The organism is Streptomyces sp. NPDC058240 (genome assembly GCF_042882135.1).
Taxonomy (GTDB): Bacteria; Actinomycetota; Actinomycetes; order Streptomycetales; family Streptomycetaceae; genus Streptomyces.
Window position 1 is genome coordinate 1 of record NZ_JBHVWT010000013.1, and the last position, 101,236, is coordinate 101,236.

Consider the following 101,236-nt stretch of genomic DNA (forward strand, 5'->3'; position numbering starts at 1 on the left):
GGTGGTGCTGAGGGTGCGGGTGAGTTGGTGGCGTCGTTGTTGGGGTTGGGTGCGGTGTCGGTGGAGTTGGTGGCGTGTGATGTGGCGGATCGTGGTGCGTTGGAGGGGGTGTTGGCGGGGATTCCTGAGGAGTTTCCGTTGTGTGGGGTGGTGCATGCGGCGGGTGTGCTGGATGACGGTTTGGTGGGTTCGCTGACTGCGGAGCGGTTGGGTGCGGTGTTGCGGCCGAAGGTGTTGGGTGGGTGGAATTTGCATGAGTTGACGCGGGGTTTGGCGTTGGATGCGTTTGTGGTGTTTTCGTCTGCTGCTGGTGTGTTGGGGGTGCCGGGGCAGGGGAATTATGCGGCGGCGAATGCGTTTTTGGACGGTTTGGTGGAGTTTCGGGTGGCGGAGGGGTTGCCGGGTGCTTCGTTGGCGTGGGGTCTCTGGGGTGACACGGGTGTGGGGGGTATGGGTGGTGGGTTGTCGGAGGGCGATCGTTCGCGGATGGCGCGGGGCGGTGTGTTGCCGTTGTCGGTGGTGGACGGCTTGCGGTTGTTTGATGCGGGTGCGCGGGCGGACGCGGCGTTGGTACCGGTACGTCTTGATGTGGAGGCGCTGCGAGCACAGGGCACCGCACTCCCGTCCCTCTACCACCACCTGGTCCCCACGGTGCGACGTACCGCTGCCATCAGCGACGGCACCACCGCTGACACGCTGCACCATCAGCTGTCCGCACTCACCCCGGCCGAGCGGGAACGCGCGCTGCTCAATGTGGTGCGGGGACAGGTCGCCGACGTATTGGGTCATGCGACGCCCGCGGCCATCGCGCCGGACCGCGCCTTCAGTGACCTGGGTTTCGACTCGCTGACCTCGGTGGAACTGCGCAACGGGCTGAACGCGGCGACCGGCCTGCGCCTGCCGGCCACTCTCGTCTTCGACTACCCGACTGCCGGCGACCTCGCGGACCATCTCCACGATGAACTCCTCGGCACGCTCGACACCCCCGCTGTTGCGCCGGTGAGCCACGAGGGGCTCGTAACCGACGACCCGATCGTCATCGTGGGCATGTCCTGCCGCTATCCCGGCGGCATCGAGTCGCCCGAAGACCTGTGGAAACTGGTCTCCGAGGGCAATGACACCGTCTCCGAGTTCCCGCAGGACCGCGGCTGGGAGACCAGCGCGATCTTCGACCCGAACGGCGAGCGGCCGGACACCACGTACGTGAACAAGGGCGGCTTCCTGCACGACGCGGCCGACTTCGACGCCGCCTTCTTCCGGATCAGCCCGAACGAAGCACTGAGCACGGACCCGCAGCAGCGACTGCTGCTGGAGGCCTCCTGGGAGGCGTTCGAGCGGGCAGGCATCGACCCCGCGACCGTGAAGGGCAGCTCGACCGGCGTCTTCGCAGGCCTGATGTACCACGACTACCCGACCAGTCACAGCGCGGGCAGCATCGTCTCCGGCCGTATCGCTTACACCTTCGGCCTGGAAGGGCCGGCCGTGACTGTGGACACGGCGTGCTCGTCGTCCCTGGTGGCCCTGCACCTGGCGGGCCAGGCTCTACGCACCGGCGAATGCTCCCTCGCCCTGGTCGGCGGCGTGACGGTGATGTCCACACCCGCCACTTTCATCGAATTCAGCAGGCAGCGCGGCCTGGCGGGCGACGGTCGTTGCAAGTCTTTCGCCGAGGCGGCGGACGGCACCGGCTGGTCCGAGGGCGTCGGCGTGCTGGTGGTGGAGCGGCTTTCGGACGCGCGACGCAACGGTCACCAGGTGCTTGCGGTGGTACGCGGCAGCGCAGTGAACCAGGACGGCGCGAGCAACGGCTTGACGGCGCCGAACGGCCCGGCCCAACAGCGGGTGATCCGGGCGGCCTTGGCGAATGCCAGGCTGTCGGCGGACCAGATCGACGCGGTGGAGGCACACGGTACGGGCACGGTCCTGGGCGACCCGATCGAGGCCCAGGCGCTGCTGGCGACGTACGGACGTGACCGCGCCGCCGAGCACCCGCTGTGGCTCGGCTCCATCAAGTCGAACCTGGGACACACCCAAGCCGCCGCGGGTGTGGCCGGGATCATCAAGATGGTCATGGCGATGCGCAACGGCGTACTGCCCAAGACCCTGCACGTGGACGAGCCGTCGTCAAAGGTGGACTGGACGGCCGGCCGTGTGGAACTGCTGACGGAGTCCCGGCCCTGGGAGGCCGGGGAAGTGAGGCGCGCGGCCGTCTCGTCCTTCGGGATCAGCGGCACGAACGCGCACGTGATCATTGAGCAGGCCCCCGAGCCCGTCGGCTCCGGGTCCGCCTCCGGGCTGCGGCCGGCGAACGAGCTGGCCGGCCGTCCCGGGACCTTGGCGTGGCCGGTGTCCGCCACGAACGCGGCGGCGTTGCGCGCGCAGGCGGCGGGGCTGCTGGGCCTGGTGGGGCGCGAGGACGCTCCCGAGCCGGTGGATGTGGGCGTCGCACTGGCGACGACGCGGGCGCAGCTGGACCACCGTGCGGTGATTGCGGGTACCGGACGTGATGAACTGATCGCAGGTCTACGGGCATTGGCTGCTGGCGAGGGTGCGCCGGGTGTGGTCGAAGGGGCGGTGACCGAGGGTCTGCTGGCGTTCCTGTTCACGGGCCAGGGCGCGCAGCGGACCGGTATGGGCCGTGAACTCGCTGCGGCGTTCCCGGTGTTCGCGGCAGCCCTGGACGAGGTGTGCGGGCACCTGGACCCCCTGCTGGACCACCCCCTGAAGGATGTGCTCTTCGCTCAGGAGGGTTCGGACCTGGCGGTGCTGCTGGACCGGACGGAGTACGCCCAGCCCGCCCTGTTCGCTTTCGAGACGGCCCTGTTCCGCCTGGTGGAGTCGCTGGGTGTACGCCCCGATCTGCTGGCTGGGCACTCCATCGGCGAGATCGGCGCGGCGCACGCCGCCGGCGTGTTCTCCCTCGCCGACGCCTGCTCCCTGGTCGCCGCGCGCGGCCGGCTCATGCAGGCCCTGCCTGACGGCGGCATCATGGCCGCCGTCCAGGCCACCGAGGACGAGATCCTCACGCTCCTGGACCGCGCCGAGGACGCTGCGGTCGCGGCGGTCAACGGTCCCCGTGCGGTGGTCATTTCCGGCAGCAAGGACACCGTCGACTCGGTGGTGGAAGAACTGCGGGCACAGGGCCGAAAGACGTCCCGGCTGAAGGTGTCGCACGCCTTCCACTCCCCGCTGATGGACCCGATGCTGGAGGAGTTCAAGGCAGTGGTGACGGGACTCACCTACAGCGAGCCCCGTATCCCCGTCGTCTCGAACGTCACCGGCCGTACCGCCGCACCCGGTGAACTCACTTCCCCCGACTACTGGGTGTCCCACGTCCGCGATGCCGTCCGCTTCGCCGATGGCATCCAGGCTCTGGCGGCCGAGGGCGTCACCACCTTCCTGGAGATCGGCCCGGACGCGGTCCTGACCGCCATGGCCCCCGACGCCCTGCCCGACGACATCACAGTTGCATTCATCCCCCTCCTACGCCGCAACCGCCCCGAACAGGCCGAAACCCTCTCCGCGCTGGCCCACCTCTGGACCAGTGGCCACACCGTCCAGTGGGCGGGCCTGCACGCCTCAGGAACAGCTCAGCAGGTCGACCTTCCCACCTACCCCTTCCAGCGCCGGCGCTACTGGATCGACGGTTACTCCCCGTTCGGTGCGGCATCCGGCGCAGGCGATCACCCGCTGCTGGGAGCAGCCGCCGTGCTCGCCGAGCCGGACGGTCTGCTCTTCAGCGGCCGGCTCTCCACCCGGACCCAGCCATGGCTGGCCGACCACGCCATCGGTGACACCGTGCTCTTCCCCGGCACAGGCTTTGTCGAGATGGCGATCGGGGCCGGTGACCAGGTGGGCTGCGCGCTGCTGTCGGAGATGACCCTGGAGACTCCGCTGGTGCTCCCGGAGCACGGAGTGATCCACACCCAGCTCGTGGTCAACGCGCCTGACGACTCGGGCAGCCGCACGTTCAGCATCCACTCGCGCGGCGAGGAGGACGTGATGGGTGACGCGTCGTGGACGCGGCACGCCGCGGGTGTGCTCGGCACGGGGACACGCGGTCGCGCGGACGAGTCCGAATTCGCCGTGTGGCCTCCGGTGGGTGCGGTGCCGGTCTCGGTTGAGGGTGTGTACGAGCGATATGCGGAAGGGGGGTTGGTGTACGGCCCGGTGTTCCAGGGTCTGAGGGCTGCGTGGCGGCTGGGCGAGGATGTGTTTGCTGAGGTGGTGTTGCCGGAGGATGTGGGGGTTGAGGGGTTTGGTGTGCATCCGGCGGTGTTGGATGCGGCGTTGCATGCGGTGGGTCTGACGGGTGCGGGGGAGCGGGCTGGTCTGCCGTTCGCGTGGTCGGGTGTGGAGTTGTTCGCGACGGGTGCGTCGGCGCTGCGGGTGCGGGTGCGTCCGCTGAGCTCCGGTGCGGTGTCGCTTGAGGTGGCGGATGCCGCGGGTCGTGCGGTGGTCTCGGTGGAGCGGCTGGATGTCCGGCCGATCTCCGAGGAGCAACTGGCCCAGGCACGCACCGAGTTCCACGACTCCCTGTACCGGGTCGACTGGGCTCCGTCACCCTCGGCTCCCGCTTTGGCCGACAACGGCAAGTGGGTAGTGGTCGGTTCGAATGCCGTCGAGTGGTCGGAATCTCTCGCCACCGTGGTGGAGAGCAGCGCGGTGGTACCGGAGCTGCGCGACGCCGGCGACGCGAGCGTAGTCGTCCTGCCGGTCGTCGGAGACACCCGTACGGCCGAGGCTGGAGTGGATGTCGCGGCCGCGGTGCGCGAGCGTACGCATCGGACCCTCGCCGACCTTCAGACATGGCTGGCGGACGAGCGGTTCGCCGCGTCGACCCTGGTGGTGGTGACACAGGGCGCGGTCCCGACGGCGGCCGGCGACGTGAGTGATCTCGCGGGTGCCGCAGTGGGCGGTCTCGTACGGTCGGCGCAGATGGAGAATCCGGGCCGGATCGTACTGATCGACGTGGACGGCCACGATGCCTCTCTCGCCGCACTGCCTCGGGCCGTGCATACAGATGAGCCGCAACTCGCGCTGCGTGAGGGCGACGTGTACGTCCCGCGATTGGCGCGGGTGTCTGCCGCGGCCCGGCCCGCCGATGCCGATGTCCCGTCCGAGCGGAAGGTCTGGGATGCCGACGGCACGGTTCTGGTGACTGGTGCCACTGGCGCGCTGGGGGCCTTGGTCGTACGCCACCTGGTGGCCGAACACGGGGCCGGCCATGTACTGCTGGCCAGCCGCCGGGGTCCGGACGCACCCGGTGCCGCCGAGCTGGCCGCGCTGGGCGCCGGCGTGACACTTGCTGCCTGTGACGTCGCCGACCGCACCCAACTGGCCGCCCTGCTGGCGGCAGTTCCGGCCGACCACCCGCTGACCGGTGTCGTGCACGTCGCCGGCACGCTCGACGACGGAGTCATCGGCTCGCTGACTCCGGAACGCATGGACACCGTGCTCCGGCCCAAGACCGACGCGGCCTGGAACCTGCACGAGCTGACCCGCGACCTCGGCCTGTCCGCGTTTGTGCTCTTCTCCTCCATCGCCGGGGCGCTGGGCGTACCGGGGCAGGGCAACTACGCGGCAGCCAATGCCTTCCTGGATGCGCTGGCCCAGCACCGCCGGGCCCATGGCCTGGTGGCCAGCTCGCTGGCCTGGGGCATGTGGGCGGACGACGGCGGCATGGCCGGCACGCTGAGCGGCACCGATGCGCACCGCATGGCACGCGCGGGTGCCGGGGCACTCTCCGCCCAGCAGGGCCTGGCCCTGTTCGATACGGCTGTGCTCGACCAGGACCAGATCGGCAACCCGGCCGACGCGCTCCTCGTACCGGCTGTGTTGGACGTTCGCGCCATGGCGCAGAGCGGTGAGGGGGAACTTCCGCCGCTCTTCCGCGGCTTGGTGCGCGCGCCCGCACGGCGGATCGCGCACTCCCTTTCGCAGTCGCCCGCCGACTCGCAGAGCTTGCGCGCCCGGCTCGCGGACACGCCCGCACACGAGCGGAAGGATCTGCTGATCGAGGTGGTGCGCGCGCAAGCCGTGGCGGTACTCGGCCATGCCGAAACCGAAGCCGTGGACTCCGACCGGTCGTTCAGCGACCTGGGGTTCGACTCGCTCACCGCCGTGGAGTTCCGCAATCGCCTCAACGCGGCCACCGGCCTGCGTCTGCCGGCTGCGCTGATCTTCGACTACCCCAGTACTCAGGCGGTCGCGGGTCACCTGTGGGAGGAGTTCGCTCCGCAGACAGAGGACGACCCGAGCGCAACGGATACCGGGTCGGCGGAGAACCGTATCCGTACCGCGCTCGCCGCGATCCCGCTGTCCCGGCTGCGGGAGGCCGGCCTGATGGACAGCCTGCTGGAACTCGCCGGAATCGAAGCCGGACTCGCGGCGGAAGAGGCGGACGAAGCCGCAGACTCCATCGATGCCATGGACACCGAGGCCTTGATCAGCATGGCTCTCGCGGACTCTGGTTCCGCCCACGACGACCTGTCCGAAGACCCGGCCCACGACGCGGCCTACGAATCCGACAACGTGTACGACGAATTCGACGTCAACGACATGACGCGGGAGAAGTGACACCGCAATGACTGAGCCCAGTCGTCCCAGCCGGCCCACTCAGACTCCGCAACCCGATCGGCCCGACGCGAGGCTCGTCGACGCTCTGCGGACATCCGTCAAGGAGACCGAGCGTCTGCGCGAGCAGAACCGCAAGCTGACCGGCATGGCGCAGGAGCCGCTCGCCATCGTGGGCATGTCCTGCCGCTACCCGGGCGGTGTCCGGTCGCCGGAGGATCTGTGGCGGCTGGTCTCCGAAGAGGCTGATGCCATATCCGGGTTTCCCGAGGACCGGGGCTGGGACCTCGATGCCCTGTACGACCCCGACCCGGAGCACGACGGCACCTCGTACTCCCGTCACGGCGGGTTCCTCTACGACGCCGCCGACTTCGACCCGGCCTTCTTCGGCGTGGCACCGCGTGAGGCGCGTGCCATCGACCCGCAGCAGCGGCTGCTGCTGGAGGCTTCCTGGGAGGCGCTGGAGAACGCGCGGCTGGATCCGGGCACTCTCCGCGGCAGCCGCACGGGTGTGTTCGCCGGTGTGATGTACCACGACTACATCAACAGCTACGGAAGCGGCAGCGTTGTCTCGGGCCGTGTCTCCTACACCCTCGGTCTTGAGGGGCCGGCGATGACGGTGGACACGGCGTGCTCGTCGTCGCTGGTGGCCCTGCACCTGGCTGGCCAGGCGCTGCGCAACGGCGAATGTTCGCTCGCGCTGGCGGCAGGCGTCACGGTGATGTCGACACCTGGGACCTTCGTCGACTTCAGCCGGCAGCGCGGGCTTGCGGCCGATGGCCGTTGCAAGTCCTTCGCCGAGGCGGCCGACGGCACGGGGTTCTCCGAGGGCGTCGGCGTGCTCGTGGTGGAGCGACTCTCCGACGCGCGGCGCAACGGGCATCGGGTGCTCGCGGTGGTGCGGGGCAGTGCGGTCAACCAGGACGGCGCCAGCAACGGTCTCACCGCGCCCAACGGACCGGCCCAACAGCGGGTGATCCGGGCGGCGTTGGCGAATGCCAGGCTGTCGGCGGACCAGGTCGATGTGGTGGAGGCACACGGAACGGGCACGGTTCTGGGTGACCCGATCGAGGCGCAGGCACTGCTGGCCACCTACGGCAAGGGCCGGCCGGCCGAGAGCCCGCTGTGGCTGGGGTCGGTGAAGTCGAACCTGGGGCACACGCAGGCTGCGGCAGGTGTGGCCGGGATCATCAAGATGGTCATGGCGATGCGCAACGGCGTACTGCCCAAGACCCTGCACGTGGACGAGCCGTCGTCGAAGGTGGACTGGACGGCCGGCGGCGTGGAACTGCTGACGGAGTCCCGGCCGTGGGCAGCGGGCAGGCCCAAACGTGCGGCGGTGTCGTCGTTCGGGATCAGTGGTACGAACGCGCACGTGATCCTGGAACAGGCACCGGCACCGGCACCGGCCGAGACGGCCGGGCCGAAGCGCGGTGACACCACCGGGCCGGTGCTCTGGCCGGTGTCCGGCGCCAGCCCGGACGCGCTGCGCGCCCAGGCAGCCGGACTGCTCAACCTCCTGGAACGCACCGACGCACCCGCCCCGGCCGACATCGGGTACGCCCTGGCCGCCACCCGCGCACACCTGGAACACCGCGCCGTCATCACCGGCACCGACCCGGCAGAACTCAGCACCGGACTGCGCGCCCTGAGCCAGGACACCCCCGCCACCGAACTCGTCCGCGCAGTCGCCCGCACCAGCGGCAGGACCGCCTTCCTGTTCACCGGACAAGGTGCCCAACGCCCCGGTATGGGCCGTGAACTCGCCGCAGCGTTTCCGGTGTTCGCGGCAGCCCTGGACGAGGTGTGCGGACATCTGGACCCCCTGCTGGACCACCCCCTGAAAGACGTGCTCTTCGCTCAGGAGGGTTCGGACCTGGCGGTGCTGCTGGACCGGACGGAGTACGCCCAGCCCGCCCTGTTCGCTGTCGAGACGGCCCTGTTCCGCCTGGTGGAGTCGCTGGGTGTACGCCCCGATCTGCTGGCCGGGCACTCCATCGGCGAGATCAGCGCGGCGCACGCCGCCGGCGTGTTCTCCCTCGCCGACGCCTGCACCCTGGTCGCCGCGCGCGGCCGCCTCATGCAGGCCCTGCCCGACGGCGGCACCATGGCCGCCCTCCAGGCCACCGAAGACGATGTCCGCACCCACCTCAACGGCGTCGGCAACGCGGCGATCGCGGCGGTAAACGGCCCTCGCGCAGTGGTGGTCTCCGGCACGGCGGCCTCCGTCGACAAGGTCGTGGAAGCGGTACGCGCCCAGGGCGGCAAGACCTCGTACCTGAAGGTCTCGCACGCCTTCCACTCCCCGCTGATGGACCCGATGCTGGACGAGTTCCGCACGGTGGTGTCGGGCCTCGCCTACAGCGAGCCCCGTACCCCGGTCATCTCGAACGTCACCGGACGCACCGCCACGCCGGGTGAGCTCACGTCCCCCGACTACTGGGTGACCCACGTCCGCGAAGCCGTCCGCTTCAACGACGCCATACGCGCCGCAGTGGCACGTGGCGTAACGCGATTCGTGGAGCTGGGACCGGACGCGGTGCTGTCAGGGCTGGTACAGCCGTGCCTGGAGGCAGGCGAGGCCGAGCGGGTGACCGTGGTGCCCATGATGCGCAAGCGGCGTGACGAGGCCCGGGTGGTTCTGGCAGGACTGGGACTGCTGCACGTCGGCGGAGCCGCAGTGGACTGGCAGGCGCTGTACAAGGGCAGTGGCGCACGGGCAGTGGACCTGCCCACCTACGCCTTTCAACATCGCCGCTACTGGATCGACTCGCCCGCGCTCTTTGGTGGAGCTGTCACCGACGGGCTTGATTCTGCGGCCGGCCAGGAGCCCTCCGACGGCCTGGCGGCGGTCCGGCTGCTCGCACGCCTGGCCGAACTCCCCGCACCTGAACAAGAGAAGCTGCTGATCGAAGTGGTGGTGGGACACATGGCTGCGGTCCTGGGCCATGACTCTGCCGGTGAGGTCGATCCGGAGCGCGGCTTCCTGGAGGCCGGAGTCGACTCGCTCTCCGCGACAGAACTGCGGATGAGTCTGCAACGCGCCACCGGGCTGGAAGTCCCGGCCGCAGCGGTGTTCGATCTCGGCAACCCGGCCCGGCTCGCCTCGTACTTGCGTACCGAACTGGGCTCCGCCCCGTCAGCGCAGGCATCCGCTGCCGCTGCCCCCCGTGTCGCCGTTGCCGCCGCTGGCCCGTCGCGCATGCCGGAGATCCTCAGCGAGCTGTTCCGGGCCGCGGTGAAGGAGGGAAAGATGGCAGAAGGCACCGCACTGCTGAACGCAGTGGCCGAGCTGCGTCCCTCCTTCCGGACTGCCTCCCAACTGCATACCGTGAGCCCGCCGGTGAGGCTGGCCCGCGGCCCCCGCGGTCCGTCGCTGATCTGCTTTCCATCGCCGATGGCGCTCGCCGGAGCCCAACAGTACGCGCGGCTCGCCGCGAACTTCAGGGGTGTGCGCGATGTGCATGTGGTGACGCCGCCCGGATTCGTGGACGGGGAGCAGCTGCCGGACTCGGTGGACGCAGTCGTCGACCACTTCGCCGAGAGCGTACGGCGGCTGGCTGGTGAAGAACCGTTCGCACTGGTCGGCTACTCCTCCGGCGGCCAGCTCGCGCATGCCACGGCCAGCCGCCTGGAGAGCGAAGGGGTGATGCCTGCCGCGATCGTGCTGCTGGACACCTATCTTCCCACCGACAAGAGCGATGAGCAGGCTGCCGCGGACGGCTCGGCGAACGCGGACGACTCGTCCGACGGCCTCTGGGCACAGATGCTGGACGGGATGCTGGAGCGCGAGGATGCCTTCGGCATCTTCACCGCGGCCAGGCTGTCGGCCATGGGCCGGTACAGCTCACTCATCACCCAGTGTGGTCCGCAGTCAGTCGCGGCACCCGTCCTGTTCGTACGACCGACAGAATCATTCATGGGTCGAGCCGGGGAGCCCGGGGCGGCCGTGAGCGCCGATGGCGACGAGAGCTGGCGCTCCTCCTGGCCGGCCCCGCACACACTGCGTGAGATTCCGGGGAACCATTTCACCCTGCTGGAGGATTCGGCCCCCACCACGGCCGAATCCGTCGAGAAATGGCTTGGATCCCTCCTGGAAACCATCAGAATTGAACCTTCTGGAAACTGAAACTTCCGGAGATCTGACGTTCCCGCATCCGCTCGCGGGAACGGAATATTCCGCAAGCGGCCCCGGTGACGCCCACAGCGCACCGGGGCTTCGTGCTCCCCACCCGGCGTGAGTCAGCCAATCGTGGAATTGGGTGGCTTGAATTCAGCAATAATCACCCCTTAGGGGGTTGGTTAGGGGCTTTGTTGTGTCCAGCGAAATAGTTTACAGTGAATTTATCTCGATGTAAGCGTGCGCCTCCTCTCCTGGATCAAGGTATTTCCCCGTGTTGTGAAAGATTCATGTGCGGACCGGTTATTTTCCCAGAAGTAAGGATATTTGTAGTGCGTTCGGATGGTTCCCGTGCAGACCGGACATTACTGAGTCGGCCAGATGAAGTCGGCCGACTGTATTCGCATGGCGCCTCGTGCGTGGTACGCTCCGGCGCCTGACCACAGGACGCGATCTCAATTTGAGCGAGTTGTTAACAAACCAAGTTCCCCGTGGAAATCCACCCGGGCCTTGCGGGAGGCGACGAACCGCGCCTCGGGCACAGGGAGCGGGGGAGGTCGTATTCATGGCCGAAGATCCCCCCCCGTCGCGCTACAGCATTGTCGTTCTCAGCGCTCCTGCCGAGACCCAGAGCCGGTCGATGCTGCCGATAGCCCAGGAACTGAACCGCAGGGATCACCGGATCACCTACGTCACCACTCAGGAGTTCGCCGAGCGTGCCGCCATCACCGGCGTCGACGTCCTGGTCCACGAGTCCTGCCCCACCTACGGACTGCAGACCGACCTCTGGGGATGCAGCGGGCCGGCGGACCCCGTGTGTGTCGAAGCCACGCTCGACTGGGCGGAGGCGATCTATGCCGACTTCGCCGACGACGTGCCCGACCTGGTGCTGTACGAGGCTTCGACCCGGATTACCGCTCGATTGCTGACCTTTCGCTGGAACCGGCCGGCGGTGCAGATCTACCCGTCCTTCGCCAACGGCGACGTCCTGGTTCGTGACGACGCCGCCGTATCCGATTCCGGTATCGACGAGTGCGTCAGTGGCCTTCCCGCGGACATCCGGGAGCGGCTGTTCCGCTTTGTCTCCCCGGCGGAGCAAGCAGGTTTGTCGCCAAGCGACTTCTGTACGAGACCCGAGCCCCTGTCGATTGCTCTGCTGCCCAAGGAGTTTCAGGCAGACGGGCACCTCTTCGACAGTCGTGTGGCGTTCGTCGGTCCCTGCATACCGGAACGCCGGATGAATGAGCGCTGGCAGCTGCCCGCGACCGGCCTGCCCGTGGTGTGCCTCGCCCTCGACCCCGAACTCCTCGGTGCGGACGCGGATTTCCTCCGGAGCTGCGTGGATGCCCTCGCCGGACAGCCGCTGCACGTGGTGATCATGACGAACAGCAATTCGGAAGGTGTGCTTCAGGCGGCCGAGCAGTTGCCCAACGTCGAAGTGCATGAATGGGTTCCGCGTTCGGTGGTGCTGCGCTGCGCGTCGGCGTTCGTCTGCCACTCGGACCTGAACAGCGTAATGGAGTCTCTCTATTTCAATACGCCACTGGTCACAGTGCCCACGTGCGCCAGCGAACGTGCGGTGGCCGACCGGGTGGTGGAACTTGGACTCGGGGTGCAGATGCCGCCGGAGGCCGCCGGTCCGCAATCGCTCGTGGACGCGGTCGTCGTGCTCGTCGGCGACTTGGAGACGGGCCGCCAAGTACGTGCACTCCAACGCCAGGCACGCCGTGCGGGAGGCGCGCGGCGCGCGGCGGACGAGATCGAGCGTTACCTGGAATGGATCTACGAACCCTAGACCCGGACTTCGCGGGTCGTTGATTCGTATGGTCTGAACGATCGGGGTGTCCTCGGGCCGGGGTGTGGCGTTGGGTGGGGTGTGCCGAAGACTTCCCGGTCCCCGCGGCCACGGTCTCAGCGTCAGCGTTTTGAAGTAGCGGTGACGTCCGTGGTGGAGAAACGTCTGGGCGCTCTGCCTGTCGTTTCCGAGTTCACTCGTCGGCTGGATCTGGCCGGGATCACCGATGAGGTGTGCCCTGGTGGCGTCAGCGCGCTTGTGACGCACGGGCAGGTCATCGAGGCGCTGGTGGCCAACCGGCCGACCGGGCCTGCACCGTTGGTGCGGGTCGGGGACTGGGCTCGCACGTGGGCGGTGGAGGAAGTCTTCGGGATCGAGCCGGGATGATGGTCGCCGACTCCAAACTGGTGTCGTACTCCTACGTCGCCGCCCTGCTGAGGGCCGGGGTTCAGTTCATCGCTCCGTCCCCGGCCGCGCAGGTCAAGGACGAGGTCTATGCCGCCCTCGACCTCACCCGGGCCACGACCGTGGACTGGGTACCGGGCAGTGACGCGGGCAAGGCAGCCGTGCGGCGTGAGAGCTACCGGGTGCTGGAGGACACCCATACCCTGAAGGGGGCGAGGAAGAGCGATCCCGAGCTCACCGTGCGGCGGATCCTGTTCCACTCCACCGCGAACGCCGCCGGCCAGTAGGCCCCTCGGGGCAAGCGCCTGACCAAGGCGGCTGAGGACCTCGGCAAGCTCGCCGGGGCGGCCGGCGGACGGCATTACAGGAGTGCCGAGAAGATCGTCGGGCGCCTCGGTGTGATCGCGGCGAAGCGCCGTTCCGCGTCCTGCCTGCGCTTTCACGTCAGCGAGGACGAGCACGGCGTCCCCGCTCTGGACCGGCACTTTGACGAGGATGTCCTCAATGCCGAGGCCGCGGGCGACGGCTGGTACGCGCTGCTGACCTCGCTGCCCGCCGAGGAAGCAGATCCGGGCCAGATCCCGGTCCACTACAAGGGCCAGGGAGCGGTCGAGCGCCGCTACCACGACTTCAAGGGACCGCTCGCCATCGCCCCGGTCTTCGTGCAGCACAACCGTCGCGTAGCCGCTCTCATACAGGTCATCTGCCTGGCCCTGCTTGTGTTCTGCCTGATCGAGCGGCAGGTCAGACGGGCCTGGGCCCCGAGCAGACCATGACCGTCCTCTACCCCGACAACCGTCGGGTGCGCCCGACCGGCCGTGTGATCCTCTACCACCCCGGCGAACTCACCCTCCGGATCGGCCATATCACCAACCCGCCGACCGTCCAGATCACCCGCGGCGTCCAACTCCACCTCCTCGACCTCCTCGACACCGACATCGGACAAACCCACTGGCCACAGACCTGAAACGGTGACCCGCGAAGTCCGGACCCAGAGGCGGCAGGAGCACCGCTCCCTGCCCCCGAGAGGCCGCTCAGGCGGACTCGGCCTCTGTCGAAACGATATTGAGCCTCGCGGCCAGATCGCTTCTCCGGCTGACGTCCAGCTTGCGGTAGACCCTCGTGAGGTGTTGTTCGACGGTACTGATCGTGATGTAGAACTTCCGCCCGATCGCCCGGTTGGTCGCCCCCATCGCGGCCATCTCGGCGACGCGTCGCTCCGCGTCGGTCAGTGCTTCGACGCCGGTCGGCTTCTGCTCTGCGTGCCGTCCACCGTTGTGACGCCCGTCAGCGTGTCGCTCCGCCGGTACGGTCGGCGGGTGCGAGGGCCGCGCTACCGGCAGCGGCTGCTCCCACTCCGTCCACACCTGGCACGACTTCATCATCCCGGCCGCCCTTTCCGCCATCCCCCTGGCCCGGTCCGGATCGCCCAACTGCCGGTACGTGTCGCTGAGATCGGCCAGTGCGCGGGCGAGTTCGAAGCGTCCGGTGTCCGGTTGCAGCAGCCGTACGGCCTGCTGGAGGAGTGCCGGCCGGTCCTCCAGATCGCTGGCCGCGGCCAGCAGCCGGAGCGATGCCCCCCGGGTGCGCGGCTGGTGCATTCCAGGACGGGTCAGCTGCTCCTCCATGAGCATTTTGGCCTGGCTCTTCTGTCCGAGGGCCAGCGCGGTTTCGGCGGCGCCGGTGCGCCAGGAGATCAAGGACGGCAGGTCGAGTCCCCAGGCCTGCATCAGACGACCACAGCTCTCAAAGTCGGCGAGCGCCGCCACGGGCCGGTTCGTCGAGAGATGGAAGTGCCCGCGCGCGTTGAGGTAATGGAGTCCGTACCGGGCGTCGAAGAGGGTGTCCGGCACCGGCAGTCCGACGTACTTCACCGCCTTGTCGTACTGCCCCATCATGGTCGTGGCGAGGATCAGGGTCGCCAGCGGGCCGCCTATGGCGACGCCCCAGGAGGCGATGGGGAGTTGGGCGAGCGCGGCCTCGCCGTGCTGCACGGCGGTGGCCATGTCGCCCTGGCGGAAGGCCGCGTCAGCGCGTACCGCCGCGAACACTGCCTGCCAGGTTGGCGAGCCCTGGTCCGCCGCCTCCTTCAGCAGTTCGTCGCACCAGGAAGCGGCCTTTTCCGGGTGGTCGGCGCAGATCAGCGTGAGCAAAGCGGCGTGCAAGGACTCAAGCGTGGCGACACCCAGGCCGACGCTGTGGAGGACCCCCTCTGCGCTGGTCACGGCCTCGTCATCCGCGCCCTGGGCGAGCAGACGGCACAGCACGGTGATCGCCTGGCGTCCGAAGGAGCGTACCGGACCCGGACCTGTCTCCGGTTCGGCCCCGGTCGGCGACCCGAAGGCTCCGTAGGAAGTGTAGGAAGCAGCGGAATCCGGGGAGTTGAACGCAGCGGAGGACACAGCAGAGCCGGGCGAACCGGGCGAGCCTGAGGGGACGGCCACCAGCGAAGGATGCGAGTACGTCATCCAGCCGTTGAAGGCGGCGAGCTCCTCCGACGGGGCGCGACGGGTCCCGGAGTCGCGTGCCTCCCAGAGGGTGAGCGTCTCGCGTGCCTCGCTGTACCGGCCGTGCCACAGGAGGTTGCGCACCAGCAGGCCCGTGTCCTGGCTGGTTAAGTGCCCGTCACGCAGGGCCTCTTTTAATCGCATCGCGTGGCGCATGGCCTTCACTGGGCACTTCTGCCAGTCGATGCGCATGCGGTCCGCGGTGAGCGCCGTCAGCTGCCGGCTGTCGGCGCAGTAGGTCAGGGCCAGTTCGAGGTATTCGCAGGCCATGCCGGTTCTGGCCGCGGCGAGTTCGGAATGCGCCGCGTCCCTCAGAACATTGATCATCCACTCTTCGGGAGCCTTGCCCGCCGCGACGAGCTGTTCTGCCACCACAACCGGTGACACGCCTTCGTTCTGGAGGGCGGCCGCGACCCGCAGGTGCAATTCGTGCCGGCCTTCGGGCGCCACCTGTTCCAGGATGGCCGTATGCGCGGCGGGATGCCGGAAGTTCTCCGAGTTCAGCAGGCCGGTGGCGGTGAGTGAGGCGATTGCATGCTCCACCGTGGCCGTGTCCAGGCCGAGGATGTGGCCGATCGACACGGACGATATGATCTTGCCCACCGCGGCCACCGCCCGCGCGACTTCGAGGACCGCCGGCTCCGCCAGGTACAGGCAGCCCATCAGCGCATTGCGGAAAGCCTCCTGGGGGACGGCGGGTTCGCTCTCGTGGCTGCCGGCGTTGGGCCGGTGGACCGCCTCGTAGTCGTCCAGCAGTGCGGACAGGAACAGCGGGCTTCCGCCCGAGGCCTCCTGGTAGGCCTCGGTGAGCTCCAGCGCCTTGGCCTGGCCGAGTCTGGTTCCAATCATGGTGTGCGCACCGGAACGGGACAGCATCTTCAGCCGTATCTTGCGGCAGTTCGGCTGCCGGAACAGCTCGGCGTGGAAGACCGGGTGGGGCGAACGGACCGTCGACTGTTCGGCGAGCAGCAGCAGCGTCCGCGAGGCCTTCATGCGGCGTTGCAGGAACAACAGCATCTGGAGGGAGGGCGCGTCGGCGTACTGCAGATCGTCGATGCTCACCACCACGGGTCCGCGCTCGCCCAGCTCCAGCAGCAACGACCGGAGGCCATGGGCCACTGCGATGCTCGGCTGGTTCATCAGGACGGGGTCGGAGCCCGTTCTGCGGCTGGTGGCGAGCCCTTCCGGCAGCAGTTCGTTCACCCGGTCGCGGAGCTCAGGGGGGAGCGCCTCACTTCTGAAGAGCTGATCCATCACGCCCAGCGGCAGCTCGCATTCGGCGCGGGACGCTACGGCATTCAACAAGATGGCGTTAGAGTTTTCCGCTTGTTTACAGAATGTTTGTAGCAATTGCGTTTTCCCGCTGCCGGTCGGCCCGCTGACCAGTGCGATACTGCCCCGCCCCGCTCCCGCATTGGCGAGTAGGGCGTTCAGCGCACTCAACTCGCTGTCTCTGTCGATGAGTTGAGTCATCTGCTGAGCTTCCATCCTGCCCCCTGTGCGCGATCACATCTCCCAGGGCTGCAAACATAGCAAGTGGATTCGAACGAATGGAGTTCATCTTGATCAAATAAAAACGGAAAAGTGAATTTCGCTGGTAAGCAGCGTGCTCGGCGTCGTCTGCTGTTCGTCCGCCGGTGCGGGGAAGTGGCTGAAAATGTAGGTACGAGGGCGACGTGGGATTCGCTGCGGCCCCGGGCCCCGGGCGGTCTCTTCCGGGGACGGGGTGCGGGTATCGGGCCGCAGTCACCGTGTGACACGCCGTAGATGGTTCACTTTTCGGACGCGGTGCCGTCAGCACCGCCCGGACTCGTACAAGGAGCTGGTCGAGTTCCTTCTCCTCGCGCGCCTTGCGGCGGCCCCCAGCCGTTCGCTTCGCTGGCTCGACGAGGTGCTGGCGGTATCCGCCGTCGCCCCAGACCTTGCGGAAGCTGAGGGTAGGGCGCGACCGGGACGAGACAGTCGAGTGGGTGCCCAGCCGGATCAGGCGGGCACCCACTCCTGGCTCAGTACGTGAGCCGCACTGTCAGCTTGTCTCCCTTCCGCACCTTGATCGGCGCCGGGAACTCGACGGTCGCCGTGGTGCCGGATACGCGGACTTCGGCGCCGTCCACGTGGACCGTGCCCGCCCCCTTGGGGATTTCGAGCCTCAGTGTGTGCACGGTCAGCGAGCCGTGGTGGACGCGCAGGGTGTCGGTCTGACCTGCCCCCTTCGCGCGTTTCTGCGTGAAGGTTCCCCAGGCCTCACCCGTGCTGAAGAAGGACCGGTGGTCGGATGGCTTCCAGGTGGGCGCGAAGGTGATCGTGTCGTGCGGCCCGTTGTAGGAGAAGCCCTGCATTGCGGTGAGTAGCGACCATGAAGAGAGGGTGCGGGCGTAGTACTTGCCGCACTCGTCGTCGCCGAAGGGGCTGCCCGTGCCGTCGCCGGTGGAGCAGGTGCTCATTGAGACGTACGGGCCCTTGCGGGCGCGCCCGTCGTAGCGGTCGGAGATCGCCTTGACGACTTTCAGGCCCGCCTCTGTCTGCCCGCGCTGTAGCATGAGTCCGGCCGCCGAGTACTCGAAGCCTGACATCAACTCGTCGTAGTAGAGTGGGGTGTTGGAGGGCTGGTCGTTGTGCGGCCAGACGATCATCTGCAGGCCGCCGTCGGTTTCGAGGGCGTACTGCCTGAACTGGTGGCTGTAGTTGTAGCCGGAGTACGGGGCGTCGCCCAGCAGATTGTCCCGGTAGTTGTTCTTGAACAGTTCACCGGCCGCCTTGTCCATGTGGGCGCTGTCGTAGATGTCGCCGAGGCCGAGCTGCGTGGACCACCACTGGCCGAGCAGCATGTCGATCTCGGAGCCGTTGCCGTACGAGGCGCCGGTGTCGGAGTTGATCTCGGTGTAGTAGTCGCCGTTGAAATAGGCATTCTCGCCCGCTATACGCCCCTTGTCGTAGAGGGAGCCGTACAGTTCGGCCGTGGCGGTGTCGCCCTCGGCCTCGGCCATCTTTTGCGCGGCGTGCACCGATGCGAGGTACATCGAGCCGAGCCAGGAGCCGTTGCCGGTTTCGCCGCCGTCGAGGGTGGTGTTGAAGGTTCCGGTCAGGACGCCGTCGTGGTCGGCGTCGCCGTGCGCGACGACGTAGTCCATCGCCTTCTTCACCTTTGGCCAACTGCCGTCCAGCCAAGCCTTGTTCGTGGTCTGGTACGTGCGATACGCGGACAGGATCACGCCTGTCTGGCCGTCCATGGTGAAGGTGCTGTCGCCGTTGAAGCGCATCGGGATCTTGCCGGTGCTGTCGGCGTTGTCGAGCCACTGCTGCGTCCAGCGCTGCCCGACCTCCGGCCACAGCCAGGCCTGTGTCTGGGCGTAGTGGAAGACGTGCGTGGGCATGCCGGGGCAGCATCCCCAGCCTTCGCGGCCTCCGAAGAAGCCGTTCTTCGCCCACCACACGGACGGCGAGTGGAGGACGGCAGTGGCTGCCGAGACGCGGTCGATGAGGTAGCGCGGCAGGTTCGAGTCGTAGAGGGCGTCGTGGTAGGCGGTGGTGTCGCCGAGCAGACGGTCGTAGTTCTTCGTCACGTACGCCGCTACGTCGTCGGCGGAGCTCCACCAGTTCTCGTACTGACGGCCGTCACCGCCGTTGTAGTTCTTGGCGCTTGGGAAGTGCCAGCTGAGGGTGACGGGGACGGTCCTCTTCTCGCCTGGTTTCAGAGTGACAGGGACGGCGAGTGCGCCGTCGACGGTCGTGTGGTCGGCGGGGCTCGCGGCGTCCTGCGAGCCTCTGAGTCTACCGTCGTCCGATACGTCATCCGCGAGCGAACTCAGTGAATTCCAAGCGGCGGTGGCGGACACGTCCTTGCCGAACGCGGTGAGGTTCATGGTGCCCGAGCCGTCCTTGCCGGACATGCTGAGCGAGGTGGTGCCGTCGCCGGCGATGACGCGGGTGCGGTTGGCGCCGTAGCCGTCGACGACACGGTTGTCCTCTCCGCCGATGGACTTGTACCCGTCGTAGCCGACGGCGTTCTGCTGCGAGGCGATCAGTGAGACTCTGACCGTCTTGTCGGTCGGGTTCTTCAGGGTGAAGCGGTAGATCGCGGTCGGGATCGCCGAGTTTTTGGTGTCGCCGGGCGTCATCGGGTTGACGACGTCCTCCGACACCTGCACCGGCAACTCGTCGTCCTTGAAGTCGTAGCCGAGCTCAGGGTATTCGCCTTGCTGGGTGAGTGACTTCATAGCGGGGAAGGCCGAGTCGCCGACTGGTGTGGTCTGCAGGCTCCGTACGACGGGCTTGGCGCCCTCGGCCTCGGCACGTACGCCGAAAAAACTGTTGGGGACCTTGCCCTGCGTATACGCGTCGTCGGTGTTGTGCCAGCCGTTGGAGTTCAGCTGCCCGAGGTTGTTGAAGATCCACCAGGTGGGGCGGGCACCGGTGCCGTCGTGGACGATTCCGGCGGAGCCGAGCGGACCGACCGCGAACCGGGTATCGGTGAGGTGGTCGCCGCTGTAGGTGGCCTTCTCACCAGGTGCGTACAGGTTTGCGTACGGGCGGGCGAGGGTGGTGACCGGCTCGGACTCGGCCCCAGTCCGGTCGAGAGCCGCTATTCGGTAGAAGTAGGTGTGGGAGGCGTCGGTTGAAGCGTCTTTGTACGTGACTTGGTTGGCAGTCGCAATCCTTGCGTACGGGCCGTCTTGCGTAGCGGCCCGATAGACCGCGTAGCCGCTGACGTCCGGATCGGGCGCCGCCTTCCAGCTCAGCGAGACCGCCCCACCTGCCGCGTTGCGCGTGGCACGGGGCACGGTGGGGGCGGGCGGTACATTGGCGCGCACATCGTCGACCGTGATGTGGCCCCAGCCGCCTGTGGACTTGTCTACGACCTTCAGGACGACGTCCTTGCCGACGAGCGACGAGCCGTCGAGGGTGCGGTAGGCCATGACCTCGGCGTTGTTGCCGCTCGTCCGGGCGACCTCGGCACCGCAGCCGTCCGGGGCTGAGACGTCGTATGCGCACAGCGCCACGTATGTGTTCGCGCCCGAGCCGCCACCGACGAGCATCGAGACTGTGGGGCGAGTGAGCGTGAACTTGGCGGAGACGACCGTGCCGGTGTAGCCGTCATTCGGCTTCTGCGCAGGCGTCTCCAGAGTTGACAGGAACCACTTGCCCTCCTTGAGGTAGGGGCGGTCCGCGTTGTGGAACTGGGCTCTGTCCGTGATGAGTTGGCCGAAGGAGCCACTCGTGACCTGCCAACCGGAGGGCAGGGAGCCGCCCTCGAAGCCTTCCGTGAAGGCGGGCGACTCGCTGGCCCCGGCGGGGGCGGAGCCAGCGGCGAGCCCCGTTACCAGTAGTCCGGACAGAGCGGTCAGTGCAGCGGTGAGAGTACGACTGCGCAAGGCCATCAGCTGCCCATCCGCTTGCGCAGGTCGGCCTCGCGGTCTGCGTCCCAGTACTTGGCGTCCAGCTCGAAGAAGACCGAGGTGTACGGGAGGGTGAGGTCGGTTTTGAGGACGATGACGCTGAACTCCTTGCCCGCGTCGTCGAGTTTGCCGATCAAGTCTTCGTGCAGCAGTCTCTCGGTGTTCTGTCCCGCCAGCGCCGTGTCGAGGTCCTTGCGGTACCGGCTGATGCCGGGCGCAGAGTTCTCCGGTACGTAGTTCAGCTCCTTGTCGAGCTGTACGTGCGCTTTGACATGCTGTTGCTTGCCGAGCAGGTCGACGACGTCCTTGACGACGTCGACCTGGTGCGCGCCAGTGACGATCGTCTTCACGCCGGGGCTGGTCTGCTGGGGGTACGCGGAGTCGGCGACGACGATCCAGTTTCGGTGACCGAGGGAGGGCAGGGCGGCCTTCAGTTTGTGCTGCCAATCGGTGGAACCGGCGACATGTCCGGGTTTGCTGTCGCGGGCATGGCCGGCGTGGGCCTGGGTCGTGCCCTGAGGGGCGAAGGCGAGCGCGCCGACGGCGAGTACCGCCAGCACGGCGGCTGGGGCGATGACAGCGGGGCGGAGTGTGTTGCGCACGTGCGGGTACCTCCGATGAATTGATGAAGCATGGGTATTCCTGTGGGCATCTCCGCAGCTCGGGCGGGAGATACATCGGATCAATTCACCGATGGAACCTAGGAGTTGAGCGTGGCCGGGTCCATGGACTTCCGTGCGCGGTCGCTTGGACTTTCTGGCCGGCCCTCGCTTTTCCGGCGCCTCGGCCGCCGGGCTGCAGCAGCGACGGTCTGCCGTGCTGATGTCCAGGCTGGGTTCCGTCACCGGTGCGGGTGATGCCTGTACCGGCGGCGAACCAGCGTCGGGCGATCCGGGGATGAGGGCGCCATGTCGGTTCCGGCCCACGCCTCGACTGCACCGGCCACCGCGGCTGTGCCGGGGACGGTGTTCTGCACCCGGACTTCGGCCAACTGCTTCGCGGTGGGAGCGAAGAGCTGGTTCTCGCTGATGCCCCGGGTCTGGGAGTTGATCAGGCCGTACTGGTACAACGGGTAGCTCTCCCCGTTCAGCCGCACGTTGACCTTCCCCGTGCCGCGGCGGCCGCGACCCGGTCGCCGAGGCTCCGCGGCACGGCCAGCTGGCCCAAAGCAATACGCGCCGTCCGGGCCTGGCTCGACCCCTGGACCAGCCTCCAACGATGCCGGCGAGCCTGGACGAATGCACCCCCACCACCGGAACTCCAAGCCCTGATCAACGCCGTCGGCGCAGGCCACCCACTCGAGCGTTGGGCCCGGCGGGCGTCCGCCCCGCGACACCCCCGGCTTCGAGAGCCGGAGCGACCACCTGCCTCCGCCCGCGACGACCACCGCGTCCGGGAAGCCGCCGAGGGTCACCAGGTCTTCGGACGTATCCGCGTCCACCCCGTGCGCGCGCAGCGCGTCGAGTGCCTCGGCGCGCACCCGCTCGTCGACCAGGGTGAGCGGGCCGTCCGGCTGGTGGTACTGCCCGACCTCCACGCCGGACCCGTCCAGGACGAGGATTCGGGTGTAGTGGAAGACGGACCGGGTGACGGCACGCAGGTCACGGAAACCGTGTGGCGAGCTCTGGTATGTCTCCCAGGCGCGCAGGAGCGGTCGTTTCTCGGCGTCCCGGCGCTCCCGCGCGCGGTCACGCTCGGTCTCCCGGCCCCAGGCCCCGCCGGCGGCGCGTTGGCTCAGACCGGTCCGTAGCCGGATGGCGAGCCGCTCGGCGAGCGCCCGGCGCAGGTCCTGCTCGACACCGGTCGGGGCCGGCTCCTTCTCCGTGCACCGGTCGGCCTCTTGCCGACGAGCGGCCAGGTACGAGTCCACGAGGGCGCGCACGGTCTGACGCTCGGACAGCAGGACCCGTACGGAACCGCTAGGTCGGGCAGCGCTCGTTCCATCTCGATCCGGGACTGCTCGAACGCCTCCATCTGCTGCAGCAGCCGGGCGACATGGAAGCGGATCTCCGCCGCCTCGCTCGGCGCCGGCTCACCGGTGTCCAGCACGAGGCGGAGAGCGTCCATAAGTTCGCGGTAGCGTTCGTGCCCGCTGAGCAGACAGAACGGAACCTTGCTGGTCAGCCGCACCACGTCGGCGGGCGGCAGGTCGGCGTTGGTGAGCAGATCGTGCACCAGGATGACCGTCGTCGCATCGTCACCCGAGGCGAGGGCGAGGTCGGCCGACTGTTCCGTGTACCGGCACCATGCCGTCGTGTCGCCGGCCTCCCGGAAGTGGCGCGCGAGCTGGGCGACCGGGGACGGGGTGGCGCCTTCGAGGACGTGTGCGGCACGCAGGTGCATCGCCCGCCGCTGCGGCACAGGAATTGCCTCGTACACCGCGCGGCACGCCAGCATGTGCCGGAACGAGACCAGCCCGCGCTGGTCCTCCCTCAGCAGCCCCGAACCCACCGCCTCCGCCAGGCCTGCCAGCCTGCTCGCCGGATCGCCATCCGGAGCCATCACCTCAACGACGGTGTCCTCCGGGGCGGGGTCGGCGAGTACGGCGGCCGCGCGCAACGCCGCCTGCGCCGCCGGGCCGAGCCGTGCGCTGCGTTCCAGTACGACGTCCCGCACCGTCGGCGGTACGTCTGTCTCACTCAGTCGTTGCCGCACCCAGGAATCACCCCGCCGGGTCAGGCCGGCGCGGTTCCACATCAGCCGGACGGACTCCTCGACCGCGAGGGGAAGCCCGTCGGTCCGGTCGTGCAGGATGGTCGCGAACCCCTCGGAAACCCGTTCCCCACCCGGCATCGAGGACACCATCGCGGCAGTCCCGGGGACATCCAACGGCTCCAACGACAGCCGCAGCCGCGCCGCACCCGCCGGTTGCCGCGACGACAACCGCAGCAGCAGAGAGTCCGGCGCGATTTCCTCCGGGCGACAGCTCACAAGCAGACTGACCTGTTGTCGCGGACGTGATGCCAGGAACAGCAGAAACTCCAGGGTGGCCTCATCTGCCCAGTGCACGTCCTCGACCGCGAGCAACCCGATCTCGAGCCGTTCGAGGATCTCCTTGATGGCCCGGAACAGTCGGTGTCGTGCCGCCGCTGCGTCTTCGGCCGGGTCGGGTGTGGGCGGCAACGCCGATGCCCACTCGGGGAACAATGGCCGGAGCGCCCCCGCCAGCCCGCTCAGGCCGAGCCGGGCGACATCCTCGGTCGCCGGTCGGATCGCGTCCACCACCGGCCCGAGCGTGAAGGGCTGTCGAACAGCCGGGCAGGCCGCCAGTAGCACCCGCTGACGGGCCGGGGCATGCGCCGCGAGCAGCTCCTGGACCAGTCGGCTCTTACCGATCCCGGCCTCGCCTTCGATCAGCACGACCACCGGCGGATCGGACAACGCCACTCTCAAAGCGGCGAGTTCGCGCTCGCGTCCGACCAAGCCGGGTGACGCGATCGCCGGTAGGTCGCGTGTGTCGGAATCGCTGGTAGACATTCGCCCCACCGTGGGAGACAGACGACGGCGTGCCCGAACTGTCGTCTTCCGTGAACAATATGATCAGAGGTTACAAGGTGGGGTGGCAGGGGGATAGGCCACGTTCACAGGCGTGGTGCAGAAGGCGACCACTGTGGAGTCCTGGGGCTGATGTTTGTGTTGCCATCAGCCCGCCCGGGGCCGGGGTCTCCGTGTCACTTGCCTCAGCCTCACACCGGTCCGGTCTGCCGCCGTGGCGGCTGCAGACCGGCGGACGCTGCACCGGCGCCGCATTCTCGCACCGCATGCGCGCGGTTTTGGGCAGCGGGTTCCCCGAAGGGGCGTCACGCGCTCTGCCGAGGCTCAGCAGTTGTCACCGGCAGAGCCGGATGAGCTGAATCGACGAGTTGGTCGGCGGAGCCCACGCCGAGGGCCTCCAGGCCCTTCGGTGGGAAGTAGAGGGATGCGGCGGTATCCGGGGCTCGGAACGGTTGGTCAACCGAGGGACGGGCGGGCGGCCGCGGCGTCGAGCAGCGCTTGGAGGAAGGCGGTGTCGGACGTCGCGGCCTCGGCGGGGGAGCTGGCCCGCATCGTCGGTGATCAGCAGGAGTCCGCGGTGGGCGGTGCCAGGTGGGGTTCGCGGGCGAGGAGCGCCATCAGGACCTCGCGCACGTCGACTTTCGAGCAGGCTGGAGCCCAAGTGATCGGCATCCTGGCCGGGGTATCGGCCAGGCAGACAGCCAATGGCGACAATCTGACAGAGGGATAGGGTTCGGCTGAGAAGAATCCGCTCGGTGCACGGGAGCTGCGCCAGGGCCGGACACGGTGGCCGCCCGAGGAGGAGCCGGATGCTGCAGGCGCTGGGATTGGGCCCGGCCGAAGAGGCCATCTACACGGCGCTGTTGGCCCGCCCGACAGGCTCCGCGCAGGACCTCGCCCGGCAAACCGGACTCGAGAGGGCCGAGAGCGTGCGCATCCTGCTTGACCTGGCGGCGCGCGGCTTGGTGGCCGTCGCCACCGAGGCCGAGAGTGGGGCACCCGACTCGGCCGATCGCGAGGCCGGTCTTCAGCCTGCTTACTACCGGCTCACACCGCCCTCGGTGGCCCTGGCCCCGCTCCTCGTCGAGCAGCGCAACGCGCTGCACCAGGCCGAGACCGCGTTCTCGATGCTGACCGAGCAGTACCGCAGTACCGCCGCACACACTGCGGGCGGTGTCGTGGAGGTGGTCGTCGGCGTGGAGCAGGTCGCACACCGATTCCATCAACTGCAGTGCGGCGCCCAGCGGGAGTTGCTTGTCTTCCTCGTCGGCGCGCCCATCGCGGTGCCGCGCGAGGATACCGACACGTCGGAGAGTTCCGCGCTGGACCGCGGGGTCGACTTCCGGGTCGTGGCTGCCAAGAACTATCTCGACGGTCACGACGTCGTGCGGGACGTGCGGGCGGCCGTCATGGCAGGCATCGAGCTTCGCATGGTCGATTCGCTGCCGCTGAAGATGGTTGTCTCGGACCGGGAGCGCGCCATGGTGCCACTGGACATGGCGGACTCCGGCGGTGAGCCGAGCGCAATCGTGGTGCACCGCAGCGGCTTGCTGACGGCCCTGGTCCATCTCTTCGAGAAGGAATGGGCCCAGGCCCGACCGATGTACACCACTGTCACGGGCGTGCGCGAGGAGCCGGCAGTCGATCATCGGCCGACCGAGGAGGAACTGGAGGTCCTGGCCCTGCTGCTGGCAGGGATCTCCGACCGGCGGGCGGCATCCCAACTCGGTCTCTCCATACGCACCGTGGAGCGGCGGATACGCCGTCTGATGGACCTTGCCGGAGTGGAGTCGCGCCTGCAACTCGGATGGCACGCTGCACGTACGGGCTGGCTTTGACCTCCTCTTCGGCCTGAGAACCGAGGACCTTTCATCTGTTGGTGGTCCCCCTGCGAGGGTGGCCGCCAACTCCTGGCGGGTTCCTGCTTCACCGCCGGCGGGCCCGTGAACCGGACTGGAGATATCCACCGGAGCGGAGGCACGCGCACCCACACCGACAGGTACCTGACCGAGTCCCTATCGCCCCTCGGCGGCTTGGGGATGAGGAACGACATCGCGATGGCGGCGGCCATGATGACGACACCGGCGATCACGGCGGCGATGTATTTGAGGGAGGGCGTCGGGGCGGCGCGCGCGGCGGCGGTCTCGACTGTGTACGGCACCGCGAAGCCGATGTGTACGGCACCGCGAAGCCGAGACCGGCGCCGCGGCTGAACGAATACGCGTTCAGACCTGGGCCGGAAGCCCGAGCTGTCGCGGAGGGACAGGACGACGGCGAGCCCGCTGCCCGCGGTGGTCCGGTGGCTGTTGACGTCGGCGACCGGACAGCGGGACCTCGATGGCGCGCAGGGCGCGGGCGAGCCAGCCGCCTTCAACCAGGATCGCTCTGCCGGACGTTCACTGCCTCGGCGACCTCAACCTGGCCGAGGAGTTGCTCGCCGAGGAGATGCCGCGGCTGCAGTGGCTCCCGGAGGGAGTGCGGAGCCTGTGCTGTGTCCGGGATCTGCCGGCCAACCTGGTCGCCGGAGCCTTTTTGCCCGCAACCTCGCATCCTGGCGAGCCACGACCGACGCGTGGTCCAACCCGCACCTCGCTCGTGAGCTGCCGGGCCCGTTCCCCGGCGGCGGATCGGAGCCCGCACGGATCCGGAGGTATCGGCGTCACGGGAGGAGCTTGAGGGAGGCCGGGGCCTGCTGCTGGTCGAGGAGTGGGGGGGAAATGCGCCGCGCGCGCCCTTCGGCGGGATCATCCGGGCGACGTCGGCCCGGCGAAGCGTACCCCCACCTGCCGGGCCCGAAGATCCACCGAGCTGACGAACCGATTGATGTGACCGCGTGACGGAATACCGCCACGTGGGAAACCCGTCACGGACGGCAACCCTAAGTGATCCGTATGTCTGCCAGGATGCAGCCGCAGCATGGCATGTTCACGGTTCAAGTAGGGAGACTCATGCATCCCATAGCGCGTATAGCCTTGGGCGCGGCGACCGCCGCCGTCCTGGCCGTCACCGCGGTCTCGCCTTCCGGGGCGGCGGATACGCCGCCTGACGGTGCCTCGGGAAAGAGATCCGTCATCGGCAGCGGTGCCGCAGCAACGGGCGGCAAGCAGGTCGCGGTCACGCTCATCACCGGCGACAAGGTGCTGGTGACCACGGACACGTCGGGCCGCAGCTCGGCGGCCGTGCTGCCCCGCGAGGACGGCACACAGCCGATTGTGCAGACCTTTCAGATGGGCAAGGACCTCTATGTCTACCCGGAGGACGCCTCCCGGGCGATCGCCGAGGGCAAGGTCGACGAGCAGCTGTTCAACGTCACTGGGCTGATCCGCCAGGGATACGACGACACACACACCGACACGCTGCCGCTCATCGCCACCTACCGGAACAGTGTGAACGTTGCCGACATCGCGCCGGCGGCCCCTCGTGGGGCCGAGCGGGGCCTGAGCCTCCCGGCTGTGGACGGCGTCGCGCTCAAGGCCGGCAAGGACACCGCCGCCACCTTCTGGCAGGACGTCACCAACACCCGCTCACGTTCTGCCTCCACGTTGAAGAAGCTGTGGCTGGACAGCAAGGTCAAGGCCACGCTGGACCGTTCCACCAAGCAGGTGCACGCGCCGGAGGCCTGGGCCGAGGGCTACGACGGCAAGGGCACCAAGGTCGCCGTGCTGGACACGGGCGTGGACGCCGAGCACCCGGACCTGGTGAGCCGGGTCGCCGCGTCCAAGAACTTCACGGACTCCAACAGCACCGCCGACCGGCAGGGTCACGGCACCCACACCGCCTCCACGGTCGGCGGCTCCGGAGCGGCCAGCGACGGCCGCAAGAAGGGCGTCGCCCCCGGGACCGATCTGCTCATCGGCAAGGTCCTCAACGACAGCGGCTCCGGTGCAAGCTCCTGGATCATCGCGGGTATGCAGTGGGCCGTCGACCAGCATGCCGATGTCGTCTCCATGAGCCTGGGCAACCCCGCGATCGGCGACTGCACCGACCCGTTGGCCGAGGCCGCGAAGCAGCTCTCGCAGAACACGCACACCCTGTTCGTCGTCGCCGCCGGCAACGCCGGCTCGGGCATCGAGACCGTCTCCTCGCCCGGCTGCGTGCCCGGCGTGCTGACCGTCGGCGCTGTCGACCGTGACGACACCACCGCGTGGTTCTCCAGCCGCGGTCCGGTGGCCGTCACCCACACGCTCAAGCCCGAGATCGCCGCCCCCGGCGTCGACATCTCGGCGGCCAACGCGGGCGGACGCGGCGTCTACGCCTACCGGACGATGTCGGGCACCTCCATGGCGACCCCGCACGTCGCGGGCGCAGCGGCCATCGTCCGCCAGGCCCACCCGGACTGGACCGCGCAGCAGATCAAGGCCGCCCTCGTCTCCTCCGCCCGCACCGACGGCAAGGTCGCCGGCGCCGACCAGACCGGGGCCGGCGCCCTCGACGTGTTCGCGGCGGTGCACCAGAAGGTGCTCTCCGCGCCCGCCGTCCAGGGCGGCAGTTACAACTGGCCGCAGGACACCTCGGACCGCACCACCGTGCAGGTGCCCTTCACCAACACCAGCGCCGACGACCTCGCCCTGAGTCTCAAGGTCAGCGGTGTGCACGGCAACGACGGCAGCGACGTCAACTCCGGCGTCATCAAGCTGGAGCAGGGCAAGGTGACCGTTCCCGCGGGGGCCACCGTCCAGGTGCCGGTGCGGATCGACCCCACCGCCCGTCTCAAGGCCGCCCAGTACGGTGCCGTCACCGGCCGGATCATGGCCACCGGCAGCAAGGCGCACGTCTCCGTGCCGATCACGCTCTACGTCCAGCCGGAAACGGTCACCCTCCGGGTCAAGGTCATCGACCGCAATGGCAAGCCCGCGACCGGCGCCTCCTCCCTGGACCTGGTCAGCCTCGACACCGACAAGGGCGAGCGCCGAAGCAACCAGGGCGCGACCGAGCAGATGTACAGCGTGCGGCCGGGCGACTATGCTCTCGCCGGCTTCGTGGCCACCTACGATGCGAACAACGCGCCCGAATCCATCGGCTACCTCGCGCGCCCGCAGCTGCGGATCACCCGTGACACCACCGTCGTCCTCGACGCTCGCAAGGCCCACCGGCTGAGCGTGCGCACCGACCGCCCCTCGACGTTGAGCCACACCACCTTCAGCTACGCCCGCACGTGGGACGACACCTGGCAGCTGAACGGATCGCTCGCGGCCGGCAGCGCTGTGCAGAAGTTCTACGCCTCCGTCGACGGGCGCGCTCAGAAGGGCTTCTTCGAGTTCCGGCCCACTTGGCGCGCGACCGGTTCCCAGGGCGGCTCGTCCTATGTCTACAACCTCTCGTTCCCGACCCAGGGCCCGCTGCAGTCCGACCGGGTCTACCAGCCGAGAGACTCCAAGCTGGCCCAGGTCACCGAGAAGTGGAATGCCCTCGGTAAGGAGGCCGACTACGCCGACGGACTGTTCATCCTTCCCCCCTGGAACAGAAGCACCACTATCTCGGTGAGCCTGTTGGACCCGGTCCATGTGCCGGGCACCCGTACCGCCTACTACACGACCGGCGACGACGCCTGGTTCCACGGCGCGATGACCAGCTTCCCGTTTGCCGCGTTCATGAGTGACCAGTACCGCACCTACCGGGCCGGAGACCGGCGTACCGAGGAGTGGTACCACGGTCTCCTGCGGCCGGCCGCGCCGCGTGACAGCGCCGGCAAGCTGGCGCTGGCCGCCGAGCGGCAGGGCGATCTGATCGGCTTCCAGAGCGCGCTCTGGCTCGACGCCTCCGGCGACCACTGGTCCTACGGCGGGTCGTTCGGCGACCTCGGTAACCTGGTGCTGAAGCGCAACGGTGAGCAGATCGCCACCAGCACCTATCCGTACGACGTGTTCGAGGTTCCGGCTGAGGACTCCGCGTACGAGCTCACCCAGAACCTGTCCAAGATCGACACCTCGGACCGGAACTGGCTGCGTTCCACCGCTCTCACCACCACCTGGAGCTTCCGCTCCCACCTGGAGCCGGACGTCTACTCCCGCGGCCTGCCGATCCTCTTCCCGGCGTATGACCTGCCGGTGGACGGCACGAACACGCTGCCCGCGCAGAGCGGCATCAAGGTCGGCCTGTCGGCCGAGGGCCACGCCGGGTACACCCCGGGCACGATCACAGAGGCCTCGCTGTCCTACTCCTACGACGGCGGCACCACCTGGACCCAGGCGCCGACCGAGCAGCAGCACGGCAAGTGGACGGCCGTCCTCGACCACACCGGCGCCGCCGGCAAGCAGGTCACGCTGAAGGCCACCCTCACCGACTCCAACGGCAACGCGGTCACCCAGACCATCACCCGCGCCTACGATGTCCGGTAGTCACACAGTCCGGCCGGGCGGTCTCCCACAACAGGGGGCCCGCTCGGCCACCCACCTGCCGCCCCACGCGTGATCATCAGGGTGTACTGCAACCGTGCTCGAAGAGCTGGGACGCGCTGTGCGTACGGTCCTCGCCGAACCGGCTTCGGCGAAGAAGCCGTCCATGAGGACCGGCGGGGACCGACCGCCGTGTTCCGGTCGAACATCAATCCGTAAGGCACTTTTCGTTTCGATATAGGCAAGTTTCTGGAACTGCCCGTGACCACTTCTGCGGCAGGCTCCGGCCAGGGTGCCGACGGTGCTGCCCGCGCGCGACCGGGACCATGACAGTGCTGCTCACGAGGCGGATGGGCCTGCTGCGTGGGAGAATCATGGGGATTGTTCCCGGCCGACAGGTGGCGGGAGGAGCGGACATGGAGATCAAGCCGCAGGCGGCCGTCATACCCGAGATCGACCAACTCGAGCAGGGGAAATACGGTCCCGTGTTTCCGAAGACACCGGCGTGTTACGGGTTCACCATCATTGCGAAGGTCAAGCCGGGCAGGGCCGACGCGATACGTGCCCACGGCAACACTCTGGCCGAGGCTTTGGAGGAAGACCCCCATCTCCTCGCGCCACTGAAATTGCACTACCTGCGCTGGGTGCTTTTCGACGACGACACGCGCTTCATGTATCAGGGGATCTTCGATACCGACTTCGACAAGTACACCGAGGACGCCGTCGCGCTTTTCGGCAAGGCAGGGGTGAACACGGCCTTCGAGAACCTCGAAGGATTCCCCGAGGACTGGCGGACCAACCCTGAGGCGTTCGTCAGGTTTGTGCGCGAACACCACTGTCCGAGCTTCATCGAGTACGGGGAGTACCCGTACGTGTCCGCTGATGAGATCAAGAAGGCTCTGCGGATCAAGAACGCACTGTCGGAGATGCTCGACCAGCTGCAGTGAGAGCGGGCTGTCGTGTGCTTGTCCCACTTGCGGATCGGAGACGAGATGAGCGAGGTCAGGACTGCGCGCACCTACAACCAGAACCACAACCCGCGCGAATACACTCCTGGTCGGCGACGGGTGAGCATCTACGTCTCGTGGAGCTATCCGGCCGAGGCGGGCAGGAATCCGGCTGAACTGGACAACCGGTTCTCCACGATGACGGAGGTCAGGCGGGTGGCGTGGCCTGCCTACGAGGACCCGAAGTGGTCCGATCCGTTGCAGTTCCAGCAGGGCATCGCCGGCTCACTGGAATTGTTCTTCTGGGCCTGGGTGCCGTTTCAGCAGTTCGTCGAGGAGGTCACCGGGCACCCCGTCCCGGTCTATCAGCGCATCGACCAGGCTGGATTCCGGACCCCGCTCGACGAACGCGTACTGGCCGACACCGACACTCTCTTCGTGTTCGGTCTGGACCACATGGTCACCGGGCAGGAGGCCCAGCCCGAGGAGGTTGAGGCACTGCGGGCCTTCCTCGCCCGGGAGGACGCCTGCCTGGTCCTGGGGCCTCACCATGACGTCGGGGCAACGGATGATCTGGCCGTGCGTGACGTGGAGTACCACCATCACGGCGATCGCTTGGTCCCCCGCCAGCAGCGATTCGCCACCTACGTCCGGGACTTGATGCAGGGCCTCGCGGTGCCGGTCGAGAACCGTTACGGACTGCGCCCCGCGGTGCGGGAGAAGAACGAGATCGCCCCGCTCTCCACGGTGAGGGACCTGGACGCGAAAGGGTGGCTGGAAGGGGTGACTAACTTCAACTTCCATATGCACCTGCCGCATTATGCCGTGACTACCGACGAGCCGGATGTCATCCACGTGCTGGCCAGGCAGCCGATCGACACCTCCAGTCCGCATCCGTTCACCGAGGCCGGCAACACCGAGTTCAACATGTTCCTGTGGATGCCTCCGAGCGGTGAGCGGGCCGGTGATGTGCTGCTGGCGGACTCCACGATCTTCAGTTCGCTGTTCGGCGGCGACGAAAGTCTGCGGAAATTCTGGCGGAACCTCGTTTCGAGGTAGTGCCGCAGGGAGGCGAACCGTGAGCGGGCCTACGCAAGTCGCGTTGGAACTCGACGATATTCAGCGCGGGGTTCTCAACCCTCGGCCGACTCCCTACGCGGCGACCTACCTTGTGTTCCGCGTCGATGACCGGGCGGACGGGCGAGAGCTGATGCGGCGCGCGAGCGCGGTGGTGACCTCCGCCGCCGACTCGGTCAGCCCCCGGGGGGACACCTGGGTCAGTGTCGCGGTCTCCTGCCACGGTCTGGAGGCCCTGGGTGTGCCGCGCGCATCACTGGACACGTTCGCCTGGGAGTTCCGGCAGGGGATGGCCGCCCGGGCCAAAACGCTGGGCGATGTCGGCGAGAGCAGCCCCGAGAACTGGGAAGCGCCGCTGGGCACGCCGGAGGTCCATGTGGTGCTCACGGCGGTCGCGCCCGACCCCCAACGGTTGGAGGCGGCCCTCGATCGGGCCCGCCCCGCCTACGATCACCTTTCCGGTGTGACCGCGATCTGGCGGCAGGACTGTTACGCGCTGCCCACCGAGACCGAGCATTTCGGCTATCGCGACGGCGTCAGCCATCCAGCCGTCGAAGGAAGCGGCATCGCCGGGTCGAACCGGCTGGAGCCGCCGCTGAAGGCCGGGGAGTTCGTGCTCGGCTACCGGGACGAGATCGGCGGCATCCAGACCCCGCAGCCGGAGGTGCTGGGGCGCAACGGCAGCTACGCGGTCTTCCGTAAGCTCCACCAGGACGTCGCCGCGTTCCGGCGCTATCTGCGGGACAACGCCACTTCTCCTGAAGACGAGGAACTGCTCGCGGCCAAGATCATGGGACGCTGGCGCAGCGGCGCCCCCCTCGCGCTCAGTCCGCAACACGACGACCCCGCTCTCGGCGCCGACGGGCACCGCCGCAACACCTTCCTGTACGAGCGAGACGATCCGACGGGATTCATCACTCCCGGCGGCTGCCACATCCGCCGGGCCAACCCCCGCGACGCCTCAGTAGCGGGAGAAGTACGACTGCACCGCATGATCAGACGCGGCGCCGCCTACGGTTCGCCGCTGCCCGAGGGGGTCCTGGAGGACGACGGGGCCGACCGCGGCCTGATGTTCGCGTTCATCGGAGCCCACCTCGGGCGGCAGTTCGAGTTCGTCCAGTCGGAATGGATGAACAACGGCGTCTTCTTCGGCGCGGGCAACACCAAAGACCCCATCACCGGATCCCATGACGGAGTCACCGGCTTCACCATTCCCCGGCGGCCGCTTCGACGGCGCCTCACCCCGCTGTCGCGCTTCGTCGTCACTCGCGGCGGTGAGTACTGCTTCCTGCCGAGTCGGAGTGCCCTGCGCTGGCTCGGGGAACTCCAGAACTGACAGGGCGGCCACGCACGCCATGGCGCCACCCCGAGGTGCTCCGCCGCCCGGGGGCGCGTGCCGCCCTGCACCGGTGACGCCATCCGTACCTGCGGGCACGCCCACCGCGCGCTGCGCACGCGGCGTCTTCCTGCGGTTGCCGCCGTCGAACCAGATCGGTTCAGTCCGTGGACTCCTCGACCGGAATACGTTTGACGAGCACGAAGCCGCGTCCGTTTTCCAGGACGTCGGCGATGCGTTTCAGCTCGCCGGCCAGGGGCGGCAGCGGAAAGTCGTCGACGGTCACCTTCAGCAGCGGAACGCCCCGCTCGCGCACCGCGCGCAGAGCCGCCTCGAGTTCGTCGATCTGCGCCGGCGAGAGCCGCAGGACCCATTCCTCGGAGTCCGCCAGGTCCGGACCCGCCCACACGGCAGGTCCGGAACAGGGCCGACGCAGCACGTTGATCACGCTCGTCATGGTGACCTCCCTCAGGTCGTACGTCTCTCTTCGGACTCGTGTGCAGCTCATTGCCGGCTGGAACAGAAATGGTGCGTACGACCTTTCTCCTTTCTTTGTGGAATATCTCTGACGGCTTCGGTGCATGTCATTGCCCCGAATTCATTGATCTGCAGGAAATTCCGTGTCGGTTTTTCAGGGCTGGTCAACACTTGGACTGTTTTCGATGGTGTTCTCCGCTGGATTTCCGATCGGCCGGGCCGCCGTATCCAGGCGGAGCCACCGCAGTGGTGCAACGCTAGGTCACGACATGGCCCATGGCTTGACGTGACGTGACATCTCACTTATCACTTGGGGACAACGCCCCCTGGAGTGCGCCTATGAAGCCTCTTGTCCGCAATGCAGCGCTGAACAACTATGTCGAGGTCAGCCAGTCGCTCGGCATCGATGCGAGGGCCCTGATGAAGCGTGTGGGCCTGGACCCTGTCGGCCTCGCGGTCCAGGACAGATGGATCCCCGGCGTGGCGGTCGCCCAGCTGCTCGAACTCTCGGCGGCGGCCTCACGACGCGGGGACTTCGGCCTGCTCCTCGCCGAGCGACGGAGCTTCTCCAATCTCGGCCCCATCAGTCTGGTCCTGCGCGACGAGCCCGATGTCCGCAGCGCCCTCGAACTTCTCGTCCGCCATGAGCACATGTACAACGAGATGCTCCGCAGTCGGCTCTCCGGGGCGAACGGCCTGGCCACCCTCAAGGTGAGCCTCGAGCTGGGTGAGGCCGTGGCCGCCCGCCAGGCCACGGAGCTGGCCGTGGGCGCCTTCCACGGAGTCCTCCGCAGCTTTCTCGGTGCCCGGTGGCAGCCGTTGTCCGTGTGCTTCACGCACGACGCGCCGACGGATCCCGGTACCCACCGGCGCCTCTTCGGCCCCGTAGTGGAATTCGACAGGGAGTTCAACGGGATCGTCTTCTACGCCAGCGATCTCAGGGCTCCCAACCCCATGTCGGACCCGCTGCTGCGGACCTACGCCCGGCAGTATTTCGAGTCCATCGCGGTCTCTAAGGACACCACCGTGCTGGACCGCGTCCGTGAGCTGATCGAAGTCCTGCTGCCCACCGGGCGCTGTTCGATCGAGCAGGTCGCAGACAGCCTCGGCATCGACCGGAGGACGATCCACCGGCACCTTGCGGCCTCGGGCGAGACGTTCTCCGCCGTTCTCAACGCCACACGTACCCAGCTCGCGGAGCAGCTCGCGGCGAACCCGCGCCGCTCGTTCACGGAAATTTCCGGGCTCCTGGGATTCTCGGCACCGAGTGCCTTCTCGCGCTGGTTCCGCGAGCGGTTCGGCTGCAGTCCGAGGGAGTGGCGGGTCCGCAGGACCAGGCAGCAGCCTTCCGGCGAGGAGTGACCACCAGAGTTTCCGCACAGGGGTGGGGCCGACCGTTCACGCCCTGTCTCGGCATGACCCTGCCCGGGTCCGGGGGCGACGGCCGCGAGGGCGAGGCATGTCCCCAAGCGGCAAGTCTTCTGTCACCTTCGGTCAAGCGCGCACGTTAACCCGCCCTTAACGTTGCCTCACCGCAAGGGAAATGGCCGACCCCTCGGGGACGGGCAGAAACCCTGCCCGCAGCCGAATGTTCCCTTCCGGGCCCGCTAATCGTATCCGACCCCCGGCGAGCCCGGGGGCCCCGTCTGCAATCCCGCGTCCGCTCCTCGCAAGCCCTCCGGGCCGCGCATCGAAAGCAGTGATGCGTGCGGCGAGTGAAGACCCATCCGATAAGGAGATGGACCATGCACTTCTTCGACGACTCCCTGTATCCGGAGAACCAGGAGAGGCTGGTCATCCAGGCCGCGCCCTACGGGCCGGAGTGGCTGCCCGGTGACGCCGACGACCTACCGCTCACCATGGACGAGCACGTGCAGGCGGCCGTCGACTGCTACAACGCCGGTGCCACGGTGCTGCACATCCACGTGCGCGAGCTGGACGGCCACGGATCCAAGCGCATCTCCATGTTCAACGAGCTGATGGCCCGCCTGCGCGAGGCCGTGCCGGACATGGTCCTGCAGATCGGCGGGTCGATCTCCTTCGCCCCCGAGGACGAGGGCGGCGACGCCAAGTGGCTCAGCTACGACACCCGCCACATGCTGGCCGAGATCACTCCCAGGCCCGACCAGGTGACGATCGCGATCAATACCAACCAGATGAACATCGTCGAGCTCTTCGACGACGAGGACATCGAGGGCACCTCGATCGCCAAGCCGGGGTACTACAAGGCCTATCGGGACATGGCGGTCGAGGCCGGGCCGGACTTCTACCTCGAGCACCTCAAGCGGCTCCGTGCCAACGGCATCCAGCCGCACTTCCAACTCGCCGACATGGCGCAGCTGGAGACCGTGGAGCGGCTGATCCGCAAGGGCATCTACAGCGGGCCGCTGGTGCTCAACTACGTTGCCATAGGCGGCGGGTTCGCCGGCCGGCACCCGGCCGACCTGATCGAGTTCATCCGCCGTGTCCCGGACGGCTCCGTGCTCACCATCGAGGCATCCATGCGCGCGGTGGCGCCGATGAACGCGATCGGCATCGCCCTCGGCACGCACGTGCGGGTGGGCAACGAGGACAACCTGTGGCGGCACAAGGGCGAGCGGATGTCCTCCGTGGAGCAGGTCGAGCAGATGGTCAAGATCGCCCATGCGCTCGGGCGTGAGATCGCCACCGGGCAGGAGGCGAAGAAGATCTACAAGATCGGCGATTGGTACTCGGACGCCGACGAGACCCTGGCCCAGCTCGGCATGGTGCCCAACCGCCGCCCAGGCCGGCGCGGTTCCATGCTGCGCGATCTCAAGAGCTGACTCGACCCCACTGGCGGCGGCCCGGGTTCCTGCCCCGACGCCGCCCCACACACGAGCAAATGGAGCACGCCTTGGTACACGCCATTCGATTCCACGAAACCGGTGGCCCTGAGGTCATGCGGTGGGAACAGGTCGTCGTCGGCGACCCGGGTCCGGGCGAGGTACGGATCCGGCATGTCGCCGTCGGACTCAACTTCGCCGACACCTATTTCCGCACGGGCCTGTACCCGGCTCCGCTGCCTGCGGGGCTCGGCGTGGAGGCCTCGGGTGTGGTCGAGGCCGTGGGCGAGGGTGTGTCGCATGTCGCCGCGGGCGACCGTGTGACCTACACCGGCAGTCCGCTGGGTGCCTACAGCACGGAGCGGGTCATGCCCGCGGATTCACTCATCAGGCTGCCGGACGAGATCGACTGCGAGACCGCCGCGGCGATGACCATGCGCGGACTCACCTCGGCGTACCTGCTGCGCCGGATCCACCCACTGAATTCCGGCGATACCGTGCTGCTCCACGCGGCGGCTGGCGGCGTCGGTCTGATCGTCTCCCAGTGGGCGAAGCTGCTCGGCATCACGGTGATCGGCACGGTCTCCAGCGAGGTGAAAGCCGAGGTCGCCCGCGCCCACGGCTGCGAGCACATCATCTACTACCGGCGCGAGAACGTGGCCGAGCGGGTGCGTGAACTGACCGACGGCAAGGGCGTCCCGGTCGTCTTCGACAGTATCGGCAAGGACACCGTCGCCGGATCCATGGCCTCGCTCCAACGCCGCGGCCTGCTGGTGTGTTTCGGCACGGCCTCCGGCGTCCCGCCGCTCGACGCCATGCAACTGGCCGTCCACGGCTCGCTGTTCGTGACCCGCCCCGCGCTGGCCGACTACATCGCCGAGCCGGCGGAGCGGGACGCCCTGGCCGGGGAGCTGTTCGGGCACGTCGCGGCCGGTCGCATCAAGATCGAGACCAACCAGCGCTACGCCCTTCAGGACGCGGTACAGGCCCATCGTGACCTGGAAGCGGGACGGACCACGGGATCTTCCGTCTTCGTCCTCTGAGCTCGCCGTGCCACGCACGTGACCCCAAGGAGTGAGCACATGCCCCAGACCGTCCGCCCGATGGAAGACACGCCCGCCCTGGTGCGTCCGGGCGTCCTCCGTACCTCGATCAGGGTTGAGCCGCTGACCTGTACCATCGGCGCCGAACTGTCCGGTGTGAACCTCGGCGACGCCGCGCGCGACGGCGATCTGTTCGCCGAGATCAAGGCGCTGCTGCTGCAGTACAAGGTCCTTTTCCTGCGTGACCAGGACATCACGCGCGCCGAACACATCGCCTTCGCCGGGCGCTTCGGCCCGCTGGAGGGCCATCCGGCGGTCGGCAGCGACCCCGACCACCCAGGGCTGGTCCGCATCTACAAGGATCTGGACAGCAAACCCGAGCACTACGAGAACGCGCTGCACTGCGACGCAACCTGGCGCGCGTGCCCGCCCATGGGCGCCGTGCTGCGCTGCGTGGAAACACCAGAGGTGGGTGGTGACACGATCTGGGTCAATATGTCTGAGGCCTATCGCAGGCTGCCGGAGCACATCAAGACGCAGATCGCGGGCCTGCGCGCACGGCACAGCATCGAGGCGACCTTCGGTGCCGTGATGCCGACGGAGCAACGTCACGAGCTGAAGGCCCGCTTCCCGGACCCGGAGCACCCAGTGGTGCGTGCCCACCCGGAGACCGGCGAGCAGATTCTCTTCGTCAACGCCTTCACCACGCACTTCGTCAATTACCACACGCCGGAGAACGTGCGCTTCGGCCAGGACTACGCGCCCGGAGCGGGCAGTCTCCTGAACTACCTGATCAGCCAGGCGGCCGTCCCCGAGTACCAGGTGCGCTGGCGCTGGCAGAAGAACGGCGTCGCCATCTGGGACAACCGCTCCACCCAGCATTACGCCGTCCAGGACTACTGGCCCGCCGTCCGCAAGATGGAGCGCGCGGGGGTTGTCGGCGACAAACCTTTCTGAGCCCCGACCAGAGACGAAAAGGTGATGTCAATGGGACTGCACACTACCGGCACAACGGTGCCGGGGACGTCTCCCGCCGCACCGGCTGTATCCCGTAGCTATGCGTGGCTGGTGTTCGCCCTCGGTTTTGGGCTTCTGCTGTCCGACTACATGTCGCGACAGGTCCTCAACGCGGTTTTTCCCTTGTTGAAAGCGGAATGGCTTCTCTCCGACGCTGAGTTGGGCTCTCTCAGTGGCATCGTGGCCTTGATGGTCGGAGTGCTCACCTTCCCCCTGTCGCTTCTGGCGGACCGCTGGGGCCGGGTCGAGATCTTGGTCATCGCCGCGACGGCGTGGAGCCTGGCGACCCTGGGCTGCGCCATTTCCGCGAGCTACGGCCAGATGTTTCTGGGCCGGTTCATGGTGGGCGTCGGAGAGGCGGCCTACGGGAGCGTCGGCATCGCGGTGGTCCTCAGCGTGTTCCCCATCGGTTTGCGGGCCACACTCTCCGGAGCTTTCATGGCGGGGGGGTCGTTCGGATCCGTGCTGGGCGTGTCGATCGGCGGTGTGATCGCCCAGGAGTATGGCTGGCGCTGGGCGTTCGGCGCGATGGGAATCCTCGGTCTGGTCCTGGCCGCGGTCTACGGCCTCGTGGTCACCGAGAAGAGGCTGGGCCCGGCGTCCATGCGTAACAGCGCCGTGTCCGGCGAACACGCCCCCATCCGGACCCAACTGCCGCGGCTGTTCTCCTCGGTCTCCGTGGTCTGCGCCTACATCGGCAGCGGGCTGCAGATGTTCATCGCGATGGCCCTGCTGGCGTGGATACCCAGTTTCCTCAACCGGTACTACGACATGCCTCCTGCGAAGGCCGGCCTGGCCGCCGGGGTCTTCGCGCTGATCAGTGGCATTGGCATGATCCTCTGCGGGATCGTCGCGGACCGCCTCAGCCGGAAGGCCGCGGCCCGGAAGTGGATCGTTGCGATCGTCTGCGCTCTCGGGTCGTTCGTGCTGCTGATGGCGGGATTCCACCTGCCGGTCGGCCCGCTGCAGCTTGCGTTGATCGCGGCCGGGACCCTGGTGGCCGGTGGCACCGCCGGTCCGGCGGCCGCCATGGTGGCCAATCTGACCCCCGCCGCCATTGCGGCGACGGCTTTCGCCACCCTCACGCTGGCCAACAGCCTGCTCGGGCTGGCCCCCGGGCCCGCGGTGACGGGCATGCTCGCGGACCATCTGGGCCTGCTCGGCGCACTGCAAGTGATCCCGCTCGTCGCGCTCGCGGGCAGCGTGGCCTTCACCATCGGCAAGTTCTCCTACGAAAATGACCTGCGCCGCCTGGGGCTGCTCCCCGACCCGGCGCGCAAGACCCCGGAGTTGCAGTCATGAGTCTCAGCGCACAGCCGACGGTCGTCATCGTCCCCGGACTGCGCGATCATGTGCCGGACCACTGGCAGACCGTCCTCGCCGACAAGATCGCCGACGCCCGAACCGTTCCCCCGCTGGAGAAGGACAGGCTGAGCCGCGCCGCCCAGGTCGCCGCACTGGACGAGGCGCTGTCGGACATCTCCGGGCCCGATGTACTGGTTGCCCACAGTGCCGGGCGATGACCACCGTGCACTGGGCGCAACGACACCGGCGTCCCGTCAAGGGCGCACTGCTGGCGGCGCCGCCGGACTTCGACACCCCGCTGCCGGACAGCTACCCCACCCCGGAAGTCCTGCGCGAAAACGGCTGGACGCCGACGCCGCGGACACCCCTGCCCTTCCCCAGCATCGTCGCGGCGAGCACGAACGACCCCCTGGCCGCACCGGTCGACCGGGAGACCGCCCAGGTCCCGGCCCCAGGCGACCCGTACTCCCCGCATGGGCCGCGGGGACAGGTCCCGGAAGCGGCTTCCGTCGCGGGCCATGACAGTGGACTTGCGGGGTCGTGCCCCGCGATGATGCTGAGCGTGAGCGCGACGTCCTGCACCGTGCGGGCCATGGGTCCGTCGACGGCGACCCAACGGCTGATTCTGCTCACCCTGATGGCGCTCCTGGCACTCCTGGCCGCCGACCTGTCCGGGATGAGCACGGCGGAGACGGAACGCATCTGGCAGCCCTTCATCCTCTGGCTGCTGCCCGCCGCCGCCCTTCTGCCCACCGGCACCCGGCGCGGCTGGCTGACCGCACAGGCCGTCGTCGCCCTGCTCGTCAACCACCTGCTGTGGACCGGGTGGTGACGAGAGAGAGACCGTTGAACTCATCCACCGCGGGGTACGGACAAATCCACGTTGACGTTCCGGTACGCCGACAAGCACCGACGGGTGCCGTCACCTGAGGTGTCGCGGAGCCCTGCACGCTCCACGGCCACACGCATTCTCATCCCACGGCCGCCGTGGCGGCGGCGCGAGGCGTGTACGAGCCGATGCATTCCGTGTTCTTCATGCCGTCCGAGGGGTCGCGCGTTTGCGTGTACATGCGCCGTGTTGCGCTCAGCGGAGCGGTGACCGTCGGACGGACAGCACCGCGACGTCGTCGTGCTGGCCGCCCTCTCCGGCGAACGCACGCGCGTCGTCGTAGAGGGCGTGCGGCAGCTCGGTGGGAGAGAGCGACACGCGCTCGGTGAGGCGTTCGGTGACGGGGTAGAACGTACCGTCGGCGGCGCGGGTCTCGGTGAGCCCATCGGTGGTCAGCAGCAGCGTCGCGCCGGGTGGGAAGGCGAACCAGTCGACGGTCGCGGGTTCGGCGGCGAGTTCGGCGAGACCGAGGGGGACGCCGGAGCCGATGGCCAGCGTGGTGACGGTGGTGTCGTGCAGCAGCTGCGGCGGAATGTGCCCGCAGTTGATGACTTGTACCTCGTCGTGCGCGTCGACGTTGACGATGAGCGCTGTGACGAACCTTTCGTCGTCGCCGGTCTGTGCAGCATAGGAGTTGTGCCGTACGACAGAGGCATCGAGGGCATCGACGAGCGCGGTCAGGGTGGGCTCCCGATGGGCCGCCTCACGGAAGGCGCCGATGACGGCGAACGCGGCGCCGACTGCGGGCAGGCCCTTGCCCTGGACGTCGCCGATCAGAACCCGGGTCCCCCATGGGGAGACGACGACGTCGTAGATGTCGCCGCCGACGAGCCGGTCCTCCTGCACGGGCTCGTACACGCCGTCGACCAGGACGTCGTCGGTGAGCAGAGGCAGAGGGCGCAGGATGTGGCGCTGCATCGCTGCGGCGGTGGAGCGAAGCCGCAGCGTCTCGTGCTCGCGGCGGATACGACGGTGGCAGGCGTAGACGGAGACCACGCCCAGGGCGAGGGTGAGCAGCATCATCAGGATCCTGTCGAGCCACGACCGTCCGTCACCGTGCCGGACCACCACGGTGACGGCCACCACAAGCGTGGTCCATGCAGACACAAACATCGTCTGGCGTACGGTGCACAGCGCCGACGCCGCCCCCGGCAGGAACACAAGGAGTCCCAGAAGCCACACCGGGGACGCGGACAGGGCACCGAGGGCCATCACCAGGGCCGTCACTGACATCACGCCGATCACGACTTCGGCATTGCGCGGTGGTGCGACGACCTCGAAAGGATGCGCGAATCTCTTCGGGTGAGTACGGGTCACGGGGCCTCCCGGGCAGGTGGTGTACTCCCCGTACGTTAGGCAGGCCCAGCCACGGGCGAGCCGCGCCCCGCCGGACGATGTCCTCTGTGCGGTGAGCAGCACTACGTGCAGGGTGCGGCCCTTGCATCGCTCACGCGGCAGGTGGGAGCCGCGCCGCCGACTGCGCGGCTCCCACCCGGTCGGTTACTTCCGCACGCCGACCGCGCGGATGATCTCCTGCTTGACCGAGCCGCCCTTGTTGTCGGCGGCCGAGGCCCGCACGGAGATGTACCGCGCGTCGCTCGGCACCCGCACGGAGCCGGCCCAGGCGGCGGACTTGCCGCGTACGCCGTCGAGTTCGACGGATGTCCACGTCGTGCCGTCGTCGAAGGAGACCTCCAGCGTGGAGCCGGTGATCTTCCCGGTGTCCGTCGCGCCCTTTATGTACTCGGAGAAGATCCCGAGATCCAGCCGCTTTCCGGCCCGCACATCACCCTGCAGGTCGGTGTCGACGTCGAACCCGAGGTTGAGCATCGGCAGATACGTATACCGGTCGGCCGGCGTGGCGGACGACTTGAAGGTCCATTCGGAGTGGCCCTTCGTGGAGAGCCGCCAGACCTCCGGGTCCAGGGTGGTGTCGGTGACCACCTTGAAGTCCTGCTCGGTCGGCTTGACATTCCAGGCGTACGCCCCCGAGCTGGTCCTCCGGTCGACCTGGACCCCGTCCACGTACACCTCGGTGAACTGGGTCATCGAGCTCGCGTGCCACACATCGCCGAAGCCGGTGTGGTCCGGTCCCGAGTCTCCCCAGCCCGGCGTGTTGAACTCCAGGTCGTTGCCCGCGCGCCGCTGGCCCCAGCCGAGACCAGTACCCAGCCACGGGTGCCAGACCGGCTTGAACCAGTCGGTCCCGGAGCGCGTACCGCCGCGGTAATGCACGACGCCGCTGCGCTCCTCGAGGGCGCCCGGGCCGCTGGACATGGACTCGTGCCAGCCCTGGTCGGGGCCGGTGCTGATGTAGTCGGTGCGCTCCGCGGGGAACTTGATCCTCTCCTGGAAGCCGATGCCGTAAGGGAAGGCGTCGGTGATCGAGTAGCGGAACTCGCCGCCGTCGGCGGGCTTCGGCGCGTGGAACTTGTTGTTGACCACGGCCAGTTCCCTCTTGCCTGGCCGGTACGTCAGATCAGCGGGGATCGCCCCCGGGTAGCCCTTGCTGAGGTCGTAGACATACGGCGTGAACTCGGTGCCGGTCAGTTCCACGCCCCGGCCGAGCCGAGCGGCCTCGATCAGCCGCGCCCCGTCCTGCGCGTTCACCGTCGCGCTGTACAGCGGACGTGTCGCCCCGTCGGCCCCGCTGAAGTCGGCCATCAGCCGTCCGGGAACCTCGTCGGTGACGAACAGCGCCCTGGCGCCCGCGTCCTGTGCGTTCTGGGCCAGTTTGGCGGACGTGATCGCGTCGGTACGACGCACGACGACCGCTTTGCCCGCCACGTCCTTGCCGGCGTAGTCGGCGGTGCTTCCGGCGCCCGCGTCCACCAGGGACATCCGCTTCTTCCCGGTGAACATGTCCGATCCGTACTGCACGGCAGTCTCGCCGAGCCGCTTGCCGCCTGCTTCGACATCGAGTTGCGGCAGGCCGAGCCGCCAGACGGTCCGGTACTCGAAGGTGCCCGTGGCGGGCTTGCGGGTCGGCGCCGCGAAGATGCTGTCGTACGTCGGCGGGACCTGCACGGCCTGCGTGAAGGAATCGCCGTTCGCAGCCCGGTTCAACTTCATCATCAGCTGACGGGTCTCGGTCCGCCGGTCCACATCGGCCCGGATCTCCCGCAACTTCGTCCCGTCGAGGGTGACTTCGCGGTCACGGTCCATGGTGACCTCGGGCTCGGTGAGAAGACCGAGTCCGAGCGAGTCCTTGCCCCTGCTGCCGCGCACGTCGAGGAAGCTGGACAAGGTGTACATGCCGGGCTGCAGACGCAGCTTGAGCGTGCCGGATTCGCCGACCGTGGCAGGGAAGGGGTCTGTGTCCTTGGCCAACTCCTTTACAGCCACGTATGCGGCGGATGCGGCACCGTCGCGGTCCTTGACGTGGACCGTGAGGGTGTAGCGCTCGTTCTCCTTGGTCAGGCCGAAGGCCGTGTGCGCCACCACTGTGCTGCCGTCCTTGGCGACGATCCGGCCGGAGGTGGCGCCAACGGGCGCGGCGGTGCCGTCACCGGTGACCGTGGTCTGCGCGGTGCCGTGTGCCGGCACGGTGAGGGTGGAGTCGGCGAGGGTGACCACGCCGGCGGGAGCGCCCTCGGCGGTCAGCGCCAGGGTGACCGGCTGGTCGGAGGCGTTGGTGTAGGTCAGCGTCTTCGTGACCGGCTTGTTCGCCTCGTAGGGCCAGCTGGTGAAGCCGAGGTCGGCGCTGCCGGTCGCGGTGATCTGCGCAGCGATCGCGGACGGGACGTCCACGCGGCCCGCACCCACCTCGTACGAAGTGCCGCTGATCTGCTTGGACGTGCTCATCAGCCCGTCCTTGAGCTGCTGTCCGCTCCAGTCGGGGTGCTTCTCGGCGAGCAGCGCCGCCACGCCCGCGACGTGCGGGGTGGCCATGGACGTGCCGCTCATCGATGTGTACGGGCCGCTGCCGCTCACGAGCTGTGAGCGCGCCGCGAGGATGTCCACGCCCGGCGCGGACAGGTCGGGCTTCAGCGCGTTGTCGCCGAGGCGCGGGCCCTGGCTGGAGAAGTACGCAAGTTTGTCGGCGGAGTCGACCGCGCCGATCGTCAGCGCAGAGTCGGCGGCGCCGGGGGAGCCGATGCTGCCGGGGAAGCCTGCGTTGCCGGCCGCGATCACGAACAGGGCGCCCGTGTCCTTGGAAAGGGTGTTCACCGCCTGGGCCATCGGGTCGGTGCCGTCACTGCCCTGCCGCGATCCGAGGCTCATGGAGATGATCTTGGCGTGGACGTCCTTGGCCGCCCATTCCATTCCGGCGATGATCTGCGAATCGAATCCGGAACCCTGGTTGTCCAGAACCTTGCCGACGGCGAGTGTGGCGTCGGGCGCGACGCCCTTCTCCTTGCCGTCGGACGCCGCACCACTGCCACCGACAGTGGACGAGACATGCGTGCCGTGGCCGTGCCGGTCGGCGACCTCCTGCCCGTCGATGAAGCTCTTGGTCTCGCTCACCCGGTCCTTGAGATCGGGATGGGTCAGGTCCACGCCCGTGTCGAGGACGGCGACCTTGACGCCCTTGCCGGTCAGCCCGGCCTCCCAGGCCGCGGGGGTGCCGATCTGGGCGTTGCTGGCCTCCATCGCGGCGTCGACGCGTGCGTCCAGCCAGATCTTCGCGACGCCTCCCGACAGACGCGCACGGCCTGAAGTCGCGCCGCGTGCCCCGGAGGTGACGTCCGGTGCGACCGTGCGCCAGAACTCCCCGGACTTCGACGCCTCCAGGGCCGCACCACCTATGCTCGGCAGCCCACGGACCTGACGGGCTCCGTGGGGCGTCGCGCTCCGGGCGTTCTTCGTGTACGTCACGATGAGCGGGAGTCCGTCGGATGACGGGTCACCGAGCCCCTGCTCGATCAGAGCGGTGACGTCGAAGAGTTCGGCGTCGAGGACGCCTGACTGGAGGTAGGGCCGGGCCTCGTCGGGTATGACGGTGATCCGGCCGTCGGACATCTCGCTGCGAACCGCTCCGGTCGCGCCCTTGGGACGCTCCACGGCGACCGACTTCCGGCCCGCGCCGAGGTCGGTCACGGTCACCTTGTCACCGGTGATCAGGGTGACGGTTCGAGCGGTGCTGGGTGTGTGCACGGGTGATGTGGCACGGTCGGTGCCCGCCCCCGCTGCCCCCGCCGTCCCCGATGCCCCGGCTGCGACGGCCTGCCCTGCCGGCAGCAGTATGAGCGACAGCCCCGCTGCGAGCAGCCGGGACCTCCGCCTCGCGGATGATCTGGTCATGGATGACTCTCCTCCACGCACCCGGTGAATGGGTGGTTCCAGGTGCTGCGAAGAGTTTTCGCGGCGGCAACTTGCGTGTCGACCGTTCTGCGCTGGCGGATATCTGCCTTGGCAGAGACCCGTCAGTGACGGCCACGGAGCACGGACTCGCCCTACGCCCAGCCGTGGCGGCGGGCGTACCAGCCGAGCTGGACGCGGATGGTCGCCCCGGCCTGGACCATCAACCCCTGGACGCGCCGTTGCACGGTGCGCGCCGACATTTCCACCTGCGCGGCCACCGCGGGTTCAGCCTGATTCTCCGGCCCCGCCCAGCACGTCTTATTCCGGTGCTGGTTCGGTTCTGACTTTCGTGCCGCTGTCCTGGGAAAACTGCAGGTCGTAGCGCTGATGCGATGAGTTGTCGTACCACTCGATGGTGGTCCCGATGAGACTCGCGGCGACGATGCGCCTGAGGTTCGAGGGGGCTGGCGGAGAGGTTGCTGGGGCGGTCATGGGTAGCACTTCCGGACGGTGGGCGGGGACGGTTCCGTGTCGTCGGTCCCTGCCTGGAGGTCGGCTGCGGAACAGGCCAGTTCACGCCCCTGCTCACAGCCGCGTTCCCCAAGGTGATCAGCCTGGATCTGTCGATGTAGATGCTCCGGCAGGCCGCCGGCCGCTCCCCGGCCCGCATACGCGCCGACGCGAGCGCACTGCCGCTGCCCGACGCATCGGTCACGGCCGTCGCCGCCGTCGACATGCTGCTGTTCCCCGCCGAGACTGCCCGGGTCCTGGCACCGTACGGCGTGCCGCTGTGGATCAACCAGCTCGGCCGGGACGGCCCGTTGCACCTGCCGGCCGACGAGGTCGCCGACGCCCTGCCCGGACGGTGGAGAGCCACCGAGTCCGCGGCCGGCTGGGGCAGCTGGGCCGCCCTGCGACGTGCCTGACGCCCCGCGTACACGGCCGCGGGCACGCGCCCGCGGTGGCAGGCCGTCAACAGGGGTTCGGTCCACGCCTGCCCGCGCCGGACCCTGCCAGGTGTGAACCGCGCACCGACGAGCCGTCCGGCGAAGGACATGCCGACCGGATCGGAACGAGGACGTACGGATCACGCTGCTCGCCGAGCCGCGAAGACTGAATGTCGAGCCGAGAGGACCGAACATCGGACTCAGCTTCTTCTCAGCCGGTGTCGCCCACGCTTGAGACGACCGAGCATCTTTCGCACCGGATGAGGGGGAGTTCATGGTCTCCCGCACTGCCGCGCCGCCCGACGTCCTGATCGGTGACTGGACCGAATCGAGGAGAACGGGCGACGCGGACAGACTGAACCAATTCTTCGAGGCCGCCTGCGACCGCACACCGTCAGCCATCGCGCTCGAATGCGGTGCACACCGGTTGACCTACGCGGACCTCGACGTCCGGGCCAATCGAGTCGCCCACTACCTGCGTCGGATCGGAATCGGTCCGGGCAGGCTCGCGGCCCTGCTGCTGCCGCAGTCCGTGGAGACTTATGTGTGCATGCTGGGTGTCTGCAAGGCGGAGGCGGCGTTCGTTCCGATCGACCCCGCGGCGCCGCCCGACCGGGTTGCCTTCATCCTGCGTGATGTGGGCGCCGACGTGGTGCTGACCACGTCCGTTCTCGCCTCCGGCGCCGTCTGGGCGGGGCCGCACAAGGCGTGCCCGGTGGTCGAGGTCGACGCGTGCGCCGGGGATTTCGATCTGCTGCCGTCCGCGCGCCCGTCCACCGAGGACCGGCGCGCGGAGGACCCGCTGGCGTACGTCATCTATACGTCCGGGTCCAGCGGCAGGCCCAAGGGCGTGGAGATCGCGCAGTCGAGCATCTGCAACTTCCTGCGGGTCGTTTCCCCGATCTACGGTGTCCGGCCGCGGGACCGGGTGTACCAGGGCATGGCGATCTCGTTCGACTTCTCCATCGAGGAGATCTGGCCGACCTGGGCGGCCGGAGCGACGCTCGTCGCCGGACCGGCCGGCCCGGGACGCCTCGGTGCCGAACTCGCCGATTTCCTCCAGGAACACGAGGTGACCGTCCTGTACTGCGTACCGACGCTGCTGGCGACGGTCCCGCGCGACCTCCCGCGGATCCGCAGCGTCGTCGTGGGCGGTGAGGCATGTCCCGCCGCACTCGTCGAACGATGGAGCAGGCCGGGACGGCGCATGCTCAACACGTACGGACCGACCGAAGCCACCGTGACGGCTACGTGGCAGGAGCTCCTTCCGGGCCGGCCGGTCACCATCGGCCGGCCCCTGCCGACGTACACGGTCGTGCTCCTCGACGAGTGGCGCCGACCCGTCCCGCAGGGCGCCGTCGGCGAGATCTGCCTGGGTGGCCCCGGCCTCGCCCGTGGCTACGTGGGACGACCGGACCTGACCGCCGACCGCTTCGTCGAACACCCGCTGGCGCCCGGGAACGGCCCTCTCTACCGCACCGGGGACCTCGGCAGGATGACCGCCGACGGGGAGATCGAGTACCTCGGCCGGGCCGACGCGGAGGTGAAGATCCGCGGGTACCGCGTGTCACTGGAGGAGATCGACAGCGTACTGATGGAGGACCCCGGTGTCGCCCAGGCAGGCACCGCCCTCATGGCTGCGGGCGACGGCGACAGTCGCCTCGCCGCCTACGTCGTGCGCACCGAGGACCGCGAAGTCTCCGACAGCGATCTCACCGCCCGGTTGCATGAGCGCCTGCGCCGGTCACTGCCCGCCTACATGGTGCCCTCGACCCTGGACTTCCTCGGACGGCTGCCGGTCATGCCCAGCGGCAAGACCGACCGCAGACGACTGCCGCCACCGGTCGGCCACCGGCTCGCCGGAACCGGACACGTGGTGCCGGTCCGCGGGGGCCTGGAGACGAGAGTGCGTGACGCCTGGGCCCAGGTGCTCGGCATCGCCCCCGGGGAGTTGTCGGCGGAGGCCGACTTCTTCACGGACCTCGGCGGACATTCCCTGCTCGCCGCCCGTGCCGTGTCATTGCTGCGTGACCAGGACGGCACGGCAGGACCCACCCTGCGGGACCTGTACGAGCACCCCACCGTGCGGGCGCTCGCGGCACGCCTGAGTTCTGCGGCGGCCCGCCCCGCCCCGACGGCGCGGCCCCGCCCCGCCGCTCTCCGGCACAGCCGTGGGCGGATCGCGCGTGCCGGGCTGGCCCAGCTGGTGGCGATGTACGGGTTGCTCCTGCTGCTCACCGGGCCGGTGGCTCTCTCCTACTCGGTCCATCACGGCCAGGAGTCGGGCTGGGGCGCGGTGTGGTCCACCCTCACCGTGCTGGCCGGCTATCTCGCCGTGCGCTGGCTCGTTCCCGTCGCTCTCGCCCGGCCGTTGGCGGCGGGCATCAGGCCCGGCCGTTACCCGTTGTGGGGAACGACCTATCTGCGGCTGTGGGTGCTGGACGTGCTCGTGCTCGGCCCCAGTCCCCTGCGGGTTCTCAGCGGGTCACCCCTGATGGGCCCCTACCTGCGGCTCCTGGGCGCACGCATCGGCCCTGACACCACCATCGCCACCGGTCTGATCGGCCTGCCCGCGCTGCTGCGCATCGACCGCGACGCCGCGATCGGCTACGGCGCCGTGCTGCGTCCCTGGCAGGTCGCCGACGGTTGGGTCACGATCGCTCCGATCACCATCGGCGAGCGGGCCTTCGTAGGTGCCAACGCGGTCTGTGAGCCCGGCGCGTGCCTGGGACCCGGGTCCGCGCTCGGTGAGCAGTCCGTGGCGGGCCCGGACGGTCCGGTACCCGCCGGGGCGCGCCGCGCCGGATCGCCCGCACGTCCTGTCACCTCGCTGTCGCCCTCTGTCGAGGCGATGCTGGGAACCCGCGGCGAGACGGACCGCTGGCAGCCGAGGCAGCTGCTCGCCGTCCTGCTCGGTCTGGTCCTGCTGGAGGCAGCCGCGGTCGCCATGGTCCTGCCGAGTGTCTCCCTGCTCTGGTGGGCCTGGCTGCACGGCGGCCCGGCCGCCGGACTGGCCGCCGCCGTGCTGTCCGGCCCGGTCTTCGTGATCACGGTGTGCCTGACCGTCGCGGTCGGCAAGCGCATGGTCCTGCCGAGGACACCCCCGGGAACCCACCCGGCGCGTTCGGCACTCGGCGTACGCAAGTGGATCGCGGACAAGCTGCTGGAACACAGCCTCATGTTCACCAACTCGCTGTACGCCACGCTCTACACGGCCCCGTGGCTGCGGCTGCTCGGCGCCCGCATCGGCCGCCGCGCCGAGGTGTCCACCGTGTCGCACATCGACCCGGACCTGCTCACTCTCGGCGACGGCAGCTTCGTTGCCGACATGGCCGGCATCGGCGTCGCCTCCTTCGCGGCCGACCGCATGACCTTCGAACCGACCGAGGTCGGCGAACGTTCCTTCATCGGCAACGCGGCGCTCGTTCCGGCCGGAACACGGCTCGGCTCGGGCTGCCTGATCGGCGTGGGCACGGTCCCGCCCACGGACCGTGTGCCTGCCGACAGCACCTGGCTGGGCTCGCCCGCCCTGCGGCTTCCCGTACGCCAGGACAGCGGGACGTATCCCGAGAGGCTGACGTTCTCGCCTTCCCGCAAGGCCGTGCTCGGCCGTCTGGCCATCGAGTTCCTCCGGACCACCATGCCCGCCTCGGTACTGGCCATCAGCGGCTGCCTGTACCTGCTGGCCCTGGCCGACACCGCACACCGGACAGGGCCGCTCGTGCCCCTGCTGGTGTCCCCGCTGCTCGCCATGGGCGCCGCGTTGGCCGTCATCGCGTACTGCGTGCTGGCCAAGTGGGTGGTCGCCGGGAAGTACCGGCCGCGCATCGAGCCCCTGTGGAGCCTGTTCGTGCGCCGCACGGAGTTCGTCACCGGACTGTTCGAGGCGGCCGCGGTCCCGATCGGTGTGGGCCTCCTGGTGGGGACACCGTTCCTGCCGCCGGTGCTGCGCCGGTTCGGAGCCCGCATCGGACGGCGTACCTGGATCGGTACCACGTTCCTCACCGAGTTCGACCTGGTGGAGGTGGGCGACGACGCCGAGATCGGCATGCACGTCTCGCTGCAGAGCCATCTGTTCGAGGACCGTGTGATGAAGATGTCGACGGTGACCGTCGGCCCCGGGGCGAGCATCGGCCCGCGGACGGTCGTGCTCTACGACACGGTGGTGGGCGCCGACGTCCGGCTCGGAGCGCTGTCGCTGGTCATGAAGGGCGAGCGGCTGACCTCGGGAACGAACTGGCAGGGGCTCCCGGCCGAAGGAACCGCCGTGGCATCCGTCGGTCCTGCGTCTGTGGGTCCTGGGTCCGCCGGTCCTGCGTCTGCCGGTCCTGCGTCCGTCGGTCCGGCCCGGTCCACGCACTGAGGGAGACCGTCATGACACACACCGAGGCGTTCGCCGGGCACCGTCGCCTGGCCCTCGTCTACCGAGGGCCGGCCTCACAGCCCGGCTGCCCCGAGGCAGTCGCGGGGCTCCTCGCCTCGGCTCGATGGAATCTGGACGTCCGATTCACCGGGCCCGACGAGGCACTTCCGCTGACGGCCCGGACCCTGTCCCACGCCGCGCTGTACGCCCAGCCCGGTGGCGGCACGCTCTCGTCCGCCTACCGGAGACTACGGAGGCAGCGCCGGGCAGTACGTGACTTCGTCCACCGAGGAGGGAGCTATCTGGGCTTCTGCCTCGGCGGCTACCTCGCCGGAGCCACCCCGGGCTTCGGTCTGCTGCCTGGCGACACCGACCAGTACATCGCCTCCCCGGGCGCCACGGTCGACGACGAGCGCGACACGGTGATCCAGGTGACATGGCGCGGCCGTCCGCGCACCGTGTTCTTCCAGGACGGCCCCCTCTTCGTCCTCGACGAGAACGCCGACGCGAGGATCCTCGCCACCTACGACAACGGTGCCGCCGCCGCCCTCGTGACCCGGTACGGCCATGGCCGCGTGGCGGTCACCGGACCGCACCCCGAAGCCACCGCGGACTGGTACACCGACCACGGCCTGCCGATTCAGCACACCCTGGACCTGGCCGAGGAACTGGTGGAAGCCGTGATGCGGGAGTGACCCGGGAGCCCTCGTCGCGACGCCTGCCTGACCTGCCTGAGGGGCTTCGGCAGGGGACACGCAGGGGACACGTACGGGAATCCGATGTCGCCGAGAAGCACACTCGGCCGACCCGAGGCACGGGCCGGCCAAGTACGCTTCTCTCTATCGGTAGTTGCTTTCTCCGCCATTCAGCCGAGTGGCTGATCGGTGACACGCGAGGCACGAGCCTGACGCTCACGTTCCTCGGTGCCGGGCTCACGTCGTCCTTCGGGCCGCCTGTCGTCCCGCCGCTCGTCGGATTCCCGCCGGTCGCCACTGTCGTCGTACCGCCTGCGCTCCGGGGCGTCCTCGTCCCTGCCTCGGCGTCCTTCCCTGAGGTCGCTCATCGTTCCTCTCCTCGACTGACCATTTCCGATTGACGACTCCAGCCTGTGACTGCGGCACTGAGAAGAGACTGAGAACCGGCTCGCCCCTCAGCGTCCTTTCAGGAAACAGCGACTTCGGCCCGGGGCTATGGTGGACGGAGAGGTCACCATGCGGATGCTGATCACCGAGGACGAGCCCGCGCTCGCCGATGCCATCGCCGACGGACTGGCTGCAGAGGGGTTCGTCGCCGACATCGCGTACGACGGAGCGGACGGACTGTGGCGGGCGCTGCACGAGCCCTACGACGTCATCGTGCTGGACATCATGTTGCCCGAACTGTCCGGATACGAAGTCCTGAAACGGCTGAGGGCAGCCAGGGTCTGGACGCCGGTGCTGATGCTCACGGCGAAGGACGGCGAGTACGACGAGGCGGATGCCCTCGACCTCGGCGCCGACGACTATCTGAGCAAGCCGTTCTCCTACGTGGTGCTCGTCGCCCACCTGAGAGCCCTGCTGCGCCGTGGCGCACCCGCCCGGCCCGCCGTGCTCACCGCCGACGACCTCACCGTGGACCCCGCCTGCCACCGCTGCTGCCGCGGGGAACGGCACATCAACCTGACAGCAAGGGAATTCGCTCTCCTGGAATACCTGCTCAGGCACGCCGACGAGGTGATCAGCAAGACTGACATCCTCACCCACGTCTGGGACGAGAACTTCGACGGCGACACCAACATCGTCGAGGTGTACGTCGGCTATCTCAGGCGTAAGATTGACGCCCCGTTCGGCCGCCGGACCATCGAAACCGTCCGCGGTGCCGGCTACCGACTCCACAGCACTGCGAGATGACCGATGGCCGCCGACGTCCGCTCCTGGTGGGCCCGCCGGTCGCTGCGACTGAGGCTGACCGCCGCCGCGGCCCTGGTCATGACGGCCGGACTGGCCGGAGCGGCCCTGCTGCTCGTGGTCTGGTTGCACGCCAGTCTGATCAACGGCCTCGATCAGACCGTACTGCAACGCGCCCAAGTCGTGGCCGCTGACGTGGACAGCAACCAGATCGGCGCAGAAGTACCAGCCACCTCCCACGCGGAAGCCGCCGTGCAGATCGTCGACGGGAAGGGAGACGTACTCTCCAGCTCGGCCAACCTGCGTGGTCTGCCACGGCTGTTCACCTTCCCGGCAAGCCGGTCCGGGACCCCGCACGCCCACACCGTCCACGACATCCCCGAGCACGAGAACGGAACCTGGCGCGCCGTCGGCGTACCCGCAGGCACGCCCCACAACCCCGTGACCGTGTACGTGGCCGTGCCCACCGAGAGTGTCGACCACGGATTGGCGCAACTCTCCGCAGGCCTGGCCACCGGCGTACCGGCAGTAGTCGCCCTGCTCACCGGAATTGTCTGGCTGCTCACCGGACGCGCGCTGCGACCCGTGGATGCCATGCGCGCCCAGACGGCCGAGATCACCGGGTCCGACCTGAGCCGCCGTCTCGACGTGCCACCCGCCAACGACGCGCTCGGCCGACTGGCCACGACCTTCAACGACCTGCTCGGCCGCCTGGACGCCGCGACCCGGCGACAGCGGAGGTTCATCGCGGACGCCGCTCATGAACTGCGCAGCCCCCTCAGCACCCTGCACACCCGCCTCGAAGTCGCCGACCACCACCCGGAATCCGCCCACTGGCAGACCCTCGCGCCCGACCTGCTCCGGGAGACCGAACGGCTCAACCGTCTCGTCGACGACCTCCTCCAGATCGCACGACTCGACGCCCGGCCCCGGCTGCGGACCCGGCCCGTGGACCTGGACGAGATCGTCTTCGCCGAGGTGCGCGAGGCCCGCAGCCGCACCAGTCTCGTCATCGACCAGCACGCCGTCGGCGCCGCACGCCTGACAGGCGACGAGGACGCCCTCGCCCGCGTCGTACGCAACCTCCTCGACAACGCGCTGCGCTACGCCGCGACCCGCATCGACATCAGCCTCCATACGCTGCACAACACCGCACACCTGGTCGTCGCCGACGACGGCCCCGGCATTCCTGAGGCCGACCGTGAGCGCGTCTTCGGCCGATTCACCCGCCTGGACGACGCCCGTGCACGGGGCACCGGCGGCAGCGGGCTCGGCCTCGCCATCGTCCGCGACATCGTCACGGCCCACCACGGCAGTACCCACATCGAGGACAACCATCCCGGTACACGGCTGGTCGTCCAACTGCCGACAGGAGAACCGTAGTCGCCACGCAGGGACGGACCCGGCAGGAGTCCGCGGGGGCATGCGGGTCATCAGGCTGCTCATCGCGGGACGGACGACCGATGACGGCCGTACCGCTGTCCCCCGCGCGTCCTCAGACGGGGTAAGCGTGGGTCTGCGTCGCCTTCACCGTCGCCCAGACCTCCGCCCCCGGGTGCAGGTCGAGTTCGGCGGCGGCGACCGTGGTGAGGTCGGCGGCGAGGGGGAGGTCGCCGGTGAGGGCGGCGCGGATCTGGTCGCCGTGGGTCTCCAGACCGGCGACCTCGCAGCGCCAGACGTTGCGGGCGCTGGAGCCGGTGGGGCGGCTGCCGTGGAGGGTGATGGCGCTCGGGGGGAACGCCACGAAGACCGGTCCGGACAGGAGCTCCGCGATGGTGATGGCGGGGCCGGTGTCGAGGCGGACCGTGTGGCCGTCCGCGTGACCCCGGTGGAGGTTGAGGCCGACGAGCTGCGCGATGTAGTCCGTACGGGGATGGCGGGCGATGTCGGACGGGCTGCCCTCCTGGACGACTTCGCCGTGCTCGACGACGACCAGGCGGTCGGCGAGGACCATGGCGTCGAGCGGGTCGTGCGTGACGAGTACGGCGACCGCTTCGAACTCGGCCAGGTGGTGCCGGAGTTGGGTGCGAACCTCCAGACGGGTACGGGCGTCGAGGGCGGCGAGGGGCTCGTCGAGGAGGAGCAGGCGCGGGCGGGTGGCGAGGGCGCGGGCGAGGGCGACGCGCTGTGCCTGGCCGCCGGAGAGCCGCCGAGGCCTGGCGCCGGTGTGATCCGCGAGACCCAGGCGGTCGAGCCACTCGGCGGCCTGCGCACGTGCCTCCGCCTTGGTCGCCCCCTGACAGCGCGGCCCGAACGCCACGTTGTCCAGGGCGGTCAGGTGGGGGAAGAGCAGGTAGTCCTGGAAGACGACGCCGACGGGGCGGGACTCCGGCGGCGTACGCTCCAGCGTCGCGCCGTCCAGCCGCAGGTGACCGCCGGTGAGCGGTGTCAGGCCGGCGAGCGCGCGCAGGGCCGTGGTCTTGCCGGCGCCGTTCGGGCCGAGCAGGGCGACCACCTCGCCGGGCACGACGGTCAGTGCCACGTCGAGGCGGAAGGCGCCGCGGTCCACCACGAGGCGGGCGTCGAGCCCGTCCGGGGCGGTGTTGGTGCGGTCGTCGTGGGTCTCGGTCATCCGGCGGTCATCCAACGGTCACGCAGCCCGGCCAGCACCGTGATGGACACGGCCAGCAACACCAGGCTGAGGGCGATCGCCGCCTCCGGATCGCTCTGCAGGGCGAGGTAGACAGCGAGGGGCATGGTCTGGGTACGGCCGGGGAAGTTGCCGGCGAAGGTGATGGTCGCGCCGAACTCGCCGAGCGCGCGGGCCCACGCCAGGACCGCGCCGGCCGCGATGCCCGGCGCGATCAGCGGGAGCGTGACCCGGCGGAACGCGGTGAAGCGGGACGCGCCCAGGGTGGTGGCCGCCTCCTCGTAACGCGGGTCGGCGGCCCGCAGGGTGCCCTCGACGCTGATGACGAGGAACGGCATCGCCACGAACGCCTCCGCGACCACGACCCCCGCCGTGGTGAACGGCAAGGTGACGCCGAACCAGGAGTCCAGCCACTTTCCGACGATGCCGTTGCGGCCGAGCGCCGTCAGCAGCGCCACACCGCCCACGACCGGCGGCAGGACGAGCGGGAGCGTGACGAGAGCGCGGACGAGGCCGCGGCCGGGGAACTCGACCCGGGCCAGCAGCCAGGCCAGCGGCACCCCGATGACCAGGCTCACCGCGGTCGCGGCGGTGGCGCAGATCAGGGACAGCTGGAGCGCCTGCCATACCTCGGCGCTGGTCAGCTGCTCGGGCATGCTGCGCCACGGGGCCCGTACCAGCAGGGCGACCAGGGGCACGACCAGGAATGCCAGGCCGATCAGCGCGGGCACGAGCAGCGGCAGTGGTACGCCGCGGACACCACCCGCCCGGACACGCCGACGCCGCGGCCCACCCCGGGGGGCGCCGGTCGCGGCGTCGGACTTCGCGGTCGAGGTCACGGCTTCAGGAACCCGGCCCCGGTCAGGACCTTCTGGCCCTCGGCGGACTGCACCAGCGCGATGAACGCCTTGGAGGCATCGGCGTTGGGGGTGTCCTTGAGCAGCGCGATCGGGTAGTCGTTGACGGCCTTGGCCGACTCGGGGAACTCCACGCCCTCCACCTTGTCACCGGCCGCCTTCACATCGGTCTTGTACACGACCGCCGCGTCGGCCTCCTTCAGCTCGACCTTGGTCAGGGCGCTCTTGACGTCCTGCTCGTACGACACCGGAGTGAGCTTGAGTCCGCTGGCGTCGAGGGCCTTCTGGGCGGCGGCGCCGCACGGCACCTCCTTGTCGCAGAGCACGACCTTCAGGCTCGACCCGGTGAGGTCCTTGAGGGAGGAGATCTTGTCGGGGTTGCCCGGCAGAGTGGCGATCTCCAACTGGTTGCGAACGAAGGTGGCGGGCGTGCCGGAGGCGTCGCCCGCGTCGGTGACGATCTTCATCGTCTTGGGACTGGCCGCGGCGAAGACATCGGCCGGCGCACCGCCGGTGATGCTCGCGGCGAGAGAGTCGCTGCCGCCGAAGCTGAAGGTCACCTTCGTACCCGGGTGCTGCTTCTCGAACTCCTTGCCCAGGGCCGTGAAGCTCTCCTTCAGCGAGGCCGCGGCGAACACGGTCACCGTGCCGGACAGCTTGTCCGACGAGGAGGCCGGGGTGGAGGAGTCCGACTTCACCGACGAGGAGTCGTCGGACGAGGAGCAGGCGCTCAGGGCCAGCAGCGCGGCGGCGCCTGCACCTGCCACCTGCAGGGTCCGGCGGGTCCTGCGCGCAGTACGGGTTATCACGGGTCCACTCCCTCTGGTCCTGACGGACACATCTACGGTCTGTCGACGACCACGTTGGTCGACTTGATCACGGCAATCGCCGGAACACCGGGCTCCAGCTTCAGTTCCTCAGCCGACTCGCGGCTGACCATCGCCACCACCCGGAACGGCCCGGCCTGGATCTCCACCTGCGCCGAAACGTCCCCGAGGATCACGTCGGTGACGATGCCGGAGAGGCGGTTGCGGGCCGAGGACCCGGTGGAATCCCGCTCCGTACGCCGCGACTGCCGGGCGTAGGCCGCGAGGGCCGGCCCGGGGATGATCCGGCGGCCGGTCCCGTCGCGCTCGGCGGTGATCTTCCCGCCGTCGACCAGACGCCTCACGGTGTCGGCGCTGACGCCGAGCAAGGCGGCAGCATCCCCGATCCGGTAGGTGTGCATGCGCCGATGATACTGCCGCAGATGCGAGGGAAAAGTCTTCTGTGGCTTTGCATGAGCCGGATCATGGATCTGACCGGATTGCATGTGCGTTTGTACAGGATGGCTGTCCGGGTAGGGACATCCGGGAGGTGGTAGCCCGTGAGTCAGTCCCCCGCAGCGGCGGACCCGGTGGCGGAATTCGCCCTCGCCGGCGATCTGACCCGTCCGGTCCGCCTGACGGTGCCCGACCTGCTCGTCTGGCCGCAGCACGAGGCCGACGTCAGTTTCGAGTGCGCCACCAGCGGTATCCAGCACCACCGCTTCACCGGGCCGCTCCTGCACGACGTCCTGTCGGCGGCCGGTCCCGTCTTCGACCCCGCACGCCGCAAGGACCGCCTGCGTTTCCTGATCGCGGTGTCCGGCGCGGACGGCCACCACGCCCTGCTGTCCTGGGCGGAGATCGACCCCGATTTCGGCCGCGCGCCCGTACTGCTCGCCGCCACGATCGACGGCACTGCGCTCGACCGCGCCGGCGCCCAGCTCGTCCTGCCCCAGGATCGCTGCGGGGCCCGGCACATCAGCGGCATCAACGCGATTCGGGTGGACGGCGGCTACGCCTCCTGGGCGTGACACCGGGCCGTACCCGTACGGCAAGGACGGAGGGCGAGCTGTGAGCCGGGTGGAACCGAGGGCGTCCTGACCGTCCGGCATGTGCCGCGCGCGGCCGCCATCGGTGGCGGTGGACGGCGTGGTCCGCCCCGGCGATGCCCGGCAGATCGGCGGATCGCCATTCCCGGCGGAGGGCCGGCGGAAGCCACCCGCACAGGAATCGCGTTGCCGGAGGTGAGCCGGATGGCTACGGTCGGTCCCATGGCGGATGACGAACCCACGCGCTCGGCACGACTGTTGGACGCCCAGACGAAGGCCGAGCGGCTCTTCGCGGAGATCGAGGAGCGCGGGCTGGTCGCGCCCGGCGAAGGGGAACGGGCGGTCAGCGACCGGATCCGGGACCTCGCGAACGAGCTGTTCGGCACGACCCGGCACTGGCACAAGCGCATCGTGCGTTCCGGGCCGAACACGCTGATGCCGTACCGGGAGAATCCGCCGGACCGGCTGATCGGCGCGGACGACATCGTGTTCGCCGACTTCGGGCCGATCTTCGAGGAGTACGAGGCCGACTTCGGGCGGACCTTCGTCCTCGGCAACGACCCCGTCAAGCACCGGCTGCACGACGACCTGCCGAAGGTCTTCGCGGCGGGCCGGCGCTTCTTCGGGGCCGACCCGGAGATCACGGGCGCGCGGCTGTACGCCGAAATCGAACGGCTGGCGGCGCAGGCCGGTTGGGAGCTGGGCTGCTGGCACGCCGGGCACCTGGTCGGGGAGTTCCCGCACGAGCGGATCGACGGCGCGGACATGGAGTCGTACATCACGCCCGCCAACGACACCCCGATGCGGCGCACCGACAAGGCCGGGCGCCGCTGCCACTGGATCCTGGAGATCCATCTCGTCGACCGGGAGCGGGAGTTCGGCGGCTTCTACGAGGAGCTGCTCACGCTCTGATCCGACAGCGCGAGCCACACCCGGTCGCGGGTGAGGGGGGCCGGGTGAACCGGACGCCCGTCGCGTCCCGGAGGGCATTGGCGAAGGCGGGGGCGACCGGGTTGAAGGGGCTCTCGCTCATCGACTTGGCGCCGAGGGGCCCGATGGCGTCGGCCGTCTCCATGAAGTGGGCCTCGGTGCGCGGGATGTCGGCGTACTGGGGGAGCCGGTAGCGGCGGAAGGCAGCCGTCTCGACCTCGCCCCGCTCGTCGATGCGGACGTTCTCGAAGAGGGGCGCGCCCAGCGCCTGGGCGACACCGCCCTCGACCTGGCCGCGGCACTGCATCGGGTTCATGACCTTGCCCGCGTCGGCGGCGTGCACGCTGCGCAGGATGCGGATCTCCCCGGTGCCCGGGTCCACGGCGATCCGGAACCACTGCGCGTTGAAGGCGACCGAGCGCGGGGTGCCGCCGAAGTGTCCGTCGGCGGTGAAGGCGACCCCGACCGCCTGCGCGGCCGCGTGAAGCTCCTTCAGCGGGAGGCGTCCACCGGGGTGGAGCACTGCCTCCTCGGTGAGCAGGCAGCCGGCGCGCGGGACCCGCAGATGGGCGGCGGAGAAGTCGAGGAGCATGTCGGCCAGGGCGCGCGAGGCACGGAGGGTGGCCTTGCCCGCGACCACGACGCCCGTCGAGGCGAAGGCGCCGGTGTCGTGGCGTACGACGTCCGTGTCGGACTGGCGGACGGTGATATGCGGTCGGCGGTGGTGGCGAGTTCGCCCGCCGCGATCTGGCGGCGCACGGTGGTGGTGCCGTCGCCGAACTCCGCCGTACCGACGCCAAGTTCGAAGCTCTCGTCGGGCAGGAGGGCGGCCCGTGCGTCGGCGATGTGACCGCCGGGCGGACCGGTGGCGATCACCGCCAGGGCGGTGCCCTCGCCTACCAGCCAGCCCTCGGGGACGGGCTCGGTGGCAGGCTCCGCCTGGGCGCGATCTGGCCCCTACAGGCACTCGACGAGCACGCTCGTCGACTTCACGCGTGCGGTGACCCTGACGACGACCACGGGACCGGGTGCCCCGACCGGCTCCCGGGTCGCGAGCGACACCCACTCGGTGCGGCCCCGGCCGGACCTCCACCTACGGTCGGAGCGGTGACGATGCCGGTGAATGCGTTGCGCACGGGGAGGCCGGCGCTTCTCGGTCAGACGCGGTCGATGTGCACGTTCGTCGACTTCACCCGGGCCGTGGCCTCCATTCCGACCTCCAGCCCCAACTCCTCCACGGCCTCCCGCGTCAGCAGCGACACCAGCCGGTGCGGGCCGGCCTGGATCTCCACCTGGGCGGCGACGTCACCGAGCTTCACCGCGGTGACGATCCCGGGGAAGGCATTGCGGACCGAGGTGTACGAAGCGTCCTCCTCACCGCCACCGCCCTTGGCCAGCTCCACGGAGAAGGCGGCAAGATCCTTCCCCTCGATGAGCCGCCGTCCGCCCTCGTCCCGATGGGTGGCCACCCGGCCTGCGTCGGCCCAGCGCCGCGCGGTGTCGGGGCTCACACCAAGGAGCCGGGCGGCCTGGCCGATTGTGTAGAACTGCATACGCGCCAAGATAGGCCCATCCGCGGGTGACCTGCCCACCGCACTGGTCCGGTCAGGTCGGTAGCTGTCCGGGCTGGCGGCGGTGTCCGGCATCAGGTGTGGTCACCAGCGCCGGCTCGTCGCCGTTGGCCGGCCGGATATCATCCGTTGATGATCAAATTTCGCGCCCGCACACTGGTTTTCGACATCGACGGCACGCTCTGCTTCGACGGACGAACGATCGATGATCGGATTCTCGCGGCGATCGGCGAGTGCGAGCGCGTCGGCCATCATGTGGTGTTCGCTTCCGCCCGGCCTGTCCGGGACCTGCTGCCCGTCCTCGACGGAGCCTTCGCGTCCGCCGGACTGATCGGCGGGAACGGGAGTCTCGTCTCGGTCGACAGCGAGATTCGGGCTCGGGCCGCGTTCGATCCCGCCGGACTCGGCGCGCTGCTGGAAGCGGTCGGGCAGTACGAAGCGACATACCTCGCCGACGGCCCCTGGGACTACGCCTACACCGGACCTGCGGACCATCCGATCCGGGGCCGTGTCGATCAGGGCAACCTCGCGAGAATGGTGGACATCGCCGAGCTTCCCGAGGTCGTGAAGTTCCTCGTCGTCGGTGCGTCGGACATGGCGGCACTCGCCGAGGTCGGCCGTGGGCTGGGGATGACGGTCAATCACCACCTCGACGAGGCGATCATCGACTTTGCGCCGGGTTCGACGACGAAGTGGGAAGCCCTCAGGTGGATGGGGATCGGCGAGTACGTCGCATTCGGCAACGACATCAATGACTTCGATCTGCTGCGGAACGCGGAGCGGGCAGTACGCGTCGGCTCGCACCCGGGTCTGGACGATGTCGCCCACGTCACCGTCGCGGCCGACCCGGAGGCGGTCGCGGCCGAGATCTCACTGCTGGCCGAGGCGGCCCAGGACATTGTCCGGGCGGTGTGATCGCGGGCGTCACGCGTGCCTGACGGCCTCGGCCCGTCTTCGCGATGAGTCCATCCCGTGCCGACAAAGTACGGAGCCCGTGGTCAGGCGCCCGAAGGTCCGTCCCACGGGCCGTCGCCTTCGGATCCGCCCCGGCACCGCACCCCGCGACCCGGTGCGGCCGACGCACCGACGAGGCGCGGGCCGCCCGGCCAGATCCTGCCTCGCGGGTCGGAGCCCTCTCCGTGCTCCCCGGCCGCCGGTGCATCGTCAGCCGGGTCCGGGCGCCGTGCTGTCCCGCACCACGAGCCGCGTGGGCACCAGCGTCGTTCCCCGCTCCGCCTCGCCCTGCCGCACCTGGCGCAGGGCGCTCTCCACGCAGCGGCGGCCGACCTCGGCGAAGTCCTGGTGGACCGTGGTCAGCGGGGGAAGGAACGAGCCCGACTCCGGGATGTCGTCGAAGCCGATGACCGACACGTCCTGGGGGACCTTGCGGCCGCGTTCGTGGAGGGCGCGCAGCAGGCCGAGTGCCATCTGGTCGTTGGCGGCGAACACCGCGGTGCAGTCGGCCTGTTCGGCCAGATGGAGGCCCGCGCGGTAGCCCGACTCCGCCGACCAGTCGCCTCGGACGAGGGGTGGCGGCATGCGTCCCGCTTCCTCAAGTGTCCTGCGCCAGCCGTCCGTTCGGCGTTGCGCCGCGAACGACGCCTCCGGTCCGGCGAGGTGCCACACCGTGCGGTGCCCGAGGCCGAGCAGGTGCTGCACGGCGTCCCGCGTGCCGCCCGCCTGGTCCGTGTCGACGACCGCGTACCGGTCTCCGGCGTCCGAGTCCGCGACCACGATCTTCACGTGCGGCGGCAGCGACAGGCTCGCCGAGTCGAGCAGATGGACCTCCATGATGACGATGACCGCGTCCACCGCCAGCTCGCCCAACCGGGAGAAGGCGCCGCGCACTTCGTCCTGGGTGGGGACCGCGACCGGCAGCAGTGTGACCGAGTACCCCTCCTGTGCGGCCGATGTCGCGATGGCCTCCAGCGTGCGCACGTTGCCCGTCGTGGACAGCGTGAAGGTGATCACGCCTATCGTGCGGAACTCGCCCCGCTTGAGCGCGCGGGCCGCGCTGTTGGGCCGGTAGCCGAGCTCCTTCATCGCCGCGAGCACCCGTTGCCGCGTCTCCTCGTTGACGCCGGGGAAGCCGTTGGAGACGCGGGACACCGTCTGCGAGGAGACGCCCGCGACCCGGGCGACGTCCGCCATCGACGCGTTCTGCGTACGGCGTCGGCCGTCGGCCCCGCCACGCGCCGCGGTGCTGTCCGCTGCTCCCACCGTCCCCCCTCACCGGCCGCCTCGTTCGTATACCGGCGAGACGGACTCTTGACCGTGATCAATGGGGCGGTGTAGACATGCCGCCACCGAATGGCGTCACCGTCGGCCTCGACAACGCGGTGATCGGCAGCCTGTGGACCGACCGGATCACCGTCACCGGGCCGGACGTGGAGGTGCTGGCCCGCTACCGCAGCGGGACGTACGCCTCCCGCCCGGCCGTCACCCGCCGCACGACGGGCGGCGGCTCGGCCGCGTACGTCTCCACCCGCCTCGGCGCCGAAGGCCTCGTCGCGCTGCTGCCCACACTCCTCGCACCGGCTGACGTGACGAGTGAACTCCCGTACGAAGCGACTGGGTTGATCGAACTGACCGTGCGCCGCGACGCCGGCAGCCGCTACCTCTTCCTGGTCAACCGCAGTGACGTGCCGGTGCCGCTGCCCGGAGTGACCGGTGAGCTCCTTGTCGGCCCCGCGACGGAGGGCGACCTCGTACTACCGCCCCGGGAGGTCGCCGTACTCCGGCAACCCGCCCCCTGAATCGCACCACAGCAGTACCAACTATCCGCCCATCCATGTGATCTGGGAGTACACGTTGGCACGCCGTACCCGCACAGGACGATTCCTCGGCCTCGTCACCACCGCCGCCCTGGTCTCCGGAGCCGCCCTCACCACCGCCCCGCCCGTGACGGCCGCGGGGTCGACCGCCGCCGTCACGGTGACCCCCGACCCCTCGTACCAGCAGCAGAAGTTCGAGGGCTGGGGCACCAGCCTCGTCTGGTTCGCCAACGTCACCGGCGGCTATCCGCAGGAGATCCGCGAGAAGCTCGCCGACCTCCTCTTCGGTGACGACGGGCTCGCCCTCAACATCGCCCGCTACAACATCGGCGGCGGCAACGCCCCCGATGTGAAGGACTACCTGAGGGCCGGGGGAGCGGTCGACGGATGGTGGAAGGCCCCCGAGGGCACCACCCGCGACGACACCGACCAGTGGAGCGCCGACGACCCGGCGGACTGGAACCCGGACGCCGACGCGACACAGCGCTGGTGGGTGAACCGGATCAAGGACGACATCGACCACTGGGAGACGTTCAGCAACTCGCCGCCGTACTTCATGACGGAGAGCGGGTACGTCTCCGGCGGCTTCGACGCGACCGAGGACCAGCTCAGGGCCGACTCGGTCGACGACTTCGCCGCGTACCTGGCCGGCGCCACGCAGCGCCTGGAGAAGGCGGAGGGGATCGAGGTCGACACCGTCGACCCGTTCAACGAGCCCAACACCGGCTACTGGAAGACCACACTGGGCGCCGACGGCGAGCCGACCGGCGGCCGTCAGGAAGGCGCGCACATAGGTCCCGAACTCCAGCAGAAGGTCATACGTGCCCTCGCCCCCGCGCTGAAGAAGGCGAGGACCGGTGCGGAGATCTCGGCCATGGACGAGACCAACCCGGGCATCTTCTCGACGAACTGGAACAGCTACCCGGCCGACGTGAAGAACCTCGTCGGTCGGATGAACGTCCACACGTACGGCACGGGCGGCCGTACCACCGTCCGTGACCTCGCCAAGGCGGCCGACAAGCCGCTGTGGATGAGCGAGGTCGAGGGCGACTGGGGCGACGGGCAGTCCTTCACCGACATGCGGCCCGGTCTCGGCCTCGCCCAGCAGATGGTGGACGATCTGCGCGAACTGGAGCCCACCGCCTGGGTGTTCTGGCAACCGGTCGAGGACTACGACAACATGAAGCCCGGCGGGGAGTCCGCCAAGGGCGGCAACTGGGGCAGCATCCAGCTCCCGTTCAGCTGCACCTCCGAGGACACCCTCGCCAGCTGCCCGGTCCGGACGAACACGAAGTTCGACACGGCCCGCAACTTCACGCACTACATCGAGCCGGGCGACCGGCTGATCAAGACGGACGACACCTCCAGCGCCGCCGCCGTCGCGCGGTCCGGCAAAGGCGCCACCGTCGTCCACGTCAACCGCACCACGGACGCCCGCACCGTGACGCTGGACCTGTCGAAGTTCGCCAGGATCGACCGGGACGCCACGGTCACACCCGTCGTGACCAGTGCCGCCGGCAAGCTGGAGCGCCACGACGCCGTCCCGGTAGGCGACAAGAGGGCCACGTTCACGGTGCCCGCGCAGTCGGTGACCTCGTTCGTCGTCGACGGGGTGTCCGGTGTTACGAAGGACGCGGCGACCCTGCGCAAGGGGCATGCCTACGAGCTGACGGGCGTGCAGAGCGGCAAGGACCTGACCGTCGCCGACGACGGCAGCGGGCTCGTCATCAAGGCCGGCGCCTCCGCCGCTGACCGGCAGTGGCAGCTCCGGCAGATCAGCGGAGACGGGGCGGACAACCGCAAGCAGTACGTGTTCACCAGCGCGGCGAGCGGCAAGCGTCTTGCCGTACGCAACGGTGTACCGGTCGTCGAACCCGACACGGGCCGGCGCGACGCGGCCACCCGGTGGATCATGTCGTCGACCGGTGACCACACCTGGACGCTCGTCAATGCCGGGACCGGCAGACTCCTGGAAGTCGGCGGCCAGGCCACGAACGACGGCGCCGCCGTCACCACCTGGCTGCCCAACTCCGGGGCGAACCAACGGTGGAAGGTCGCCGATGTGACTCCGTAGACGTACGACGTGCCGGGCCCCACGGCGACCGCCGTGGGCGACCCCGGCTCGGCAGGGCCTGTCCAAGGGCCCTCCCGGGCCGCGACGAACGGTGCCGATCCGGGGCGGAGAATGAACCCATGGATCGCTTGCTGCACCTTGACCGCACGCTCGATGAGCTGGACCCACCCCGCTGGGCGGCTCCGGACGCCGACGCGACCCGCCTGGTCCGCAAGGTGCATGAGCTGCGGCGCGTACCGCTGGGCGAACTCCGACCGGCGGATCTGCGCACGCTGGTCACCCAGCGGGTGTCCCTGTCGTACGTTCTCCCGCTCGCGGTGCGCCTGCTGATCGAGGAGCCACTGCTGGATGCCTGCTTCTACGAGGGGGACCTGCTGCTCGCTGCGGTCGAAGCCCCGGAATCGGCCTGGGCCGTGCTGCCAGACCTCGCCGCGCGGCTGCGCGCCGTGATCACGACGCTGCCGGAGGCGGTGGCCGCCGACCTGCCGCGTGGCGGCGCCGGGCAACTCGGCCGCTTTGTCGCGTAGCGCCGACCGGACCGCTCAGATGGCGGGTGAGTTAACTCGGGTGTAAGGAAGGCCGATACTGGTGCCACCAGGGGTGACGACCCTGACGGTGACCGCGCCCACCACGCCGGGCGGCGCCGTGGTCGTCAACTGAGTGTCGGAGACCACGGTGAAGCCGGCGGGCACGCTCCCGAACAGCACTGCGGTGGCAAACGTCAGTCCGGAGCCGGTGACAGTCACCGTGTTCCCGCCTGCCGACGGCCCCTGGTTGGGGACCAGACCAACGATTACCGGTGCACTCAGATACAGGTAGGGCACACTGTTGCTCGTGCCACCCGGCGTGGTGACGTTGACCGGGACGGTGCCGCTGACACCGGGCGGCACCGTCGCTCTGATCTCCGTGGCCGAGAGAATGGTGTAGGTGGTTGCCGCCGTCAGACCGAAGTGAACCGCCGTGGTCTGGAGGAGATTCGCCCCGGTCAGCGTCACGGCGTTGTTACCGCCCAGCTGACCGGAGCTGGGGATGACACTGTTGAGAACCGGTGCGCCGAGGTAGTAGTAGGAGACGGCTTGGCTGCTGGTACCGCCGGGCGTGGTGACCGTGACGGCAACCGGGCCGGGGCCGCCGGTGGGGACCACCGCAGTCAGCTGATTCGCCGAGACGACGGTGAACGCAATCGCCGCGTTCACGCCGAAATGAACGGAGGTCGTACCGGTGAAGCCGGTCCCGGACAAGGTGACACTGTTCCCGCCCGCGAGTGGCCCCTGGGCCGGAGCCACGCTGCCCAGAACGGGAACGGCGACATACGTGTAGGGGATCCCGACGCTGGTGCCGCCCGGAGCGGTGATCGTGACATTCACTGTGCCGACGGGCGCGGCGGGGGCGATCGCGGTGACCTGCGTGTCGGAGACCGCGGTGAACGCGGCGGCCACGGTACCGAAACGGACTGAGGTGGCGCCGGTGAATCCGGTCCCGGTCAACGTGACCGTGTTCCCGCCCTCGACCGACCCCTGGTTGGGGGCGAGGGAAGTGATCGTGGGCGTCGGGATCGTGTAGGTGAAACCCACGCCGTTGCTGGTTCCGTCGGGTGTGGTCACCGTGATCTGTACGTTGCCCGCACCGGCCGGGGCGACTGTGGTGATCCCGGTCGCGGACAACACGGTGAACGAAGCGGCGGGGGTACCGCCGAAGTTGACCGCGGCTGCGTTGGTGAACCCTGTGCCGGTCAGTGTGACGACCGTTCCGGCGGCCCCCGAGGGAGGGCTGCTCGTGGTGATTGTGGGGGCTGCCGCAGCCGTCGACGGTTGCGAAGCGTGGAGCATTGAGCTGTCGGAGCTCTCCACTGCCGTTCTCCTTCAGGATGATGTGATCGGGGTGTTGTGGACGGGATGAGGTGACCGGAACGCGAGGGTCGGGGCGCCGCCCGGACCTCCTGGCCGGGCGGGCGCGAGCGAGTGGTGCCGAGTGGGATACCCGCCCGGCCGGGCGCGGAATGCGCCGGACCGGGGCGGGCATCATGTAACCGGAAGCGGTACCGCGCCGGGCGCTGTTCCACGCCGACGGTCGGTGCCACAGCCGTGGCGGATCAGATGCCGGGGCCCGTCACATAGGTGAAGGCGCCGGCGTCCGTGGCTGTGCCCGCAGGGTTGGAGAGACCGACGTCGACCGCACCGACGGCGCCGGGCGGTGTGACGGCGGACACCGTCGTCGCGTTGATGACCGAGAACGGTGCCGGCACCGAGTCGAACGTGACCTGGCTCGTCGAGGTCAGGTTGGTGCCCGTGATGGTCACCGCCGTTCCGCCGGACGTCGGTCCGGAAGCCGGAGTGATCCCGGCGATGGTCGGGACGTCGATGTACGTGTACGACAGACCGTTGTTGGTGCCTCCGGCGGTCGTCACACTGACGCTCACCGGCCCGGCTGCCGCACCCGCGGGCACGACGACACTGATCTGGCTGTCCGACAGCACCGTCGGCGTGACGGTATTGGCGCCGAAGGACACCCCCGTGGCGGTGGACAGACCGGTGCCGCTGATGATGACGGTGTTGCCGCCTGCGGTGGCGCCCGAGCTCACGCTCAGACCGGACTTGAACGGGGCGCCGACGTAGAAGAACGAGATCGGATTGCTGGTTCCGCCCGGGGTGGTCACCGTCACGCCGACCGTGCCGGAACCGGACGGCGAGACAGCGGTGACCTGGGTGGGCGAGACGTTGGTGACGGCGGTGGCCGGCTTGGCACCGAAGAGCACCGCGCTGGTGCCCGTGAGGTTGGTGCCCGTGATGGTGACGGTGGTTCCGCCACCGGTGGAGCCCTGGTTGGGACTGATTGGCATGATCGTCCTCCGTGTGCTCGAACTGATCTCTCGAAGTCCGAAAGTTGACTTCGAGACGGGTCCGGATCAGGACCCGTGGCTGCGACTTGGGCCACCGGGACGCTGTCTGGCCCCGGCTGTTCTCGCTCGCCTCCTGCTCGTCCGGTCCCGGGGGTACGCTGCTGGGCGCACCCGAGGAATCGTCCGAGACGCGCCTGTTGGGGGAAGGCGCCGTCAGCGGCCGTCGCCGGGCAGGGTGCTCGGAGCCGTGATGAGCCAAGTCGCGGGACGCCGGCCCGGAAAGCCGTGGCCGGCTGCCATGCTCGTGGCCCCGATGACGAGGTATTCGGTGTGCGCGGATGGTTCGCGCACCGCTCACTTGCAGAGGCCGGAGGCTGCCGCACCAGTCCCTGCCGCCGTGCGGCAAGGACGACTGGTCGGATCCAAGTCCTCTACAGGGGCGCCCATCGCGGCCATCCGGAGTAAAAGATGCCGAGGTCCGTCATGCGTGGACGGTCGGCGAACACAACGGTTCCGCGCTCCCCCGGAGAGGGATGGGCGGCCCACCGGTTCAGTGACTCAAGTGACCCATACAAATGGAATATGACACAAGCGTCGTGACTGCCCATCACCTGAACGGACGAGCGCTCGGGGGGCGGGTCTATCAGTACGCCGGATGGACACCGATCCGCCGCCTCTCCCACCACGCGCCCTCAGAAGCCGGCCCGCACCTCACCGATTTCCGGCACCGACCACACCCGGCGCGGTTCCGGCAGACAAGGCGCGGAAGCAGGGAGGGGGCGTCTCCTGTCAGAGACGCCCCTTGAGATCCGCGTGATCGCCCAGCCAGTGCTGTGGCGCTGCTCGTGCCGCCGCCCGAGCCGGTTCTGTGGGCCGTCGGTGGCAAAGCGGCCCGCGCCCGCTTGCGCCTGTGGTCGGGTTCCCGCACCGCGCTGAACAATCGCCTTGGCCAAGGAGTACGGACGCATCTCAGCGGACTGAGGGGAACCACCGAAATGGACAGAGCGGGACATCCGGATCGCAGAACTCTGCTCGCCGGCGGACTCGTGGTCGCCTCGGCCGCACTGGCGGGGTGCTCATCGACGAGCGCCACCCCGATGGCGACCAGCACCTCGCCGGAAGCACGGCCGGCCACACCCGCCGAGGCGCTCGCGAGACTGATGGACGGCAACAAGCGCTGGGTGAGCGGAGACCTTCGACATCCCGACCGCGATCCGGACCGGCGCGAGTTCGTGGCCCAGAAGCAGGAACCTTTCGGAGCGGTCCTCTCGTGCATCGACTCCCGGGTGCCGCCGGAACTCCTCTTCGACACCGGACTGGGTGACCTCTACGTGATGCGTACAGGCGGGGAGGCGATCGGCCCCGTGGTCACGGGGTCCGTGGAATACGGGCCCGTGACGAGTGGCACTCCGCTCATCGTGGTCCTTGGGCATCAGCGCTGCGGCGCCGTCGAGGCAGCGTACAAGTCCATCCGTGACGGCAAGCCGTTGCCCGGCAACCTGGAAGCGATCGCCAAGGCCCTGCGGCCGGCGTACGAGCAGGCAGTTGGCGAAGGCGGTGCCGACCCGGTCGAGACCATGGCCCGCGCCCAGGTCGAGCTGACCGCAGCCGACCTGCGCTCCAACCAGGACCTGGCCCCACTCGTGGGAAAGGGCACCCTTGCCGTGGTCGGCGCCTACTACTACCTCGACACCGGCAAGGTGGAAGTCCTGGCCGGCGCACCCTCCTGACCCGCCGAACGATGCGCAGGCGCGTTGCCGCCGCGGCCAGGGCCTGATTTCTCCGTTGGCGTGTGTGAAGGCAAGACCTTCTCATCAGCCGCCGGATGGACCTGTCGCTGATCGCACCCGCACCATCAATGGGCTCCGGTCCCAGCTCACCAGTATTTTCCCCGGCCTGGAGCGGGCGTCGCTCCCGGGTCACCACGGGAACCGGGACAGCGTTCATACGGGGACGCTCCTCCTGATGCATGGCATCCGGTGGATACCGGCACTCGTCGTACAGCACGCAGGGACCGTAGGAGAACCCGGAGCCGGAGAAGAGCTCGGAGATGAGGTCCGCGCGGGTCGGCGGAGGATCGGAGGGCGAACCGTCGCCCTTCGGCAAGGTGCTGTCGTCGGGGGTCCCGCCGGGGCCGGGGCACTTGTGAGCGCCCCGGCCCGTCGGGTACCTGCCGTCAGGACGCGGGCAGCTCCCCGCGTACCGTGCGGGCCGCGGCGACCAGGTTCTCTAGGGACGCCTTGGTCTCGGGCCAGCCGCGTGTCTTCAGACCGCAGTCGGGGTTGACCCACAGCCGTTCGGCGGGAATGGCCTTGAGCCCCTTGCGGAGCAGGGCGGCGGCCTCGTCCGCATCGGGCACGCGCGGGGAGTGGATGTCGTAGACACCGGGTCCGGCCTCGCGCGGGTAGCCGTGTGCGGCGAGTTCGCGGGCGACCTGCATGTGGGAGCGGGTGGCCTCCAGGCTGATGACGTCGGCGTCGAGGTCGTCGATGGCCTGGACGATGTCGCCGAACTCGGCGTAGCACATGTGGGTGTGGATCTGGGTGTCCGGACGCACGCCGCTGGTGGTGAGACGGAACGACTCGGTGGCCCACTCCAGGTATGCGGCGTGGTTCGCTGCGCGCAGGGGGAGGGTCTCGCGGAGGGCGGGTTCGTCGACCTGGATGACCGATGTGCCACTGGCTTCCAGGTCGTCGACCTCGTCGCGCAGGGCGAGGGCGACCTGCCGGGCGGTGTCGCCGAGCGGTTGGTCGTCGCGGACGAAGGACCAGGCCAGCATGGTGACGGGCCCGGTCAGCATGCCCTTGACCGGACGGTCGGTGAGCGACGACCCGGCCCTTCCAGTAACCCTCGATGGCCTTCTTCAGTTCCCGGTCCGGTCCCTGGCGGGGGTAGCCGTACGCGGTGGCGTGTGCTGCCGCGGCTGCGGGCTGCGCTGTCACGGAAATTTCCTTCGCGAGATGACTCCTTGAGATCCCGGGGACGGGACACGGACGCGAAGGGATGACGAACCGGACGGATCCTGCGCACGCCATGGGTGCGGTCTTCCGTCTGGTATGTACGCCGACCCGCCCACGAGGTCACCGGGATATCCGCACACGAGGGGTCGCGTGCGGGCAACGGGCAGGTCTTCGGACTCGCGGGCACATCTGTCGAAGGCAGACACCTACTGGCCGTCGCTTCCCGGATCCGACCGGATCCAGTGCGTATGACGGCGGTCGTTCCCGCTCACCGCTGCGGGGCAGTCCCGGATTCCCACCGGGTTCCCTCTTACGACGCGCCTGCCTGGCGGACAGGGCGAACCAGCTGCACCGGTCAGGCTAGAGGGCGGATCGCTCTTCGGGCACCGCTGTTCACATTCCGGAACGTGACATGAGACACGGAATCGGTCCGGCCGGGCAGGCGGAAGGGGCACGCGGGTCGCACGTCGTCAACGCACTGGCGCAGCAGCGGGGCGCGTGTCTCCGGGGGCAAGGTGGTCTGGTTCGAACCGGACCTGCCCCGGGGCGCGGGCGCCCGCGGGACCGCCCCGGCCGATGGGGACGTCCCGGGCCGACCCACGCCCCCGGAGCGCGCTTCAGGACTTGGGGGAGAAGCGCAGCCGCGTGGCCGCCAGTGCGCCGAGGGCCAGCAGGACGATGGACACCCACAGGCCGGACAGATGGTTGCCGGTGGCGTCCTCGGCGTAGCCCATGATGTACGGGCCGACGAAGCCGCCCGTGATACCGATGGTGTTGAGCAGTGCCAGGCCGCCGGCGAGGGTCTTGCCCGAGAGCCGGGTGGCGGGGAAGTTGAACAGCAGGGGCTGGACGACGAAGAACGCCAGGCCGGTGAAGCAGAAGCCGAGCAGGGCGATCACGGGACCGGCGACGGCGGCGACGATGAGGCCGGTGAACATCATCAGCAGACCGACCACCACGAAGTTGCGGGAGCGCCGGGGTGTCGTCGCGCGCGGCGGCACCAGTACGGCACCGACGGCCGCGGTGAGCCAGGGCAGTCCGGTCAGCAGGCCGATGGTGAACGGCGAGAGATCGCCCCAGCCGCCGATGATGCCGGGCAGGAAGTAGACGACGGAGTACAGGGCGACCTGGTGGGTCCAGTTGGCGAAGATGGCCAGCAGCATCTGCTTGTCGCGCAGCACCGTCAGCAGGGAGCCGGATCCGGAGCCGTTGCCGGCCGCCTCGGCGCCCTCGATCTGTTCGCGGGTGACCGCGTCCTGGACCAGCCGGGCCTCCTCCGCCGTCAGCCAGGGTGCCTTGGCCGGGCCGTCGGGCAGGAACCGGAGGATGGCGAACGCCAGGAAGAGGCAGGGGACCCCCTCGATGACGAACATCCACTGCCAGCCGTGCCAGCCGCCGAGCCCGTCCATCTCCATGAACAGTCCGCCGAGCGGGTTCCCGACGACGCTGGCGATGGAGGCGCCGAGCAGGAGCAGTCCGATGGCCCTGCCGCGGATCTCGGAGCGGAACCAGTAGGTGAAGTAGAGCAGGATGCCCGGCAGCAGCCCGGCCTCGGCGGCGCCGAGCAGCAGCCGCATGGCGTAGAAGGACTTCTCACCCTGTACGAAGGCCATGCAGGCGGAGACGACGCCCCAGGTCAGCATGATCCGGGTGATCCACCAGCGGGCGCCCACGCGGTACATGATCAGGTTGCTGGGCACCTCGGAGATCGCGTAGGTGAGGAAGAACAGCCCCGCGCCCAGCCCGTAGGCCGCGGCGGAGATGCCGAGGTCGACCTCCAGGCGTTCCTTGGCCAGGCCGATGTTGGTCCGGTCCAGGAACGACATGATGTAGGCGGCCAGCAGCAGCGGCATCAGCCGCCGCAGATTGCGCTGGTCCAGCTCGCCGAGCGCATCGCGCGGGGTTTCGTTTGGTATGGCCGCACTGGGCGTGCGGGAACCGCGGATCAAAGGCATCGGGGTCCTCTTGGAGTGCTCTGGCAGCCGTCGGGCGCGGACTGCGGCCTAGGGGGGTGGGGCGGGCGGCCAGCGACGGTGACGCCGCGGGCCGCCCGGCCGCCGGGGTGGGTTCAGACGACGAGCCGGACCGGGTTCTCCACGGCCTCGGTGAAGGCCGCGAGCCAGCGCGCCGCCACGGCGCCGTCCACCGGACGGTGGTCCACGGACAGGACCACGCCGAGCACCTTGGCCGCGATGACCGCACCGTCGCGGACCACCGCCTCGTCGCGTGCGGCGCCGATGGCCAGGATCGCGGCCTGCGGCGGGTTGATGATGGCGGCGAACTCCTCGACCCCGTACATGCCGAGGTTCGAAACGGTGATCGATCCGCCTTCGAGGTCGGCGGGCCGAAGCCCCCCGGAGCGCGCCTGCTCCGCGTACGCGCGGGTCCGAGTGGCGATCGCCGACACCGACAGGTTCTCGATCCCGCGCAGCACCGGGGTCACCAGGCCCGTCCCGGTGGCGATGGCGACCGAGACGTCGACGGTACGGAACCGGCGGACGGCATCCGGCTGCCACACCGCGTTCATCTCCGGCACCTGTGCATGTGCCGTGGCGACGGCCTTGATCAACAGGTCGTTGACCGAGACCTTGACCGGGCTGACGGCGTTGATCCGCTGCCGCAGGGCGAGCAGCTCGTCCACGGCGCAGGTCGCCCGCAGATAGAAGTGCGGGGTGTGCTGCTTGCTCTCCGTCAGGCGCCTGGCGATGGCCCGGCGCATCCGGCTGTGCGGGATGTCCTCGTGGTCGCCGGTGTCGGCGGGGGCGGCGGCCTGCGGCACGGCGGTGGCTGCCGGGGGGACCGGGGCCTGGGCCACGGCCGACTCCGGCGCCGGCCGGGCCGCGGCGGCGGCGGCATCGACGTCCCGCCTGACGACGCGGCCGCCGGGCCCGGTGCCGGTGAGGGCCTCGATGTCGAGGCCCGCCTCCCGGGCCAGCCTGCGGGCCAGCGGGCTGCTGAAGACGCGCCCGCCGCGCTCCGGCTCACCGGCGGAGGGGGACGCCGGAGCGGCCGGGCTCTCTGCGGCCGGTTCCTCAGGCACCTCCCGGCGCACCGCCTTCGGGGCCGCGACGGGCGCGCCGACGCCGAGCTTCGCCAGCAGCGTGTCGAGGTCGCCGACCTGCTCGCCGACGGCGCCGAGCACGGCGATCGGGTCGCCGACCTCGATCTCGACGCCGGCCTCGTACAACGTCTTGAGCAGTACGCCGTCCTGCTCGGCGGCGACATCCACCTCTGCCTTGTCGGTCTCGATGGAGACCAGCGCGTCGTCCTTCGTGAACGACGCCCCCTCCGCCACCTGCCAGGCGGACAGCACGGCCGTTGCCGCGTCGGCGGCCACGGCGGGCATTCGGAACAGTTCTGCCATGATCAACCCTCCTGGGTGTTCTCTCGTACGGGGAGGGTCAGTTCCCGGTGACCCGCTGGAGCGCGGCCACGACCTCTTCGGTCCGTGCGATGGCCGCCCGCTCCAGCACCTTGCTGATGCTGGGCGAGGACTCGCCGGCCTGGACGCGCTCCACCGGCTGGTCGAGCCAGTCGAAGTAGCGGCGCTGGATCTCGTCGGACAGCCAGCCGCCGTAGGAGGTGCCGATGGGGCCCTGCTCGGCGATGAGCACGTTGTTGGTCTTGCGGATGCTCGCGCCGAGGGTGTCCCAGTCGAGACTGGCGCGGTCCAGCCAGCGCAGGTCGATGACCTCGGCGTCCAGGCCCAGCTGCTCGACGGCCTCCAGGACGTAGTTGGTCATCGCGAGGTACGACACGACGGTGATCCGCGACCCGGTGCGGCGCACGGCCGCCTTGCCCACGGGCAGGCAGTAGTCGAAGTCGTCCACCGGGCCCGGACCGACCGAGTTGTACAGGTCGGTGTGCTCCAGTACGACGACCGGGTCCTTGCAGGTCAGCGCGGAGTTCATCAGGCCCACGTAGTCGAAGGGCGTGGACGGGGCGACGATCCGCCAGCCGGGGGCCGTGGCGAGGATTCCCGCCGGGTCCATGGAGTGCTGGGAGCCGTAGCCGGTGCCCATGGCGACCTTGCTGCGCAGAACGAGCGGGACGCCGGACCCCTGTCCGTCGCCGCCGAACATGTGTCGGGCCTTGCCGATCTGGTTGAAGATCTGGTCCGCCGCGACCCACATGAAGTCGGCGTACATGAACTCCACCACCGGCTTGTACCGGCCGTCGAGCGCGATGCCGCCGGCGAGCCCGGCGAAGGCGTTCTCGCTGATCGGCGTGCCCAGGACACGGTCCGGGTGGGCCTCGGCCAGGCCCTTGGTCGCGCCGTTGGTGCCGCCCTTGAGCCGGTGCACGTCCTCGCCCATGACGACGACCGACGCGTCCTCGGCCATGCGCCGGCTCATCACCTCGGCCACGACGTCGATGAACTTCCGCTGTTCCAGGCGTCCTTGGAAGGCATCCGGTCCGGTGCCGGTGCCGGTGCCGGTGCCGGTCCCGGTGTCGGCGAGGCGTACGTCGTCGAATTCGCTGAGGTCGCCCCGCACACCGACATCGCGGAAGGACGGGTCGGGCCATTCGGAGGGCCTGATGCGGCGGGTGCCCGGCTTGCCGTCGGGGTCGGGCTCCAGCAGTTCGTCGCCGATGGCGGCCATGACCGCCTTGGCCCGTGCGGTGCACTCCTCGATCTCGTCGGCGTTCAGGACGCCGTTCTCGACGAGCTGCCGCGAGACGAGGGCCAGCGGGTCGCGGGCCCGCCACTCCTTCTCCTCGCCCTTGGTGCGGTAGCCGAAGGCGCTGCCCGGGAACGGGCCGTTCTGGTGGAAGAAGCGGTAGACCTCGGCCTCGACGATGGTCGGTCCCTGACCGGCCCGCATGTGGTCCACGGCCTCGCTCATGGCGAGGTACACGGCGAGCGGATCCATGCCGTCCACGCGCCAGCTGGGGATGTTGAAGCCCAGGCCGCGCGCCGAGAGCCGGGGCTCGGCCGTCGCCTCGTCCACGTGGGTGGAGACGGCGTACTTGTTGTTCTCGATGAAGAAGCAGACCGGAAGTTTCCAGGCGGCGGCGAGGTTCATCGTCTCCAGCACGGAGCCGATGTTGACCGCGCCGTCCCCGAAGTAGGTCACCGAGACGGCATCGGTGCCGGCCTGCCGCGCCGACCAGGCGAACCCGGCCGCCTGCGGCACGCCGCCGCCGACGATCGCGTTGGTGCCCATGGCGCCGGCCTCGCGCCATTGCAGGTGCATGGATCCGCCCCGCCCCCGGCAGAAGCCCCTCGCCAGGCCGCAGATCTCGGCCAGGCTGCGCTGCAGGACGGTGCGCACCTCCGCGTCGACAGGGCGTCGCAGGTCGATGCCGCCGGGCGCGACGTATCCCAATGCCTTGGCCAGGAACTGGTGGTGTCCCCGGTGCGAGCCGCCGACGAAGTCCGCGCCGGTCAGCGGGAGCACGGAGCCGACGGCGCCGCCCTCCTGGCCGATGCTGGAGTGCGCCGGCCCATGGACCAGCCCCTGGCCCGCGAGGTCGAGGACGTACTCCTCGAAGGTCCTGATCAGCAGGGTCTGGGTGAACATCGAGGTCAGCAGCCGCGGGTCCGCGCCGTGCCAGTCCTTCTTGGTCGCCGTCACCTCGGTCCACGGTGAGGCGGGGGCCAGTTTCCGGTGTGTGGGCATGAGCACTCTCCTGTGTGATTCGGTGAGCACTGTCGCAGTGAATGGATCCATAGCCAATACCTCGTTACCGGAACGTTACGTTCAGATTTCGGGAATGTCCATTGACTGCGGCATCTATGGCGGCGCAATGTGGGATGCATGGCGGATAGATGGATCCATTCCACAGATGAACGGGAGCAGGGGCTTCCCGGACTGGCCGGTGTCGAACACATCGGCTTCACCGTTCCCGACCTCGAAGAGGCGACCCGGTTCTTCGTCGAGGTGATCGGCTGCGAGCACGTCTACTCGCTCGGCCCGTTCCGCTCCGACGGCACCTGGATGAGCGACCACCTCGGCGTCCACCCGCGCGCCGTGATGCGCGAGCTGCGCTTCTTCCGGTGCGCCGGCGGTCCGAACTTCGAGATCTTCGAGTACGAGGCCCCCGGACAGGAGACGCGACCGCCGCGCAACAGCGACGTCGGCGGCCACCACCTCGCCTTCTACGTCACAGACCTCGACGCCGCCGTGGCGCACCTGCGGCGGCACGGCGTACGGATCCTCGGCGAACCCACGGCCAGCTCCGGCCCGAGCGAGGGACAGCGCTGGGTCTACTTCCTCGCTCCCTGGGGGATGCAGCTGGAGCTGGTCTCCTACCCGGATGGCAAGCGGTACGAAGCCGACTCACCGGTACGGCTGTGGCAGCCTTCCGTCTGAACACGCTGCCGCGACACCGCACCAGGGAGAGCCATGTCACGCAAGCCGACCACCGGATCCGACCCGTCCGGGTCCAGCACGTCCGGATCCAGTGCCGCCGTCGCCAGCCAGCGCGTCGCGGACCATCTGCGTGCCGCCATCCTGAGCGGTGAACTGCGCCCCGGCGCACGGATCATGCAGGAGCAGGTCGCCGCGCAGCTCGGCGCCAGCCGGCTGCCCGTACGCGAGGCCCTGCGGATACTGGCGGCCGAGGGCCTGACCGTCGTGAAGTCCAACAGCGGCGCCTGGGTCTCCAGAATGGACATGGCGGAGTGCGAGGGCGTCTACAAGATCCGCGAACGCCTGGAACCGCTCGCCCTCGGCGAGAGCATTCCGAACCTGTCCGCCGAGCAGGTCGCCGAACTGGAGACGATCGCGCGGCAGATCGAGCTCACCACGGACGTGGACCGCTTCCTGGCCCTCGACGGCCGTCTGCATCTGCTCACCTACGCCGGATGCCGCGTCGCCCAGATCACCGCCATGGTCGACCGGTTCTGGAACACCACACAGCACTACCGCCGCGCCTTCGCCCGGCTCGCGGGCGACAGCGGCTGGGAACTGATCCACGCCGAGCACCGCCTGATCATCGACGCGATCAAGCGGGCCGACACCGTCGACGCCGAACGTTTTCTCACCGGCCACATCCGCCGCACGCGGCTGGAACTAACCCGACATCCCGAACTGTTCACAGAGGACGACCATGACAGCGACCACACAGCAGACGCAGCAGACGCCGCGGACTGACGCCCGCCCCTTCGAGGGCCGCACCCTTCTCCTGTCCGGCGCGGGCGGTGGCATCGCCCGCGAGGTGGCCCGCCAGTTCCACGCGGCCGGCGCCAATCTGGTGCTCGGCGACCTGAACGCCGGGGCACTGGAGGAGCTCGCCGCGACGCTCGACCCCACGGGTGCGACCGTGATCACCCGCACCCTGGACGCGGCCTCGCCGGAGAGCAACAACGCGTTCGTCGCCGCCGCGGTCGAGACGTTCGGCTCGGTCGACTTCCTCGTACCCGCGGCCGGGATCTATCCGGAGCAGGCCGTCGCCGACATGACCGACGAGCAGTGGCACACCGTCATCTCGGTCAACCTCGACGGCGTCTTCTACCTCACCCGCGCCGTCCTGCCCCACCTCAACGAGGGCGGCAGCATCGTCAATCTGACCTCCATGGCCGGTCACCGCGGCAGCGTGCGGCACGCCCACTACGCGGCGACCAAGGGCGCGCTGCTCGCCTTCTCCCGCAGCCTCGCCTGGGAACTCGGCTCCAGGGCACGGATCAACATGGTCTCGCCCGGAATCATCGAGACCTCCATGACCCGCGACTACGTCACCGCCCGCGGCGACACCGCACTCGCCACCACCCCTCTCGGCCGCCTGGGCAGGCCGGAGGAAGTGGCCTCCGTCGTCACCTTCCTGTGCTCACCCGCGGCGAGCTTCGTGCAGGGCGAGGTGATCCATGTGAACGGCGGAATGCACATGATCTGAGCAGGCCCGAGATCTGAGCAGGCCCGAACACACCGGTGGAGAACGCGGCAGAGCGAGTGGGAACGGAACGGAACATGACGACGGAAGCGGCGATCTACCCCGACCTGAGGGGCAGGTCCGTATGCGTCACCGGTGCCGCGCGCGGCCTGGGCCTGGCGATGGCCGACGCGTTCGCGCGCGCCGGCTGCCATGTGCTGCTGCTCGACATCGACGGCGACGAACTGGACCGGGTGCGGCCCGCACTGGCGGCGGGCCGCCCCGACCAGGTGATCGGGACGGCCACCGCCCCGGTGAGCGACCAGGACGCCGTGACGGCGGCGCTCACCGCGTTCACCGCCCGGACGGGAAAGCTGTCCGTCATGGTCGCCAATGCCGGTGTGTCCGCCAACGCGCCCTCCCTCGACCTCGAACTGGACCGCTGGAACACCGCGTTGGACGTCAACCTCACCGGGGTCTTCGTCTGCGCACGCGCCGCCGCCCGCATCATGCGCGAGGCCGACGGAGGTGTCATCCTCACCACCTCGTCGATGTACGGGGTGACCGCCGGGCCCGAGCGCGCCGCGTACTGCGCGACCAAGGCCGCCGTCGCGGCCCTCACCAAGGTCCTGGCCGTCGAGTGGGCCCCGTTCGGCATCCGGGTCAACGCGCTCGCACCCGGGTACGTCGAGACCGACCTGCTGACCCGGCTCTCCGACACCGGGCGGCTCGACACACAGGCGCTGCGCCGCCGCACCCCACGCGGCCGCCTCGGCAGCCCGGAGGACATCGCGCATCTCGCCCTCTTCCTGTCCTCCGGGGTCTCCGCGAACATCACCGGCCAGGTCATGGTCAGCGACGGCGGCTGGACCGCCGACGGCTACGCGGTGGCGCCGGGCTGACCGGTCCCCGGGGCGGACGCCCTCGACCACTGCTTCACCGGTCCTCCCGGAGCAGCACCCGGAACCTGTCGTCGTAGCCGTTGTCCTTGAGCCGCAACGTCAACGTGGTTCGTTCACCGGTGAAACGGACTTCGACGGAGGCCTCCTTCTCCCCCAGAAGGAAGTCCGCGGTGACCGGGTGCTGGGCGGCGCCGCCCCAGCGGGTCACCCAGCGCCGCGCGTCCTCCTCCGTGCCGCCGCCCTTCGCGGCGAGCCCGGCCAGACCCTCGGCATCACGGGCCTTCAGACGGGCCAGGACGCGTTCGGCGGTGGCGAGGGCGCCGGGGGTGGGGCGTCCGGTGACGGTCAGGTCGAGCTCGGCGGTGCCGTCCTTGATGCGCTCGGGCGTCTTGTCCGTGTTGAGGGCGTCGCACCCGCCGACCAGCAGCACGGCGGCTCCCGCCAGGCCGACCGCCCCGTGCGCCCGCCTCCGCCTCGCGTCCCCGGGCACCGGACTCGTCGCTCCGTGGCCTCCGCCGCTTCGCCTCATCCGCCCATTCTGAACCACTCGGCCCCGGGTGATGACCAGCTGATCTAAAGTGCTCAGGCCAGATTCCAGCCCGCGGACCTGAGAAGGAATCACGGATTATGCCCACTGAGACGTTCGAGTTTCAGGTGGAAGCGCGACAGCTTCTGCAGATGATGATCCACTCGATCTACTCGAACAAGGACGTGTTCTTGCGTGAACTCGTCTCCAACGCCTCCGACGCGCTCGACAAGTTGCGACTCGAAGCACTGCGCGACGACTCGCTCGACGCGGACGTGTCCGATCTCCACATCGCCATCGAGGCCGACCGGCAGGCCCGCACGCTGACCGTGCGGGACAACGGCATCGGGATGTCTCACGACGAAGTGGTCCAGCTCATCGGGACCATTGCGAACTCGGGCACCGCGAAGTTCCTGCGGGAACTCAAGGAGGCCGAGGAGACCGCCGCGGCCGAAGGACTGATCGGCCAGTTCGGTGTCGGGTTCTACTCCAGCTTCATGGTGGCCGACGAGGTCACGCTGCTGACCCGGCGCGCGGGCGAGAGCCAGGGCACCCGGTGGACGTCGACCGGCGAGGGCACGTACACGATCGAGACCGTCGACGGCGCTCCCCAGGGGACCGCGGTCACGCTCCGGCTCAAGCCGGAGGACACCGATGACCAGCTCCACGACTACATCTCCCCATGGAAGATCAAGGAGATCGTCAAGCGGTACTCGGACTTCATCACCTGGCCCGTCCGGATGGCCCCCGAGGCGGCGGACGGTGCGGACGACGCGGAGGGGACCGACGACGCCCCGCGCGAGCCCGAGACGCTCAACTCGATGAAGGCCCTGTGGGCGCGTTCGCGCGACGAGGTCGGCGACGACGAGTACCACGAGCTGTACAAGCACATCAGCCACGACTGGAGTGCCCCTCTGGAGACCATCCGCCTGCAGGCGGAAGGCACGTTCGAGTACCAGGCGCTGCTCTTCATCCCGTCGCACGCACCCCAGGACCTGTTCATGCAGGGGTACCAGCGCGGCATCCAGCTCTATGTGAAGCGCGTCTTCATCATGGACGACTGCGAAGCGCTGATGCCGCCGTACCTGCGTTTCGTCAAGGGCGTCGTCGACGCGCAGGACCTGTCGCTCAACGTGTCGCGCGAGATCCTCCAGCAGGACCGCCAGATCCAGTTGATGCACCGGCGTCTGGCGAAGAAGGTGCTGTCGACGGTCAAGGACATGATGTCCGCCGAACCGGAGCGGTACGCCACGTTCTGGCGGGAGTTCGGCCGCGTCCTCAAGGAAGGCCTGCTCAGCGACTTCGAGAACCGCGAGGCGATCCTCGGTGTCTCGTCCTTCGCCACGACCCACGACAGGGACGAGCCGACCACTCTGCGGCAGTACGTGGAGCGGATGAAGGACGGCCAGGAGCACATCTTCTACCTGACGGGCGAGTCCCGGCAGGCCATCGAGAACTCCCCGCACATGGAGGCGTTCCGCGCCAAGGGCGTCGAGGTGCTGCTGCTGACCGACCCCGTCGACGAGGTGTGGGTCGAGGCGGAGCCCGAGTTCGACGGCAAGAAGCTGCGGTCCGTGGCCAAGGGCGAGGTCGACCTCGGCACCGAGGAGGAGAAGAAGGAGGCCGCGACCGAGCGCGAGGGCCGGCAGCAGGAGTACGCGGATCTGCTCGGCTGGATGACGGACCGGCTGAGCGGGACCGTCAAGGAGGTGCGGCTCTCCTCGCGCCTCACCGTCTCGCCCGCCTGCATCGTCTCGGACATGCACGACGTGACGCCGGCCCTGGAGAACATGTACCGCGCCATGGGCCAGGCCGTGCCCCAGGTCAAGCGCATCCTGGAACTCAACCCGGCGCACCCGCTGGTCAGCGGCCTCAACCGGGCACACACCGAATGCGGCGAGGACGCCGGCACCGGTCTCCAGGAGACGGCCGAACTGCTTCACGATCTGGCGCTGCTGGCCGAGGGCGGCGAACTGGGCGATCCCTCGCGCTTCGTCAGGCTGATGGCCGACCGGCTCGAACGCACCCTGTGAACACGATCGCTCCCGCACGATCGGGGCGGCGCCTCGCCGTCCCCAAGGCAGTGATCGGCCTCCGCGCAGGAGTCGGCGGCTTCGGCCGCTGTCGGTGAATCGGCAGCGGCAGGACACCGACTCCTCGCGGTGGGCCACGCCTCGCGCAGCCGAGGCGTGGCCCACCGGCCGGACCGGTCACGCCGGGGTCCCTCCGCCCCCGGCTCCGGCCCGGCCCGGAGGCCGCCCCCGCACCCGAACCGGCCGAGGACTGATCCGGCGCCGGAACGGTCCCGCCGTCACGCGGGGCGGCGGGAGGGGCCGCCGGTGGCGGTGGGCCGATCCGGATGCGAACCACGCGGTCCGGAGCGAGGATCGAGGTACGGGCAGTGGCCCGGTTGCGCCCCGGCTCCCTGAGGGCCGGCCCCTTCCCCGGTGCTCCGGTCCGCTTCCCGGCCGCCGTTGCGTCTGCCCACGCGCCTTTCCGGCTCACACGCGGCGGGCGCTCACGGCTTGGTCCGCGGGGCGATCTCGGCGATCAGGCCCTCGACCAGGGTCCTGATCCCGTCGCGGATGGGGCGGACGGCCGACACGCCCTGTCCGGCCGGGTCGTCGAGCTTCCAGTCGAGGTAGCGCTTGCCGGGGAAGACCGGGCAGGTGTCGCCGCAGCCCATGGTGACGCACACGTCGGACTCGCGGACCGCGTCCACGGTGAGAATCTTCGGGCTCTCGGCGGAGATGTCGATGCCGACCTCGGCCATCGCCTCGACGGCGGCGGGATTGACGGCCCCGCCGGGATCGGAGCCCGCAGAACGGACCTCGACGCGGTCCCCGGCCAGATGGGTCAGCCAGGCGGCGGCCATCTGGGAACGGCCGGCGTTGTGGACGCAGACGAACAGGACGGACGGCTTGCGCGCGGTCTCGGGCATGGACAACTCTCTCGTCGCACGGCGGCACCAGTTGCCAATGACATCAGCCCCCGCTGGTATCAGCGAGTGGTGATGTGAAAGTATCAGTCCATGCTTACTTCAGTCGATCCTGATCTGATCCGGGCGCTGGGCGATCCGCTCCGCCTCCGGATCGTGACCCTGCTGGCGCGCGAGACGCTCTGCACGACGCACCTGGTCGAGGAGACCGGAGCGAAGCAGACCAATCTGTCCAACCACTTGAAGGTGCTGCGCGAGGCCGGAGTGGTGGACACCGAGCCGTGCGGCCGGTTCACCTACTACAGGCTGCGCCCCGAGGTCCTGGCCGGCCTCTCCGAGCAGTTCGCCGCGCTGGCCGAGTCCGCCCGCGGTGCCGCCGGGAACAAGCGGGCCTGCCCGTGAACTCCACCGGACCCGCCACCGTTGCCCCGGTGGGTGACGGCGATTCGATCGTCAGGAAGCTCTCCGCTCTCGACCGTTACCTCGCGGTGTGGATCCTGCTCGCCATGGCCGTCGGTCTGGGGCTGGGGAGGCTGATCCCGGGGATGGACGACGTGCTGGCGAAGATCGAGGTCGGCGGGATCTCCCTGCCGATCGCGCTCGGTCTGCTCGTCATGATGTACCCGGTGCTGGCCAAGGTCCGTTACGACAAGCTCGACACCGTGACCGGCGACCGCAAGCTGATGGTGTCCTCGCTGGTCATCAACTGGATCGCCGGCCCGGCCGTCATGTTCGCGCTGGCGTGGATCTTCCTGCCGGACCTGCCCGAGTACCGCACCGGCCTGATCATCGTCGGCCTCGCCCGCTGTATCGCCATGGTCATCATCTGGAACGACCTCGCCTGCGGCGACCGCGAAGCAGCCGCCGTGCTCGTCGCGCTCAACTCCGTGTTCCAGGTAATCGCGTTCGGCCTGCTCGGCTGGTTCTACCTCGACCTGCTGCCCCGGTGGCTGGGTCTGGGCGACGGCCAGGGACTGGACGTACCGGTGTGGCACATCGCCCTCAATGTCATCGTGTTCCTCGGCATCCCGCTGCTGGCCGGTTTCCTCACCCGCCGCATCGGTGAGCGGAGGGCGGGCCGTGAGTCCTACGAGGCGACGTTCCTGCCGAGGATCGGCCCGTGGGCGTTGTACGGGCTGCTCTTCACGATCGTCGTCCTCTTCGCCCTGCAAGGGAGGACGATCACCTCGCAGCCGCTGGACGTCGTACGGATCGCCGCTCCGCTGCTCGTCTATTTCGCGGTCATGTTCTTCGGCGCCTTCCTGCTCGGCAAGGCTCTCGGGCTGGCCTACGACCGCACGGCCACACTGGCGTTCACCGCCGCGGGCAACAACTTCGAACTCGCCATCGCCGTCGCCATCGCGACCTTCGGCGTCACCTCCGGCCAGGCGCTCTCCGGCGTCGTCGGCCCGCTCATCGAAGTCCCGGTCCTGATCGGTCTCGTGTACGTGTCACTGGCCTGGCGCAGGAGCTTTCCGGCCACGGCCCCGGCGGCCCAGGCCCCGTGACGTGGTGAGCGGGCGGGGCCGGGAGGCGAGCCGGCCTGTCAGGAGGCTGTCGGCCGCCTCGCCCGGATCCGACGGCCGGCGGTCCGCGTCCGGGGTGGGGCCTGCTGCGGAAAACCTGTGGCACAGGGACGTGCGGCCCGCATAGCTTGTGCGTCCGTGACTGATGCCCCCAAGAGCACATCGCCCGACACATCCGTGACGTCCACGGAACCGGCCACGACGAAATGCGGTGGGCGGGCGACGACGGCCGGGCTTCCGCCCGTAGGGTCCGAGGCCGCGGACGGACTGTTCTCCCGAACGTACGCGGCGGCCACCTCCAGCTTCGCCGCGGTGATGTTCCTGACCGGGCTCGCCGCGCTGGCCGTGGTACCCACACTGCCGACGGCCGCACAGGATCTGGACGGGGTGTCGCTCTTCCCGCTGGTGGCGGGCTGCTTCGTGGCCGCGAGTCTGCTGGGCGGGGTGCTGGGCGGTCACTGGGCGGACCGTGCGGGGGCGCACCGCCCGCTGGCGGCGGGCATGGTGCTTGCGGTGGTCACCCTGCTGGTCTCGGCCGCCAGCACCTCGATCTGGCAACTGGCCGCCGGGCGCTTCGTGGACGGAGTGGCGGGCGGGATGGTCGCGGTGTCGATCAACGCCGCGATCGGCCAGGCGTACCCCGACCGTCTCCAGCCGCGTGCCCTGGCGTTGATGAGTGCCTGCTGGATCATTCCGTCACTCGTCGGTCCTCCGCTGGCCGGGCTGGTGGCCGACTGGTGGTCCTGGCGTGTGGTGTTCTACGGCCTGGCAGCTCTGACGGCCCTTCCGGCACTGGCGGTCGTGGCCGTGCTGCGCGGCCGTTCCTGGCAGTCCGTGCCCGCGCCCTCGGAGGACAGCACACCGCGCCCCGCACTGATGGTCGCGGTGGCGGTGAGCGTGGGCGCGGCGCTGGGCCAGTACGGCGCATCGGGCTGGGACACGCGGCATCTGCTGTTCGCGGCGGGCGGACTCGCCCTGCTGGTGCTGTTCGCCTCACGGCTGTTGCCGGCGGGCACCTGGCGTGCCGCGCGCGGCCTGCCGGCCACGGTGCTGCTGCGCGGGCTGAGTTCGGGTGTGTTCTTCACGCTGGAGGCCTTGGTGCCGCTGATGCTCGTCACCGACCGGGACGTGGCCCCCGTCGTGACGGGGCTGGCCTTCACGGGCGCCGCCGTGGCCTGGGCAGCCTCGTCCTGGGTGCAGGGCCGCCTTCCGGAACGGACCCCGCGCCACCGCCTGGTGGTGATCGGCGCGCTGGTGCAGGCGGGGGCGGTCGTGATCGCGGCCGTCGGGTCGCTGCCCGGGATGCCGGCGATCACTGCCGCGTCGTCGATGGTCGTCGCCGCGGTCGGCATGGGCCTGCTCGCCCCGTCCCTCACCGTGCTGTCGCTCTCCCACGCCCCGACCGGTCGGCAGGGCTATGCCAGCAGCGCGATGCAGACCAATCAGAATCTGGGCCAGATCCTGATCCTGGGAGTCGCCTCCGCCGTTTTCAACGCCTTCCTGGGTGCCGGTTCGAACGACCACGTCGGCTACGCCGCCGCCTTCGGGCTGCTGCTCGTGCCGGGCATCCTGGCCGCCCTGCTCGCCACCCGGGCCCGCAGCGCGTGAGCCCGACAGCCTCTCAGGCCCCGAGTATCCGGGCGACGATGCCCGCGCGGCCGGCGAACGCCGTCAACTCCCCGGCCCGCGCGGTGCGCAGGCACACCATCGGACAGCGGTCCGAATCCATGTCGGGGACGGCGAGCGTCGCCCCGACGTCGCGGTAATGGCGTCCGCAGGTCTCCGGGAACGCATGGGTCGGCCGACGCATGTCGCGGGCATCGTCGATCGGGTGCGACCGGTGGCCGGCCGATGAGGTGTGTGTCCGGTTCGCCGGCACGGCCCCGACGGCCGTCGGGGAACAAACACCGGAAACGCGCCGGAATCAGGCAGAAAGTGGTCCTGCGGGCGGAGGGCGAAGATCCCTAGGCTCGGCCCTATGCGTGTACTTTTCGCCTCGACCCGAGGCTCGGGCCACTTCCAACCACTCGTTCCCCTCATCGACGCGTGCACGGCAAGAGGCGACGACGTCCTCGTCGTCGCCCCGCCGGCACTCGAAGCGTTACTGGCGGCCCGGAAACAGCCGTACCGCATCGGCGGGGAACCACCCCAGGAGGAACTCGCGCGGGTCATGGCACGCGGGCCGGCACTGTCCCCGGACGACGGCGTCGCCATGATGGTCGGGGAGGTGTTCGGCCGACTCGGGACCGCCGCGATGCTTCCCGCAATGGAGGAGGCCTGCCGCGACTGGCGCCCCGACCTCGTTCTGCACGAGGCGTTCGAGTTCGCCTCGGTGGTGGCCGCCGAGCGTCTTGGAATCCCGCATGCCCGGGTCGCGGTCTCCGCCGCGCGGTTCACCGGGGCCACCGACCCGCTCCTCGGCCCGGTGCTCGACCCGTACGGACCCGGCATCGCGCAGCAACTCCTCGCGTCCCCGTATCTGACCCGCCTGCCGGCCTCCCTGGACCCCTCGCCGTACGCCGTGACCCACCGCTACCACGAAGCCCTTCGGCCGCAGGCGCTGCCGGACTGGTGGGACGGAGCGGAGGAACCGCTCGTCAACATCACCCTCGGCACCGAGACGGGCACCCTGCCGACCGCGATCGGCCTGTACCGGGCGGTTCTGGAGGCGGTGAGCGTACTGCCGGTGCGCGTACTGCTCACGACCGGGCACCACATCGATGTGCAGGACCTCGGACCGCTGCCGCCCCGCGTCCATGTGGAGCCGTGGGTGCCGCAGGCGGACGTCCTGCGCAGTGCCTCCCTCGTGGTCTGCCACGGCGGCTCGGGAACGGTCTACGGCGCCCTGGCGGCCGGCGTCCCGCTGGTCTGCGTCCCCCTCTTCGCCGACCAGCCGGAGAACGCCCGACTGGTGGCCGCGGCGGGGGCGGGGACGGCCGTCACCCCGGCCGGCGGCCCGCTGGACGAGCCGCCGAAGCTGGGCCCCGACGACGTACGGAGCATCCGAGCGGCTGCCGAACGGGTCCTCGAGGAACCGTCGTACCGTGCGCGGGCCCAGTCCCTGGCCGACGAGATGCGGACCACCGCCCAGGCCGCGGAGCTGCTCGGCACCCTCGAACCGTGATCGCGGACCACGACGGGGCCGGCGGCCCGCACGTCCGTACGGAGGGAGTCGCCGCGCCGGGGCACTGCCGCGGGGCACGGGCGGGCATGGGAAGGAGATGGCACGAGTATCCGCACCCGTGATCGAGCTCGTCCGGCGTACGACGGAGCCGGTCGGGGCGCAGACCCTGCGTTCCACGGCGGCTGCCGTCATCGCCTACGTCGTGGCGGTGTGGGCCCTGCCCCATCCCGCACCGCTCACGGCCCCGCTCACCGCGCTCCTCGTCGTGCAGGTCACCCTCTACGCGACCCTCACCACGGGCATCCGCCGGGTGAACTCGGTCGTGGTCGGGGTGCTCATCGCCACTGCGCTCAGCGCGCTGGTGGGCCTCAACTGGTGGAGCCTCGGGCTGACGATCTTCGCCTCGCTGATCATCGGGCGGCTGGTGCGCGTCGGCGAGTTCGTACCCGAGGTGGCGATCAGCGCGATGCTCGTGCTGGGCGTCTCGCAGGTCGCGTCGACCGCCTGGGACCGGGTGCTGGAGACCCTGATCGGCGCCGGCGTGGGGCTGCTGTTCAACCTGCTCCTCGCGCCGCCCGTGTGGGTGCAGCCCGCGGGCGCCTCCATCGACGGCCTGGCCCGCGAGATGGGACAGCTGTTCCGTGCCATGGGGGAGGACGTGCGTGGTCACATCGCCGTCGAGCGGGCGGCCGACCGGCTCCACGCGGCCCGCCGCCTCGACCACGACATCGTGGAGGTCGATGCCTCGCTGCGGCAGGCGGAGGACAGCCTCACCCTCAATCCGCGCGTCCGGCAGGGACTGCTGTACCGGGTCGTGCTGCGCACCGGTCTGGACACCCTGGAGATCTGCGCCGTGGTGCTGCGGGTACTGTCGCGCACCCTGACCGACCTGGCCAAGGCCCGTACCGACGAGACGCTGTTCCCCGCCGATGTGGCCGAGTCCCTGACCGAGCTGTTCGGGCAGATGGCCGGTGCCGTCGAGAGCTTCTCGGAGCTGATCACCACTCCGCTCGCCCAGAACGCCGAGGAGGCGGAGACCCGGCTGGCACACGCACTCGCCGTCAGTCGTACGACCAGGGACCGGGTGGCCGATCTGCTCCTCGAAGACGTCCAGGAACACCCCAGGCAGTGGCAGTTGCACGGCGCGCTGCTCGCCGAGGTCGACCGGATCCTGGACGAGCTCGACATCGACAAGCGCACGGAACGCCTGGGCAAGGAGCTCGACCGGCGCTCCGCGCAGCTCCACGAACGCCACCCCTGGCTGCGCGCCGTGTCACGCCGACTGGGCGCCGGGCAGAGCTGAGGGCGGGGCACGCGGCAGAGCCGAGGACGGTGTCGGTGCGACGTCATCCGGAGGCCGGCAGGCGCTCGATCGCGACCAGTGCGGCGTCGTCCCCGAGATGGCCGCCCGCGTGGCGCAACAGGTCGGCGCACAGGGACTCCAGCAGGGCGTCGGGACCCGCTCCGTACAGCGCAGCGGCGCGTTCCCGCAGCGGATAGAAATTCCCCGACCGGTCCCGGGACTCGATGACTCCGTCGGTGTAGAGGAGCAGGGTGTCACCGGCCTCGAAGCCGAACGTCTCCGCCGTGTGCTCCGTGATCACCAGGCGCGCCAGTCCGAGCGGCGGGGCCGGCGTCCGCACACCGAGCGGGATCACCTCACCCGCGCGCAGGAGGAGCGGCGGCGGATGACCGCAGCTGACCAGGTGGATCTCCGCAGCGTCGTCGGGGATGTCGAGAACGGCCGCGGTGACGAAGGACTCCGTGAGGTCCGGGTCGTACTCCCTGTGCTCGTCCTCCCCGTCGGCTGCGGTGCCGTCCGGGTCCGGGGCGATGCTCGTCTCCAGCTGGGCCACCAGTTCGGGCAGCCGCCACCGCTGGCGGGAAAGGGCGTGGAAGGCACCCAGGACGCTGGCCGCCTCACCGATCGCGGCGAGCCCCTTGCCGCGTACGTCGCCGATGATCAGACGGGTGCCTCCCATGGTGCGGGCGGCGGCGTACAGGTCGCCGCCGATCTGCGCCTCCGCCTCCGCGGCCAGATAGACCGAGGCGATGCGCAGGGGGCCGCTCCGTCCGGGCAGCGGCCGCAGCACCACGCGCTGCGCCGCCTCGGCCACCGAGCGCAGCTGGGCCACGGCCTGCTCGTTGCGGACTCTCAGGTGGGCGAAGAAGGTGACGAAGACGGAGATGAGAACGAGCGCGACGATCTGGTAGATGTGGTTGAGGTCGCTGAGACTGGTGCGGTCGACGGCTACCAGGGACTGCGCCAGCACGGCGACCGCACCGACGAAGGCGGTCATGCGCGGCCCGGTGAACGAGGCGGCCACCGCGGGCGCCGCCACCAGGAACGGACCGAGATGGACATCCGGCGGCGCGGAGACATCGACCGCCGTGACGACGGCGATCAGCGCGAACGGCATCGCCACGAGCGCGTTCCTGCGCCGCCGGGACTCACGGATCGACTGCAGGAACCGCCGGGAAGCCATGCTTCCGGGATACCTCACCCGGTCCGTCTCCGCTTCTCGTACGGCCGACCGCCTGGCCGGCCCACGGCAGGGCCCGCGGGATGTCGCCCTTCTTCGGCACCGGTCGGACCAACGGCTGCATCGCGTCGACGAGCGTCCTGTCCTTCGTCTGCGCGGCGGCGCGCCCTTCCCGGCGACGGCCCACTCCCAACGGCTCGGTGACGAGGAGCACCCTCGACGAACGCACCGGAAGCTCCGGCTGGACCTCCCTCGGCACCCAGTCGTACGCCGAGGGCACCGGCGCCGCCGTGCGGGTGCTCCGGCGCCGTACGGGCACGGCGTGCCCGCCCCGCACGGTGTCCCACAGCTCCACCCGCAGCGCGGTCGGCGCCGCGGCGCCGACGAGCAGCTCGAAGCCGTCCAGGCCCGTCTCCACCGGCCGCACGATGCCCGGATCGCGGTCGAGCGGACAGTCCTCGGTGCCGGGTCCCGGTTCGACGGCCGGCAGGCCCAGGGTGCTCGACGCGCTCACCCGGGCGGTGCGCGCACGGCCGCCCGGGTCGGTGTTGCGCACCCCGCGTCGGGGGCCTCGGGCGCCCATGCCTCCCCGAACTCGGCGCGGGGCTCCCGGCCGATCCGGTACTCGGCGCCCGCGAGATGACCGGCCGGACCGTCGCCGGTGCAGTCCGGGAACACCGGTCCGGTGAACGTGATCAGGAGTGAGGCGGGACCGGGGTGAGGTGTGCCGACACGGGCGCAGCCGGCCGCGGGTTGCTTGTGCGGCCGGCTGCGGTCGTCCCGGGGCGGGGGCCCGGGACGCCTACGGAACCAGCAGGGAGTCCGACAGGCGGGGCGACGGCGGCGCGGCGCCATCCAGCGTCGCGGAGTGCAGTGCGGCGTGCTCCTCGCGGGAGACGACCGCCCGGCCGCCGCGCACCGTGAGCCGGTTCCCTCGCGGGGTCGTCCAGCGCACCTCGGCGCGGTCACCGGCCACGGCCACCTCCGGATCCGGCGTGGGCCGCGCCCCCCGCTCCGTCCCGGACGGGACGAGGGACAGGGTTCCCGCGGCGAAGGTGTCGCCGAGTTCCGCCCAGTCCAGCTCGGCCGGGGTCGCGCTCTCGAAGAGCACCACCTCGATCCGCACCCCGTCGGCGCGCGGGACCAGCCGGGCCGTCGGCGTACGGCCGCCGAAGGCGCCTCCGGCCAGCCGGAAGTCCAGCCGCGCTGTCCCCAGGTCGAGTTCGACGCCGCCGTCGATCGCGGTTGTCCCCGCCACGGGGGGCGCACCGATCAGGTCCACCACCAGACGCAGCGACCGGGCCCGGAACCGGTCGCCCGGCTCGATCATGTCGAGGTGGTGGTGCCGGTCGCCCGCCGGGCAGGCGAAGCCCGTCAGCCAGGCCACATGGGGACCGCTCTGCACGGTGGAGAGCACACCCGAGGCGAAGTCGAAGTCCTCCGCCCCGTCGTCCTTCATCAGATGGACGTGCAGATGCCCGGAGCTCCCGTCCGGCCGCACCCAGTGGCCGAACAGCGGCCGTCGCTGCAACCAGGTGTCCTGGTGGTTCACGCTGCCCAGGGTGGTGACCGGGTCCAGCCAGGTGGTGCCCGTCTCCGGGGCCGGGCTCTCGGCGAACAGCTCCCGGTGCTCGTGCTCGTTCTCCAGCTCCAGCAGCCGGGGCAGGACCCAGTCGGGCATCCGGTAGTCCACGCAGGAGTCCAGACCGGTCGACATCTCGCCCCGCACGGGTCGGGGCTCCGGCGCGCCGAGCACCCCCCGGACCGCCTTCGCCAGGAACGGCGGCACGCCCAGATCGTTGCTGTAGCAGCGGGCCATCGGGCCGGAGAGCTGGCGGGTCGGCGGGTGCCAGCGGGCCAGGAAGTGCAGCCAGAGGCGGTCGTGCAGCCGGTCGTTGAGCTCCAGCACCTCCGCGTCGTCGACGTGCTCCCTGATCAGGGTCAGGGTCTGGAGCACGACGCCCCAGTAGGAGGGGCTGTTGAACTCGGTGAAGCTGCCGGTGCCGTCGATGGCCCGCGAGAGCCGCACCATGCGGTCCTTGCCGTAGGCGAACAGCTCCTCGTCGTCGAGGAGTTTCCCGGCGGCGAGCGTCACGAACGTACCCATGACGGCGACGTTCGTGTACGTCAAGTGCACGTTCCTGCGGACGATCGAGGCGGCTGCGTGCCGTACCGACTCCCTCAGCTCGTGCCGCACCTCGGCCGGCAGGTCGTCGCCGTGGCGGGCGTGCACCAGCAGCAGGGCGATGCCGAGGAAGTCCGCCCAGTTCCAGTCGGCCGGGTCCATCTCCGCCGCCGGTTCCTCGGCGTAGTAGCCCCAGATTCCGTAGGTGGCGCTCTCCGGCGACCGGTCCTGGAGCCCGGCGATCCGCAGGATCACGGCATGGGCGCGCTCGGCGTCGCCCTCGCCGCCGCGTTCCAGCAGCAGGAGGGCGTAGTGCAGGGAGTTGCGGGTGGGGTGTGCGGGGCCGCCCTTGATATTGGTGTGGATGGGGTTGTACGGGGCTTCGACCTGCAGCAGGTTCGCCTCGGCGTCCCAGCAGCGGTCACCCTCGTCGAGGGCCGCTCGCAGCAGGGTGCGGTCGTACGAGGCGGCCGACCAGGCAGGGTGCACGGGATGTCCTCCAGCTCGCGATCGTCGGTCCGACGATCTTCGACAACGCTTGGGAAGCGTTTTCCAGAGGCTAAGCCGACGTCAACGCTCCGGCAAGGGGCATACGTTGAACTCCGGGGCAGAAGTCCGCACCTAACCCATTGACGCGGCGATATTGGGCGGTGCAAGGTGACCCCGGCTGGAAAACGCTTTCCGGTCAGTTTCCGGTCTGCCCTTGAATGGAGTCCCCGATGAGACCCTCCCTGCGCATCGTCCTGACGGGCGTCACCGCGGGTGCGCTCGTCTGCGTGCTTGCCTCGTGTTCCGGTTCCGGCAGTGACGCCGCCGCCGACGGCACGGTGACGATCACCGTCTCCGGGCGCCCGCCCGCCACCAACGCGGCCGCGCTCAAGACGTTCGACGCGCGGGTGGCGGAGTTCGAGAAGGCGAACCCCAAGATCAAGATCAAGACGAACGAGTACCAGTACGACCAGCAGAGCTTCCAGACCAAGGTGGGCGGCGGCAGCCTGGAGACGATCGTACGGGTACCGCTCACCGAGATGTCGGGCCTGATCAAGCGCAGGCAGATCGCCGACCTCACCGAGGACTTCAAGGGACTGAAGCACAGCGAGGACTTCAACGACGTCGCGCTCGGGGCCGCGAAGGGTCTGGACGGCAAGCTCTACGGCATTCCCACCGAGGAGTACGCCCTCGGCCTTGTCTACAACCGGGACCTGTTCGAGAAGGCCGGACTCGACCCGGACAAGCCGCCGACCACCTGGCCCGAGGTCCGTACGGCGGCCAAGGCGATCTCCGAGAAGACCGACGCCACCGGATACGCGCAGATGACCAAGGAGAACACGGGCGGCTGGATGCTGACCGCGATGGCGTACTCCTTCGGCGACAGCATGCAGGAGCAGTCCGGCGGCAAGTGGGCCAACACCTTCGACCGTCCCGGCAGCGGTGCGGAGAAGTCGCTGAAGGCGCTGAAGGACATGCGCTGGACGGACGATTCGATGGGCAAGAACCAGCTGCGCAACATCACCGACATGGAGAAGGACTTCTCCGCCGGGAAGGTCGGCATGACGATCGCCGGACCGAGCATGGTCGGCCACTACATCCAGCAGTACAAGGGCGACCCGAAGACCATCGGCCTCGGTGCCATGCCCGTCGACGGCGGCAACAAGCGGACCCTGGCCGGCGGCACCATCGCGGTGATCAGCCCCAGGGCCACCGCGCAGCAGCGCGAGGCCGCGACGAAGTTCATCGACTTCTATTACCTCTCCACCAAGTACGACGTCGCACTCGCCGAGAAGGACGCGGCGGCCAAGAAGAAGGACGGAGCCGTCATCGGCGTGCCGTCCGTCCCGTTCTACAAGCCGGCCATCGCCGACCCGGTCGACGCCGCCGTCAACAAGCAGGCCAATGTGCCGGTCGAGCACTTCGCCCCGTACAGCAAGACGCTCGGCGACTACGAACTGCGTATCGAGCCGTCCGTCGAGGCGCAGAACGTCTACAAGGCCCTCGACAGCGCCGTGCAGGCCGTACTGACCCGGCAGGACGCCGACCCGGCGGAGCAGCTGAAGAAGGCCGCGGCACAGGTCAAGTCCCAGGTGGAGCGGGCTCAGAACTAGGGCGTGTTCGAGAAGTCCCGTCTGTCTCGCGGGGTCTGACACGCACGCTCGCTGCGTTGCCGAAATGCCCTGGTAGCTCCGCTACGAGGGCACCCCGGCGCCTTGCGATCGCACGCGCCACACCCCGCGAGACCTGCCCTCCGGGCGGACGACGCTACTTCTGAAACATGCCCTGGAACCACCTCCCGGCAGCCGGAGCGTGTCCGGCACATCAGGCAGTGAGCACAGCACGAGGAGAGGCGAGGAGACGTCAATGAGCAGGTCGCAAGCGCCTGCGGCGCCCGCCGGGAACCGCACCCAGAAGGACCGGACGAAGAAACAACGTTCCGCCGACCCGTCCGCGGCACGTCCGCGGACCCCCGACGGGCCGCCGCGCACCGCCTCCCCGCACCGCGGCGGCCCGGTGGAACGCTTCGTCCGCTGGGTCAGGCAAGGAGGTGTCACCACCATCCTGTTCGGCCTGCCGATGGTGCTGTGCTTCGCCTACTTCTCGTGGTGGCCGATCGTACAGAGCGTGCAGCTCAGCTTCCAGCAGACCAATCTGGTCGACCCCGCCACCTGGGTGGGGCTGGACAACTTCCGCCATGTGCTGGAAGACCCGCTGCTGTGGAAGGCCGTCAAGAACACCGCGCTGTTCGCCGCGCTCGCCCTGGTGATCGGCTTCCCGGTGCCGCTCTTCCTCGCGGTGCTCATCGCCGAACTGCGCCGCGGCGGCACGCTGTTCCGCATCCTCGCCTACCTGCCCGTGGCGATTCCGCCGGTGGTGTCGGTCCTGTTGTGGAAGGTGTTCTACGACCCGGACGCCGGCCTGTTCAACCAGCTGCTGGCCCATGTGGGCCTCGGCCCGTACCCCTGGCTGCAGTCCACCGACACCGCGATGCTGTCGATCGTCCTGGAAGCCACCTGGGCGGGCTTCGGCTCCACGGTGATCATCTACCTGGCGGCGCTCGGCTCCGTACCGGGCGAACTGTACGAGGCCGCCGAGATCGACGCCGCGGGCATCTGGCGCCGGGTCTGGCACATCACCCTGCCGTCGCTGCGCGGGGTCATCCTGATCATGCTGCTGCTCCAGATCATCGGCACCCTGCAGATCTTCACCGAACCCTTCGTGATGACGGACGGCGGCCCGGAGGACTCCACTCTCACCATCCTGATGCTGATCTACAACTACGCCTTCCAGAACGGCGACTTCGGAGCCGCGACCGCACTCAGCGTCATGCTGGCCCTCGTGCTCGGTGTGCTCTCGGCGATCTATCTGCGGGCGACGAGGAGCTGGAGCAACTGATGGCCGTACAGATCCCCCTTCGCCCCCGCCGCAGGAACCGCTCCGAGGAGAGCGGACGCGGACTGATATCCAACGCCGACCGGCGGCGGACCTCCGTACGCTTCTCGCTCCGCTCCGTACAGACGCTCTCGCTCCTGCTGCTGCTCGCCTTCGGGGCGGCGCCCCTCTACTGGACGTTCAAGGGTGCCGTCTCACCGACCCAGGAGCTGCTGCGCGACCCGCTGGCGCTCTGGCCCGGCCACGCGCAATGGGACAACCTCTCCCGCGCCTGGAACGAACTCCAGGTCGGCCAGTACCTCTGGAACACCGTGGTCCTGGTCACCGGCTCGGTCGTCGCCCACCTCGTCGTCGCCACCACCGGCGGCTACGTCCTGTCCGTGCTGCGCCCCAAGTGGGCGACGCCCGTGCGGTGGATGGTGCTCGCCACCCTCTTCATCCCCGGCTCCATCTCCCTGGTGGCGCTCTACCTCACCGTGCTCGATCTGCCTGGCCTCGGCATCTCGCTCGCCAACAGCCCTTGGGGCGTCTGGCTGCCGCACGCGGCCAGCGCCTTCACCGTACTGATCGTGATGAAGTTCTTCGACGGCATCCCGCGCGAACTCTTCGAGGCCGCCAAGGTCGACGGTGCGGGGCCGTTCGTCATCTTCCGCCGGATCGTGCTCCCCATGTCGCGGCCGATCCTCGCGGTGGTGACCCTGCTGACGGTCATGAACTCCTGGAAGGACTTCCTCTGGCCACTGATCGTCATCCCGGACACCGAGAAGCAGCCCATCTCCGCCGCACTGCCGCGCCTCGCGGAAACGGCGGAACAGTCGCTGCTCATCGCCGGGATGCTGCTCGCCATCCTGCCCCCGGTCGTGCTGTTCCTGATCTTCCAGCGGCAGATCGTACGCGGCGGGGGAGGCTTCACCGGCCTCAAGGGATGAGGACCACCCGGGCACCGGCGCGGACCCGTCCGCGCCTTCCGGCGGCGGCAGCGGTGCGCGCCGACGGAACACGGGCCGGTGTGCTCCGCCGGGGTACAGCCGACGGAGCACACCCCCACCCGGGAACCACCGATGCGCACCGCGCCGATCCGATCGAGAGGAAGCCTCGATGGAACAGAACGGCACGATCCGGCCAGGTCCTCTGGCTCCGGCCAGAATAATGGGTCGCTCCAGACGGCCCGCCGCATGGCGCGGCGCGGCCGCCCTGCTCGGCTGCCTGCTGGTGGCGGCGCCGTTGCCCGGCACGGCACCGGCCGCCCACGCGGCCGTTGCCCTCACCGTCACCTCGCCCGACCTGATCTTCATCAAGGGACAGGCGAAGATCACCCTGGCCTCCGACGAGGCCTCGGTGGCCTGGAAGGCCATCGACGACCAGGGCCTGACCGTCGCGTCGGGCACCGCACCGGTCTCGGGCGGAACGGCCACCGTCGACGTCACCAAGCTCGGCAGCGGCTACTACACGCTCACGGCGACCGCCGGCGCCACCACCCGTACCGCCAACTTCGGCGTGCTGACCGCGCTGACCGGCAGGGAACAGAAGGACACCCGCTTCGGCACGGGCATCCACTACGGGTGGAACGACGGCGACGACCAGAAGCTGCTGCGCTCGGTCAAGCTGATGGGCATGCACGGGATCCGCTCCGACATCAACTGGGGCGCCATCGAGAAGACCCCCGGCACCTACTCCTGGAGCAGCTACTCCACCGACCAGCACATCCCGTACGCCAAGTCGCAGGGGCTGACCGCCCTGCCCATCTCCGGCTACCGGAACCCCAACTACGACGGCAACCGGACACCGGCCTCCGACGAGGCACTCGAGGCATACGGCAAGTTCACCGCCGCCACCGTGGAGAAGTACCAGCAGTCCTCGAAGGAGGTCGAGATCTACAACGAGTACAACTCGACCGGCTTCAACAACGGCACCTGCGGCATCACAGCCGACTGCTACCTCAAGCTGCTCAAGGCGAGCTACGGCAAGGTGCACGCCAAGGTCCCGGACGCCACCGTCGTCGGCGGCGGCCTGGCCGGTCTCCAGACCGACTGGCTCAAGCGGCTGTACGCGATCGGCGGCCTGAACTACATGAACGCGCTCAGCGTTCACCACTACGGCTACCCGAGCCCGCCCGAGACCGCGCTGGAGAAGCTGCCGCAGGTACGCGCCGACCTGGACGCGGCGGGCGGCAAGGACTTCCCGCTCTGGATGACCGAGAACGGCTACCCGACCCACAGCGACGGCGTCACCCCCGCTCAGCAGGCCGCGTACGTGCCGCGCGCCCAGATCTTCTCGTTCGCCTCGGGCGTCGACCGCTACTACTGGTACGACCTCACCAACGACGGCACCGACGCCACCAACAAGGAACACAACTTCGGCGCCTTCAGGCGTCCCACCGCCGAGGTCAAGGCCTGGCAGCCCAAGCCGTCCGTGGTCACCGAGGGCGTGCTGATCCGGCAGCTCGCGGGCCGCGCCTACGCAGGCCGTGACGACGCCGGTTCCGCCGACGTCCGTTCGTACCGCTTCGGCACCGGGACCGACACGGTCCGGGCCCTCTACACCACCGCCGCGACGCCGGGAACGGCGGAGCTCTCGGCCACCGGCCCGGTCACCGTCACCGACCAGCTGGGCCACGAGAAGACGTACATCCCGGTCGGCGGCAAGGTGCAGCTCGGCATCGACGGCAAGGTGCTGTACGCCAAGGGCGCGGTGACCGCGGTCAAGACCGTGAGCGGTCCCGTGTTCTCCCTCCGGCTGCCGCAGCACTCCAACACGGAGGAGACCGTCGACGCGGTGCTCCAGGTGGACGGCACCAAGGACCGGAAGCCGTTGCCGGTGCGCTACGACTTCCGGATCGCCGGGGAGAAGTACCGGGTGACCGCGCGGCCCGGCAAGGTCGTCCGCCAGACCGTGCAGCTGCCCACCTCGGCCCTCACCGGCCCGCGTACCGTCAGCGGTACGGTCGGGCTCGGGCCGCTGAGCCTCGCCCGCCTCACCTCCGACACCGAAGTGGTGCCGCCGACCCAGGTCACCTTCGATCCGGTGGTGAAGAAGGCGGCCCCGTTCGCCGCCGCGCTGAAGGTCACCGTCACCAACAACCGCGTCCGCAGCCCACTCGAACTCACCAAACTGGACTGGCAGGTGAACGCGGGCACCGCCTACCTGGACCGGGGCACCATCGACGGTCCGATCAAGGTCGGCACCGATTCCAGCGCCTCGTACACCGTGGACGCGCACAACATCAAGCAGTGGCAGCGTTACTGGACCGCCGCCTACATCAACACCCCCGACGGCACCAGGACCGCCGTGGGTGCCTGGAACGGCTGGGGCTCCGTCCAGCCGGCCGGCACCGACACCACCACACCCATCGACGTCATCGGCGACGGCTCCGTGAGCTACAAGGGCGGCTACAACGGCGCGGCCGACCTGTCCGGCGCCATCCGGCCCCAGTACACCGACGCCGGACTCGTGCTCAAGGGCGCGATCACGGACAACGCCCTGGCACAGCCCGCCACCACCGCCGAGAACATGTGGCAGGGCGACAGCATCCAGTTCGCCGTCACCCCCCAGGTGCCGGGCCGCAGCAAGCAGTACGTCGAGTTCGGCGCCTCGCTCGTGGGCGGCAAGCCGCAGGTCTACACCTGGCGGGCGCCGTCCGGCCAGTCCGCCGGTCCGACCCCGGGCGCCACTGCGCAGATCACCCGTGACGGCACCACCACCCGCTACACGGTGACGGTGCCGTGGGCCTCGCTCGGCCTGTCCGGCAAGCCCACCGACTCCATCGGACTCGGCTTCGTCGTCAACGACAGCGACAACGACGGCCGGGCGCGCGGCTGGTCGGAGTGGGGCGCCTCCATCGCCAACAACTCCAAGAGCGCCACCGGCCTGCGGGCCGTCCAGCTGACCGACTGAACCACCCCACGACGGGCGGGGGGGGGGGGACCCCGCCACACCCCCCCCCACCACCCCCCCCCCCCCCCCCCCCCCCCCCCCCCCCCCCCCCCCCCCCCCCCCCCC

The 101,236-nt window shown here is 69.4% G+C and carries 67 protein-coding genes, 6 pseudogenes and 1 riboswitch; of the genes and pseudogenes, 45 read left to right on the forward strand and 28 right to left on the reverse strand.

Annotated elements, in window-relative coordinates:
• The 7 genes and pseudogenes from ACFVX4_RS21400 to ACFVX4_RS21430 all read left to right on the forward strand — a co-directional run.
• Positions 1-6,579 (forward strand): type I polyketide synthase (locus tag ACFVX4_RS21400; RefSeq protein ID WP_389979608.1); only part of this gene is annotated, 6,579 nt, incomplete at its 5' end.
• A gap of 85 nt (positions 6,580-6,664) precedes the next feature.
• Positions 6,665-10,705: pseudogene (locus ACFVX4_RS21405) on the forward strand (type I polyketide synthase); the annotation flags it as partial.
• A gap of 556 nt (positions 10,706-11,261) precedes the next feature.
• Positions 11,262-12,491, forward strand: coding sequence for a nucleotide disphospho-sugar-binding domain-containing protein (locus ACFVX4_RS21410; protein ID WP_389979611.1), 1,230 nt, complete (start codon positions 11,262-11,264; stop codon positions 12,489-12,491).
• Between the two features lie 150 nt (positions 12,492-12,641).
• Complete coding sequence (locus ACFVX4_RS21415; RefSeq protein ID WP_389979614.1) at positions 12,642-12,878, forward strand: DUF4277 domain-containing protein; 237 nt, start codon at positions 12,642-12,644, stop codon at positions 12,876-12,878.
• Entirely contained in the window at positions 12,875-13,183 is a 309-nt protein-coding gene (locus tag ACFVX4_RS21420; protein ID WP_389979617.1) for a hypothetical protein, read from the forward strand. The genes ACFVX4_RS21415 and ACFVX4_RS21420 overlap by 4 nt, the downstream gene beginning before the upstream one ends.
• Before the next feature lie 111 nt (positions 13,184-13,294).
• Positions 13,295-13,672, forward strand: a complete 378-nt coding sequence (locus ACFVX4_RS21425) for a hypothetical protein (protein ID WP_389979620.1) — start codon at positions 13,295-13,297, stop codon at positions 13,670-13,672.
• Positions 13,669-13,863, forward strand: a complete 195-nt coding sequence (locus ACFVX4_RS21430) for a hypothetical protein (protein ID WP_389979623.1) — start codon at positions 13,669-13,671, stop codon at positions 13,861-13,863. Before ACFVX4_RS21425 ends, ACFVX4_RS21430 begins: the two co-directional genes overlap by 4 nt.
• Positions 13,864-13,930: 67 nt before the next feature.
• Here the strand turns inward: ACFVX4_RS21430 and ACFVX4_RS21435 are convergent, their stop codons facing one another.
• From ACFVX4_RS21435 to ACFVX4_RS21450, 4 genes are all read right to left on the reverse strand, one after another.
• A complete protein-coding gene (locus ACFVX4_RS21435; protein ID WP_389979626.1) occupies positions 13,931-16,876 on the reverse strand; it encodes an AAA family ATPase in 2,946 nt (981 codons plus the stop codon).
• Positions 16,877-17,409: 533 nt separating this feature from the next.
• Positions 17,410-20,781 carry a GH116 family glycosyl-hydrolase gene (locus ACFVX4_RS21440; protein WP_389979629.1) on the reverse strand — a complete coding sequence of 1,124 codons (3,372 nt, stop codon included), beginning with the start codon at positions 20,779-20,781 and terminating at the stop codon, positions 17,410-17,412.
• On the reverse strand, positions 20,781-21,401 hold the full coding sequence (locus tag ACFVX4_RS21445; protein ID WP_389979632.1) for an RbsD/FucU domain-containing protein: 621 nt from the start codon (positions 21,399-21,401) through the stop codon (positions 20,781-20,783). Before ACFVX4_RS21445 ends, ACFVX4_RS21440 begins: the two co-directional genes overlap by 1 nt.
• 1,132 nt (positions 21,402-22,533) lie before the next feature.
• Positions 22,534-24,276: an ATP-binding protein gene (locus ACFVX4_RS21450; protein WP_389979635.1), complete on the reverse strand. Its 1,743-nt coding sequence runs from the start codon at positions 24,274-24,276 to the stop codon at positions 22,534-22,536.
• A gap of 827 nt (positions 24,277-25,103) precedes the next feature.
• Here ACFVX4_RS21450 and ACFVX4_RS21455 point away from each other — a divergent pair.
• From ACFVX4_RS21455 to ACFVX4_RS21475, 5 genes are all read left to right on the forward strand, one after another.
• The gene (locus tag ACFVX4_RS21455; protein WP_389979638.1) at positions 25,104-26,132 is read left to right on the forward strand and encodes a helix-turn-helix domain-containing protein; all 1,029 of its coding nucleotides are present in this window, start codon (positions 25,104-25,106) and stop codon (positions 26,130-26,132) included.
• A 1,110-nt stretch (positions 26,133-27,242) separates the two neighbouring features.
• The gene (locus tag ACFVX4_RS21460) at positions 27,243-30,632 is read left to right on the forward strand and encodes a S8 family serine peptidase (protein WP_389979641.1); all 3,390 of its coding nucleotides are present in this window, start codon (positions 27,243-27,245) and stop codon (positions 30,630-30,632) included.
• Positions 30,633-31,045: 413 nt separating this feature from the next.
• Positions 31,046-31,576, forward strand: a complete 531-nt coding sequence (locus ACFVX4_RS21465) for a hypothetical protein (protein ID WP_389979644.1) — start codon at positions 31,046-31,048, stop codon at positions 31,574-31,576.
• Positions 31,577-31,621: 45 nt separating this feature from the next.
• Complete coding sequence (locus ACFVX4_RS21470; protein WP_389979646.1) at positions 31,622-32,635, forward strand: hypothetical protein; 1,014 nt, start codon at positions 31,622-31,624, stop codon at positions 32,633-32,635.
• A gap of 19 nt (positions 32,636-32,654) precedes the next feature.
• Positions 32,655-33,989, forward strand: a complete 1,335-nt coding sequence (locus tag ACFVX4_RS21475; RefSeq protein ID WP_389979649.1) for a Dyp-type peroxidase — start codon at positions 32,655-32,657, stop codon at positions 33,987-33,989.
• 160 nt (positions 33,990-34,149) lie between these two features.
• Here the strand turns inward: ACFVX4_RS21475 and ACFVX4_RS21480 are convergent, their stop codons facing one another.
• Positions 34,150-34,446 carry a hypothetical protein gene (locus tag ACFVX4_RS21480; protein ID WP_389979652.1) on the reverse strand — a complete coding sequence of 99 codons (297 nt, stop codon included), beginning with the start codon at positions 34,444-34,446 and terminating at the stop codon, positions 34,150-34,152.
• 359 nt (positions 34,447-34,805) lie between these two features.
• On the opposite strand from ACFVX4_RS21480, the gene ACFVX4_RS21485 reads away from it, so the two are divergent.
• From ACFVX4_RS21485 to ACFVX4_RS21515, 7 genes and pseudogenes are all read left to right on the forward strand, one after another.
• Positions 34,806-35,828: an AraC family transcriptional regulator gene (locus ACFVX4_RS21485; protein WP_389979655.1), complete on the forward strand. Its 1,023-nt coding sequence runs from the start codon at positions 34,806-34,808 to the stop codon at positions 35,826-35,828.
• 383 nt (positions 35,829-36,211) lie between these two features.
• A complete protein-coding gene (locus ACFVX4_RS21490) occupies positions 36,212-37,270 on the forward strand; it encodes a 3-keto-5-aminohexanoate cleavage protein (protein WP_389979658.1) in 1,059 nt (352 codons plus the stop codon).
• Between the two features lie 59 nt (positions 37,271-37,329).
• Positions 37,330-38,313: a quinone oxidoreductase family protein gene (locus ACFVX4_RS21495; protein ID WP_389979661.1), complete on the forward strand. Its 984-nt coding sequence runs from the start codon at positions 37,330-37,332 to the stop codon at positions 38,311-38,313.
• A 39-nt stretch (positions 38,314-38,352) separates the two neighbouring features.
• Positions 38,353-39,270, forward strand: coding sequence for a TauD/TfdA dioxygenase family protein (locus ACFVX4_RS21500; RefSeq protein ID WP_389979664.1), 918 nt, complete (start codon positions 38,353-38,355; stop codon positions 39,268-39,270).
• A gap of 111 nt (positions 39,271-39,381) precedes the next feature.
• Positions 39,382-40,632 (forward strand): MFS transporter, encoded by a 1,251-nt coding sequence (locus ACFVX4_RS21505; protein WP_389979667.1) that lies wholly within the window; start codon positions 39,382-39,384, stop codon positions 40,630-40,632.
• Positions 40,629-40,993 (forward strand): annotated as a pseudogene (locus ACFVX4_RS21510) (RBBP9/YdeN family alpha/beta hydrolase); the annotation flags it as partial. The gene ACFVX4_RS21505 and the pseudogene ACFVX4_RS21510, both read left to right, overlap by 4 nt.
• 246 nt (positions 40,994-41,239) lie before the next feature.
• Positions 41,240-41,467 (forward strand): annotated as a pseudogene (locus ACFVX4_RS21515) (hypothetical protein); the annotation flags it as partial.
• 252 nt (positions 41,468-41,719) lie between these two features.
• Here ACFVX4_RS21515 and ACFVX4_RS21520 read toward each other — a convergent pair.
• Together ACFVX4_RS21520 and ACFVX4_RS21525 are read right to left on the reverse strand one after the other, a co-directional pair.
• The gene (locus tag ACFVX4_RS21520; protein WP_389979670.1) at positions 41,720-42,841 is read right to left on the reverse strand and encodes a PP2C family protein-serine/threonine phosphatase; all 1,122 of its coding nucleotides are present in this window, start codon (positions 42,839-42,841) and stop codon (positions 41,720-41,722) included.
• A gap of 183 nt (positions 42,842-43,024) precedes the next feature.
• Positions 43,025-46,768 carry a S8 family serine peptidase gene (locus tag ACFVX4_RS21525; RefSeq protein ID WP_389979673.1) on the reverse strand — a complete coding sequence of 1,248 codons (3,744 nt, stop codon included), beginning with the start codon at positions 46,766-46,768 and terminating at the stop codon, positions 43,025-43,027.
• A 632-nt stretch (positions 46,769-47,400) separates the two neighbouring features.
• Between ACFVX4_RS21525 and ACFVX4_RS21530 the strand changes: the two genes are divergently transcribed.
• The 3 genes from ACFVX4_RS21530 (at position 47,401) to ACFVX4_RS21540 (ending at position 52,773) form a co-directional block, all read left to right on the forward strand.
• Entirely contained in the window at positions 47,401-47,694 is a 294-nt protein-coding gene (locus ACFVX4_RS21530) for a hypothetical protein (RefSeq protein ID WP_389979676.1), read from the forward strand.
• A 295-nt stretch (positions 47,695-47,989) separates the two neighbouring features.
• Positions 47,990-52,078: a Pls/PosA family non-ribosomal peptide synthetase gene (locus ACFVX4_RS21535; RefSeq protein WP_389979679.1), complete on the forward strand. Its 4,089-nt coding sequence runs from the start codon at positions 47,990-47,992 to the stop codon at positions 52,076-52,078.
• 11 nt (positions 52,079-52,089) lie between these two features.
• A complete protein-coding gene (locus ACFVX4_RS21540) occupies positions 52,090-52,773 on the forward strand; it encodes a BPL-N domain-containing protein (protein ID WP_389979682.1) in 684 nt (227 codons plus the stop codon).
• A gap of 170 nt (positions 52,774-52,943) precedes the next feature.
• Here the strand turns inward: ACFVX4_RS21540 and ACFVX4_RS21545 are convergent, their stop codons facing one another.
• Positions 52,944-53,141 (reverse strand): hypothetical protein, encoded by a 198-nt coding sequence (locus tag ACFVX4_RS21545; protein WP_389979685.1) that lies wholly within the window; start codon positions 53,139-53,141, stop codon positions 52,944-52,946.
• Positions 53,142-53,289: 148 nt separating this feature from the next.
• On the opposite strand from ACFVX4_RS21545, the gene ACFVX4_RS21550 reads away from it, so the two are divergent.
• Entirely contained in the window at positions 53,290-53,967 is a 678-nt protein-coding gene (locus tag ACFVX4_RS21550; protein WP_389979688.1) for a winged helix-turn-helix domain-containing protein, read from the forward strand.
• A 3-nt stretch (positions 53,968-53,970) separates the two neighbouring features.
• Positions 53,971-55,347 carry an ATP-binding protein gene (locus tag ACFVX4_RS21555; RefSeq protein ID WP_389979691.1) on the forward strand — a complete coding sequence of 459 codons (1,377 nt, stop codon included), beginning with the start codon at positions 53,971-53,973 and terminating at the stop codon, positions 55,345-55,347.
• Between the two features lie 112 nt (positions 55,348-55,459).
• On the opposite strand, the gene ACFVX4_RS21560 is transcribed toward ACFVX4_RS21555, so the two are convergent.
• From ACFVX4_RS21560 to ACFVX4_RS21575, 4 genes are read right to left on the reverse strand one after another with little or no spacing between them, the layout of a single operon-like run.
• Positions 55,460-56,536: an ABC transporter ATP-binding protein gene (locus tag ACFVX4_RS21560; RefSeq protein WP_389979694.1), complete on the reverse strand. Its 1,077-nt coding sequence runs from the start codon at positions 56,534-56,536 to the stop codon at positions 55,460-55,462.
• The gene (modB, locus tag ACFVX4_RS21565) at positions 56,533-57,393 is read right to left on the reverse strand and encodes a molybdate ABC transporter permease subunit (RefSeq protein WP_389979697.1); all 861 of its coding nucleotides are present in this window, start codon (positions 57,391-57,393) and stop codon (positions 56,533-56,535) included. The genes ACFVX4_RS21560 and modB overlap by 4 nt, the downstream gene beginning before the upstream one ends.
• Positions 57,390-58,217 carry a molybdate ABC transporter substrate-binding protein gene (gene modA, locus ACFVX4_RS21570; RefSeq protein ID WP_389980015.1) on the reverse strand — a complete coding sequence of 276 codons (828 nt, stop codon included), beginning with the start codon at positions 58,215-58,217 and terminating at the stop codon, positions 57,390-57,392. The genes modB and modA overlap by 4 nt, the downstream gene beginning before the upstream one ends.
• Before the next feature lie 35 nt (positions 58,218-58,252).
• Positions 58,253-58,639, reverse strand: coding sequence for a molybdopterin-binding protein (locus ACFVX4_RS21575; protein WP_266423563.1), 387 nt, complete (start codon positions 58,637-58,639; stop codon positions 58,253-58,255).
• A 138-nt stretch (positions 58,640-58,777) separates the two neighbouring features.
• Between ACFVX4_RS21575 and ACFVX4_RS21580 the strand changes: the two genes are divergently transcribed.
• Both ACFVX4_RS21580 and ACFVX4_RS21585 read left to right on the forward strand, forming a co-directional pair.
• Entirely contained in the window at positions 58,778-59,248 is a 471-nt protein-coding gene (locus ACFVX4_RS21580; RefSeq protein WP_389979701.1) for a molybdopterin-dependent oxidoreductase, read from the forward strand.
• Positions 59,249-59,488: 240 nt separating this feature from the next.
• Positions 59,489-60,178: a M24 family metallopeptidase gene (locus tag ACFVX4_RS21585; RefSeq protein WP_389979704.1), complete on the forward strand. Its 690-nt coding sequence runs from the start codon at positions 59,489-59,491 to the stop codon at positions 60,176-60,178.
• Here ACFVX4_RS21585 and ACFVX4_RS21590 read toward each other — a convergent pair.
• Both ACFVX4_RS21590 and ACFVX4_RS21595 read right to left on the reverse strand, forming a co-directional pair.
• A pseudogene (locus ACFVX4_RS21590) lies at positions 60,154-61,144 on the reverse strand (xanthine dehydrogenase family protein molybdopterin-binding subunit); the annotation flags it as partial. The gene ACFVX4_RS21585 and the pseudogene ACFVX4_RS21590 sit on opposite strands and share 25 nt — an antisense overlap.
• Positions 61,145-61,353: 209 nt before the next feature.
• On the reverse strand, positions 61,354-61,749 hold the full coding sequence (locus tag ACFVX4_RS21595; protein ID WP_385333844.1) for a molybdopterin-binding protein: 396 nt from the start codon (positions 61,747-61,749) through the stop codon (positions 61,354-61,356).
• 150 nt (positions 61,750-61,899) lie between these two features.
• On the opposite strand from ACFVX4_RS21595, the gene ACFVX4_RS21600 reads away from it, so the two are divergent.
• Positions 61,900-62,682: an HAD hydrolase family protein gene (locus ACFVX4_RS21600; RefSeq protein ID WP_389979707.1), complete on the forward strand. Its 783-nt coding sequence runs from the start codon at positions 61,900-61,902 to the stop codon at positions 62,680-62,682.
• A gap of 249 nt (positions 62,683-62,931) precedes the next feature.
• On the opposite strand, the gene ACFVX4_RS21605 is transcribed toward ACFVX4_RS21600, so the two are convergent.
• Positions 62,932-63,987: a LacI family DNA-binding transcriptional regulator gene (locus ACFVX4_RS21605; RefSeq protein ID WP_389979710.1), complete on the reverse strand. Its 1,056-nt coding sequence runs from the start codon at positions 63,985-63,987 to the stop codon at positions 62,932-62,934.
• A gap of 86 nt (positions 63,988-64,073) precedes the next feature.
• Between ACFVX4_RS21605 and ACFVX4_RS21610 the strand changes: the two are divergent.
• From ACFVX4_RS21610 to ACFVX4_RS21620, 3 genes and pseudogenes are all read left to right on the forward strand, one after another.
• Positions 64,074-64,523: pseudogene (locus ACFVX4_RS21610) on the forward strand (beta-galactosidase trimerization domain-containing protein); the annotation flags it as partial.
• Positions 64,524-64,578: 55 nt separating this feature from the next.
• Positions 64,579-66,615 carry an RICIN domain-containing protein gene (locus ACFVX4_RS21615; RefSeq protein WP_389979713.1) on the forward strand — a complete coding sequence of 679 codons (2,037 nt, stop codon included), beginning with the start codon at positions 64,579-64,581 and terminating at the stop codon, positions 66,613-66,615.
• A gap of 119 nt (positions 66,616-66,734) precedes the next feature.
• Positions 66,735-67,142, forward strand: coding sequence for a contact-dependent growth inhibition system immunity protein (locus tag ACFVX4_RS21620; protein ID WP_389979716.1), 408 nt, complete (start codon positions 66,735-66,737; stop codon positions 67,140-67,142).
• A 15-nt stretch (positions 67,143-67,157) separates the two neighbouring features.
• On the opposite strand, the gene ACFVX4_RS21625 is transcribed toward ACFVX4_RS21620, so the two are convergent.
• Positions 67,158-68,465: an IPT/TIG domain-containing protein gene (locus ACFVX4_RS21625; RefSeq protein WP_389979719.1), complete on the reverse strand. Its 1,308-nt coding sequence runs from the start codon at positions 68,463-68,465 to the stop codon at positions 67,158-67,160.
• A gap of 242 nt (positions 68,466-68,707) precedes the next feature.
• Positions 68,708-69,454 carry an IPT/TIG domain-containing protein gene (locus ACFVX4_RS21630; protein ID WP_389979722.1) on the reverse strand — a complete coding sequence of 249 codons (747 nt, stop codon included), beginning with the start codon at positions 69,452-69,454 and terminating at the stop codon, positions 68,708-68,710.
• Positions 69,455-70,449: 995 nt separating this feature from the next.
• On the opposite strand from ACFVX4_RS21630, the gene ACFVX4_RS21635 reads away from it, so the two are divergent.
• Positions 70,450-71,184: a carbonic anhydrase gene (locus ACFVX4_RS21635; RefSeq protein ID WP_389979725.1), complete on the forward strand. Its 735-nt coding sequence runs from the start codon at positions 70,450-70,452 to the stop codon at positions 71,182-71,184.
• 446 nt (positions 71,185-71,630) lie between these two features.
• Here the strand turns inward: ACFVX4_RS21635 and ACFVX4_RS21640 are convergent.
• The 4 genes and pseudogenes from ACFVX4_RS21640 to ACFVX4_RS21655 form a co-directional block, all read right to left on the reverse strand.
• Positions 71,631-72,284, reverse strand: a pseudogene (locus ACFVX4_RS21640) (5-methyltetrahydropteroyltriglutamate--homocysteine S-methyltransferase); the annotation flags it as partial.
• Positions 72,285-72,558: 274 nt separating this feature from the next.
• Positions 72,559-72,776: riboswitch (cobalamin riboswitch) on the reverse strand.
• 255 nt (positions 72,777-73,031) lie between these two features.
• Positions 73,032-74,369 (reverse strand): MFS transporter, encoded by a 1,338-nt coding sequence (locus ACFVX4_RS21645; RefSeq protein ID WP_389979728.1) that lies wholly within the window; start codon positions 74,367-74,369, stop codon positions 73,032-73,034.
• Between the two features lie 113 nt (positions 74,370-74,482).
• Entirely contained in the window at positions 74,483-75,778 is a 1,296-nt protein-coding gene (locus tag ACFVX4_RS21650; protein ID WP_389979731.1) for a 2-oxo acid dehydrogenase subunit E2, read from the reverse strand.
• Positions 75,779-75,815: 37 nt separating this feature from the next.
• Positions 75,816-78,038 carry a thiamine pyrophosphate-dependent enzyme gene (locus tag ACFVX4_RS21655; protein ID WP_389979734.1) on the reverse strand — a complete coding sequence of 741 codons (2,223 nt, stop codon included), beginning with the start codon at positions 78,036-78,038 and terminating at the stop codon, positions 75,816-75,818.
• A gap of 138 nt (positions 78,039-78,176) precedes the next feature.
• Between ACFVX4_RS21655 and ACFVX4_RS21660 the strand changes: the two genes are divergently transcribed.
• From ACFVX4_RS21660 to ACFVX4_RS21675, 4 genes are all read left to right on the forward strand, one after another.
• A complete protein-coding gene (locus ACFVX4_RS21660; protein WP_389979737.1) occupies positions 78,177-78,731 on the forward strand; it encodes a VOC family protein in 555 nt (184 codons plus the stop codon).
• Positions 78,732-78,764: 33 nt separating this feature from the next.
• Positions 78,765-79,514 (forward strand): GntR family transcriptional regulator, encoded by a 750-nt coding sequence (locus ACFVX4_RS21665; RefSeq protein WP_389979740.1) that lies wholly within the window; start codon positions 78,765-78,767, stop codon positions 79,512-79,514.
• Positions 79,471-80,253: an SDR family NAD(P)-dependent oxidoreductase gene (locus ACFVX4_RS21670; protein WP_389979743.1), complete on the forward strand. Its 783-nt coding sequence runs from the start codon at positions 79,471-79,473 to the stop codon at positions 80,251-80,253. Before ACFVX4_RS21665 ends, ACFVX4_RS21670 begins: the two co-directional genes overlap by 44 nt.
• A 74-nt stretch (positions 80,254-80,327) precedes the next feature.
• Positions 80,328-81,131 (forward strand): SDR family NAD(P)-dependent oxidoreductase, encoded by an 804-nt coding sequence (locus tag ACFVX4_RS21675; RefSeq protein ID WP_389979746.1) that lies wholly within the window; start codon positions 80,328-80,330, stop codon positions 81,129-81,131.
• Positions 81,132-81,165: 34 nt separating this feature from the next.
• Here ACFVX4_RS21675 and ACFVX4_RS21680 read toward each other — a convergent pair whose 3' ends face one another.
• Positions 81,166-81,621, reverse strand: coding sequence for a hypothetical protein (locus ACFVX4_RS21680; RefSeq protein WP_389979749.1), 456 nt, complete (start codon positions 81,619-81,621; stop codon positions 81,166-81,168).
• Positions 81,622-81,758: 137 nt separating this feature from the next.
• On the opposite strand from ACFVX4_RS21680, the gene htpG reads away from it, so the two are divergent.
• Positions 81,759-83,690: a molecular chaperone HtpG gene (gene htpG, locus ACFVX4_RS21685; RefSeq protein WP_389979752.1), complete on the forward strand. Its 1,932-nt coding sequence runs from the start codon at positions 81,759-81,761 to the stop codon at positions 83,688-83,690.
• A gap of 485 nt (positions 83,691-84,175) precedes the next feature.
• Here the strand turns inward: htpG and ACFVX4_RS21690 are convergent, their stop codons facing one another.
• Positions 84,176-84,598 (reverse strand): arsenate reductase ArsC, encoded by a 423-nt coding sequence (locus ACFVX4_RS21690; RefSeq protein WP_389979755.1) that lies wholly within the window; start codon positions 84,596-84,598, stop codon positions 84,176-84,178.
• 90 nt (positions 84,599-84,688) lie between these two features.
• Between ACFVX4_RS21690 and ACFVX4_RS21695 the strand changes: the two genes are divergently transcribed.
• The 3 genes from ACFVX4_RS21695 (at position 84,689) to ACFVX4_RS21705 (ending at position 87,729) form a co-directional block, all read left to right on the forward strand.
• Positions 84,689-84,997 (forward strand): ArsR/SmtB family transcription factor, encoded by a 309-nt coding sequence (locus ACFVX4_RS21695; RefSeq protein WP_389979757.1) that lies wholly within the window; start codon positions 84,689-84,691, stop codon positions 84,995-84,997.
• The gene (arsB, locus tag ACFVX4_RS21700) at positions 84,994-86,103 is read left to right on the forward strand and encodes an ACR3 family arsenite efflux transporter (RefSeq protein WP_389979760.1); all 1,110 of its coding nucleotides are present in this window, start codon (positions 84,994-84,996) and stop codon (positions 86,101-86,103) included. The genes ACFVX4_RS21695 and arsB overlap by 4 nt, the downstream gene beginning before the upstream one ends.
• Before the next feature lie 156 nt (positions 86,104-86,259).
• The gene (locus ACFVX4_RS21705) at positions 86,260-87,729 is read left to right on the forward strand and encodes an MFS transporter (RefSeq protein WP_389979762.1); all 1,470 of its coding nucleotides are present in this window, start codon (positions 86,260-86,262) and stop codon (positions 87,727-87,729) included.
• A 13-nt stretch (positions 87,730-87,742) separates the two neighbouring features.
• Here the strand turns inward: ACFVX4_RS21705 and ACFVX4_RS21710 are convergent, their stop codons facing one another.
• On the reverse strand, positions 87,743-87,931 hold the full coding sequence (locus tag ACFVX4_RS21710) for a hypothetical protein (RefSeq protein ID WP_389979765.1): 189 nt from the start codon (positions 87,929-87,931) through the stop codon (positions 87,743-87,745).
• Between the two features lie 168 nt (positions 87,932-88,099).
• Here ACFVX4_RS21710 and ACFVX4_RS21715 point away from each other — a divergent pair, with 168 nt between their 5' ends.
• A complete protein-coding gene (locus tag ACFVX4_RS21715) occupies positions 88,100-89,245 on the forward strand; it encodes a glycosyltransferase (RefSeq protein WP_389979768.1) in 1,146 nt (381 codons plus the stop codon).
• 97 nt (positions 89,246-89,342) lie between these two features.
• Positions 89,343-90,548 (forward strand): aromatic acid exporter family protein, encoded by a 1,206-nt coding sequence (locus tag ACFVX4_RS21720; protein WP_389979771.1) that lies wholly within the window; start codon positions 89,343-89,345, stop codon positions 90,546-90,548.
• 43 nt (positions 90,549-90,591) lie between these two features.
• Here the strand turns inward: ACFVX4_RS21720 and ACFVX4_RS21725 are convergent, their stop codons facing one another.
• Genes ACFVX4_RS21725 through ACFVX4_RS21740 form a run of 4 tightly spaced genes read right to left on the reverse strand, consistent with a single transcriptional unit; the run spans position 90,592 to position 94,342 of the window.
• Positions 90,592-91,731: a PP2C family protein-serine/threonine phosphatase gene (locus ACFVX4_RS21725; protein WP_389979774.1), complete on the reverse strand. Its 1,140-nt coding sequence runs from the start codon at positions 91,729-91,731 to the stop codon at positions 90,592-90,594.
• Positions 91,697-92,311 carry a hypothetical protein gene (locus tag ACFVX4_RS21730; RefSeq protein ID WP_389980028.1) on the reverse strand — a complete coding sequence of 205 codons (615 nt, stop codon included), beginning with the start codon at positions 92,309-92,311 and terminating at the stop codon, positions 91,697-91,699. Before ACFVX4_RS21730 ends, ACFVX4_RS21725 begins: the two co-directional genes overlap by 35 nt.
• Positions 92,239-92,583 carry an FAD-dependent oxidoreductase gene (locus ACFVX4_RS21735; RefSeq protein WP_389979777.1) on the reverse strand — a complete coding sequence of 115 codons (345 nt, stop codon included), beginning with the start codon at positions 92,581-92,583 and terminating at the stop codon, positions 92,239-92,241. The genes ACFVX4_RS21730 and ACFVX4_RS21735 overlap by 73 nt, the downstream gene beginning before the upstream one ends.
• Positions 92,531-94,342: a hypothetical protein gene (locus ACFVX4_RS21740; protein ID WP_389979780.1), complete on the reverse strand. Its 1,812-nt coding sequence runs from the start codon at positions 94,340-94,342 to the stop codon at positions 92,531-92,533. The genes ACFVX4_RS21735 and ACFVX4_RS21740 overlap by 53 nt, the downstream gene beginning before the upstream one ends.
• A 230-nt stretch (positions 94,343-94,572) precedes the next feature.
• Here ACFVX4_RS21740 and ACFVX4_RS21745 point away from each other — a divergent pair, with 230 nt between their 5' ends.
• From ACFVX4_RS21745 to ACFVX4_RS21760, 4 genes are all read left to right on the forward strand, one after another.
• Entirely contained in the window at positions 94,573-95,955 is a 1,383-nt protein-coding gene (locus ACFVX4_RS21745; RefSeq protein WP_389979784.1) for an extracellular solute-binding protein, read from the forward strand.
• A gap of 253 nt (positions 95,956-96,208) precedes the next feature.
• Complete coding sequence (locus ACFVX4_RS21750) at positions 96,209-97,240, forward strand: carbohydrate ABC transporter permease (protein WP_389979787.1); 1,032 nt, start codon at positions 96,209-96,211, stop codon at positions 97,238-97,240.
• Positions 97,240-98,166: a carbohydrate ABC transporter permease gene (locus ACFVX4_RS21755; protein WP_389979790.1), complete on the forward strand. Its 927-nt coding sequence runs from the start codon at positions 97,240-97,242 to the stop codon at positions 98,164-98,166. Before ACFVX4_RS21750 ends, ACFVX4_RS21755 begins: the two co-directional genes overlap by 1 nt.
• 220 nt (positions 98,167-98,386) lie before the next feature.
• On the forward strand, positions 98,387-101,131 hold the full coding sequence (locus ACFVX4_RS21760; protein ID WP_389979793.1) for a hypothetical protein: 2,745 nt from the start codon (positions 98,387-98,389) through the stop codon (positions 101,129-101,131).
• Positions 101,132-101,236: the final 105 nt, after the last annotated feature.

Bases quoted from the DNA above. Each gene is read 5' to 3' on its own strand.
- ACFVX4_RS21710 (WP_389979765.1), bottom strand. From the start codon at position 87,931: ATGCGTCGGCCGACCCATGCGTTCCCGGAGACCTGCGGACGCCATTAC.
- ACFVX4_RS21750 (WP_389979787.1), top strand. From the start codon at position 96,209: ATGAGCAGGTCGCAAGCGCCTGCGGCGCCCGCCGGGAACCGCACCCAG.
- ACFVX4_RS21535 (WP_389979679.1), top strand. From the start codon at position 47,990: ATGGTCTCCCGCACTGCCGCGCCGCCCGACGTCCTGATCGGTGACTGG.
- ACFVX4_RS21500 (WP_389979664.1), top strand. From the start codon at position 38,353: ATGCCCCAGACCGTCCGCCCGATGGAAGACACGCCCGCCCTGGTGCGT.
- ACFVX4_RS21450 (WP_389979635.1), bottom strand. From the start codon at position 24,276: ATGTCTACCAGCGATTCCGACACACGCGACCTACCGGCGATCGCGTCA.
- ACFVX4_RS21650 (WP_389979731.1), bottom strand. From the start codon at position 75,778: ATGGCAGAACTGTTCCGAATGCCCGCCGTGGCCGCCGACGCGGCAACG.
- ACFVX4_RS21760 (WP_389979793.1), top strand. From the start codon at position 98,387: ATGGGTCGCTCCAGACGGCCCGCCGCATGGCGCGGCGCGGCCGCCCTG.
- ACFVX4_RS21645 (WP_389979728.1), bottom strand. From the start codon at position 74,369: ATGCCTTTGATCCGCGGTTCCCGCACGCCCAGTGCGGCCATACCAAAC.
- ACFVX4_RS21480 (WP_389979652.1), bottom strand. From the start codon at position 34,446: ATGACGAGCGTGATCAACGTGCTGCGTCGGCCCTGTTCCGGACCTGCC.
- ACFVX4_RS21530 (WP_389979676.1), top strand. From the start codon at position 47,401: ATGCTCCGGCAGGCCGCCGGCCGCTCCCCGGCCCGCATACGCGCCGAC.
- ACFVX4_RS21620 (WP_389979716.1), top strand. From the start codon at position 66,735: ATGGATCGCTTGCTGCACCTTGACCGCACGCTCGATGAGCTGGACCCA.
- ACFVX4_RS21435 (WP_389979626.1), bottom strand. From the start codon at position 16,876: ATGACTCAACTCATCGACAGAGACAGCGAGTTGAGTGCGCTGAACGCC.
- ACFVX4_RS21655 (WP_389979734.1), bottom strand. From the start codon at position 78,038: ATGCCCACACACCGGAAACTGGCCCCCGCCTCACCGTGGACCGAGGTG.
- ACFVX4_RS21635 (WP_389979725.1), top strand. From the start codon at position 70,450: ATGGACAGAGCGGGACATCCGGATCGCAGAACTCTGCTCGCCGGCGGA.
- ACFVX4_RS21660 (WP_389979737.1), top strand. From the start codon at position 78,177: ATGGCGGATAGATGGATCCATTCCACAGATGAACGGGAGCAGGGGCTT.
- ACFVX4_RS21455 (WP_389979638.1), top strand. From the start codon at position 25,104: ATGCTGCAGGCGCTGGGATTGGGCCCGGCCGAAGAGGCCATCTACACG.
- ACFVX4_RS21675 (WP_389979746.1), top strand. From the start codon at position 80,328: ATGACGACGGAAGCGGCGATCTACCCCGACCTGAGGGGCAGGTCCGTA.
- ACFVX4_RS21420 (WP_389979617.1), top strand. From the start codon at position 12,875: ATGATGGTCGCCGACTCCAAACTGGTGTCGTACTCCTACGTCGCCGCC.
- ACFVX4_RS21550 (WP_389979688.1), top strand. From the start codon at position 53,290: ATGCGGATGCTGATCACCGAGGACGAGCCCGCGCTCGCCGATGCCATC.
- ACFVX4_RS21695 (WP_389979757.1), top strand. From the start codon at position 84,689: ATGCTTACTTCAGTCGATCCTGATCTGATCCGGGCGCTGGGCGATCCG.
- ACFVX4_RS21715 (WP_389979768.1), top strand. From the start codon at position 88,100: ATGCGTGTACTTTTCGCCTCGACCCGAGGCTCGGGCCACTTCCAACCA.
- ACFVX4_RS21495 (WP_389979661.1), top strand. From the start codon at position 37,330: ATGGAGCACGCCTTGGTACACGCCATTCGATTCCACGAAACCGGTGGC.
- ACFVX4_RS21745 (WP_389979784.1), top strand. From the start codon at position 94,573: ATGAGACCCTCCCTGCGCATCGTCCTGACGGGCGTCACCGCGGGTGCG.
- ACFVX4_RS21670 (WP_389979743.1), top strand. From the start codon at position 79,471: ATGACAGCGACCACACAGCAGACGCAGCAGACGCCGCGGACTGACGCC.
- ACFVX4_RS21720 (WP_389979771.1), top strand. From the start codon at position 89,343: ATGGCACGAGTATCCGCACCCGTGATCGAGCTCGTCCGGCGTACGACG.
- ACFVX4_RS21525 (WP_389979673.1), bottom strand. From the start codon at position 46,768: ATGACCAGATCATCCGCGAGGCGGAGGTCCCGGCTGCTCGCAGCGGGG.
- ACFVX4_RS21730 (WP_389980028.1), bottom strand. From the start codon at position 92,311: ATGGGCGCCCGAGGCCCCCGACGCGGGGTGCGCAACACCGACCCGGGC.
- ACFVX4_RS21600 (WP_389979707.1), top strand. From the start codon at position 61,900: ATGATCAAATTTCGCGCCCGCACACTGGTTTTCGACATCGACGGCACG.
- ACFVX4_RS21690 (WP_389979755.1), bottom strand. From the start codon at position 84,598: ATGCCCGAGACCGCGCGCAAGCCGTCCGTCCTGTTCGTCTGCGTCCAC.
- ACFVX4_RS21665 (WP_389979740.1), top strand. From the start codon at position 78,765: ATGTCACGCAAGCCGACCACCGGATCCGACCCGTCCGGGTCCAGCACG.
- htpG (WP_389979752.1), top strand. From the start codon at position 81,759: ATGCCCACTGAGACGTTCGAGTTTCAGGTGGAAGCGCGACAGCTTCTG.
- ACFVX4_RS21585 (WP_389979704.1), top strand. From the start codon at position 59,489: ATGGCGGATGACGAACCCACGCGCTCGGCACGACTGTTGGACGCCCAG.
- ACFVX4_RS21735 (WP_389979777.1), bottom strand. From the start codon at position 92,583: ATGGCGCCGCGCCGCCGTCGCCCCGCCTGTCGGACTCCCTGCTGGTTC.
- ACFVX4_RS21540 (WP_389979682.1), top strand. From the start codon at position 52,090: ATGACACACACCGAGGCGTTCGCCGGGCACCGTCGCCTGGCCCTCGTC.
- ACFVX4_RS21725 (WP_389979774.1), bottom strand. From the start codon at position 91,731: ATGGCTTCCCGGCGGTTCCTGCAGTCGATCCGTGAGTCCCGGCGGCGC.
- ACFVX4_RS21460 (WP_389979641.1), top strand. From the start codon at position 27,243: ATGCATCCCATAGCGCGTATAGCCTTGGGCGCGGCGACCGCCGCCGTC.
- ACFVX4_RS21410 (WP_389979611.1), top strand. From the start codon at position 11,262: ATGGCCGAAGATCCCCCCCCGTCGCGCTACAGCATTGTCGTTCTCAGC.
- ACFVX4_RS21595 (WP_385333844.1), bottom strand. From the start codon at position 61,749: ATGCAGTTCTACACAATCGGCCAGGCCGCCCGGCTCCTTGGTGTGAGC.
- ACFVX4_RS21545 (WP_389979685.1), bottom strand. From the start codon at position 53,141: ATGAGCGACCTCAGGGAAGGACGCCGAGGCAGGGACGAGGACGCCCCG.
- ACFVX4_RS21575 (WP_266423563.1), bottom strand. From the start codon at position 58,639: ATGCACACCTACCGGATCGGGGATGCTGCCGCCTTGCTCGGCGTCAGC.
- ACFVX4_RS21630 (WP_389979722.1), bottom strand. From the start codon at position 69,454: ATGCCAATCAGTCCCAACCAGGGCTCCACCGGTGGCGGAACCACCGTC.
- ACFVX4_RS21490 (WP_389979658.1), top strand. From the start codon at position 36,212: ATGCACTTCTTCGACGACTCCCTGTATCCGGAGAACCAGGAGAGGCTG.
- ACFVX4_RS21555 (WP_389979691.1), top strand. From the start codon at position 53,971: ATGGCCGCCGACGTCCGCTCCTGGTGGGCCCGCCGGTCGCTGCGACTG.
- ACFVX4_RS21465 (WP_389979644.1), top strand. From the start codon at position 31,046: ATGGAGATCAAGCCGCAGGCGGCCGTCATACCCGAGATCGACCAACTC.
- ACFVX4_RS21560 (WP_389979694.1), bottom strand. From the start codon at position 56,536: ATGACCGAGACCCACGACGACCGCACCAACACCGCCCCGGACGGGCTC.
- ACFVX4_RS21430 (WP_389979623.1), top strand. From the start codon at position 13,669: ATGACCGTCCTCTACCCCGACAACCGTCGGGTGCGCCCGACCGGCCGT.
- ACFVX4_RS21440 (WP_389979629.1), bottom strand. From the start codon at position 20,781: ATGGCCTTGCGCAGTCGTACTCTCACCGCTGCACTGACCGCTCTGTCC.
- ACFVX4_RS21485 (WP_389979655.1), top strand. From the start codon at position 34,806: ATGAAGCCTCTTGTCCGCAATGCAGCGCTGAACAACTATGTCGAGGTC.
- ACFVX4_RS21470 (WP_389979646.1), top strand. From the start codon at position 31,622: ATGAGCGAGGTCAGGACTGCGCGCACCTACAACCAGAACCACAACCCG.
- ACFVX4_RS21755 (WP_389979790.1), top strand. From the start codon at position 97,240: ATGGCCGTACAGATCCCCCTTCGCCCCCGCCGCAGGAACCGCTCCGAG.